This window comes from Sphingomonas ginsenosidivorax, from assembly GCF_007995065.1.
GTDB lineage: Bacteria > Pseudomonadota > Alphaproteobacteria > Sphingomonadales > Sphingomonadaceae > Sphingomonas > Sphingomonas ginsenosidivorax.
Genome location: NZ_VOQR01000001.1, coordinates 465,647 through 580,989, shown reverse-complemented (window position 1 = coordinate 580,989; position 115,343 = coordinate 465,647). Strand labels below are relative to the sequence as shown.

Annotated in this window: 97 protein-coding genes, 1 pseudogene and 1 riboswitch (1 of these 99 cut by a window edge); of the genes and pseudogenes, 40 read left to right on the top strand and 58 right to left on the bottom strand. The window is 62.6% G+C overall.

The window, feature by feature from the left end; translation table 11 throughout:
• Positions 1 to 88: 88 nt before the first annotated feature.
• The gene (locus FSB78_RS02530) at positions 89 to 274 is read right to left on the bottom strand and encodes a hypothetical protein (protein WP_147079674.1); all 186 of its coding nucleotides are present in this window, start codon (positions 272 to 274) and stop codon (positions 89 to 91) included.
• 161 nt (positions 275 to 435) lie between these two features.
• Between FSB78_RS02530 and FSB78_RS02525 the strand changes: the two genes are divergently transcribed.
• The 5 genes from FSB78_RS02525 (at position 436) to FSB78_RS19045 (ending at position 2,505) form a co-directional block, all read left to right on the top strand.
• Complete coding sequence (locus FSB78_RS02525; protein WP_158637957.1) at positions 436 to 1,032, top strand: FKBP-type peptidyl-prolyl cis-trans isomerase; 597 nt, start codon at positions 436 to 438, stop codon at positions 1,030 to 1,032.
• A 96-nt stretch (positions 1,033 to 1,128) separates the two neighbouring features.
• Positions 1,129 to 1,326 carry a hypothetical protein gene (locus FSB78_RS02520; protein ID WP_147079670.1) on the top strand — a complete coding sequence of 66 codons (198 nt, stop codon included), beginning with the start codon at positions 1,129 to 1,131 and terminating at the stop codon, positions 1,324 to 1,326.
• A complete protein-coding gene (locus tag FSB78_RS02515; protein ID WP_139227054.1) occupies positions 1,323 to 1,553 on the top strand; it encodes a hypothetical protein in 231 nt (76 codons plus the stop codon). Before FSB78_RS02520 ends, FSB78_RS02515 begins: the two co-directional genes overlap by 4 nt.
• Before the next feature lie 98 nt (positions 1,554 to 1,651).
• Positions 1,652 to 2,080 carry a hypothetical protein gene (locus FSB78_RS02510; protein ID WP_147079669.1) on the top strand — a complete coding sequence of 143 codons (429 nt, stop codon included), beginning with the start codon at positions 1,652 to 1,654 and terminating at the stop codon, positions 2,078 to 2,080.
• 116 nt (positions 2,081 to 2,196) lie between these two features.
• Complete coding sequence (locus tag FSB78_RS19045) at positions 2,197 to 2,505, top strand: hypothetical protein (RefSeq protein WP_158637956.1); 309 nt, start codon at positions 2,197 to 2,199, stop codon at positions 2,503 to 2,505.
• A 385-nt stretch (positions 2,506 to 2,890) separates the two neighbouring features.
• Here FSB78_RS19045 and FSB78_RS02505 read toward each other — a convergent pair whose 3' ends face one another.
• Positions 2,891 to 4,567 (bottom strand): hypothetical protein, encoded by a 1,677-nt coding sequence (locus tag FSB78_RS02505; protein WP_147079666.1) that lies wholly within the window; start codon positions 4,565 to 4,567, stop codon positions 2,891 to 2,893.
• Positions 4,568 to 5,100: 533 nt separating this feature from the next.
• On the opposite strand from FSB78_RS02505, the gene FSB78_RS02500 reads away from it, so the two are divergent.
• The 7 genes from FSB78_RS02500 to FSB78_RS02470 all read left to right on the top strand — a co-directional run bounded on the left by FSB78_RS02500 (position 5,101) and on the right by FSB78_RS02470 (position 15,510).
• Positions 5,101 to 6,381, top strand: a complete 1,281-nt coding sequence (locus FSB78_RS02500; RefSeq protein ID WP_158637955.1) for a DUF4427 domain-containing protein — start codon at positions 5,101 to 5,103, stop codon at positions 6,379 to 6,381.
• A 483-nt stretch (positions 6,382 to 6,864) separates the two neighbouring features.
• Complete coding sequence (locus FSB78_RS02495) at positions 6,865 to 8,154, top strand: DUF262 domain-containing protein (protein WP_147079662.1); 1,290 nt, start codon at positions 6,865 to 6,867, stop codon at positions 8,152 to 8,154.
• Positions 8,155 to 9,012 carry a protein kinase domain-containing protein gene (locus FSB78_RS02490; RefSeq protein WP_147079660.1) on the top strand — a complete coding sequence of 286 codons (858 nt, stop codon included), beginning with the start codon at positions 8,155 to 8,157 and terminating at the stop codon, positions 9,010 to 9,012.
• Between the two features lie 225 nt (positions 9,013 to 9,237).
• Positions 9,238 to 10,377: a cysteine desulfurase family protein gene (locus FSB78_RS02485; RefSeq protein WP_147079658.1), complete on the top strand. Its 1,140-nt coding sequence runs from the start codon at positions 9,238 to 9,240 to the stop codon at positions 10,375 to 10,377.
• Between the two features lie 26 nt (positions 10,378 to 10,403).
• On the top strand, positions 10,404 to 11,342 hold the full coding sequence (locus FSB78_RS02480) for a DUF4007 family protein (protein WP_242007943.1): 939 nt from the start codon (positions 10,404 to 10,406) through the stop codon (positions 11,340 to 11,342).
• Complete coding sequence (locus FSB78_RS02475; protein ID WP_147079656.1) at positions 11,339 to 14,671, top strand: ATP-binding protein; 3,333 nt, start codon at positions 11,339 to 11,341, stop codon at positions 14,669 to 14,671. Before FSB78_RS02480 ends, FSB78_RS02475 begins: the two co-directional genes overlap by 4 nt.
• Positions 14,668 to 15,510, top strand: coding sequence for a phosphoadenosine phosphosulfate reductase family protein (locus FSB78_RS02470; RefSeq protein WP_199743101.1), 843 nt, complete (start codon positions 14,668 to 14,670; stop codon positions 15,508 to 15,510). The genes FSB78_RS02475 and FSB78_RS02470 overlap by 4 nt, the downstream gene beginning before the upstream one ends.
• Positions 15,511 to 15,711: 201 nt before the next feature.
• Here FSB78_RS02470 and FSB78_RS02465 read toward each other — a convergent pair whose 3' ends face one another.
• From FSB78_RS02465 to FSB78_RS02455, 3 genes are all read right to left on the bottom strand, one after another.
• The gene (locus FSB78_RS02465) at positions 15,712 to 21,126 is read right to left on the bottom strand and encodes an FtsK/SpoIIIE domain-containing protein (RefSeq protein WP_147079654.1); all 5,415 of its coding nucleotides are present in this window, start codon (positions 21,124 to 21,126) and stop codon (positions 15,712 to 15,714) included.
• Positions 21,123 to 22,538, bottom strand: coding sequence for a methylation-associated defense system protein MAD7 family protein (locus FSB78_RS02460; protein WP_242007941.1), 1,416 nt, complete (start codon positions 22,536 to 22,538; stop codon positions 21,123 to 21,125). The genes FSB78_RS02465 and FSB78_RS02460 overlap by 4 nt, the downstream gene beginning before the upstream one ends.
• A gap of 128 nt (positions 22,539 to 22,666) precedes the next feature.
• Entirely contained in the window at positions 22,667 to 24,547 is a 1,881-nt protein-coding gene (locus tag FSB78_RS02455; RefSeq protein ID WP_242007939.1) for a Rieske (2Fe-2S) protein, read from the bottom strand.
• Between the two features lie 100 nt (positions 24,548 to 24,647).
• Between FSB78_RS02455 and FSB78_RS02450 the strand changes: the two genes are divergently transcribed.
• Positions 24,648 to 24,917: a hypothetical protein gene (locus tag FSB78_RS02450; RefSeq protein WP_242007937.1), complete on the top strand. Its 270-nt coding sequence runs from the start codon at positions 24,648 to 24,650 to the stop codon at positions 24,915 to 24,917.
• A 57-nt stretch (positions 24,918 to 24,974) separates the two neighbouring features.
• Here FSB78_RS02450 and FSB78_RS02445 read toward each other — a convergent pair whose 3' ends face one another.
• Positions 24,975 to 25,880, bottom strand: a complete 906-nt coding sequence (locus FSB78_RS02445; RefSeq protein WP_147079649.1) for a M48 family metalloprotease — start codon at positions 25,878 to 25,880, stop codon at positions 24,975 to 24,977.
• A 2,106-nt stretch (positions 25,881 to 27,986) separates the two neighbouring features.
• Between FSB78_RS02445 and FSB78_RS02440 the strand changes: the two genes are divergently transcribed.
• On the top strand, positions 27,987 to 28,175 hold the full coding sequence (locus FSB78_RS02440) for a hypothetical protein (RefSeq protein ID WP_132742235.1): 189 nt from the start codon (positions 27,987 to 27,989) through the stop codon (positions 28,173 to 28,175).
• Between the two features lie 243 nt (positions 28,176 to 28,418).
• Here the strand turns inward: FSB78_RS02440 and FSB78_RS02435 are convergent, their stop codons facing one another.
• The 5 genes from FSB78_RS02435 to FSB78_RS02415 form a co-directional block, all read right to left on the bottom strand.
• The gene (locus tag FSB78_RS02435) at positions 28,419 to 29,105 is read right to left on the bottom strand and encodes a ZIP family metal transporter (protein ID WP_132742236.1); all 687 of its coding nucleotides are present in this window, start codon (positions 29,103 to 29,105) and stop codon (positions 28,419 to 28,421) included.
• 3 nt (positions 29,106 to 29,108) lie between these two features.
• The gene (locus tag FSB78_RS02430; RefSeq protein ID WP_147079647.1) at positions 29,109 to 32,342 is read right to left on the bottom strand and encodes an efflux RND transporter permease subunit; all 3,234 of its coding nucleotides are present in this window, start codon (positions 32,340 to 32,342) and stop codon (positions 29,109 to 29,111) included.
• A 3-nt stretch (positions 32,343 to 32,345) separates the two neighbouring features.
• Entirely contained in the window at positions 32,346 to 33,515 is a 1,170-nt protein-coding gene (locus FSB78_RS02425) for an efflux RND transporter periplasmic adaptor subunit (protein WP_132742238.1), read from the bottom strand.
• A complete protein-coding gene (locus FSB78_RS02420; RefSeq protein ID WP_132742239.1) occupies positions 33,515 to 34,777 on the bottom strand; it encodes a TolC family protein in 1,263 nt (420 codons plus the stop codon). Before FSB78_RS02420 ends, FSB78_RS02425 begins: the two co-directional genes overlap by 1 nt.
• Before the next feature lie 420 nt (positions 34,778 to 35,197).
• Positions 35,198 to 35,860, bottom strand: coding sequence for a cation efflux transmembrane domain-containing protein (locus FSB78_RS02415; protein ID WP_147083962.1), 663 nt, complete (start codon positions 35,858 to 35,860; stop codon positions 35,198 to 35,200).
• Positions 35,861 to 35,896: 36 nt separating this feature from the next.
• Between FSB78_RS02415 and FSB78_RS02410 the strand changes: the two genes are divergently transcribed.
• Entirely contained in the window at positions 35,897 to 36,334 is a 438-nt protein-coding gene (locus tag FSB78_RS02410) for a MerR family transcriptional regulator (protein ID WP_132742242.1), read from the top strand.
• 83 nt (positions 36,335 to 36,417) lie between these two features.
• Here FSB78_RS02410 and FSB78_RS02405 read toward each other — a convergent pair whose 3' ends face one another.
• From FSB78_RS02405 to FSB78_RS02385, 5 genes are all read right to left on the bottom strand, one after another.
• Entirely contained in the window at positions 36,418 to 36,789 is a 372-nt protein-coding gene (locus tag FSB78_RS02405; RefSeq protein ID WP_132742243.1) for a hypothetical protein, read from the bottom strand.
• Between the two features lie 709 nt (positions 36,790 to 37,498).
• A complete protein-coding gene (locus FSB78_RS02400; RefSeq protein ID WP_055817270.1) occupies positions 37,499 to 37,981 on the bottom strand; it encodes a c-type cytochrome in 483 nt (160 codons plus the stop codon).
• Between the two features lie 12 nt (positions 37,982 to 37,993).
• Complete coding sequence (locus tag FSB78_RS02395) at positions 37,994 to 39,229, bottom strand: molybdopterin-dependent oxidoreductase (RefSeq protein ID WP_056637869.1); 1,236 nt, start codon at positions 39,227 to 39,229, stop codon at positions 37,994 to 37,996.
• Between the two features lie 89 nt (positions 39,230 to 39,318).
• Entirely contained in the window at positions 39,319 to 40,470 is a 1,152-nt protein-coding gene (locus FSB78_RS02390; protein WP_056626653.1) for a TDT family transporter, read from the bottom strand.
• Positions 40,467 to 41,339, bottom strand: coding sequence for a LysR family transcriptional regulator (locus FSB78_RS02385; RefSeq protein WP_056626652.1), 873 nt, complete (start codon positions 41,337 to 41,339; stop codon positions 40,467 to 40,469). The genes FSB78_RS02390 and FSB78_RS02385 overlap by 4 nt, the downstream gene beginning before the upstream one ends.
• A gap of 146 nt (positions 41,340 to 41,485) precedes the next feature.
• Here FSB78_RS02385 and FSB78_RS02380 point away from each other — a divergent pair, with 146 nt between their 5' ends.
• Together FSB78_RS02380 and FSB78_RS02375 are read left to right on the top strand one after the other, a co-directional pair.
• Entirely contained in the window at positions 41,486 to 42,553 is a 1,068-nt protein-coding gene (locus tag FSB78_RS02380; protein WP_147079645.1) for a sulfite oxidase, read from the top strand.
• Entirely contained in the window at positions 42,550 to 43,062 is a 513-nt protein-coding gene (locus FSB78_RS02375) for an MgtC/SapB family protein (RefSeq protein WP_056626649.1), read from the top strand. Before FSB78_RS02380 ends, FSB78_RS02375 begins: the two co-directional genes overlap by 4 nt.
• A gap of 51 nt (positions 43,063 to 43,113) precedes the next feature.
• On the opposite strand, the gene FSB78_RS02370 is transcribed toward FSB78_RS02375, so the two are convergent.
• Genes FSB78_RS02370 through FSB78_RS02355 form a run of 4 tightly spaced genes read right to left on the bottom strand, consistent with a single transcriptional unit; the run spans position 43,114 to position 46,198 of the window.
• Positions 43,114 to 43,884, bottom strand: coding sequence for an anti-sigma factor family protein (locus FSB78_RS02370; protein ID WP_055817290.1), 771 nt, complete (start codon positions 43,882 to 43,884; stop codon positions 43,114 to 43,116).
• Positions 43,881 to 44,390, bottom strand: a complete 510-nt coding sequence (locus FSB78_RS02365; RefSeq protein ID WP_055817293.1) for an RNA polymerase sigma factor — start codon at positions 44,388 to 44,390, stop codon at positions 43,881 to 43,883. The genes FSB78_RS02370 and FSB78_RS02365 overlap by 4 nt, the downstream gene beginning before the upstream one ends.
• Before the next feature lies 1 nt (position 44,391).
• Positions 44,392 to 45,831: a YncE family protein gene (locus tag FSB78_RS02360; protein WP_055817296.1), complete on the bottom strand. Its 1,440-nt coding sequence runs from the start codon at positions 45,829 to 45,831 to the stop codon at positions 44,392 to 44,394.
• A gap of 1 nt (position 45,832) precedes the next feature.
• Complete coding sequence (locus tag FSB78_RS02355) at positions 45,833 to 46,198, bottom strand: DUF305 domain-containing protein (RefSeq protein ID WP_235528336.1); 366 nt, start codon at positions 46,196 to 46,198, stop codon at positions 45,833 to 45,835.
• Positions 46,199 to 46,361: 163 nt separating this feature from the next.
• A riboswitch (Fluoride riboswitch) is annotated at positions 46,362 to 46,438 on the top strand.
• 23 nt (positions 46,439 to 46,461) lie between these two features.
• On the opposite strand from FSB78_RS02355, the gene FSB78_RS02350 reads away from it, so the two are divergent.
• From FSB78_RS02350 to FSB78_RS02340, 4 genes are all read left to right on the top strand, one after another.
• Positions 46,462 to 47,817: a voltage-gated chloride channel family protein gene (locus FSB78_RS02350; RefSeq protein ID WP_055817299.1), complete on the top strand. Its 1,356-nt coding sequence runs from the start codon at positions 46,462 to 46,464 to the stop codon at positions 47,815 to 47,817.
• A gap of 124 nt (positions 47,818 to 47,941) precedes the next feature.
• Positions 47,942 to 48,214 carry a DUF190 domain-containing protein gene (locus FSB78_RS02345; protein ID WP_235513449.1) on the top strand — a complete coding sequence of 91 codons (273 nt, stop codon included), beginning with the start codon at positions 47,942 to 47,944 and terminating at the stop codon, positions 48,212 to 48,214.
• A gap of 119 nt (positions 48,215 to 48,333) precedes the next feature.
• Complete coding sequence (locus FSB78_RS19405) at positions 48,334 to 48,579, top strand: hypothetical protein (protein ID WP_242008447.1); 246 nt, start codon at positions 48,334 to 48,336, stop codon at positions 48,577 to 48,579.
• Positions 48,467 to 48,940, top strand: coding sequence for a sulfite exporter TauE/SafE family protein (locus FSB78_RS02340; protein ID WP_235528378.1), 474 nt, complete (start codon positions 48,467 to 48,469; stop codon positions 48,938 to 48,940). The genes FSB78_RS19405 and FSB78_RS02340 overlap by 113 nt, the downstream gene beginning before the upstream one ends.
• A gap of 384 nt (positions 48,941 to 49,324) precedes the next feature.
• Here the strand turns inward: FSB78_RS02340 and FSB78_RS02335 are convergent, their stop codons facing one another.
• Both FSB78_RS02335 and FSB78_RS02330 read right to left on the bottom strand, forming a co-directional pair.
• The gene (locus FSB78_RS02335; RefSeq protein ID WP_055817303.1) at positions 49,325 to 49,711 is read right to left on the bottom strand and encodes a type II toxin-antitoxin system VapC family toxin; all 387 of its coding nucleotides are present in this window, start codon (positions 49,709 to 49,711) and stop codon (positions 49,325 to 49,327) included.
• Positions 49,708 to 49,953 carry an AbrB/MazE/SpoVT family DNA-binding domain-containing protein gene (locus tag FSB78_RS02330; RefSeq protein WP_055818096.1) on the bottom strand — a complete coding sequence of 82 codons (246 nt, stop codon included), beginning with the start codon at positions 49,951 to 49,953 and terminating at the stop codon, positions 49,708 to 49,710. The genes FSB78_RS02335 and FSB78_RS02330 overlap by 4 nt, the downstream gene beginning before the upstream one ends.
• Before the next feature lie 269 nt (positions 49,954 to 50,222).
• Between FSB78_RS02330 and FSB78_RS02325 the strand changes: the two genes are divergently transcribed.
• Complete coding sequence (locus tag FSB78_RS02325; RefSeq protein WP_147079643.1) at positions 50,223 to 50,873, top strand: recombinase family protein; 651 nt, start codon at positions 50,223 to 50,225, stop codon at positions 50,871 to 50,873.
• Between the two features lie 259 nt (positions 50,874 to 51,132).
• On the opposite strand, the gene FSB78_RS02320 is transcribed toward FSB78_RS02325, so the two are convergent.
• Positions 51,133 to 52,275, bottom strand: coding sequence for a TniQ family protein (locus FSB78_RS02320; protein WP_147079641.1), 1,143 nt, complete (start codon positions 52,273 to 52,275; stop codon positions 51,133 to 51,135).
• Positions 52,276 to 52,400: 125 nt separating this feature from the next.
• Positions 52,401 to 53,273: pseudogene (locus tag FSB78_RS02315) on the bottom strand (YifB family Mg chelatase-like AAA ATPase); the annotation flags it as partial.
• 187 nt (positions 53,274 to 53,460) lie between these two features.
• On the opposite strand from FSB78_RS02315, the gene FSB78_RS02310 reads away from it, so the two are divergent.
• The 6 genes from FSB78_RS02310 to yihA all read left to right on the top strand — a co-directional run bounded on the left by FSB78_RS02310 (position 53,461) and on the right by yihA (position 57,013).
• Entirely contained in the window at positions 53,461 to 53,739 is a 279-nt protein-coding gene (locus FSB78_RS02310) for a hypothetical protein (protein ID WP_147079638.1), read from the top strand.
• An 86-nt stretch (positions 53,740 to 53,825) separates the two neighbouring features.
• A complete protein-coding gene (rpmH, locus tag FSB78_RS02305; RefSeq protein WP_031393806.1) occupies positions 53,826 to 53,960 on the top strand; it encodes a 50S ribosomal protein L34 in 135 nt (44 codons plus the stop codon).
• A gap of 2 nt (positions 53,961 to 53,962) precedes the next feature.
• Entirely contained in the window at positions 53,963 to 54,283 is a 321-nt protein-coding gene (rnpA, locus tag FSB78_RS02300; protein ID WP_147083961.1) for a ribonuclease P protein component, read from the top strand.
• A gap of 130 nt (positions 54,284 to 54,413) precedes the next feature.
• A complete protein-coding gene (gene yidD / locus FSB78_RS02295) occupies positions 54,414 to 54,626 on the top strand; it encodes a membrane protein insertion efficiency factor YidD (RefSeq protein ID WP_147079636.1) in 213 nt (70 codons plus the stop codon).
• A gap of 27 nt (positions 54,627 to 54,653) precedes the next feature.
• Positions 54,654 to 56,357, top strand: coding sequence for a membrane protein insertase YidC (yidC, locus tag FSB78_RS02290; RefSeq protein ID WP_147079634.1), 1,704 nt, complete (start codon positions 54,654 to 54,656; stop codon positions 56,355 to 56,357).
• On the top strand, positions 56,354 to 57,013 hold the full coding sequence (yihA, locus tag FSB78_RS02285; RefSeq protein ID WP_147079632.1) for a ribosome biogenesis GTP-binding protein YihA/YsxC: 660 nt from the start codon (positions 56,354 to 56,356) through the stop codon (positions 57,011 to 57,013). Before yidC ends, yihA begins: the two co-directional genes overlap by 4 nt.
• A gap of 96 nt (positions 57,014 to 57,109) precedes the next feature.
• Here the strand turns inward: yihA and FSB78_RS02280 are convergent, their stop codons facing one another.
• From FSB78_RS02280 to rpiA, 18 genes are all read right to left on the bottom strand, one after another.
• Positions 57,110 to 58,186 carry an acyl-CoA dehydrogenase family protein gene (locus tag FSB78_RS02280; protein WP_147079630.1) on the bottom strand — a complete coding sequence of 359 codons (1,077 nt, stop codon included), beginning with the start codon at positions 58,184 to 58,186 and terminating at the stop codon, positions 57,110 to 57,112.
• A 3-nt stretch (positions 58,187 to 58,189) separates the two neighbouring features.
• Positions 58,190 to 59,398 (bottom strand): acyl-CoA dehydrogenase family protein, encoded by a 1,209-nt coding sequence (locus FSB78_RS02275; RefSeq protein ID WP_147079628.1) that lies wholly within the window; start codon positions 59,396 to 59,398, stop codon positions 58,190 to 58,192.
• Positions 59,399 to 59,594: 196 nt separating this feature from the next.
• On the bottom strand, positions 59,595 to 61,133 hold the full coding sequence (locus tag FSB78_RS02270; protein ID WP_147079626.1) for an alginate export family protein: 1,539 nt from the start codon (positions 61,131 to 61,133) through the stop codon (positions 59,595 to 59,597).
• Positions 61,134 to 61,182: 49 nt separating this feature from the next.
• Positions 61,183 to 62,523 carry a dicarboxylate/amino acid:cation symporter gene (locus FSB78_RS02265; protein WP_147079624.1) on the bottom strand — a complete coding sequence of 447 codons (1,341 nt, stop codon included), beginning with the start codon at positions 62,521 to 62,523 and terminating at the stop codon, positions 61,183 to 61,185.
• Between the two features lie 87 nt (positions 62,524 to 62,610).
• Positions 62,611 to 63,276, bottom strand: coding sequence for a spermidine synthase family protein (locus FSB78_RS02260; protein WP_147083960.1), 666 nt, complete (start codon positions 63,274 to 63,276; stop codon positions 62,611 to 62,613).
• The gene (locus tag FSB78_RS02255) at positions 63,276 to 64,571 is read right to left on the bottom strand and encodes an Hsp70 family protein (RefSeq protein ID WP_147079622.1); all 1,296 of its coding nucleotides are present in this window, start codon (positions 64,569 to 64,571) and stop codon (positions 63,276 to 63,278) included. Before FSB78_RS02255 ends, FSB78_RS02260 begins: the two co-directional genes overlap by 1 nt.
• Positions 64,572 to 64,641: 70 nt before the next feature.
• On the bottom strand, positions 64,642 to 67,905 hold the full coding sequence (locus FSB78_RS02250; RefSeq protein WP_147079620.1) for a PAS domain-containing protein: 3,264 nt from the start codon (positions 67,903 to 67,905) through the stop codon (positions 64,642 to 64,644).
• A 22-nt stretch (positions 67,906 to 67,927) separates the two neighbouring features.
• Positions 67,928 to 68,374 (bottom strand): YaiI/YqxD family protein, encoded by a 447-nt coding sequence (locus FSB78_RS02245; protein ID WP_147083959.1) that lies wholly within the window; start codon positions 68,372 to 68,374, stop codon positions 67,928 to 67,930.
• 127 nt (positions 68,375 to 68,501) lie between these two features.
• Entirely contained in the window at positions 68,502 to 70,268 is a 1,767-nt protein-coding gene (locus FSB78_RS02240; protein WP_147079618.1) for a DEAD/DEAH box helicase, read from the bottom strand.
• Between the two features lie 54 nt (positions 70,269 to 70,322).
• Positions 70,323 to 71,447 (bottom strand): BaiN/RdsA family NAD(P)/FAD-dependent oxidoreductase, encoded by a 1,125-nt coding sequence (locus tag FSB78_RS02235; RefSeq protein WP_242008395.1) that lies wholly within the window; start codon positions 71,445 to 71,447, stop codon positions 70,323 to 70,325.
• A gap of 268 nt (positions 71,448 to 71,715) precedes the next feature.
• Positions 71,716 to 71,898, bottom strand: a complete 183-nt coding sequence (locus FSB78_RS02230) for a hypothetical protein (RefSeq protein ID WP_147079614.1) — start codon at positions 71,896 to 71,898, stop codon at positions 71,716 to 71,718.
• Positions 71,898 to 72,353 (bottom strand): GreA/GreB family elongation factor, encoded by a 456-nt coding sequence (locus tag FSB78_RS02225; protein ID WP_147079613.1) that lies wholly within the window; start codon positions 72,351 to 72,353, stop codon positions 71,898 to 71,900. The genes FSB78_RS02230 and FSB78_RS02225 overlap by 1 nt, the downstream gene beginning before the upstream one ends.
• A gap of 1 nt (position 72,354) precedes the next feature.
• Entirely contained in the window at positions 72,355 to 73,098 is a 744-nt protein-coding gene (locus tag FSB78_RS02220) for an HAD-IIB family hydrolase (protein WP_147079611.1), read from the bottom strand.
• The gene (locus FSB78_RS02215) at positions 73,095 to 73,904 is read right to left on the bottom strand and encodes an HAD family hydrolase (RefSeq protein WP_147079609.1); all 810 of its coding nucleotides are present in this window, start codon (positions 73,902 to 73,904) and stop codon (positions 73,095 to 73,097) included. Before FSB78_RS02215 ends, FSB78_RS02220 begins: the two co-directional genes overlap by 4 nt.
• Positions 73,901 to 74,926: a phosphogluconate dehydrogenase (NAD(+)-dependent, decarboxylating) gene (gene gnd, locus FSB78_RS02210; RefSeq protein WP_338419950.1), complete on the bottom strand. Its 1,026-nt coding sequence runs from the start codon at positions 74,924 to 74,926 to the stop codon at positions 73,901 to 73,903. The genes FSB78_RS02215 and gnd overlap by 4 nt, the downstream gene beginning before the upstream one ends.
• 115 nt (positions 74,927 to 75,041) lie before the next feature.
• Positions 75,042 to 76,166 (bottom strand): transaldolase, encoded by a 1,125-nt coding sequence (gene tal / locus FSB78_RS02205; protein WP_147079605.1) that lies wholly within the window; start codon positions 76,164 to 76,166, stop codon positions 75,042 to 75,044.
• Positions 76,166 to 78,256: a transketolase gene (gene tkt, locus FSB78_RS02200; RefSeq protein WP_147079603.1), complete on the bottom strand. Its 2,091-nt coding sequence runs from the start codon at positions 78,254 to 78,256 to the stop codon at positions 76,166 to 76,168. Before tkt ends, tal begins: the two co-directional genes overlap by 1 nt.
• 68 nt (positions 78,257 to 78,324) lie before the next feature.
• A complete protein-coding gene (rpiA, locus tag FSB78_RS02195; protein ID WP_147079600.1) occupies positions 78,325 to 78,996 on the bottom strand; it encodes a ribose-5-phosphate isomerase RpiA in 672 nt (223 codons plus the stop codon).
• Between the two features lie 126 nt (positions 78,997 to 79,122).
• Here rpiA and FSB78_RS02190 point away from each other — a divergent pair, with 126 nt between their 5' ends.
• From FSB78_RS02190 to FSB78_RS02180, 3 genes are read left to right on the top strand one after another with little or no spacing between them, the layout of a single operon-like run.
• Positions 79,123 to 80,364, top strand: coding sequence for an efflux RND transporter periplasmic adaptor subunit (locus FSB78_RS02190; RefSeq protein ID WP_199743231.1), 1,242 nt, complete (start codon positions 79,123 to 79,125; stop codon positions 80,362 to 80,364).
• Positions 80,365 to 80,370: 6 nt separating this feature from the next.
• A complete protein-coding gene (locus FSB78_RS02185; protein ID WP_147079598.1) occupies positions 80,371 to 83,616 on the top strand; it encodes an efflux RND transporter permease subunit in 3,246 nt (1,081 codons plus the stop codon).
• Positions 83,613 to 85,193, top strand: a complete 1,581-nt coding sequence (locus tag FSB78_RS02180; protein ID WP_147079596.1) for an efflux transporter outer membrane subunit — start codon at positions 83,613 to 83,615, stop codon at positions 85,191 to 85,193. The genes FSB78_RS02185 and FSB78_RS02180 overlap by 4 nt, the downstream gene beginning before the upstream one ends.
• A 3-nt stretch (positions 85,194 to 85,196) precedes the next feature.
• Here FSB78_RS02180 and FSB78_RS02175 read toward each other — a convergent pair whose 3' ends face one another.
• The 6 genes from FSB78_RS02175 to FSB78_RS02150 form a co-directional block, all read right to left on the bottom strand.
• Complete coding sequence (locus FSB78_RS02175; RefSeq protein WP_158637954.1) at positions 85,197 to 86,027, bottom strand: phosphotransferase family protein; 831 nt, start codon at positions 86,025 to 86,027, stop codon at positions 85,197 to 85,199.
• Between the two features lie 384 nt (positions 86,028 to 86,411).
• Positions 86,412 to 87,281: a glucose-1-phosphate thymidylyltransferase RfbA gene (gene rfbA, locus FSB78_RS02170; protein WP_147079591.1), complete on the bottom strand. Its 870-nt coding sequence runs from the start codon at positions 87,279 to 87,281 to the stop codon at positions 86,412 to 86,414.
• Positions 87,282 to 87,302: 21 nt separating this feature from the next.
• Positions 87,303 to 88,187, bottom strand: coding sequence for a dTDP-4-dehydrorhamnose reductase (gene rfbD, locus FSB78_RS02165; RefSeq protein WP_147079589.1), 885 nt, complete (start codon positions 88,185 to 88,187; stop codon positions 87,303 to 87,305).
• Positions 88,184 to 89,260 carry a dTDP-glucose 4,6-dehydratase gene (gene rfbB, locus FSB78_RS02160; protein WP_147079587.1) on the bottom strand — a complete coding sequence of 359 codons (1,077 nt, stop codon included), beginning with the start codon at positions 89,258 to 89,260 and terminating at the stop codon, positions 88,184 to 88,186. The genes rfbD and rfbB overlap by 4 nt, the downstream gene beginning before the upstream one ends.
• Positions 89,261 to 89,263: 3 nt before the next feature.
• Entirely contained in the window at positions 89,264 to 89,827 is a 564-nt protein-coding gene (gene rfbC / locus FSB78_RS02155) for a dTDP-4-dehydrorhamnose 3,5-epimerase (protein WP_147079585.1), read from the bottom strand.
• A 37-nt stretch (positions 89,828 to 89,864) separates the two neighbouring features.
• Complete coding sequence (locus FSB78_RS02150) at positions 89,865 to 91,013, bottom strand: polysaccharide biosynthesis/export family protein (RefSeq protein ID WP_147079583.1); 1,149 nt, start codon at positions 91,011 to 91,013, stop codon at positions 89,865 to 89,867.
• Positions 91,014 to 91,221: 208 nt separating this feature from the next.
• Between FSB78_RS02150 and FSB78_RS02145 the strand changes: the two genes are divergently transcribed.
• From FSB78_RS02145 to FSB78_RS02135, 3 genes are read left to right on the top strand one after another with little or no spacing between them, the layout of a single operon-like run.
• Positions 91,222 to 92,388, top strand: coding sequence for a KpsE/RkpR family capsule polysaccharide export protein (locus FSB78_RS02145; RefSeq protein WP_199743100.1), 1,167 nt, complete (start codon positions 91,222 to 91,224; stop codon positions 92,386 to 92,388).
• Positions 92,388 to 93,185 (top strand): ABC transporter permease, encoded by a 798-nt coding sequence (locus FSB78_RS02140; protein WP_147079581.1) that lies wholly within the window; start codon positions 92,388 to 92,390, stop codon positions 93,183 to 93,185. Before FSB78_RS02145 ends, FSB78_RS02140 begins: the two co-directional genes overlap by 1 nt.
• Positions 93,182 to 93,823 carry an ABC transporter ATP-binding protein gene (locus FSB78_RS02135; protein WP_147079579.1) on the top strand — a complete coding sequence of 214 codons (642 nt, stop codon included), beginning with the start codon at positions 93,182 to 93,184 and terminating at the stop codon, positions 93,821 to 93,823. Before FSB78_RS02140 ends, FSB78_RS02135 begins: the two co-directional genes overlap by 4 nt.
• A gap of 263 nt (positions 93,824 to 94,086) precedes the next feature.
• Here FSB78_RS02135 and FSB78_RS19035 read toward each other — a convergent pair whose 3' ends face one another.
• The 4 genes from FSB78_RS19035 to FSB78_RS02120 all read right to left on the bottom strand — a co-directional run bounded on the left by FSB78_RS19035 (position 94,087) and on the right by FSB78_RS02120 (position 98,652).
• On the bottom strand, positions 94,087 to 94,233 hold the full coding sequence (locus FSB78_RS19035) for a hypothetical protein (RefSeq protein ID WP_158637953.1): 147 nt from the start codon (positions 94,231 to 94,233) through the stop codon (positions 94,087 to 94,089).
• 70 nt (positions 94,234 to 94,303) lie between these two features.
• Complete coding sequence (locus tag FSB78_RS02130) at positions 94,304 to 97,045, bottom strand: glycoside hydrolase family 99-like domain-containing protein (RefSeq protein ID WP_158637952.1); 2,742 nt, start codon at positions 97,043 to 97,045, stop codon at positions 94,304 to 94,306.
• Positions 97,046 to 97,118: 73 nt separating this feature from the next.
• Positions 97,119 to 97,532: a hypothetical protein gene (locus FSB78_RS02125; protein ID WP_147079575.1), complete on the bottom strand. Its 414-nt coding sequence runs from the start codon at positions 97,530 to 97,532 to the stop codon at positions 97,119 to 97,121.
• 7 nt (positions 97,533 to 97,539) lie between these two features.
• Positions 97,540 to 98,652, bottom strand: a complete 1,113-nt coding sequence (locus FSB78_RS02120; protein ID WP_158637951.1) for a glycosyltransferase — start codon at positions 98,650 to 98,652, stop codon at positions 97,540 to 97,542.
• Positions 98,653 to 99,329: 677 nt separating this feature from the next.
• Between FSB78_RS02120 and FSB78_RS02115 the strand changes: the two genes are divergently transcribed.
• From FSB78_RS02115 to FSB78_RS19220, 4 genes are all read left to right on the top strand, one after another.
• On the top strand, positions 99,330 to 100,127 hold the full coding sequence (locus FSB78_RS02115) for an acyltransferase (RefSeq protein WP_147079571.1): 798 nt from the start codon (positions 99,330 to 99,332) through the stop codon (positions 100,125 to 100,127).
• A gap of 175 nt (positions 100,128 to 100,302) precedes the next feature.
• Positions 100,303 to 101,454, top strand: a complete 1,152-nt coding sequence (locus FSB78_RS02110; protein ID WP_147079569.1) for a hypothetical protein — start codon at positions 100,303 to 100,305, stop codon at positions 101,452 to 101,454.
• 65 nt (positions 101,455 to 101,519) lie between these two features.
• Positions 101,520 to 102,851 (top strand): hypothetical protein, encoded by a 1,332-nt coding sequence (locus tag FSB78_RS02105; RefSeq protein WP_147079567.1) that lies wholly within the window; start codon positions 101,520 to 101,522, stop codon positions 102,849 to 102,851.
• A 120-nt stretch (positions 102,852 to 102,971) separates the two neighbouring features.
• Positions 102,972 to 103,145: a hypothetical protein gene (locus tag FSB78_RS19220; RefSeq protein ID WP_199743099.1), complete on the top strand. Its 174-nt coding sequence runs from the start codon at positions 102,972 to 102,974 to the stop codon at positions 103,143 to 103,145.
• 285 nt (positions 103,146 to 103,430) lie between these two features.
• Here the strand turns inward: FSB78_RS19220 and FSB78_RS02100 are convergent, their stop codons facing one another.
• From FSB78_RS02100 to FSB78_RS02080, 5 genes are all read right to left on the bottom strand, one after another.
• Positions 103,431 to 107,909, bottom strand: coding sequence for a glycosyltransferase (locus FSB78_RS02100; protein WP_158637950.1), 4,479 nt, complete (start codon positions 107,907 to 107,909; stop codon positions 103,431 to 103,433).
• 265 nt (positions 107,910 to 108,174) lie between these two features.
• Complete coding sequence (locus FSB78_RS02095; protein WP_147079564.1) at positions 108,175 to 109,617, bottom strand: hypothetical protein; 1,443 nt, start codon at positions 109,615 to 109,617, stop codon at positions 108,175 to 108,177.
• 356 nt (positions 109,618 to 109,973) lie between these two features.
• Positions 109,974 to 110,924: a phytanoyl-CoA dioxygenase family protein gene (locus FSB78_RS02090; RefSeq protein ID WP_147079561.1), complete on the bottom strand. Its 951-nt coding sequence runs from the start codon at positions 110,922 to 110,924 to the stop codon at positions 109,974 to 109,976.
• Positions 110,925 to 110,969: 45 nt separating this feature from the next.
• The gene (locus tag FSB78_RS02085; RefSeq protein ID WP_147079559.1) at positions 110,970 to 111,752 is read right to left on the bottom strand and encodes a DUF5672 family protein; all 783 of its coding nucleotides are present in this window, start codon (positions 111,750 to 111,752) and stop codon (positions 110,970 to 110,972) included.
• Between the two features lie 2 nt (positions 111,753 to 111,754).
• On the bottom strand, positions 111,755 to 113,401 hold the full coding sequence (locus tag FSB78_RS02080) for a glycosyltransferase family 2 protein (RefSeq protein WP_147079557.1): 1,647 nt from the start codon (positions 113,399 to 113,401) through the stop codon (positions 111,755 to 111,757).
• A gap of 189 nt (positions 113,402 to 113,590) precedes the next feature.
• Between FSB78_RS02080 and FSB78_RS02075 the strand changes: the two genes are divergently transcribed.
• Complete coding sequence (locus FSB78_RS02075) at positions 113,591 to 114,736, top strand: capsular polysaccharide export protein, LipB/KpsS family (RefSeq protein WP_147079555.1); 1,146 nt, start codon at positions 113,591 to 113,593, stop codon at positions 114,734 to 114,736.
• On the opposite strand, the gene FSB78_RS19400 is transcribed toward FSB78_RS02075, so the two are convergent.
• Positions 114,717 to 114,998, bottom strand: a complete 282-nt coding sequence (locus FSB78_RS19400) for a hypothetical protein (RefSeq protein WP_242008446.1) — start codon at positions 114,996 to 114,998, stop codon at positions 114,717 to 114,719. The genes FSB78_RS02075 and FSB78_RS19400 overlap by 20 nt on opposite strands.
• Positions 114,999 to 115,025: 27 nt before the next feature.
• Between FSB78_RS19400 and FSB78_RS02070 the strand changes: the two genes are divergently transcribed.
• Positions 115,026 to 115,343, top strand: partial view of a capsular polysaccharide export protein, LipB/KpsS family gene (locus tag FSB78_RS02070; RefSeq protein ID WP_242008394.1) — the start only. It continues 642 nt past the right edge of the window; the window shows 318 of its 960 coding nt (coding positions 1–318); the start codon lies at positions 115,026 to 115,028; the stop codon falls past the right edge of the window.

The window sequence follows — 115,343 nt, the reverse complement described above, 5'->3', positions numbered from 1 at the left end:
TTAGAAACGTCTTGGCGATCGTCAGAAGGGCGGTGGGACGTTTCGAATACACATTCATAGAAAATGTTCAGAACGTCCCGCCCCAATTTCAATACAATCCGCCCTCTCCTCTCTCCTCGGCTCCTTCCTTCTGAGCTTCCTCGAGTTCGTCTGAGCGCTGAACGTCGTGCGCCGGTTTGTCTTCTAAACTATCTTCTGGACCGTTGTCGCTATCTGGCAGTTCGTTGACGTCGGTTTCAAAACCGGGTTCTTCGTCTTGCGGGGTAATCGCCATTGTTGCTCTCCTTGATTACATCAAACGATCCAACAAACTGCTGAGTTGCAAACCGGCGGACGATACCTGGTACCTGCCGGTGATCACTTGCCAATATGCGCCCGATGATATCGGGATGGAACTGGTGGCGCGTCGTCCGTGGCCTGGATATAGCCCCGGAAATGAGCTTCTTCCCACGTGCCTTGCGCCGTCTCGTTATGGCCGTTGTCCTGCCGCTGCTGGCAGCACCGTTACCTGTCAACGGGGCGGCGCTTCAAAAAGGGAAGCCGCGCGGTTCACTACCTGCGCCGGTGAAGGCAAGCGGTGCTATCATCGCACTACCCTTGACCCCCATAGTGCCCAAGGGGCAGCGTTTGTGTTCGGCACGCGCGCCTACCGGGTTGGGATATACGATGCTGCGGCCCGGATCTGGCGCGAAGCCCACCCAAGGCGATGTCTCGCTAGTGAACTACATCGGCTACCTGGCAACGACTGGGGCAGTGTTTGATCAAGGGGTGCGGTCCCCATTGCCGGTCAACGGCGTGATCGCGGGCTTCTCTCAAGGATTGCAGATGCTAGCCAAGAATGGCGTTGCACGGTTCTGTATTCCTGCGGCGATGGCCTATGGGTCGCAAGCGTCAGGCCCGATCCCCGCCAACTCCGATCTTGTGTTTCAGGTCGAGCTCCTGGACTTTAAAACGACAGCGCAGGTCGAGAGCATGACTAGGCCGCAAGCGGCAGAAGCGCCTGCACAGAAGGATGCCGTCCCACAGCCATAGTCGGGTCGGCTGCCGCGAGAATTCCGATCCCAAGCCCCTTGACCGAGATGGCTGATAACCCTGCCACTCCTCCGTTGATCCTGCTATCGATTATGGATGCTCAAATCACGGATCAAGCGGCGTGCTGCCGTAGGTGACCGCGCTGTCGATCGTCTCGCTGAGATCGAAGCCGCGGTTGCTGCACTTAAGGACGAGGACCTCCTCGATCTGGCAGATATATTCTCGGGCGAGACGGTAACGACGTTGAAGGAAATGGCGTCTGCCGAAATGGCGAAACGGAACATCAGCTTGTGACCGCACGTAACCAGACGGAGTCGGCGATCTATCGGGTAAAGCTTACGCCCTTGCCTATGGTTATCGACGCAGACGACCAGCCGGTGCCAAATTCACATGTGGTCGAAATCAATTTCCCTGGCGATGCCATCGAAACGGCACTCGGCAAGGTAAACACTATTGTTGGTCCGGGGTTAGCCAAGATCATAGTCAACGATACGACCTTCCGGGGCGTGGCCCTATGCTAATTGTCGAGGACCGCTATGAAGCGGCTTGATAACAAGGGAGCGTAGCGATGAATTTGGGGAGCCTCCCACAGTGGGCTTAGGCCTTTGCAAACTTAGGTGTGTTTGTAATAGCGCTTACGCTGCTGCGCGGCGCACACGTTCGTGCTCGGAAAGCGGAGTTCAGTCTGGCAACGGCCGACGGCCAGCGGCGCCGTTCCATTACAAACCATTTCCTAGAAATTCTGGATTATGCTGGTGACGCGACAGCCGAAGCGCTGATCGCGTTTAGCATCGAGCAAGCCGATCATATTTATTACAAACACTATGCGCTTTTCCAAGCGGCATTATGCGCGTCAGGGGGTCGTATCGAACGACTACAGTCGTTATCGGATCTACCGATGGATATTTACTGTCTCTGCGATAGATTTGGCACGATCATTGTCTCGCCTCGACTAGGCGCCGCGCTTGACGAAACTGCCATCGAAGCCATGAACGACCTTCAACGTCATTTAAACGCTATACGAGAAGACGTCGTACTCACCGGTTGAACGCCAAAATATCTCAAGGAGAGGGATCTGCAGTGGTATCGTGGAAAGCGCGATATGCTCATCGCTCTCCCGCACTGTCCACAGGGCGGAGGCACTCATAAAAAACCCTCGCCGGCATGTTCGCGGAAGCGCTCATGATCGCGCACATACTCTGCCACCATGTCGATCGAGGCATGCCGGCTACCCGCGATCAATTGGCGATTGAGGTGCCTGAGGCTGTTCGGCGCGATCTCGGCCTGTCCGGCGATAGATCTTGGATCATTATCACTGAGTGGAACCGGTTCGCGTGGCCGGGCTACGACATTCGGCCCATCGCTGGTCGGGAGCCGGCGGTGAGCTATGGCTATTTGCCTGCCAGTTTCTTTCGGCGCGTCCGCGATGCGATTGTAGCCGCGGGTATTGGCCGCCCTGTAGATCGCGACTAACGGGGCGGGCAGTCGCCAACTAAAATGTACGTCACTGTTTGAATTCGTGCTATCGGCGACACTTCCGCCGATAGCTGCGAATATCGATCAGGACCTGTAAACTGACGTTCAGATACCCCGACTGCGCTACCTAACTACAGCTTGCAGGCGCGGTAAGCCAAACAGGCCTCTGGCAGGTCATACACTTCGTAACCGCTCATCCAAAAATCTTGAACGACGAGTGGTCAATCAATTCGAATGAAATCTCGCAACGCAAATTGATCATCGCGACCGAGAATACAGGCTTTTGAGAATATGCGGGGCTGCCCCGAAGGACAGCCCCTAACAGGTGCGTTGCAAGAGCTTGCACCATGCTCTGCCGACCAAGATGGGCGCGATGCGCTCTTCAGTCAAGGGCTCGTTCGCCGCGTCTTAAAAACGCGCCAAACTGGGCCTCATAATCGCGCAACAGCCGCTTCCCCCGCGTCCTAGCAATCAAGTAGACGCCGATCGTCCAGTACAGGACCGTAACCGACGCTAAAGCAGGTGAAAGCCCGAGGAGGGCGATGCTGGGCAGGATCCAGGGCCGTGCTAAGACTGGTAGGTTGAGGGCGGGATGCTGAGCGAAAAAGCGCTGTCGCGTGACTTGGTCTAGCTGCAGATCGGTTCCCATCACCGACGAGTAGATGGCAGACATTAAGGTAGGATCGGCAAAGTAGGTCGTGTGTGATTTGAGCGGCGCTGGAGCTGATGCTGGCAGCACCTCGACATTCACGATCGCATTGCGCCGTTCCGACATGCGCTTCCGCAAAGCCTGCATTGAGGAACTGATCGGGTCAAAGCGTGACCACGCATTGTAAATCTTCGTCGTTCCCGCTGCGCCGTTTAACCAGAATGGCGGCAACGAAATGGAAAGTCGTTTTTCTTCTGCGATGCGGTTGTAGCGATGAGAGAAAGTTTGATCTGCCTGAAAGAAGAAGAAAATCAAATCGATTGGCGAGCCGACGGTGAAAACGGAGCTTATTTTCTGGAGCGTCGTCTTCAGGCCCTGCCGTGCCAGCGCTTTCTGCCTTACTCCTTCACGCAGCAGGGCTTCGGTTGCAATGCAGGAACCGAGGCTGTGCGCAACGATGGTAATGCTGTCGCATTGAGGATGTCCGGCCACTTTCCGGATCAGCTTTTGCGAATACTGAATGACCCTCTCACGGCTTGCGAACTGAGCATTGCGCTCCGACTCCAGCGTCCACGATATCACGTCATAGAGATAGGTCCGCGTGACTCGGTAACCTGCCGCTAGAGCAAGGACGGTTAATCCGGCTGCCGAGGTTAAGTGAGCTGCGAATGAACTCGCCTCGATTGTCGGAATAAAGTGGTGCAACAGCCGTGCCGCTGGTGCCGTGAAGAGGGCAGTGAGGATCACGGCGGCAAGCACCAGACCCAAAAGGGTAGCCAATTTCAACAGGTGCCGCCACGCGAGTCCACGAGCGCTTCTTCTCCAAGCTTCAAGAGCCGGTAGAAGTCGCCCTGCTTCCTTTGCATCGCTCTTCCGCGCTACGAACCGAGAGAAATCGGTGTAGCTTCCCTTCGGATAGCGGCTGCGATTCTCCCAGTTCTCGAAGTCTCGGTAGTAACGCTCAAGCTTTGTCAGATACCCGGGCTTTGAGAAGCTTTCAGCAAGCTTGAATAAGGCCAACAGCCTGAGCGCTGGGAACGACCGCCAGGGTGAAAGCAGGAAACGGATGGGCGACCAGAGCCGGCCAGCCAGCCAAGTCAACGTCGTAGCGACGGTGAAGCTGGAGCGAGCCTCTGGAACCCAGTAGGCTTCGTAGACCCGCACGACACGGGCTACGCGAGTCACATCGTCTCGCACGATCACGCGTTTGAACTCGACAAAGTTCGTCACGTCGTCGTCTTCAGGGAACAGCTCGGCCTCGTACTTGAAGCTGCGGGGCCTGCCAGCTTCACTCATGTCCTGCCGTTGGCCATAGAGGTCGAAATGATCGAGGAAGTTGCCTAGAGAAACGTGCCTTTGAGGATCGCCTACTCCGTGAAAGTAGATAAGGGCAGAGTGGGTCTTTGGCATTTGCCTCCTTTCGGATGGCTCGTCACGTCAGGTGCAGACTGAAGCTGCTTAAAGGTCATTCGACAATTACGGCAAGCCTAACCACGCACAATTCGTACTTTCGCCGACACTCGCGTCGGACACCTTTCCGCGGTCTGGATGATCCAGTTCCGGAAATTCGGCCCTGTTTTTAGCATGCTCCAAGGCAGTCGTTCATTCAGATCGGCCGTTAGCCGGCTGCAGAAGACCAAGCGTCACCCTACGGCCATGACATCTAAGGATCAAAAGTCGTCATGGTAGTTGGTTCGTTCTCTAAGGCTTAGGCGAAACGCGGCCGGCTCGCCGCGAAGACTGGGTAATGGCTATTGCCGCAGGCTGACACCGGTGGGCAGCGCCCGCGCCGACACGCTGAGACGCACAGCCCCGGTATCCTCGAGCCCGACATGGCAGGCTTGGAAGCTGTTGCATCCGGCAATACACCGTACCCCGGAACCTATACATGGTACCAGCCTGACGCGGGGGAGCCGCATTGACACGGCAAGCGGGAGATGAGGATGGCGGCAGGTCCCGCAAAGTTCAATAACAGGCGCTACGATCTGTCGGATCGCCTGATCCACTTCTTTCGAGACGTCGACCTCACCTCGGACTCGAGTCCGGACGTCCCGGAGGACTGGGGCTACGCCAGCATCGTGGAGGACTGGGAGGTGTCAGCCCACTTCCTGCTGCGTCATGCCATTCGTCAGGGACGGCTATGGGCGACATGGTCCGTCAGGAACGGCCGTCCGACAATTTACGGATCAAGGCCCGCCGTCTGCTTCACGGACATGCCGATACCGGCCTTCGTGGAGGCCGGCCGAGACAGGGCGGCCAAGAGAGAGGCGATCGCTCCGTGCGCCCTCGTCCTGCCCAAGCGCCGGATGTGGGAAGCAGGCGCCCGCCCGGCGATCTACGGCCTGGATGCCAGCGCTGGAGCGCACATGCGTTCGAACGGCTGGAACATGTCGTTCTCCAAGGAGGACCTCCCCTCGAGAGAACAGTACCGTTATGTCACCTTCGACCCTGGCCGCGTGGACTGGATGCACGAGCGCGAGTGGCGATGGCCGCTCAGCGGAACGCCTTGGTCCGATCCAGACAGCCTTCCACCCACCCATTCCGATGCCATCCCTGGCCTCGCTCTCGATGATCCGCACCTGAGCGGAATTGGCGTGATCGTCGGGACGGAAGCGGAGGCACAAAGCGTGATCCACGACATCCTGACGAAGGTCGATCGCGGAGACATCCTGCAGACGCATTACCAGTTCATCATGGCGCACGAGGCGTTGTCGGATTGGACCTCGCTCCGGAGCTACGACGCGATGGAGGACGCCATCCTCGCCAACCTGATCGATCTCAGCGACTACCATCGCATCGCCGAAGCCGATGCGGCCCGGATCGTGGCGGACATCGACCGGGTCGCGGCCCAGGTGGAGGCCGGTGCGACCGACTTCCATGCCGGTTTTCCGGCTGAACCGGGAGGCTGCTGGCTCTGGATCACGGGCAATCAATCGCCCTTGACGCGGGCCCTGGTTAAGGCCGGACGCGCCCGGGTCAACCTGGAGGGACGCTACCTAGTCACGCTCCCTCAGATCGACCCGACCCGGCACTTGCAGCAGCGCCAGGAGATGGTGGCGCTGGTCGCCGCTGAGATCGATAGGTCGCACGGCGGCCATCGCTCCACCTACTACTCAGTTACCGGAAGCTGGAAGCCCGACGGAATTTGCGCCTTCCACGGCGACATTCCGGATGACCCCTTTTTTAACAACTACGGATCCTACTCGTTCACAGCCGGCTTCTAACCGCCCGTGCCCGCCAAGTACCCCATGATCATCTACGTCCATGAGCCAGCCTATGCGGCGTCAGCTAGTCCACTACTTGACGCATCGCGTGAATACTCACGCTCGCTACATCCGTGGCCGTAACCACGATTTGTCTCATGCTGACTATGACACGTCGCGTTGGATCGTCGCAGGGTGGGTTGGGTTTCCCGCTCACTCATCATAAGGTCGATATCGGTAAGTTACGGAAGGAAGGTACGGTGGCGGAACGGAGGAGCGAGACAGCGGCGTTTGAAGTCGCCTATCTGCGTGCTTATCTGCGCATCGGTGACCCAGGCCTATACGCCGGCGGCTCTTTCCGGAAACGCCGTCGCCTCTCGACAGACCGTCTGGTCGTCAGCTGTCTGAAACGAGACGGGTACATTTGCACGTTAGGGCTTGGCCGAGCGTACTTCGAGCTGACACCAGCAGGTAAGACACTCGTCGCCAACTTGGACTGATCACATGTCAAATTGGAATTCCAGCCCACACCCTCTTTCCGACATCCGCGACTGGAGTGACTCCGGCCGCTTGGAACTTCGTCCGGAGTTTCAGAGAAAGGAGGTATGGGCGCTACCAGCAAAGATTATGCTGATTGATTCGATCACGCGCGGCGTGCCGCTGCCTAAGGTATTTCTGGCAAATGAGATCCGCGAAGACCGGACCTATCGAAAGATAATCGATGGCCAACAGCGGATAACCGCGATACTTGAGTTCATGCGCGATGGTTTTGCGCTCGACGCACCTTACGAGGGCGAACACGCCGGAAAACGATTCTCTGACTTTGTCACCCCACATCGTGAACAGTTCCTGGCGTATAAGATTGACTTTGCCGAAGCGTCAAACGCGAGCGAGCGTGAGATTCGCGACGTGTATATGCGGGTGAATAAATATACCGTCCCGCTCAACAAGCAGGAGCTTAGACGCGCAGACTTTCCCGGCGACTTCCTCAACGTTGCAGAGGAATTGTCCGTCGATGATGACCTCGACAACATCGGCGTCTTTACCGCGACTGATCGTCGACGCTACGCGGACGCGGAGTATGTTTCTGAGCTGCTCGCTGGCATTATCGATGGCTCGCAGGACAAAAAAGCAACACTGGATTCTTATTATCAGCGCTACGCGACGTGGGAAGAGCCCGATCGCTCTGATATACGAAATCGCTTCCAAGCCTCGGTCAGCGATCTGAGGAACATCTTCTCGTCTTGGCCTTCAGGCATGCGGGCGACAAGGTTTCGCCAGAAGGCGGATTTCTACAGCATCCTCTTAGCGGTTGACAGCCTGCGGCAAATCGATGGCAGCCTTGACGACAGAGACCTTGGGCCTTTGCGTGAAGATCTCCGGCTATTGACCGATTATATCGCGCCAACTTCAGACGTGCCAATCCTTAGCGAATACGCAATCAAGTGCGTGTCGCAGGCAAATTCCGTTTCCAGCAGGCGTTGGAGATCGCTTTTTCTGCGGACCTTCTTGAGCGGTACTTACCTTGGCAAAGTTCCAGTTGACCAAGCAGAAATCGAGTTGTTTTACCGCACCGCCGGTGAGCTTGCAAACCAAGGACTTCTCCCGCAAGCTCGCAATTTATGCGTCTTATGCGGTCACGAGATCGCCGCGGCGGATAGCCCGCTGTTGGCCTGGAAGTCGACCGATGAGGTTTTCCAGCTCTCGAATACAGCGTGGTGCCACCGAGATTGCCAATCAGAGGATTGGATTCTGCTGCCCCGCCCGGCCGTCGAGGCGGATAAGGTACCATAAGTGGCACTTTTGTACTTCGATGAATCCGAGCTCCGACGCGGTAACTTCTTTGAGGTTCCTGACGTCGTGCACGCTCGGGGCGGAGCATCGTATGAACTTGGATCCTGGATTGCGCGCGGGGGAAACGGTGCCGTCTACGAGTGCCGCAACCGTGTCACCGGCACCGAATTAGCTGTGAAGTTCCTCATGCATCGTGGATGGGCTGTCGCAAGGCGCTTTTTTCGTGAAACCGAGCTCATGGACGAGTTGACCCATGCACACGTTGTCGCTCTCGTCGGCAAGGGCAATGTTCAGGCAAATAATGCCCGACAAAGATTGCCGTTTATCGTCATGGAGCGAGCCGATAACAACCTAGCAAATGTAATCGAAGCGCGGCAAGCGCCCGTAGGTCCCGAAACCTATATTGGGCAGTTTAGAGGTCTTGTTGCTGGACTTGCGGCTATGCACAAACACGCAATACACCGCGATATTAAGCCGGAAAATATCCTTGTCTTCGGAGACCGGTGGTCATTGGCCGATTATGGCCTTTGCAGGTTCATGGACAGTCGCCATCAGGACATAAGTGGCGATCGGTTCGTTATGGGCCCGCGCTATTGGCTTTCTCCAGAGGCGCAGAACAAACGCATTGGCAACGACGATGACGTTGTTCGTGCGTCTGACGTTTATCAGTTAGCAGCGGTCTTTTGGTACGTTGTAACCGGGAGGCATCCGTCGGGAACTCTTACGCGAGACGATTGGCGGGGCCCCGACTGGTTGTTCGAGCCCATATTCGCTGCACTTCAACACAACATAGTCAAGCGGCCCCAGGATGGCTCCGCCTTCGAGGCCGCTATCGACCAAGCAGTGAAACAGGCCTGAGCCGCTCCTAAAAGAGGGCAGTCTCGAGCGCGGGTGCGCAAGAGGGGTTCGTGACGGTTAGAACCATCATCTCGCTGTTCCGAGAAATCACGTCAAAGCGCTCAAAGTGGTAGCCGGCGCTTCCGATGCACATGTTCATCATAGCATTTGAGAACGAGGGCTCGTCGCACCAAGCCGCTCCGCCCTCGACAACCCCCCGCCCACGTCGCAGTAGATGATGTGCCCATGCCAATCTATCTCGACGGACTGTCCACCACACCGCTCGCCCCCGAAGCTCGCGAAGCCATGCTTGACGCTTGGTCTCGGCCAGGAAACCCGGGCTCACCGCACGCGGACGGCGAGCGGGCCGCGTTAATCGTTGAGGAGGGACGCGCGCGCATCGCCGAACTCATCGGTGCGTCGCCCGCGGAAGTGTTCTTCACGTCCGGCGCTACCGAGGCGAACAATCTGGCGATCACCGGCGTCGCGCTCGCAGCGCTCGCCGGCGCCAGCACGCGGCGGCGCGTCATCGTATCGGCGGTCGAGCACAAGGCGGTGCTCGCCCCGGCGTTGCGACTGCGCGAGCTCGGCTTTGTCGTAGACGTCGCGCCGGTCGACGCGAACGGGGTCGTTGATCTCAACACTTTGCGCGCCCTCATTGGTGACGACACGCTCCTCGTGTCGGTCATGGCGGTCAACAACGAGACGGGGGTGCTGCAGCCGGTCGCGGCCGTCGCAGCCCTCGCCCATGAGAGCGGCGCCCTCTTCCACTGCGACGCCGCACAGGCCGTCGGCAAGGTGCAGCTCGACGTCTTCGACCTAGATGTCGACTATCTCAGCGCGTCCTCGCACAAGATGTACGGACCCGGTGGCATCGGAGCGCTCTACGTGTCGGCGACGGCCCCCCGCCCCGCTCCGCTCGTCCTGGGTGGCGGACAGGAGCGGGGCCTGCGCGCGGGAACCGAGCCGACCGCGCTGGTGGCGGGCTTCGGTGCGGCGGCGGATCTGGCAAACACACGACTCGACCGCGACGGCGAGCACGCCGACAGACTTCTCAAGATGTTCCTTGTCGAACTATCCCGATGCGATGTTGGGCTTTCGGTGAATGGAGGCGGGGTGGAAAGGCTTCCGGGAGCAGCAAGCCTGACGATCTCCGGTTCGGATGCACAGTCCATCGCCCAAGCATTGTCGTCGCTAGTGATGCTGTCGACTGGCTCGGCCTGCACGTCCGGTCGGATCGATACTTCGCATGTACTTGCCGCGATGGGCCTCGATGCCAAATGGAGCCGATCGACGCTACGGGTGCACTTCAATAGGTACTCGATCGAGGCCGAGGCGGTCGATGCCGCCCGACTGTTGGCGAAACGCGTTAAACTCGACGCGTAGCCACTGGACAACTTGTCCAGCGGGTCATGTTCCGCTACAATTCTGACATGAGAAACGTCCTTCAAGATCCCGCCACGAAGGTTCAGTTCGCCGGGCACGAGACCTTCCCGCTGCGTCTGCTATGGCCCAAGAAGGCGTTCGAGGCCGTCCGGGGCGGTGCACCTTTGAGAACATTCCAAGAACACGAGGCTATCGCACGATTCGGGGTGGGCCGCAACATGGCGGTCTCGATGCGCCACTGGAATATCGCCAGCGGCCTAATCGAGGAGCGCGAAGGCCTACTCTGGCCAACTGCGCTGGCGACCGAGATCTTGGACGACGAAGGGCTCGACCCGTTCGTCGAGCATCCCGCCACCATCTGGCTGACCCATTGGCACATCGCATCCACCCCCGAGATGACGACCACGCCCTTCTATGCGTTCAACGCCCTTCCCGGCGTCGACTTCGACAGCGAGGGCTTGGCCAGCGAGCTTCTTCGGCTGGTGCAGGAACGGGGATGGCGTGCGACCCGCGTCACGGTCAAGCGCGACGTCGAGGTGTTCCTGCGCAGCTACGTCCGCCGCACGGGTGCGCTTACCGAAGACGCGGCCGAGCCGCTGCTCGCCGAACTCGGGCTTGTTCGCGAAGCACGCATCGGCGGATGGTTCGAGTTCATGCGCGGTCCGAAGCCGACGCTTCCGGACGGCGTGTTCGCCCTCGCGCTTGATCAGTTCTGGCAGAGGACGGGCGGGGATTCGATGACGCTCACCGCCGAACAGGTCACGTACGAGCCCGGCTCGCCCGGCCGAGTCTTCAAGCTGGACGAGGACAGCGTGGTGACGCGACTGATGGCGCTCGACGCGATCACCGACGGATCCTGGTCGTGGACGGACACCGCGGGCCTGCGACAGGTCCATCGGCGTCACCAACCGGACTGGCTCGGCCTGCTGACCCGCTCCTACGGCCGCATGGCGGAGGCCGCATGAAGACCCTGTCGGAAATCGTCACCATCGAGCGGCGCTTCGCCCGGTCCGCGCGCATCGACCGCGATCTCGCGGGCACGCCGCCGCTCGTCGGCTACGTCCTGCAGGCGAGCGTGACCAAATCGCTGACCGCCATGGCATGCAGTCAGATCGAAAGCGGGCAAGGCGCCTTCACCTGGACGGGCCCATACGGCGGCGGCAAGTCCTGCGCAGCGCTGCTTCTCGCGAACCTGGTCGCCGGAAAGGGTGACAATCGGGACATCGCGCGCGAGATCGCGGGCGACGAGGTAGCGGGTCTCTTCGACGAAGCCTTCCCACAACGCCTGGGGCGTTGGGACGTGCTCGCCGTCACGGGGAGCCGCATCGGACTTCGCGAGGCGATCGCCACCGCGGCGCAGGCTTCGCTCGACTGGAGCGACACCCGCACCAGCGAAGCGATGGTGTCGGACCAGGCGCTCATCGACGCGGTCATGGCGCCGAAGGGCCGAGGTAGGAGAGCCGGCGGAACGCTGATCATCTTGGACGAGCTCGGCAAGATGCTCGAGTTCGCGGCGCTCCACGGTGGCGACGTCCACCTGCTGCAGGATCTGGCCGAGGCAGCGGCCCGGAGCGACGGGCGGCTGGTGGTGCTCGGCATCCTCCATCAGTCCTTCGAGCAGTACGCCGCCCGCGCCGACCGCGACGCCCGGCGCGAATGGGCGAAGGTGCAGGGAAGGTTCCAGGATCTTCCGTTCCTCGCCGGCCCCGACGAGACGGTCACGCTGCTTGGCCGAGCAATCGAGTGCGCGAAGCGGCCGGCCGCCGCGGGCGCGGCCGCCAAGGCGGTCGCGGCTGAGGTCGCGGGACGCCGCCCCGTCGATGCCAAGGCCCTCGCCTCCGCGCTGGCCGCGACGTGGCCGCTGAACCCGATAACGGCGTTGCTGCTCGGCCCCGTCTCGCGCCAGCGCTTCGCCCAGAACGAACGCAGCGTCTTCGGATTTCTGAGTTCGTCCGAGCCCGCCGGCTTCCAGGAGCATTTGTCGGGCACGCCTGCCGCCGGCGGGCGCACCTACGATCCCGATCGTCTCTGGGACTATCTCGCCACCAACTTCGGAATGGCGCTCGCGGGTGGCCAGGACGGAGGGCGTTTCAGCCTCGCGTTCGAGGCGATCGAGCGCGCCGGGGCCAAGGGCGGACCGCTTCACGTGTCGCTCACCAAGGCCGCGGCGATCATCGAGTTCTTCCGGAACGGATCGGGCGTCGCGGTGTCGAATGAGTTCCTCGCGCTCGCGGTTCCCTCATCGGATCGGGATGAGGTCGACGCGGCCATCGCGAACCTGCTGTCCTGGGCAATCCTGATGCCGCAGCCCCGCCTCGGGGGCTACGCGCTGTTCGCTGGCAGCGACTTCGATCTCGACGAAGCGATCGGCCTGGTCACCGCGCAACCCTCGCCGTCCGAACTCAACGCCATTCCGGCGCGGGTCGGACTGTCGGCCGTCGCCGCCAAGCGGCACTATCTGCGCACCGGCACCCTGCGCACGTTCGACATCGTGCTGGATATCGCGACGCGTGCCGAGAAGCCGCAAGATGCGGCGAACAGGCTCTCACAGGTCGAACGACGCGGCAGTGGAATGCTCGTGCTGGTCGTGAACGACGGCGCCTTCGATCGGCCCGAGATCGACGTGCGCTGCAAGCTCATGGCCGATGCCTTCCGGAAGACCGGGACGGTCGCTGCCGTCGGCGCGGCGCCCTCGCGACACGACCTCCTGGCACCGGCGTCCGAACTCATCGCGCTGGAACGGGTCATGCGCGACAATCTCCGGCTTGAGGGTGACCGGATCGCGCGACGCGAGACGGGGGCACGTCACGCCGCCACGACAGAGAACCTGCTTCGGCGCCTCGACGCCGCGCTGAACGAGGCCACCTGGCGGCTGTCTACCGAGGGCGACGACGCCGTGCGGGAGCCGCTGGCCGTGCTCGCGAGCACGCTCGCCGACAAGGCGTTCCGCAAGGCGCCCGTGCTGCACAGCGAACTGCTCCAGCGGAATAAGCCGTCGTCGAGCGCGATGGCCGCCGTGCGGAACCTGATGCACGCCATGGTCGACCGGCCCGGGACGGCGGACCTCGGTTACACCGGCTATCCCGCGGAGATGGGCCTCTACATGACGGTGCTCAGGCCGTTCGGGCTGCACCGCGAAGTGGACGGCGCCACTGATTTCCAAGCCCCTCTGCCTGACGGTGCCGGTGCCACGCTCGCCGCCGCATGGTCGGTCATCGAGGACGCGCCGGACACGACGCTCGATCAGGTCTACACCACATGGTCCGTCGCGCCGTTCGGCATGAAGGCCGGGGTGATGCCGTTGCTCGCGATGGCGAACCTGATGTCCAGGCGCGACCGCGTAGCGGTCTACGTCGACGGCGTGTTCCAGACCGACTTCGACGACGTGCTCGCCGACAAGCTGCTGCAGCGTCCCGAGGCGATCCGGCTGCGCCGGATCGACCGCTCGGTCCAGGAGGCTGCCTATCTGAGCGGCCTGGCCAACGCGTTCGAACTAGCGCCCGACGCTCCGGCACTGTCCGTCGCCCAGACCCTGTACCGGCGGTTCGAGGATCTGACGGCCTACGCGCAGCGCACCAAGTCGATCCCGGCCGAATGCGTCGCGGTCCGCGACGCCGTCCTGCGGGCGAACGACCCCGAAGACGTCCTGTTCGAAAGGATCCCCGAGGCCCTCGGTGGCCGCCTCTCCGCCGAAGCGGTGCTCGAGGCGCTCGCCAGTTCGGAGGGCGTGTATGGCGATCTGCTAAACGGCCTGCGGGTGGCGCTGGCGCGTGGCCTCGGTGTCGACGCAGAGACGTTCGGCGGTGTCGCGGAGCGTGCGGAGAACCTACGCGAGCTGACCAACGACTTCGCCTTCGAGGCCTTCGCGATGCGAACCGGCGCCTTCGGAAGCGGCGAGGGCGACATCGAGGGTCTAGCCAGCCTCCTTCTGCACCGGCCGCCGCACTCGTGGTCGGACCGCGATGCCGACCAGGCGCTGCTCGAACTCGGGAAACTGTGCAGGCGTTTTCGCGAGACCGAAGCGCTCGCGATCGTTCGGGACCGCACGCCCACCGCCGAGGCCATGGCTCTGATCGTCGGCCTCGATGCAACCGTCCCCCCGGTCGTCCGGAGCTTCATTCTGACAGAAGCCGAGAAGGCGCAGGCGACGTCGCTCGCGGACGAACTCATTGCCACGCTTAACAGGGGTGACAGGCTCGCGAGCGTACAGCTCGCAGCGCTGGCCCGCGCAGTCGCCGGCATCGCGATCGAGGACGGAACAATGCAGAACCAGGTACGGGCGCAGGCGGCATGAAAATCAGGGAAAGGCACATTCTTGGGGTCTCGGGTGGTCGCGACAGCGCGGCGCTCGCGGTACACATGCGGCAGACGAGGCCGGACCTGCGCCTCGAGTACTTCTTCACCGACACGGGCAAGGAACTGCCGGAGGTTTACTCGTTTCTCGACCGGCTTGAGGGCTTCCTCGGGCAGCCGATTGCCCGGCTGAATCCCGACCGCGACTTCGACTTCTGGATGGCGGAATACGGAAACTTTCTCCCTTCGCCCCGCACCCGATGGTGCACGCGGCAGCTGAAGCTACGTCCTCTTGAGCACTGGCTTCGAGCCGACCTCGAAGCTGGCGTCACCGTGCACTCCTACGTCGCAATCCGCGCGGACGAACCGTCGCGCGAAGGCTACACGTCGACTCAATCGAACATGCTGGTGCACCTGCCGCTCCGGGACGCTGGCATCGACCGCAAGGGCGTTATCGACATTCTACGCAACGCAGACGTTGGCGAGCCCGAATACTACGACTGGCGCTCGCGCTCCGGGTGTACCTTCTGCTTTTTCCAGCAGAAGATCGAATGGGTGCGCTTGGCCGAACGCCATCCCGATCGCTTTGACGAGGCGGTCGCCTACGAAAAGACCGCCATCGATGGCGGTTCGCCCTTTACGTGGAGCCAGGGCGAGAGCCTCATCGCTCTAACGAAGCCAGACCGTGTCGCGCAGATCAAGGCCGACTACGAAAAGCGGCTGGATCGGCTTCGCAAGCGACGCCCCGCCAATCCGCTGTCTGGTCGCTCGCCGGAAACCATCGACGACGTTTACGGCATCGAGGAAGCGAGCGCCGGCTGCGTCATCTGCCACAAGTAGGCTGCCACCGCCCGCTTATGGATGAAGCCGGTCCAACTAACCGGTCGCCTGCCGAACCGCGGGCATCGTCTACGACCGCTCTACCGAAAGGCACGTGGGCACTGCAACGTTAGGTCGGAAAGCCGCCGGCACTGCGGGTCGGAACCGCCTGCAACGTCTGCCTGACGGGCGCACCCTGCCCGCTAGTCTCGCAAATTGCCGTCAGCCTTCGGAGGCGCAAATCCCGTTGACCACGAGATCTATGTCGTCGTCACCGAGATACGGAGCCTGAGCGTAGATCAGTGCGGGTTCACCGCTAAGCCGGGCTGCCAGATGGCCGAGACCGAGCAGTTGCTCGGCTCCCTTGGAACCCAACGCGATCTCCGAGGTGCCGACACTCGCGACCTTCAGGATCAATCGATTTCCGAGATTATCCCGTAGCTGCATCGGCATTACGTTGGCGTCCGGGCGCTGTGCCGCGAAGATGAGATGCATGCCCGCAGCGCGAGCCTTCACCCCGAGACGCGACACGTTCGCAGTCACCGCCGCCTTGTACTCCTCGGTTAGCATCCACTCCGCGAACTCGTCGTGGACGAGAAAAACGTAAGGAAGCCGCTCGGTCGGGCCGACCTTGGTGTTGAAGGCGCGGATGTCGCGGGCGCCATTGGTCCGGAACAGCTCGTATCGACGCTCCATCTCGGCGACCAGCAGCTTCATAACCTCGACTGCCCGGGTCTGATCCACGATGACGCCGCCCTGAAGGTGGGGCAACCGCTCGACCGCCGCGTAATCGACGCCCATCTTCGGATCGATCAAATAGATGTGGGCAAGATCGCTGGTGTTCGTAGCGGCGATGTCCAGCAGCAGCGCCTGGATCAGCACCGACTTCCCCGATCCCGTCGCGCCCGCCACGAGCGTGTGGGGCTCATGCCCTTGCCCGCCCGCGAAGGGACCGCCAAGATTGAGATAGAGGATCTCGCCGTCGAGCTCCTTGAGCCCGAGCACGAACGACATGTTCACGCCAACCGCATTCCGGTTCAGCGCCCTGCGACCCCAGACATCCCACAGCGACACCACCTGTCGCTGGGGTCGAGCCACGCCGACGACGATCTCACCCGGAAGGGGGGAGATCGAGATCACCCGCATTCCGTGGGTCGTTAGCAGCGCCGACTGCCTCCCTTCGATGTCCTGCACGCTCAGCCGGTCGCTGCCCATGAAGCGTATGAGCGCCGCGTTGGGCGTCAGCCGCGTCCCCAGGACCTTAGCCTGCAGGCTGTATCCCATCAACGCCGAGCGCAGCTTCTGCGCCGTCGCTTCAAGCCAGGCCTGCTCGTCCGCGGAATCCTGATGAGCCTCCTGCGCACGCGCCTCGATTAACGGTCCGATGGCGAGCGTCGAGGCCGCCTCGGTCGACGTCGTCGAAGTTGGCGACGGGCTGACCGGCATCTCGACGGTTTCGCCGTGTTCGACGGGAATACCGTCACCATCCGTGGCCGGTGCCACCAGGCTGACGTACGGAACAACTTCACCGTCAGGCAGCGGGATGCTGGCCTCGCTTCCGACGGTGACCGCGGATGACGGTTCGGCTGTCGTCACGCCGCCAACGACCGGCGCCGATGCCCTTTCTTCGTCCTCATCCTCGTCATAGTCGTGCACGACGGGCTTAACGGAGACTTCGTGCTCCGGTTCGAGTGTGATCGCCTTCGTCCAATCCACCCGGGGCGCAGGATTGCGATAGGTTGGGCGTTCCCAGCTGTCGATCTCCCCCAAGCTGGACCGGACTGGCTTCAACGGCTTGCCCGCCTCATAGGCCTTGATCAGCTGGCGAAGACCTTCGCGGGTAAATGTCTCCTGAAGACCATCGCTCACACCCGGAACCGGATCCTGCTCACCCAGGCTGCTGCCGTCGGACGCGGGCCCTGAGATGAAGATGTGGGAGTAGCCACGCAGATCGATCGGAACGGCGCCGCGACGAATTCCGTCACGGACCTGTTCCAGCAACGAGGCGTGTCCGAGAGCCGCGGTCCCGTCCAGGAGAAGGTCCGCGATCCTCGACAGCCATAGATCGCGGTCAAGCCGCCCGGGGTCGCCGAACAGCGCATCGTCGATGCGCGCCACCGTTTGCCGCAGTTGCTGCTGCGACTTGCGGCTGGCCTCCGCCGATCCGGACTGATCGACATACTTCGCCTCGGTGACGATTGCGCGCAGGCGGGGTGTTCCATCCTGACCCTCGACCAGGCACAGCGCGAGGATGTCGGCGATGCCCTCCTCGCGCTGGCCGAGCCACTCGGCGTAGTCGTCGAGAAGGAACCAGGCGACCGCGGCCTGAGGGCGCAGCTCCTCCGCGACGAGCGCGCGGCTCAGCACCAGCCCGATCAGCTCGCCGGCCGACACGCCGCGCTTGGCGGCCCGCAGCACGATGTCGCCGGAGATCGAATTCGCGTCGTCGATCATCCGGCGCGCGAGCGCTGCGATGCGCTCGTCATCGAGACCCAGCGAGAGTTCGGTCAGCCGTCTGCGAACGAGCACGTTTAGGATGCGGAGTTCGGACGTGGAGGACACGACAATGTTGCGCCCATGCGTCCTTTGCCGCCGGTACCGTATGACGCTGATGCCCTGCGCGGCGAGCTGCCGCTTGTCGAGGAGGTCGTCGTAGGTCGCGACCCATTCGGCCATCTCGTGGACCTCGTCGAACATCCCCTTGAGGCCCGAGTCCTGAAAGGAGATCTGCCGCGCCGGGAGATAGTGTTCGCCCGCGCCGTGCGATTGCCGGCGGATCACGTTCGCGACGGCATCGACATAGGCCCAGCCGGCGTCCGGCTGCCTCGGGCACGTGAGGTAGACCGTCGCCTTCAGCTCGTCCTCAGCCGTCACCCGGCGATAGGACCAGCGCGCCGGTACATGCTCGAGCAGACCGGGATTCGAACCTGCCGCCGGGACCGGGAACCACTGCTCACGCGCCTGCCGCGACACGACGTCGTGAAGGAATGCGACGTCGATCTCGCGGGTGGCGTTCCCCGGACGCACGGTACCACTGTCGAGCATCACGCCGATGCGGAGCTTGGACATGAAGTTGCGCGAGGTCTCGCTGACGACCACCGCATCCGGATCGCCTTCCGAACGGTCAAGCAACTCGCCATAGACGCGGGAAAGCCGGGTCCGGTCGCGATGCCGCACCAGGACGTTGCAGTGCACCTCCTCCTGGTCCTGCACCGAACTCAGACCGTTCACCGTCGCGAGCGGCAGGCCGGCCGCGTCGCAGTTGAACAGCATGATGGAGAGATTCGACCTCTCGTGCGGTTGCAGATCGAGATACCGTTCGAGCAGTGCCCGTATCTGCTTGGCCGCCTCGGCTGGGTCGACGTCGGTCGTCGCCTCGGACGGATCGCGCACCGGGCGTTCGAGCAGGCTGTAGTCGTTCACCGTCCCGGTCTCGGAAAGGAGAACGGCCTCGCTGCCGTCGTATCCCACCGCGATCTCGGGGTAGAGCGGATGCGCGAGCTCGTCGCGAAGATCGGAGAAGAACAGGCGGGAGTCGCCGAAATTCACTTCGACGTCGGAAAGCAGATATTCGGCGAGGCCGGCGACCGACCGCATCTTGACCGCGGATGCCGCGAGCCGAAGTGGATGCCACGGCGCCACAATCGCCGAGGGTGCGCTGCCGGCCACGGGTACCACGCCGAGGCTCAGCACCGGCTCCCACAGGTCCCGGCGGTTGAGATCTCCGGGTGCGTGCGCGGAAAGCGTGTTCAGCAACGTCCCGTAGGTCGCTGCCTGCTCGATGAGGCCGGCCGATGCGTAGCCCGACACCTGAAGCGCGCCGATGGCACCGACGTACGCGGTCTCGAACGCCGTCCAAGCCGAACCGATCACCGAAACGCCGGACGGATCGATGCGACCGCTCTGCGCCGCGGCCTTCAGCGCCTTGGAAAACGCCTTGCCGACGTCCTCGCCGCTCGCCGTGCGCGGCACCAGGGAACCGGCGTCCTGGCCGAAGGCGGGCTGCAGCGTTCCGACGTCGGCGAGCGAAACCGACTGCAGAGCACCCTTTCGGCTGACCGGCAACCGGGCGACGCTGCTCCTGGTCATTGGTCGCTTCAGCAGGCGCGCGAGGTCCTTCGGCAGTTCGAACCCGATGGCGTTCTGCTGCGCTATCCAGATCAGCTGGACCGTCGCACGCTCGGACCCCGAGGTCAGCACCACGTCGAACTTGATCTGGAGCGCGGCCCGCGAGCTCGACTCGTTCCGGCGATACTTCTTCCGCTTCTTGGCCCTGTCGAGCAGCTCCTCATACTCGAAAAGGTAGGGCACGTCCCACTCGACGGCCGTGCCCATGAGCGCCGGCAGGCCACGATAACGGAGCCCGAACGCGAGGCCGACGTCGGCGTTGATGTCCAGGACCTGGGAACGACTGCGGCGAGCGGCACGGATGGTCAGCGTGCGCTTGCTAGCGAAGTTGATCTGTCCGAACAGGCGTTCCAACGCACGCAGAATTCCTTCCAGGAAGTCGTTGCACTCGATCGGCCGGCCGAAGATGAAGCGCTCCCACTTCACACGGAGCGCCTTGTCCTGGCTCAGATCATCCCGGTGGGTTTCGAAGAATTCCCGATCGTCGTCCCGCGTCTCCTTTAGCGACCTCGACTTCAAAGCCTCGAGGTAGTCGACGTCCTTCGGACTGAGCCGATCAGGCAAGGTGAACTCGAAGAAGGACAGCGTCTCCTGCGGCAGCGTGGTCTTCTTCAGCTTGATGCCGGAGAAGAGCTGGAGGACGCTCTGTCCCTCCCACTCGAACTGCGCGAGCGCGTCGGCGGCTGCGTTCCAGCCCGGCGTCGCGGCGATGAAGGCCTCGATCGCCGGGTGGACCTCGGCCGGGATGTCATCCCTGACGCCCTCGAACTGGCTGCGCAGATCGTCGCTTTCGATGATCTGGCGGTTGGGGCGCTGCTTGGCGAGCAGCGGCCGCCGGTCCGACACCAGCTTTTCGAACAGCCGGCTCCAGCTCCGCGACTTCTCGAGATCCTTGTCCCGGACGCCGAGGAAGTAGCCGCTGTCGCGCGGGAGGTGGAGCGCTGGCAGAGCCCAGCCCAACGCGTCCGAGACCGTCGTCGACTCCTCCGCGATGCGCTCGCGCGTGAGCGCAACGTAGTTGGAGATCTGATGAAGGGTCCAGTCGTCGGCGGCGTTTAGGCCCTTGAGCGCGGCCCGCCACGCCGAGAGCTGGTTGTCGGGAAGCCCCAATCCGGCCGCCGCCGCTCCGACCCAGGGTTCGGAATCCTCGGTCAACTGCTTTGCGCCGATCAGCGTCACGTCGCCGAGCGAGGCGCCCTGATCGTCGTCGGTGTTGGCCAGGAGAAGCGCGGGCCGGTCACATTCGGCATGCCGGATCGCGACGGTCCTTTCATCCGTGACGACGTGGTCGGGCAGATCGAACCCGCCGATCAGCGTTCGCGGCAACTGGATCTTGAGCAACGTGTCGGTCTGGGGATCGACGAGCAGCGCGCTCGTGATCGCCGCCACCTGTTCGCCCGTCAGTCGGTCCAGGAGGTAGCGCGCCACACCTTCGCCATCACCGATGGCCGAAAGTCGCTGGCGGATGGATGCGGCGCCGGCGGCGCCGATGAGATCAGATGGTGTCACGCGGCTTGGGCTCGCTGAAAGGGATTTTCGACATAGGCGCAGGAGTCCGACAGCCGCTTCAACAGGCCCAGGCTCGCCAGCCGTTCCTCGAGCCGACGGGCGTTATCCGAGAAGTCCTCCTGATCGGCGTCACCGCTCGCAACGAAATCGCGGGCCTGCGCATCGCCTATCACGATGCCGTAGCGATCGTGGAGCAGTGCAAGGAAATCCCGGAACTCGAGACGCTTTGAGACCGAGCACACCACGAGCGTCTTCAGCAGACGATCGGTCGGGGCGTAGCGGACCCGGCGGCTTGACCGACGCGAGGAAAGCCCGATTGCGCGCGACCACGTCATGTGGATCTTGCCGATGTGCTGCTTGTGCCGACTGAGCGCGCGCGCCGCGAGCTGTTCGATGAGCGCGGCCGGGTCGGGGGCGATGTCGTCGTCATCCGCGTCCGGCCATCCGAAGGCCTTTCGAAGAATGTCGCCGGCGTTCAGGACGGGATCGTCGGATGCTGTCGCTGCCTGCCACTCCTCGGTCTCGGCGATCTGCCGGATGAAGCGGTCGACCGCCTGCTGCGGCAGTCCGTTGTTCCTTTGATACGAATCCGCCGAGAGGTCGCGCACCACCGACTTCCTCGGCGAGACGATCTCGCAGACCAGTCGCACCGGATCCTGATCGAGCACATCACGGGCACGTTCGAGCTGATAAAGCATCATGTTCAGCCCCGTCATCGTCACCAGATGCGGTATGGCGTCATATGCGGGGATCGGCAGGCTGAGGATCGCCAGCCAGTCCTCGGCGAGACGGTCGAACAGCGGGTGGGACGCGCATGGCAGAAACGCCCCCGCGCGCTCCGACTTCGCCAGCTGCGCGTCCCCCTGGATGGCGCGCGCCATGCGGTCGTAGGGCGCAGCGTTCTCGAGGAACCGGCTGACGAGCAGGCCGCGTAGAGCATCCGCATCGCGGCTCCGGCACAGCATCAGATAGAGTAGCTCGCCGGTGCGGGCGAAGAAGCGGCGGTCGTTCGACACCCCGCCGCGCGGATTGACGTTCGCATCCTCGTAGAGGGCGTTCGGACCGAACGGAAAGACGAACTTCGAACTCCAGCGCTTGTTGCTGGTCCCTTCGATGGCCGACCCCTGGAGGAAACCTATCACGGCCGCGAAGTCCTGGAAGCTCTCGAAGCGATCGCGGAGATACGTGAAATCCGGCTTGTCGAGGCCACCCGCCGTCTCCGTGATCTTTTCGAGCCAGCTCGTCCAGGACGCGTCATCCGCACGATCCTCCGCCAGCACGGTCATGATGTGCGGGTTGTTGAACACGAGATTGCGCAGACGGAGCTGGAGCTGCGGACGGTAGGACAGGCTGTTGAACGCATCCTCGCGAAGAGCGCGCCCCTCCCGGTGCTCCGCGAGCAGCACGGTCATGAACTCCAGGAAGGTCAACCACGGGGTCTGCTCGTCGTACAGACGGTGCCCCCAGATCGCCTCGTCGATCCAGAAGTCAGGCCCGCTCCGATCGTCAAAGCTCGTCGGGCGCGGCAGTATCTCGATCGTCATATCCGCACCACCACGCGACGAGCGACCGCTCGACCGTCACCGGCCAGGTCGATGAACCGGAGCATCAGCTCTCCCTCGTTGATCTCGTCATCACCATCGAGCCTGCGACGGTTCTCCGTCTCCCGGAGCAGCCGCGCCTTGAAGGCGAGGAGGTCCTCGTGACACTCGAGCGAGAAGCTGCTCGGCAGCGCGCCTTCCGAGACGCGGCCGAGGAACTCGAACCGGGTGGGCGAAAGCGACAGGGTCACGGGAGGGATCTCGGATCCGCGCACGAGTTTGACCGACACGCAGAAGCCGCCCGCGCCGTCCGTTATGATCGACACCTCCTCGCCGCCCTGCCGAGGGACCGAGATCAGCTCGTCGAGAAGCGGGCTGCGCTTGGATTGCGAGTAGCTGCCCGACGTCGCGAGAACCAGCTCGTCCTGGTTCTGCGCCAGCATGCCCGTGAAGATGCGGTTCAACCCGCGCACGACCATCGACACGGCCTGTCGCGGCACCGCCTGCCTGTCCGCGACCTTCGCCGCCACGTCGAGGTAGAGACCGGCATACCGGAAGACGGTCAGATCCCACAGATCGTACGTCGCGGCCAGTTCGTCGGGCATGGTGAAGAACAGACGCTGCCGCTGCGCGCGAAGGGCGCCGAGGAACGCGCGGCGGTCGGTGCCCTCCGCACCCTCCAGATAGACGCGCTGTGCGCCGACATACGAAGGGGTCGCACCGTAGATCGGATCAGCAAGCACCAGCCGAGCATAGTCGTCCGCATAGGCGGGGTCGTCGGCACCGTAGACGAGCAGATTGTCGACGCGGTTGCTGGTCTCGGCCCCGATGCCGAACATGTTCAGCTTTCGGAAGAGCTCGGTCTTCTCCGCCTTGCTTGGCCGAAGGTTCTCGCCGAAGATGTTGCGGTAGATGCTCGCGCGGTCCGCTTTTCCGCTCTGGACGATCGCCGGAACCTCGGCGCAGCTCATCAGGCCGTCACGGGCGTCGGGGTGCCCCAGGATGCTGTTGGCGACCAGTGCGAGCAGCTGCCGGACGGGGAAGTGGTTGCCGTTCCGCTCGCTCAGCTCGATGAGAGCGGTGATGCGCCGCCTGAAGGGGTCGTCGGGCCCCTTCCCCGTCAGACGCCGGCGGTTCTCGAAGATCGGACAGATGCCATCGCCCGCATTGGCGGCGCAGCTTCCACAACCTTCCCAGCCATCGTGGGAGGTGACCTCCTCGATGATCTGCATCGCCATCTCCGCGGCCGGCGATCGGCTGAGATCGTCCAGTCCGACCGAGATCCCGGCATCGGGGTTCCTGCCAGTCACCAGCAGTTCCTCAACGACGGCGGTGACGCGCTCGACCTCGGGGCTCGGCGGCGCGGACTTGAGCTTCTCCAGGAGCTGTCCATGATTGGCGGCTAGAAGGTAGGTCGTCGCGGCCGCGGGATCGGCGACGTCGCGGGCGAAGGCGACGATGATCTCGGCGCTCTCGTCCTCACGAAGTTCGCTCAGGTCCTTGACGATCACGAGCGTCCGGCTGCCGACCTTGAGGGTCTGCACCTTGTCTCCCGCATTCCATACACCAGCGTCGCCGCCAAGGGCGGTCCAGACTTCCCGGCAATGGTACGTCTTACCGTCGCCCGCGGTGCCGGTGATGATGTGCGAGATGGCATTCTCGCCTTCGAAGTTCGCGACGAGCCGACCAACCAATGGCGCCGGCAGCGTTATCGGGGCGATCTTGTGACGCTTCAACGCACGCTGAATAGATTCGTCGTACATGTTGTCGTTCGTGGGAATGGGGCCGTAGTTGCGTAGAAAACGTACCCATGCCGACGTTGAAGAATGTGCCGACAAACCGTTCCCCCTTGTGCCCTTCACAGGCTTGTAATCGAACATGCCTGCTAGGCAACGGAAACCGATCGCAGGGTGAAGATCGTTCATTTCGCCGTGAAAGGTTAAATATACGGCGCAAGGCTCCTATCCACAGCCAGATCACTTGGCGAACAGTCCGAGCCAACCGGCGGCGAACACCCCTGCCGTCCCCACGAGCAATGTGGTAGAAGTGCACATGCTCAAGATGAGAATGAAGCGGTTCACCGATCGCGGTGATCGCGCGGTACAGCGCCTTACCGAAATACGAGCATCGATCACGAACCTTTCTAATGACGATCTGCTCGACCTTGCTGACATCTTCAAAGCCAAGCCCCGCCCGCCAATTGGGGATATGGCGTTCGATGAAATGGCGCGGCGTGATATCAGTCTTTGAAGGCCGCACGGGTACGCGGTCGCAAGATCATATGTCCACGCTAAGCCACATCGGTTATTAATTTGGCGGTTCGAGACCAGGTTCGTCTAAAAGGAAACCACCCGCCTGTAGCTCTCGCAAGCGAATACGCTCTGACTCAGCCCGCTCCTCGTCGCTTTGGTCGAAGCTTGTGTGCAGGTAGACCAAGACAGGGGGTTTTAGCCACGGAGCGATGGCCGGCCTATTGCCCTGCATCTCGCGGTGCCAGCGGCGCGCACGATCCACCGGCTCAATGTCGAATTCCATTTCCTCGGGATGAAGGACCATCCGCTCGCGAGTAGTAGTTGCCGAGAATACCCTCTTGAATACGCTATAGTACCAAATTGGATTCACGCCCTTTCCCGCAAACTCATGCCGTAGGAAGGACGTAATACCGTTATTTACGAGACCGACGCGAAGAAGCGGCGCGGGGTAGCGAGGGTCAGGAATATAAACGGTGTCGATTAGCCGCCCAGCCGCCTCACCGACATGCTCCATCGGAACATCGAACGAGGTGCCGTCCGGGAAGAACCGCTTGAAAACTTGTGAGACTCGAGGGCCGAATGTGACCAGAGCCATCATAACTTTAGCGCCGTAAAAGTCGGCCCAATATTCCAACGCGCGATAATCAGCGGTTTCCTGCTGACCAGCATAGAGGTGCCTATGAACAAGATGGGCAATTTCGTGACCGAGTATAATCAGATGGAAAAACATGCGCGCAGCGTCAGTGATCTCCTCGCGTGCCATCTCAGCTGGTATGGCAATCCAAACCTTGTCATCCTTGCGTCGGATACAAGCGCTATGCGTATTGCCAACGGAGATCTCCACCTTGGGACCGAGCCCCGGCAAAAAGAAATACTCAAAATCTGCGGCCGCCATTTGGGCGAGCGCCTTACCGTCGAGCTGATCGGGAATGGGGTTATCGGTGGGTTCGTTTGTCACCATGACACTAAGATCAGATCAAGCGCCTGTTCAATCAAGGATATGTCGATCACTAGATGGCCTATCCAATACTCGTTGAGGCACGATCCTCATCGACTCGCCTTCGGGAGCGCTCCAAACTTTTCCCACTTCATCGGACAGTCACCCTGCCATAAGACTGTTCCTTCTCACTGCAGCTATTGGCGAACTGGCTATTCCGCTATCAAATAGATGCGGCGCTTCGGCCGCTGCCCCGCCTGCCGAACCAAAGTCCGTTTATGCCGCTCGCAGACTGAAACCGAACAGCGGAAAGCAGACCTCTCGCTTCCTAAAAGAAATGGACTCCTGGATTTCGACAGATAGGGCAAAGCCCTACCTAGCTGTCTTCGCGACAAGACGAACGGTATGTTTAGGGTACAGGCTAACGGTGGAGCATGCCGACGTGGCTGCGGCGTTTGGCATCCGCCCTCCCTATGATCGAAAGCAATCCGAAACGGAACTGACCTACAAGGCTGCCGCCGCAAAGTGAGAACAACCAATGTCCGCTACCTTAAGCAAAATCAAGACAGCCCGTAGTCTCAGATCAGCGAAGGTTCGCCCTGCCCGGCGGTGCCGTAGCGCGCGACGGCTAATATTTGGGCGTCGGCCTAAGCCGTCTAAGGATCTTCCAAAGCTTAGTCGGTGGGAGATATTTGCCGTCTGGTTCTTTAGCATAGCCGGGCTCGGTGTGCTCTTCGCCGCTGTGCCAATCATGGGCATACTACCCATCATATCGAGCCATTTCCCGGCCAACGGCGTTCCTGTCCCTCTAGGTCGAGGTGATATGATCAGGATCATATTTTATAGCTGCTTAACCGCCTTATTTTCGGTAGTCTGTGGTGGCGGATTGAAGCTTGCTACCGTTGCGGCGCCAGCGCGCTTTTCTCTTTTACTGCTTTTTATTCTACTAATACTACTAGGCTACCTAGGCGATGCGGTAGCGACTGCGCGAACTATGTTCTCGTCCTTGATGGTGAAAGATCCCGGTGGTTCTACTATTAGACCCTTGACCTTCCTAGAGGGATCATGGGCTGTGCCTTATTTCGCTCTCTTCCTAGTTCTGACTGGTTGGTCTCTCAAGGCACCTTGGGATAGATGCGCACAAAGGAGCTACGAGCTTATCGCAAGATTTGTCTCGTTCCTGAACCGGAAAAGTAAGTTCGATAAAGTCGGGCTGACTGCGATCATAGCCACGATAATTTCGATTGCAACGGGCAGGAAGGCGGCTGAGCGAGGAACTGTTTATGACCAACCTCCCTCTCTCTCCCGACTGTCTGACGAACATCGACGGACAATTAAAGCCGAGCCTTTTTGAGAGGGATTTTGCGCCCTCGATCCCTGCCCTGAGAGGTCGTTGCGGTCGACGCTAGTCGGTATGGTTTGGGTATACCCCCAGTGGACCTCTTTAATCGGGTTCGTTTTACGTCAAAAGTTTACGCATAAAAATCTGGTCAAGCTGCTCGGTTGGTCCGGCTTAAGCCTTGACCAAGAAGGACCATACGGCACCCGTTCAAACGGCACCGCAGTAGGCATTGTACGTGGCATCAGGGGTTTCTGAACTTGATCGAACCAGAGCTAAATTCGTGCGTCTGGATTCTCAAAAAGGATGGTGGATCGAGAAACTGAGATAGAAGGGGAAAACCGGTCTAGCGCCATCCGCCGCCACCTACGACATTGTGCATCACTGATTGTGCTTCTAGATGCATCCAATGAAACGCCGGGCTCGCCCACTCTCCAAGATATTGCATTCTATGGCGTTTCTCGTCCTGGCGGTGATCTTGCTGGTCCGGCTTGGCCCGCTCTGCGAGACGATGGCGATGGCCGCGCCTCCGGCTGCATCCGCGATGGTGGACTGCGCCAGCAAATCAGCAGGCACTCCTATCAAAAAGGTGCCTGCGTCGGCTTGCGCCATACCGTGCGTTGCGGTTGCCGGCGAAACCGTCGAGCATATCGAGCTGGTTCCGTCCTCCCGTCTATCGCCTTGGCCGGCTCCACAGACCGGCCTTTTGGGCATGGCATACGCTCCGGCCACGCCCCCTCCGCAAACCGTGTGACGTCAAACACCATCACACGTAAATTTCGGAGAATATCATGACCAAGTTCAAGCTCATCAGCGCTGCCTTCGCCCTCACCCTGTCGACTGGCGCATTCGCCGCTGTCGCCAATTGCTGCGCCGACATGGCGTGCTGCAAGGACGGTGCGGACTGCTGCAAGGATAGCGCAAAAGCCAAGGCTGCGGACTGCTGCGATAATGCCAAGGGCGGCATGAAGCACGGTTAAAAGCTGGATAGGGGCGGGCAACCGTCCCTATTTTCTAGTCTACGTCTACTCGGCGCGGCACGCCGTCCCGCCACGGTCGCTGCGACGAGCGAAGAGTTACCCTCAGGGTTGAGGCTCTTCCCCGAACCGCATCCATCGTTCGTCCCATCTCGCGCGCGATTACCGCCAGAGTCTGTTTGGCCCCGATACGCTGACGAAGCTCGGCGTCATCATCATCGGTCCAAGACGTTCCACGTCGAGCGGTCAGCCCAAAAACTCCTCGATCAGGAGCAATCCCAAAAACCCGATGAAAAACATCGCGCTGATAAGCGGGGTGTCTGGCTTCTCATGCGCTTCGACCAACAGCTCTTCCGTCACGAGGTAGAGCAGCGCCATCAGACCGAAACTGAGAAACCCGGCGATGACGACGGGCGGAAACGTTGCAACGGGAGTCGCTATCGCCGCACCGATCGGCAGCAACAACGCGATCCCCATCGTAATTCCGATGATCCGCGCCTTGGACTTGATCGTCTCGCCCAACTCGGTCGTCACGGTCAGTCCGAGAAACAGCACCTCCAACGTCAACGCGATCGTCAGCAACACGCCGGCCTTCCCGCCAGCGACGAACGCCAACCCGAGAACTAGCCCGTCGATCAGGATATCCACTGCGACCGCGCCCAACATAGCAATCGGTCCACTGGCGCGACCCTCAAGGGCTTTGAGTGACAGCATCACGACTATACCAAGCGCGCCGCCTGTGAATGTCGCGATCGGTGAACCTTCGTGCATCACTTGGGGCAGGATCTCGGCTGCCGCTGCGGCGAACACGACGCCTGCCGCCAAGTGCTGCATAGCGCTTACGAAGGCATCGCTTGGCCGTCTCGATACCGCGAATAGCGAGCCGATCAGTACGGCGACGACGGGAATGAGCGTGAAAGCAACGGCCTGCATAGCTTAAGCCCTCACGCTGTCATGAGCCGAAGGCGGCAGTTCGATGTGTTTCCCTGATGGAGCTGGCAACTCGCGCCGTCCGAAACGAGCGTAGAGCGTCGGCAGCACGAACAAGGTGAGCAACGTTGCGGATATCAGGCCACCAATGACGACGGTCGCCAACGGCTTTTGCACCTCGGCTCCAGCACCATGACCAAGTGCCATCGGAACGAAGCCAAGCGACGCAACGAGCGCCGTCATCGCAACCGGCCGGAGCCGCGCCAGAGCGCCTTGATGCGCCGCTACCGCACGATCAATGCCTTGCCGCATCAGATCATGGATGGACGACACCATGACCAGCCCGTTGAGAACCGCGACACCTGATAACGCGATGAAGCCGACTGCCGCTGAAATGGAAAACGGCATGCCTCTTAGCACCAGCGCAAGGATGCCTCCGACCAACGCCAGCGGAACGCCGGTAAACACGATCAACGCATCCCTGACGGAGCCTAGCGCGCCGTAGAGCAGGAACATGATGACCACGAAACAGATCGGCACCACAACGCTGAGCCGATCGCGGGCGGATGCAAGGTTCTCGAACTGACCGCCCCATTCGAGATACGTGCCGGGCGGCAATTTCACCTGAGCGTCGATGGCTGACCGGGCATCACCCACGACACCGGCCACGTCTCGATCGCGCACGTTGGCCTGCACCACGACACGCCGCTTGCCGTTCTCGCGACTGATCTGGTTGGGACCATCGACCACCGCGATATCCGCCACGGTCGATAGCGGTACGAAGCCGCCACTGCCGGTCGGCACCGGGACCTGAGCAACCGCCGTCAGATCGGATCTTGAGCTTTCCGCCATCCGGATCACGACGGGGAAGCGACGATCGCCTTCAAAGATCACACCAGCCTGTCGGCCGCCAATGGCTGTGGCAACCGTGTCCTGCACGTCACCCGCCGTTACCCCGACACGGGACATGGCGGTGCGGTTCGGCCGAATATCGAGCATCGGCAAACCTTCGGTTTGTTCAACCCGCACGTCTGCTGCACCCCGCGTCTTTCGAAGGATGCCGGCGATCCGATCTGCGGTCGCGTTCATCTCGCCAAAGTCATCGCCAAAGACCTTGATCGCGATGTCGCCGCGCACGCCCGCGATCAGCTCGTTGAACCGCATCTGGATCGGCTGCGTGATCTCATAGGCGTTGCCCGGCAGGGTGGAGAGACGCTTTTCCAGCCGCTCCACCAGCTCTCCCTTGGACAGGCCGGGGTCGGGCCACTCCTTCTTCGGCTTCAGGATGACGAAGGTGTCGGTCGCGTTAGGCGGCATTGGGTCCGATGCGATTTCGGACGTGCCGGTGCGGGAGAAGGCGAAACGGACCTCAGGGGCCTTGGCGAGTGCCTTTTCCACCTGGAATTGCATGGCCTGGCTCTGATCGACCGATGTGCCGGGGATGCGGACCGCCTGAACGAGAATGTTGCCCTCATCGAGCTGCGGCAAGAACTCCTGCCCCAATGTCGTGAAAGCAGCCCCGGCGAGTGCCAGCGCACCGATCGCGACGCCGATAGTGAGGGTGGGTCGGCGCATTGCCGCATCGAGTCCCGGCTCATAGCGCTGCCGTAGGAACGTGACGACGCGGCTTTCCTTTTCCTCAACCCGTTTGCTGAGCCAGATCGCAATCGCTGCCGGTATGAAGGTCAGCGACAGGATGAAGGCGAACACCAGAGCGATGATGACTGTCAGCGCCATCGGCTCGAACATCTTGCCTTCGACACCCGTGAAGGTGAGCAACGGCGCATAGACAAGGATGATGATAGCCTGCCCGTACACCGATGGCCGGATCATCTCGCGCGCCGATGCGGCGACAATCCCGAGACGTTGCTCGATCGTCAGCACGTCATCGCGACCATGCTGCGCCTCGCCCAAACGCCGTAATGCGTTCTCCACGATAATGACCGCGCCATCCACGATCAGACCAAAGTCGAGCGCGCCAAGGCTCATCAGATTGGCCGAAACACCCGCCTTCAACATGCCGATGCTGGTCAACAGCATCGTGATCGGAATGACGCAGGCCGCGATCAACGCCGCACGGAAATTGCCAAGCAGGGCAAACAGAACGACGATCACCAGCACCGCACCCTCGGCAAGGTTGCGGGCAACCGTGGCGATCGTGGAGTTCACCAGCTCGGTCCGGTTCATAACCGGCTTCACGACAACATCGACCGGTAACGAGCGGCCGATCTGCGTCAGCCGTTCGGCAACGCCCGTCGACACCGTGCGGCTATTCTCCCCGATCCGCATGACTGCGGTCCCAACGACGACCTCATGACCGTTTTCCGACGCCGATCCCATGCGTAGCGCCTGCCCGGTGCGAACGGTCGCGATCTGGTTGAGCAGTATTGGAACGCTCTCGCGGGTGGCAACGACGGTACGGGCCAGCTCGTCGGCGTTGCGGACACGCCCATCCGATCGAACCGCCAACCCTTCGCCGTTGCGGTTGACCACGCCAGCGCCCGCGCTGGTATTGCTGCGCTGTAGGGCGGTGGTGAGATCCTGAAGCGTTAGCCGCATTGCCGCCATGCGCTGTATGTCCGGAATAACGAGATATTCCTTGGTGTAGCCACCAAGGGAGTCGACGCCAGCAAGCCCGGCCGTGCTTTTGAGCTGCGGCGTGACGATCCAATCCTGCACGGTGCGCAGATATGTCGCCTTGTCGGCGTCGCTGACGAGGTGATCCCCCTCGGGGGTGATATAGCTGGCATCGCGTTGCAGGCCAGGTTCCCCGTTGCGATGATGGACCTGATCCAGCTCGCGGTATTCGACGGTCCACATGAAGATATCGCCAAGGCCCGTGGCGATCGGCCCCATCTCGGGGTTCACACCTTCGGGAAGGTCTTCCTCTGCGGTTCGCAGGCGTTCCGCGACCTGCGCCCGCGCAAAGTAGATATCGGTCTTTTCACCGAAAACCGCTGTGATCTGGGCAAAGCCATTGCGGCTTAGCGAGCGGGTATATTCAAGACCGGGAATGCCCGCGAGCGCGGTTTCGACCGTGAACGCAACCTGCTTCTCGATCTGATCGGGGGAGAGGGCAGGAGCAACGACGTTGATCTGCACCTGGTTGTTGGTGATGTCGGGTACGGCGTCGATCGGAAGCTGACGCAGCGCGCCAATCCCGAGCAATGCAGCCGCGATAGTGAGAAGCAGGACGAGCCAGCGCTTCTCGACGGAGAGGGTGACGATGCGACCGATCATGGCTCAGTCCTCATCCCCGCCCGCACCCTTGCCGAGTTCGGCTTTGAGCGTGAAGCTGTTGGTGGAAGCGATGCGCTCCGAGCCGGTAAGGCCTGCCGTTACGGTGACTTGCCCGCCATTAGTGCGGCCAAGCGTCACCGGAATTGCCCGGAAACCTGTCGCGGTGCGGACGAACACAAACGACTTGTCCTCGATCATCTGCACTGCGGCCGATGGTACAGCAACGGTACGGTCCCCGGTCGCTGGAACGAGGATCGATACGTTGACCGTCTCACCAACGCGCCATGTGCTGCCGGCGTTGTCGAGGGTGGCGATCACCGGCACCAATCGCGTCGTCTCGTCCAGAATGGGGGACACGAACGTAACACGCCCCTCCTGACGCCGCCCCGGTGCCGTTACTTCGACACGCACGCCGGGTTTCACCCGACCGGCATCGGTGGGGACGAGTGATGTGGTGACAGTGACCTTCGACAGATTGGCGACGCGGAACAGCTCTGCATCGGCCGCGACGGCTTGCCCGAGGGTGGCCGATCGCGCGATCACTTGGCCGGCGATCGGCGAACGAACCGCGATGCGGTTGAGCGCACCGCCTCCGCTGCCCGTCGCTGACAACTGCTGCTGCGCGAGGCGAAGGGCAATACTGGCCTCCGTCGCTGCCGTCCGCGCTGCAACCAGATCCTGCTCCGGCGAAACGCGTTCGGCAAACAGGCGCTGTTCGCGGCGAAGGTTCGATTGGGCGAGTGCGGAACGCGCGCGCGCAGCCTCTACCTCCGCTTTCAGTGATGCCGCTTCCCGGCTTTCGATGATAGCCAGCGGGTCTCCCCGGCTGACTGACTGCCCGAGATTGCGGGTGAGGGAAACGAGCCGACCGCCTACGGAGGTGGACACGACCTGCACGCCTTGAGGATCACCCTCGATCGTTGCCGATAGCTCGATCGCTCCGGCCACGCCGCCTACTGTAGGTCGCGTAACCTCTATCCCGGCATCCGCGATCTGCTGCGCGGACAGGGTGACGATATCCTTTGGACCCTCCTTGGCTTCGCCGGCCTCGGCACCTTCGGTCTTCTCGGCTCCGGCCTTCTCACCGGCCTCGCTGTTGCTACCCCCGCCGCACCCGGCAAGGAGGATAGCCAGGGTCACAGGCGCGAGCGCCCGTATGATGATCTTCGTCATTAATTGGTTTCCTCGGGCGAGGGCGCTGCGGCAACGAGCCGTTCGAGGCGTGCCTTGGCGTCGTGATAGGTGGCGAGCGCATCGATCGCGGCGGTTCGTGTTTCGGACAGGGTACGTTCGGCATCGAGCAAATCGAGCTGCCCAAACTTGCCCTCCCGGTAGCCTATCCGGGCAATACGAGCGGCTTCGCTTGCCGATGCCAATGCCGGCCCGCTGGCGTTACGAGCGGTCGTCGCGGCATTCGCGACGTTTGCCTGTGCGCTTGCGATATCCTGCGCGGTATCCAGCTCGGCGACGCGACGTAGCGCCTGCGCCTGATCGGTCTGCGCCCGCGCCTGCGCCACTGCCGCCTTGCCGTTGTTGAACAGCGGAAACGGGATCGACACCCCGAACACCGCTGCCACGTCGTTCGTAGCCTCAAGCCGGCGTGCGCTGGCGCTGAGTGTCACGTCGGGAATGCGTTGCGACCTGGCAAGCCGCACCTGTGCCTCTGCCGTTGTCACGTCTGCGCGGGTCGCTGCCAATGCCAACGTCCCTGCGGTCTCGATCGGCCGTGCCGGACCAAAGCCCTCGACGCGATTGAACCACGCCAAGTCCAACGGTCCCGTGAGGGGTTGGCTGATCCGTCGGGCAAGATTACTTTGCGCGACCTCGGCAAGCCGCTCTGCGCGCTCCACAGCCGTCTCCGCGTTGATCCGCAATACATCGGCGCGCTGCTGTTCGAGCGGTGATGCTCGCCCCGCTTGAACGCGGACGCCGGCTGCGCGCGATGCTTCGCGGGCGATACCGGCCTGCTCGCGCGCGGTCACCAGTCGGCGTTCCGCTGCGGTCGCCTCGATGTAGAGCTGCGTGATGGCAAGCCGTAGATCGGCCGCGGCCAACGCCGTGCCTATCCTCGCTCGATTACCAATCGCATCTGCGACAGCGATCCGTGCCGATCGTTTTCCACCCAGTTCGATCGGTAGTGCCAGACCTGCCGTTGTCTCGGCGCTGCGAAGGCCCCGATATTGACCGCTGCCAGCAATGTTCTCGGTCTCGGCGACGATCGACGGGTTAGGGCGGTAGCCGGCAACCGTGCGGCCTGCCTCTGCTGCCCGGACGCCTGCTGTGGCAGCCTCAAGGCTGGGGGCGGTCGCTCCGGCAAGTAAAAGCGCCTGATCAAGGGTGAGCGGGGGACTGGTCGATGTGGGATCGGCTGACTGCGCTTGCGCGATCGACGCGCACGACGCCACGGCCAATAAGGCCGCAATAAAACGGTGCATGGGTAATGGACTCCTGACGAACCTTGGGCGTCCGCACGGGCTTTCCCGACGGAATTAGGCGTTGGTCAGGCTTGGGGAGGACGTAGGGCTGGGTCCGACGCTGCCGGGGCCTTGGGCGCATTGCGCCACACCGATGCAGTCATACGAACGCTGCTGGCTGGTCCGGTTGAATCGGACGCGATCGGCACGCCGACATGATGGCCGTGGCAACCGCCATGATGGTGAGGATATGCCTTGTCGGCGTCTGCCGGCACTTGGTCGGCATCGCCGTCGCAATGATCGAGGGAGCTGACCGCTGTGGTATCAACGCACGTCACGCCTTCGGTCGCATGCGCGACTGATCCAAGCCCGAGCATAAGCACGAGCATGAAACTGAGGAACATGGCGGAAAGGCGGTGCATCGGCCCGCGCCTTAGCAGCTTACCGACTGCCATGTAACGACTGCTGGTAAGTAGCGGGGGCGGGTGAGGGCTCGCTACGCATTTCGGCGCGCGCCTGCCGCATGATCTGAAAACCGCCCGATATTCCCAACACCGCCATCAAGGCGGCGACGGCAAGATCAGGCCACGCACTGTTGAGGCCGAACACGCCGCCTGCGGCCAGTACGACGGCGATGTTGCCGATCGCGTCATTGCGCGAGCAAATCCATACCGACCTCATGTTCGCATCACCGCTTCGGAAGCGGTACAGCATGACCGCGACCACAAGGTTCGCGATCAGCGCGGCGATGCCGACTACGCCCATAATTTCGGCATGGGGCGTTGCGTCGTGGAGCGCACCCCATCCCGCTGCGAACAGGACATAGACGCCTAGCAAAGCAAGCGTCGCCCCCTTCAACATCGCAGCGCGTGCGCGCCAGGCTATCGCCATCCCGGCAACGCCAAGACTGATTGCGTAGTTCGCAGTATCCCCGAAAAAGTCGAGCGCGTCGGCTTGCAGGGCCTTCGATCCACCCGTGATGCCGGCCGCAATTTCGATAACGAACATGCCGCCATTGATGGCGAGCGCGATCAATAGCGCGCGCCGCCACTTGGGGTCGTTGAGAGTACCCGCCTTGTCGGACGCGCAGCTTGTGCAGGCCATGTTCGCCACCTCGATAGAATCGATCTGACAGCCTATATGCACCCTCTAGTCGCTAGAGGGTCAAGCGTTGTGTCTGAGAAACTTACGATCGGAAAACTGGCCGGTGCGACGGGCACGAAGGTCGAGACGATCCGCTACTATGAGCAGATTGGCTTACTGCCCGCACCTGCGCGATCGGCGAGTAACTATCGGACCTATGAGGGCGCGCATCTGCGCCGCCTGTCCTTCATTCGGCGTGCGCGGGATCTTGGCTTTTCAATCGATCAGGTACGCGAGCTTATGGGGCTGGCCGATCGGCGCGATCAGTCCTGCATCGCCGTCGATGTCGTTGCCAACCAACACCGCGACGCGATCAGGCGCAAAATCGTAGACCTCACCGCGCTTGCTGGTGAACTCGACGCGCTGATAGATTCCTGTAGCCGCAACACCGTCGCCGACTGCCGGATCATCGAGGCACTTGCTCCTTCTGCATAGTATCTCGCTGCTAACCCGATTTCCTGCAAAGGATCGTAGATCGTAGATCGGAGATACAGTGGGGATAATGCCAAGCCTTCTGTTCACTTAGTCCTAGTAAAATCCCCTCCGCCGTCCGGTGCGACAAGATGCCCGGATGCTTTGTCAATGACGTAAGCCGCGAGCCCTCCAGCGACTTGTAGCTGACCGTCTTTGTAGATCGCTGGCTGCTTATTGTTAGGATAGATGAATGGCTTTCCACCGCCTTGCGTGAGAACCCGAGTATTATTCAAAAGGAAGCTATCGCCGTTACGTTCGATCGTCATGGTATCCTTGACGACATTAACTTGAGCGCCGGAGAAGCCATTCTCGTGGCTTGTTTTGCCTCGTTCCCATTTGCCGACATATTCGCTGCCTGACTGTCCGCAGGCGGTCATTACCAACAGCACAGGTGAGATCATCCAACGCCGCTTCATTTTTCGTCTCCTCGGGAAGGATTCAACGCCGCAAGATAACGTCGTCTCCTGATATCGGCTATCGGCAATCGACATTACACCGTTGAGCGGCGCTGGCAGGCAATACAATCCCTGCCAAAAAGCCTCTCGGCAATCTGGGCTATCGAGACAATCTCATCAGTCACGAATGGCGGACTATTGAGGTTTGCGGCTAACACGGCGTTCTCGAAAAGGAAGGGCCAGTGAGAAAGCGGGCGTCGTTCAGTCGGCCCCGCCCTCATCTACGGCGCATTTCTCGAAATCTGTTCCCGAAATCATTTTCACGAAATGGTCTCGCGGAGATGGAGTTTCGGGAAAGCCAAGGTGGCTGCGATAGGTCCGCCGGGACACCCACGCTCGACAGCCCCCCTGCCCGCTCCGCGACAGACCGAGACATTGATCGATTTAGGGTCGGTGTTTTTCAGGTATACCCTCTGCGTTCCTACTCTGGCCGGTCCGATTTCCGCCAAAAAGGGACATTAAGAATTTAGCTCGGATTGGCCCTTTGGTCCGCCTGGAGTCCTAACCAAGGAGGACCAAACGGCACCCTACCAAACGGCACCGATGAAGCTTCATTGAGGGTTGAAGCTCTTCCTTCTGTCCGCTCGCAAGGCAGTGTCGGCGCGTTGCAGTTCACTGCTGGCGACCGTCCCACAAACGATGGTATTTCGGGATTATGGAAGGAGATCGGTTAGCCTGTTCCACCTGAGGCATCGGGAGCCGCCTTGGGGTCGGGATCCTGTGCCTTGCCTGTCGCGGGTGCCGCCTTGTGGCTCGGCATAGCGATGAGATAGGCGACGATCGCGTTGACGTCCTTCTCGGCCACCGGAGCCTTGTACACTTCGCGCATCTTGGTGACGGTCGCCTTCCACTGATCCGCCGATAGCGCAGGCTGGGTCAGCGCCATGCTGGCCGAGTGGCACGAAGTGCAGTTGGCGTTGATGACGTCGGCGTGCGGACCATCGGGGTAGGTAACGTCATCGACCGGCAGGTCGACGCTGGTCGAGGCGAGCGAAAAGCCGCGGGCTGAGACGCTGGTGGGCGGTGCCGGCTCGGATGTCTCGGAGATCGGGGCAGGCGCCTTGCGGCTGCTCGGCGCCCCGATCGAGACGAGGATAATACCGGTCAGGCCGATCAGGCCAGCGGCCATGATGCCGGTAGACGGGGTCTTCATGCTACTCGCTCCTCAGGCCGCGATGATGGTGGTGGTTTCGATGTTGCCGCGCATGAACCCGCCCGGGTTCCAGATCGGCTTCATCGGCTGGGCGACCCCATTGGTGTTCCAGCAGCGCACCATGATCGGGTTGGGACCGCGTCTCAGCGGCACGCGACCATCCCACCGACGGAAGCTGTACCTGCCCTCGTCCACTCCGAGCGTCGTCTTGTACCAAGTGCGCCCACCATCCGACGAGACATCGACCTTGGCGACGCCGCAATCGCCGCCCATCGCGATGCCGCCGACCGGGATCGACGCCTCATAGGCGATCGCCTGGCCATCGGGCAGGCTGGTCATCCAGCTGCGCGGGATCATGCGATTGATCGGCACGGTCGGGAAGTCCTTGGCACCGGGCGCGACATTCGCGCCGGGTGTCGCCGGTATCTTGTAGGCCTTGGCCATCCAATACTGGTCGTCAAGGCCGGGCAGTACCTCGATCGCGTTCAGCATCTTGACCCAGTAGGTCGAATACCAGCCCGGGACGATCAGCCGGCAGGGAAAGCCGTTGAGGAGCGGCAGCTGCTCGCCGTTCATGCCGAAGGCGATCATCACTTCGCCGTCGCGGGCATGGTCGATGTCGAGCGCCTTCTCGAAGTCAGGGGCGTCCGCCACAACCGGCTGATCGAGCGCGCCAAAGCGCACCTGTACCGCGCCTGCCTTGACCCCCGCGAGGTCCAGCACGTCGCGCAGGCGCACGCCGAGCCATTTGGCATTGCCCATCGCGCCGTTGCCCCATTGCGCGCCGGCGACCCGGGGCTGGAACAGCCCACGGCTGTTGCCCGAACACTGGTTGACCGCCGCCATCTCGACCCGCGGCAGGCGCAGCAGTTGGGCGAGGCTAATCGACAGCGGTCGGTTGACGTGGCCGAAGACGTTGAGGCGGAAGCTCTCGACGTCGATCGAGGTTGGAATGTCGGCCCAGTGCCAGCGAACGAAGAACTGGTCGTTGGGCGTGAACACCGACTTGTCGAACACGTCCATCGGCGTCTCCAACAGCGGAGGATGGATGCGTTGGAGGATCATGCTGCCCTTGCCAGGAAAGGCGCTGGTCATCGGCCGCTCGGCATTGCCGCCAGGCAGCTTCAGGTCGACGAGCTGCTGCGCCAGCGCAGGTGCTGCGGCAAGGCCGGCGGTGCCGAGCGCCGTACGCCTGAGAAAGCGGCGACGGCTGGTTTCACTCGCCAGCGCGGCGTCAAAATTGTCCATGACAAGGCTCTCCTGTGGCCAGCCACGCTGGCGGTTCGAAGCGGCGTTCTGCAAGTGATCGGACCGATTGATCCGATCATCAGGGTGGATCAGTTCGGGGTAGCGATGCAGGGCGAGACGAACAGGTTGCCGCGCCATGCTCCGGCGAGTGTCTTGGCACCGACCAGCAGCCACATCGCCGCGAGCGCGACCGTCAGCACTGTGCCGACAATACCGAAGAAGCCTAGGTTCAGCGTCGTACCGAGGCGGAAGGTGGCGACGGTGTAGACGCCGAGCGGGAAGGTATAGCCCCACCAGCCAAGGTTGAATGGGACGCCGGCGCGCCAGTAGCGGATGGTGATGAGCGTCGCGAGCGCCAGCCACCACAGGCCGAAACCCCACAGACAGAGCCCGGCGACGACGCCGATCCCTTGCGCGACGGTACCGACACCGACCAGCCCATGCGCCGCGAGGATCGCCGGCGCATCCGCCCCAAGCACCAGCATACCCAGCGCCCCGGTGCCGATCGGCCCCAGCGCAAGCCAAGAGGATGCCGCCATGCTCTCGTGCGGGAGCTTGTGGAGCGCCATGCGCAGGATCAGGATAGCGAGGATGCCAAACGCGACCGGCACCGAATAGGCCCACAGCACGTAGGAAGTGGCGAGCGTCACGATCTGCGCGTGAGGATCGGTCAGATGCGGCGCGAGCAGCCCGCCGCTGGCACCCGCCACTTCCGCTGCGACGACCGGCAGCAGCCATACCGCAGTCATGCCGTCCAGGCTGTGCTCGTGGCGGGTAAACATCAGGTAGGGGATCAACACGCCGCAGGCGAGCGACATGGCGACGTCGATCCACCACAGGACGTGTGCGACCGGCACGATGCCGTTACCGAACCGCGCGATCCCGAAGGCGAGGCATCCGTTGATGATCGTCGCCAAGCCCATCGGAATGGTCCCGATGAACATTGACACGGTGTTGTGGCCGAAGATGCGCCGTGCCTCATGCCCGAACATCGCCCAGCGCGCGCCATAGAGACCGGCGAACAGGATGAAGAGCGCGATGTTGAAGAACCACAACACCTCGCCAATCGGTTTGAGCGCGGGGCCGATATTGGGCACCTGCGGCAGCGCGAGAGCGAGGATGCCGGTGCCCATCGTCGCGGCGAACCAGTTGGGTGTGAACTGGCGGATCATCTCGCGCGGGTGATCGAGCCTGCTTAGCGGCTTGAGGCCGGTCAGGGCCGAAGGTGCGTCGGCAGTCATGCGACCTGCTCCTTGATGAGGTCCGTCAGCGCGTCGGCCGCGCGGGTGCGATAGCGTTCCTTGTGGCGCAGCGCGTGGAAGGCGCGATCGGGTAACCCAAGCGGCAACTCGACCAGATCGCCGGCCTTGAGCGCGCGTGCGACGACCAATCGCGACAACACAGCGACGCCGGCACCGGCCTCGACCGCGGTACGCACCGCCTCGTTGGACGGCAGCGTCATCGCTACTGTCAGCTGGGCCGGATCAAACCCGCGCGTTCGCAGCACGTCCTCGAAGGTCGAGCGCGTGCCCGAACCCTGCTCGCGGACGATCCAGCGTGCAGCGCGAAGCCAGTCCTCGTCGACGCGCCCGGCGTCCTCATGGCCGACCAGCACCATCGGGTCACGCCCGACATTCCAGAGGGCGAGCGCCGGTTCGTCCACCTCGCCCTCGACGAAACCGAGCTCCGCCGCGCCGCTCAGGATCTGCGCTGCTGCACCTTCGGTGTTGTCGATCGCCAGTTCGACCGCGATCTGCGGGTGGCGTTCGTAGAAGGAGGCGAGCTTTGCCGGCAACCAGTAGCTCGCGATCGTCTGGCTTGCGACGATCCGCAACGAACCACGGGCAAGCCCGGCATAGTCCGCCAGCATCGTCTCGGCATGCGCTGCCCGCCCCAGCACTGCGCGCGCTTCCTCCAGAAAGCCGCGGCCTGCTTCGGTCAGCTGGATGCCACGCCCGACACGGTGAAACAGAGGAACCCCGTAGCGCGCTTCGAGGGCCGCGACCGCGCCGGAGGCAGCGGACTGCGTGACGTTCAGCACCTCCGCTGCCTTGGTGACGTGTTCGCGCTCGGCGACACCGACGAATATTCTGAGTTGCTCCAGGGTCATGCAGCTTATATCGCGCAATCTTATCGATACGACCAACCGTTTGATCCGTTTATTTCAATCTGGATATCGGAACGATCGGTAATCCTTCGTCTGCGATAGTCTTGAAGATTTGAAGCGATCCGCGCGCTTGCGGCGTTGGTTCGTCCATGACTGATATGATCGAGCGCAAATCCGAGCCCTACAACGCCGAGCCGACGCCCGGCGCGCTGATCGAGCGGTTCCTGACGCCGCAGGCGCTGTTCTACGTGCGCAGCCATGGTGCGGTGCCTGATCTGCCTGCCGATCACCGGATCGAGGTCAGCGGGATGAACATGGAAAGACGCTCCTTCTCGGTGGAGGAGTTGAAGAGCGCGTTGGCCACGCGGACGGTGACGGCAGTTCTCCAGTGCGCCGGCAACCGGCGCACGGATCTTCAGCAGTTCGCAAAAACGTCCGGCGACCCGTGGGACGTGGGCGCGATCGGCAATGCGGAGTGGACCGGCGTACGACTGTCCGACGTACTGGATGCCGTCGGTGCGCCGGATGCGTCCGACCTGTTCGTGGCGTTCACCGGAGCGGACGAGGTGGACGTCGAAGGCGAGGAAGCATTGTTCGGGGTCTCGATCGCCATGGACAAGGCGCGGCAACCCGACGTCCTCATTGCCTGGGCGATGAACGGCGAGCCGCTGACGCCCGAACACGGCGCACCGATCCGCATGGTGGTGCCGGGCTATGCCGGGGTGCGGAGCGCCAAATGGCTGACACGGATCGAGGTGCGCGAGACGCCATCCGACGCACCGATCCAGGCGCACGACTACAAGCTCTTTCCTGCCGATGTGACGAGCGACACCGTCGACTGGAGCCAGGGTCTGACCATCAATGCCATGCCGCTCAACGCCGCGATCTGCGTGCCCGGCTCTGGCGAAAGCTTGCCGGCCGGGGAGGTGCGGATCGAGGGCTATGCCATCGCCTATGATCGCCGCGTCTCTCGGGTCGAAGTGTCGGTAAACGGTGGTCGCGACTGGCAACAGGCGACGTTCACCGATGATCCGGAGGCGCACTGGGGTTGGCGGCGCTGGACCCTCGACGCCACGCTCGACAAGGGGCGCCAGCACCTTGTCGTGCGCGCCTTCGACGACACTGGACAGGGTCAGCCCGAGCGGCCGGATACGATGTGGAACTTCGCTGGCTATCTGTGCACCGCCTGGCATCATGTGCACGTGCTGGTCGAATGATCGAAGCGTCAGCGGCACCGGATCTCGGCTTTTGGATCGATGCAATCGGGCGGCTGGTGGTGGCGACCGCGGCTGGGATGGTGCTCGGCTGGGAACGCTCGCGCGAGAACCGGCAGATCATGGGCTTGCGGACGCTGGGCCTCGTCGGTCTGGCGAGCTGCATCGCCGTGCAGGCGATCGTACACAGTGGCTTGCCGAATGTGAACGCCGATGCCGCAGGACGGGCGATGCAGGGCATTCTGTCCGGCGTCGGCTTCATCGGTGCCGGCGCTGTGCTGCGGGTCGGCCAGGGTCAGGAAGTGCATGGATTGGCGACTGCCGCATGCATCTGGGTAACAGCCACGATCGGCGCGGCAGCAGGGTTGGCGGTGTGGCCGCTCATCATCGGCGGGTTGAGCCTTGCGATGCTCGTACTGTTCGTCGGCGCTCCACTCGAACGTCGCATTCGCGAACGGGCCAGGCTGACTCCGGCAGAGGCCGACCGGAACGATGCCGCGCGCAAGCCGTGATCCCGCTGGTCCGCCCAGTGCCTGTCGGCGCTGAGAACTGGCCAGGTGCTATCAGGACACAAGCGCCGCATCGGCCTGGCGCTGGACCTCGTTGGCGATCGGATGCAGCTCGGCAGCGGGGCGCTCCCCCACCACACTATAGCCGATCCCGTCGACCGCCCATGTGACCCGGCCCATGGTCCCGCTGGACGTGCTGGTCATGCTTGCGCTCTTGTCGATTTGCATGGGCCTCGTCAGCACCGCAAGCTTCGACGCTTGCGGTCCATCATAGAGGAGCAGCGCTGCAGGGCCGTGGGGCGTCGCGACCAATCGCCCCCCGCCATAGCGGTAACCCGCTGTGCTGAGGTCCGGGATGGTCACGCGCTCACCCAATCGGCTGGAGGTCCATCGGATCAGCATGGCGCGCTGGTCGGGGCCGATTTCCGCCGGTCGAATCCGGTCGGCGGCATAGACACGGAAATTGTCGCTCGCCTCATTGGCCAGCGCCGCGATGCCCGCGTGGGGTTCGCCGCTCCACCGCGCGCTCGACCAACCACCGCCAAATCCGACCGCCAGCAGAAGCGACGCGGCGATGGCGAGTTGCCAAGGCGGTTGGCGTTGCCGTCCCCTGATGGCTGCGACGCGCATCGTCGCCGGGATCGGTTCCTCCGCGATGGGAGCGAACAGGGACGCAAGAGCTCGCGCCTGCTCCGCCTGCTCCCGCAAACGGGCATGCACGTCCGGCTGGCCTTCAAGGTAAGCGTCGACCAGACGCTGCCGCTCGGGCGACAGCCTTCCATCGATCCACGCGGCCAGATCGTCCTCTCCGATCGGGCTGGTCATCGAATACTCCTTAATCGTGGCCGTTCACCCTCGCGGAGGAGCGTCGCCAGACGGTCGCGCGCCCGCGATATGCGCGACATCACCGTTCCCAGCGGCACGCCGACGACGGCAGCGACTTCCCCATATGACAGACCTTCGACGGAAATGAGGAGCAGCACCGTCCGCTGCTCCTCGGGCAACGCATCAAGTGCGCGCAACAGGTCTCGGTGGTGCAGGCCTACGTCCTGATCGGCCGGGCGGCCGAGCGCAGCGTCGTCGACGAGGTGGAGCGGAACCGCCGTACCTCGCCGACTGTGCTGCCGCTGATGGTCGACCAACAGATTGTGCAGGATCGCGTAGACCCATGGGCGAACCTCTGCACCCCGTCGCTGGCGCCAGCGCCCGACCGCGCGCTCAAGGCAATCCTGCACCACGTCATCCGCCATCGCCGGATCGCGCAACCACGACCGGGCATAGCGGCGCAGACCGGGGATCAGTGGCTCGATCGCGGCGGCAAGCGGGTCCATCTCAGTCGCGCTGCACCTGCACGATGCGGCCCGGAGCGCCGTTCACCACCTCGGCGACCGCCAGAAAACGCCGGGGTGCCGCGGTGCTGCCTTGAACGATCTGCCGGATCGGACCCGACGCGTTGACGATCGCCGCACCTGCCGGATTGCTCATGAAGTTCGCAAGCGGCTCTACCGCACCGCTGCCGTCCGCGTTGGCGGTGAGCACGAGCATGTAAGGCTTCTTGGGCTGCAAACCGGTAACGGCACTCTGCACGACCTGAATGATGCCCTGGTCGAAGAGGGTAATGCTGCTTGCAGCACCATTGCCGCGAACCGGCCCCATGTTCAGATGCACCGCCTTGCCTGCCGTACCGAGCGGTTGAAGATTGTCGGTGCCGAGGCCTGTCGGAATAGCGTTCGGCACATAGGCGATCGCCTGCGGTGCCTGTCCGACCGGCACGGTGGCAACGACCTTGTTGCCGGCGGTGTCGATCGCGGCAAGTTCATCAGCATTCTCCAGCCCGACATAGATGCGCCGGCCGTCGCCCGATGGCCAGACACCGTGCGGCATCTTGCCGACCGGGATGGTGGCGACAAGCGCGAAGTCGGACGTGCGGAACACCTTCACCGCGTTTTCCCCGCCTACCGTGACATAGGCGAACTGTCCCCTGACCGTGCGGGCGAAGTTGACGTGATTGGTGATCGGTCCGGTATCCAGCACCTTGAGGATCGCGAAAGGCGGCTTGGCATCGAATGCGACCGTCTTGCCGATGTCCTTCAGCGTGAACCACACCTGCTTGCCGTCCGGCGTCGCGGCGATGTTGGGACAGAACGGACTCGGCTGCGCCACCTGTCCGACCTGCGCGTGGGTCGAGACATCGAACACGGCCAGCACCGGATTGAACGAGGAACAGACATAGCCGTATCGGCCATCGGGAGAGAAGATCGTCATGCCCGGACCACCGGGCGTCTTGATGCGACCGGTCTCCTTGTACGTCTTGGGGTCGAGCACGGCGATGTAATCCTCGCCGCGTACCGTAACCCACACCTCCTTGCCGTCCGGCGTGAAGAACGCCTCATGCGGGCTGCGCCCGACATAGGTCGTGTGCTTGACGGTGTTGGTGGCGGTGTCGATCCACGACACGGCGTTGGATCCGATCGACACGACCGCCAGTGTTTTCCCGTCCGGCGAGAAGCCGAGGCCGTGAACCAGCACCTGCCCCTTGTAGAGCGGGGAAAAATTCATCGGCTGCGGATCGCCGAGCTTGATGACGCCGAGCAACCTGTTGTCGGCCGGGTCCGTCACCGACACCGTGTTGGAGAATTGTTCGGATGCATAGACGCGGTCGCGGTGGCTGACAGGCACGTCCTTGGCGTTCCACGGCGCCTGCTGGGCCATGGCAATGCCCGGTGCGGCGCTCATCAGCAAGGCGGCCGAGCGCAGGAAGGTCCGGATCATGTCAGTGCTCCATATGGCTGTGGTAGTCGCCGCCCTGCGTCGGGGCTGGCGTCGAAGGGGGTAGCGGCTGACCAATCGCCAACTTCATGGCGGCGATCTCCTGCTGCTGATCGATGATGATCTCCTGCGCAATGCGCTTGAGCTGCTCGTTATGACCGTAGCGCAGCTCTGCCACCGCCATATCAATGGCGCCCTGGTGATGCGGAAGCATCATTGCGACGAAGTCGCGGTCGACGTCGCCGGACGGCTTGACCATCATGCCCGCCATCATCCGGTCCATCGCGGCAGATACCATGCTGGCGTAGCCATCGGCGGGGGCGGCCGCGACTGCGCCGGTGAGCATGGCCGAAGCAGTCAGACCCAGCATCCAATTTCGTCTACGCATAAGCCTCCGGCGCATCAGTCTCGAAAGCGTAGACGACGCCCGTCGAGATTTATTCCATGGTTGAGCCAATTATTGATCCTCAGCAAAACAATGGTCTCATCGTGACCCTGCCGATGGTTGACCAGGTCGCCGTCGGACAGCATATGCTCGGCACGGCGATGGATTTCCGCCGGGCCATTCGGCCGAACCGCCCTCGCAAGGGTCGATGATTCCTACCAGGCGCCGCAAGGCAGCAAGGAGGAATCGTGCGCGCGACATTTCGCAATCTCTACGACCAGTTCAACATGGCAGCGTTCATTCGCGATCGCCGCACCCATGCCATGTCGGTGCTGCGATGGGCCTTGATCCTGGTCCCGATGGCCGCAATGGTGGGAACGCTCTGCGCGGCTTTCTTGTGGAGCCTCGATGCCGTGACCCGGCTTCGCTTTGCCTTTCCCTGGCTGCTCTACCTGCTGCCGATCGGCGGGTTCGTGGTCGGACTGCTTTACCATCTGACCGGCCGCTCGGTGGAGGGCGGCAACAACCTTATTGTCGAGCAGATCCACGAACCGGGCGGGGGGGTGCCACTGCGGATGGCACCGCTGATCTTCTTCGGCACGGTGGTGACCCATCTGTTTGGCGGTTCGGCCGGGCGCGAAGGCACCGCCGTCCAGTTGGGCGGCAGTCTCGCCAGCGGTTTCGGTCGCGCGCTCAAGCTCGATGCTGACGGCACCCGCATCCTGCTGATGGGGGGCATTGCGGCCGGGTTCGGCGCGGTGTTCGGCACGCCCATCGCAGGGGCGGTGTTCGCACTGGAGGTGTTGGCGATCGGGCGTGTCGAATATCGCGCGCTGGTGCCGTGCCTGGTCGCGGCACTGGTCGGCGACTGGACGTGCCTTGCCTGGGGCATCCATCACGGCGTCTACCGGATCGATGCGCTGGTGCCGGTCGATGCGCTGCTCGTCACCAAGGCGGGCGTCGCCGGGGTTGCGTTCGGGCTGGTCGGTCTCGCCTTCGCCGAAGCCAATCACACGCTCGGCGGGTGGCTCAAGCGCATCGTCTCCTATGGCCCGTTACGCCCCGCCATTGGCGGCATCGCGGTCATCGCGCTCGTCTACCTGTTCGGAACGCGCGACTATCTCGGACTCGGCACGTTGGCAGCGACGCCCGACAGCCTCACCATCGCCAGCTTCTTCGGACCGGACACGCATCCGTGGAGCTGGGCGATCAAGCTGCTGTTCACCGTCGTCACGCTCAGCGCCGGCTTCAAGGGTGGCGAGGTGACACCGCTGTTCTTCATCGGCGCGGCGCTCGGCAACGCACTCGCCCCCATGTTCGGCGTGCCCACCAGCGTATTCGCCGCGCTCGGCTTCGTCGCGCTGTTCGCGGGCGCGGCCAACACCCCGCTCGCCTGCACCTTCATGGGCATCGAACTGTTCGGCGCTGCCTATGCGGTGCCGATCGCGGTGGCCTGCTTCGTCGCCTACCTCTGCTCCGGTCATAACGGCATCTACCTGTCGCAGCGCGTCGCGGTGCCGAAGGTGCCGGCGACCGGCCTCACCCCGAACGCGACGCTTCGCGAGGCGCGGGCACACCGCGCCTCGCGAAGCCCACGCTCCTGATCCCCCCACCAATCGAGGGTTTGTCCATGCCCAATCGTTTCACCGTCCAGCATCGCGAAATCGGCATGCTGCGTATCTACATGAAACCGTCCGACCGAATTGGTGAGCGCAGCCTGCGTACGCTGTGGGCTGCCAAGCCGCTCTATCGCGAGCTAATCCAGACGGCATCATCAATGCCGTCGCGCAACACACGCACTATGGGTTCAGCAACCACGGCCAGATCCGCGAGAACGGATCGGAGGCGGCCGATCCCCATCTGACGATCTGCGTCGAACTCGTCGGCGAACGCGACCAGCTCGACCGGTTCTGCCGGCGACATGGCGACCTGCTCGGCGACAAGGTGATCGTCTACAAGCAGCTGGAACACTGGTCGGTCATGCCGCGGTTCGACCGATGACACCAATGATCGAATATGGGCTGCTGATCGTCGGTGCATTTGCGGCTGCTGCAATCTCGGGTTCGGCCGGGTTTGGCGGGGCACTGCTGTTGCTGCCGCTGCTGATTTAAGTCGTCGGCGTGACCGAAGCGGTGACGCTGCTGACGATCGTCCAGATCATCGGCAACGGTGCGCCGGCCGGGATGGGCTGGGCTGGCGCCAATCCGTTGGCGGCCCGTGTTGCTGTTCCTCTCCGCTGCCATACCGTTCTCGATGCTGGGCGCATTGTCGTTCGCGTCGCTACCGACGGCGCTCGTTGCGAGGATCGTGGGCGTGGCGATCCTGCTGTTCGTCATCCTGAAGGCCACGGGCATGATCGCGTTTAAACCCTCGCGCCGCGTGCTGGTGATCGGGGGCGGTGTGACCGGCCTGTTGTCCGGGCTAGTCGGGAGCGCCGGGCCGCTCGGCGCAGCGGTGTTCCTGAGCCTCGGTTTGCCACCGCTTGCCTATGTCGCGAGTGACGCGGTCGCCTCGATCGTGATGCACAGTGCCAAGACAATTGTTTACGGCGCGACGATCGACCTTGGACCAACCTTCTGGCCGCTGGCGATCGCGATGGGGCTGGCGATGATCGTTGGCACCTGGGCGGGGTGCTTGCTCATCAAGCGTCTGCCCGTTGAGCGCTTCCGCCAGCTCGTCATGGTCCTGCTCGCGCTGATCGCGACCGAGATGATCGTCATGGGTTAGTGGGAGGATTGTCGCGAATATCCTGAGTTTCGCTACACCAGCTCAAGCGTGGTCGGCTGACGGCGTAGCTGTCGCGAATGTCAGTCGCGGAATTACGCGACTTTCAACGCACATCTGCGACACGCTAACCTGTGCGTTAACGGTGTCGCTACGCAGGAGCCGGTGCCCGGCTCGTTCAGCTGAGCCGCAGCCAACCGCGCGGCCGGACGGCGGCTTTCAGGGAGCAGAAAAGTTGTCCTGAATGACTTACTATGGGTCGGAAGTCGCCCGGCAGCTTTCGCCGAAACGCCGCCCAACAGCGGACAGGCGGTTTTCCACCAGGATGCAGACCTTCCGCTTCCAGAGGATCGACAGGTGGTTGCCCCCTGCCCTTCCCGCCAAGTTCTAGCGGATCGTCACGACCTTGACCTCGACTGCATCCGCGATCTTCTTCCAGTTCTGGTCGCTGGTCCAAGCGGGCAATCCATCCCGTCGGGCTAGAGCCAGACAAAAGCGATCTCCAAGGCTAAGGCCCGCCTCGGCCGTCGCGGCGCGCAGCCGCCCGGCGATTTTCGCCAAGGCCTTGTCGGCCGGCACTACCGTCAGTGGCAGCGGATCAAGCATGGCATCAACTTCTCGCTCGGGCATTCCGGTATGAATGAAGTGGGTCACCACCTCAGCGTAGTTCACGCTGCTCACTCGCGCACCGGCGATACCGGCTGCAACCTTGGTAGATCCCTTTTCACCCTTGATCATTGCGATGAGAGCCGAGGCGTCGAGAACCACGCTCATTCGCCGCTATCTTCGCGACGCCGATTGAGGAATGCGTCAACAGAGGCGTCGGGATTACCGCCGGTATATTGCTCGGCCAGCGCCTGCGCCCTTGCCACCGCTTGGCTGGCGGTTCGCAGAACAACGCCATCTTCGGTTTCGTCGAGATATACCGCACCGCCACCCGTCAGGCCCAACCGCTTGCGAACGTCAGCGGGCAGGCTCATGCGCCCGTTTGGCGTTATGTTGATCTGTAGCGTCATGACGGCCTCTGTACCTCTGATCAGCATCGTCATCATCTTCTAGGGATATCCCGGCTTAGCAGCAACCGTCCCCACGGTATGCCAGCGAGCCTCGTTTGTACCACACCGTTTGGATTATGGCTCATCGACGTGAAGCTGCCCCACGTGCATAATCTCCGGTGCTTTTAACGTATGCCTTTAGCAGACCGCTCAATAGCTGGTACTTTAAACCCGCCCTGACGGCGTAAAAAAGACTAGACTAATAAGCACCACATATAGCAGACTACGGGATGTTCATCCGAGCCTATCTTCGTGCTTCTACCTCCGAACAGGATGCGTCGCGCGCCAAGAGCGCCCTCGACGTGTTTGCGGCCGAGCACGGGCTTCGGATTGCGGCCCGCTATGTCGAAAACGAAAGTGGAGCCAAGCTCCACCGGCCAGAGCTATTCCGCCTGCTGTCGGATTGCGAGCCGGGAGACGTGCTCCTGGTCGAGCAGGTTGATCGGCTTTCCCGCCTCACCTCGCCAGACTGGATCAAGCTGCGCAATCTAATCGACGCCAAGCAGGTCCGGGTTGTTGCACTCGACCTGCCGACGTCGTGGATCCTGACGGCACCGACGGATGAGTTCACCGGCCGAATGTTCGCAGCGGTCAACGCCATGATGTTGGACGTACTCGCCGCGGTTGCCCGTAAGGATTATGAGGATCGCCGTCGTCGACAAGCCGAAGGCACTGCAAAAGCCAAGGCAGCGGGCCTTTATAAGGGGCGTCCCGAGAACAAGACACGCAACGCTGCCATCTCGAGCCTTCTTCGCGATGGCCGAAGCTGGCGCGATATAATGGATGCAACTGGGTGCAGTCGAACGCTGCTCGCCAAGATTGCTCGTGATCGCCGTCGACAGGCAGAGGCTGACGCAGCAATGTCAGACGTGCACCCCTAATGTGTCCAGGCAGACTCTAGACCCTCATAATGAGGTGTCCGATTTCTCTGCTACCGACCCTGTTTGAACGGGTTTTGTGTACCAAAGCCCACGTCCACTCAGGGTATACCCTGTCCGGCGTTTCAGACGTCAGCACTTGCGGTCCACACGCTTCTTAAAGCGAAGGCTTTAAGCCCATTGTCATGAGACACATTCTTTTAAAATGCTTTAAGAATACCAAACGGAGGCTTCAAATGACCCCTAAATGGGCAAATTTAATCTATCCTTTATACATTCTAATATCGTTAGCTGAGAAACTTGAAACCCCTTTCGATTGCAAATAGATTTCGATCATCCATGCGCGCTCCATTTGCGAGTCGCGATGCCAGTATAAAATGTTCCCTAGTAGCGAAGCGTAAGAGGAATCTCGTTTCGCCCTGTCATAGCCACCATCTGCTAAAGTATTTTTCCATACTCGTGTTGCCAAGGCATCTTTTAGGTAGTGGGCTGCTTTTTTGACTTCCGCGGATCTAATTGGCCATTCTACCCCTAAAACCTCTTGGTATGATGTATTAATTAGGTGAGCTATTCCAACAGAAGCCACCTTCAACACCTCTCTCTGATCTATCCACTGTAATAGCTCAAACGATCCTCCCGTTAAACGCAGTATTCTGTCTCCATATTCGTGCCAAAGCTCAGCAATTAACTTTCGTTTTTCTTTATGGACATAACCCGGCGCGATTAGCTCTTCGACTAACGTTCTGAGCGTCCTGAACCATCGTGTAGGTGTAATGAATTGATCGGGTATTATCCCCTCGCGAAAAGCGTTGCCCGAAATACGATCTAACTCAACCATTTCGAGCGTCGGCTTGCCTGTAAAGGTTTGATTCCACAATACATACTGACCAGGTAAAAATACGCATTCCTGAAGGAAGCACTGATGCGTGGCACATGATAGTGAAACTGGAACCAGCCAGTCCAAACGCAGGGCGATAGTGCAATCCTCGCCTACGCATCGAGGACAGGCCCGAACTCGATCTCCAAAACCCCAAGGCCGCCACTTAAGGGAATTTCGTGTCAGTCTTGGCCGATCGTTCCAGCTTTTCAATAAAACTGTCTGACTTAGAACGTAATCCTCAAAACCTCCTGCATTATCGCCAAATGCATATGGAACAACGCCATCAAACGTCATCGAACGAACTTTATTAAACTCTACGCGACTTAATCTGCAGATATTCTGCAAAAGATTTAGATCGCTCGTAAAATTAATTTCGGACCAACTCCCGCTGTATCCGAAGTATTCTTGAACCAGCTGCTCGAAACTAACATCGTGCAAGTTCCCGATGCGAGTAAGCCACGATGAAAGCGCCTCACCCGACGCTGGCTCAACCCGTATGGGCCATGGCCTAGACGAATGGGGCAAAGAAGTGACTGATCTGCCCGGGCAACCTTCTCAGCGAGTTCAAGGGACGTGATATGAGCACCCGGGCATAATGTCTTTCTCTCGCTGCTAGTGCAAGGAAGCCCCGCCCTGTGCAGCAGCACTCAAGCTAGTGCAACGAGACCCAAGACGTTCACACCGCCGCCGGTCAACGCCGCCATCGAGGCGGAATGGTGCGGCGCACGGAACGGGCGGGTTCGCGTCAGGCGACCACCGGTGAGAGTGCCCGCGACCGACTGGACCATCGACACCTCCAGCGCCTCCGCGGGGTCGAGCGGTGGCAATATGCCGGGCAGGCATGACGCCATCAGCGACTTGCCCGAACCCGGCGGGCCGCACATCAACAGGTTGTGCCCGCCCGCTGCTGCGATCTCCAGCGCGCGCTTGGCGGTCTCCTGCCCCTTGACCTGGCGCAGGTCGGGGCCGTGAACCAGTTCGTCCGCTTCCCCCGGCGTCGGGGGTCTCAGCAGTCCATGGCCCTTGAAATGGTTGATGAGCCCGAGCAGGTCGGGCGCGGCGATCACTTCGATCGACCCCGCCCAGGCCGCTTCCGCGCCCTGCGATGCGGGGCACACCAGCCCCTTGCCGACCTCCGACGCGTGAAGCGCCGCGAGCAGCACACCCGGCGATGCGGTGATCCGCGCGTCGAGGCCGAGTTCGCCGACGACGACATAATCGGCGAGCGTCTCGACATCGACCACGCCCATCGCGCCGAGTAGCGCGAGCGCGATGGGAAGGTCGAAATGCGACCCTTCTTTGGGCAGGTCGGCCGGCGACAGGTTCACCGCGATGCGTTTCGGCGGCAGCGCGAGCCCCATGCCGGCGATCGCGCCGCGTACGCGCTCGCGACTTTCACCGACCGCCTTGTCGCCGAGCCCGACGACGTTGAACGCGGGCAACCCCGGGATCAGCTGCACCTGCACTTCGACGGCGCGCGCTTCCAGCCCCAGATACGCCACCGTCGACACGATCGCCGCCACGCATTTCCCCCGCCCCGTCGCGCATCGCTTCCGCGAAGCGCGGGCGCGTCACATTCATACCCCAATTTGCGTGCTTGCCTACGGCGAGTGACTTGCCGCGATAATACACTGGACCTACATGCCCGTCGTGAAGCCCGCCCGTCATCCTGCCCGACCCCCCGCCCGGCATCCGGCCCGGCACCCAGCGATGCGCATCGCCCAGCTCTCGCTCGGCGGGGTGTTGATCGTCGGCGCGGGCATCATGGGACCGTTGCCGGGCCCGGGCGGGGTCTTCCTGTTCGCGGGCGGAATGATCCTGATCCTGCGCAATTCGCAGCGCGCCAAGTTGAAATGGGCGCGGCTTAAACGGCGCTGGCCGCGGACCGGGCACCTGGTCGACCGGGTCATGCGACGGCCCAGTGCCCTTCGGCGCCACGCGCGTGCAAAGGCCGCGCCGACGGTCGATCGCAGGGCAGCGGTCGATTGACTTGCGCGCCTGTTTTGCCTAAGCGCCGCCTCATCAAGGCCGTCCGCGTGGCGGCCCTTTTCTGTTTGACGAATTAGGAATGACCGATGAAGCGCACCTTTCAGCCGAGCAACCTGGTCCGCGCCCGTCGTCACGGCTTCCGTGCACGGATGGCGACGGTCGGCGGTCGGGCAGTGATCCACGCCCGCCGCGCACGCGGTCGCAAGAAGCTGTCGGCCTAACCATACTCAGCAAACGCCGCGATTTCCTCGCGGCGAATGCAGGCAAGCGCGCGCCGATGCCGGGATTCGTCCTGCTGATGCGCCCGCGCGATGACGGTGATGCGACGATGCGAATCGGCTTCACCGTCACCAAGAAGATCGGCAACGCCGTCGTCCGGAACCGCATGAAACGGCGGTTGCGGGCGTTGGTGCGTGAGCTGTTGCCGGAACGCGGCGTCGCGGGTGCCGATCATGTGCTGATCGGGCGCAACGGCGGCATCGAACGCGACTATGCGCTGTTGCTGAGCGAGTTCGGCAAGGCGCTGGGCAAGGTGGCGCGGTGACCTTGTCGCCCTTCTCTTCGTCATGCCGGACTTGGTCCGGCATCCACGCCGCGGCGCACTCATCGGCGGATACTTGTCCGTGGAGCGCGCGGATACGTGGCCCCCGGACCAAGTCCGGGGTGACGGAGAGATGATTGCCCGCCTGCTCATCCTCGTCGCACGCGGCTGGCAATTGGGCCCGTCGATCGTCCTGCCCTCTTCGTGCCGCTACACGCCATCGTGTTCCGCCTATGCAATCACCGCCCTCAACCGCTATGGCGCGGTCAAAGGGGGCTGGCTGGCGGCGAAGCGCATCGCGCGTTGTCATCCTTGGGGCGGGTACGGACCCGATCCGGTTCCCTGAGTCGAAAACTCTGAAAGACGCAGCCCTGTGAAAGACGACAAGCAGAATTTCGTGCTGTTCGCGGTGATCGCGGCGCTCATCCTGTTCGGGTGGCCGCTGATCCAGGGCAAGTTCTTCCCGACCGCCAACCCGCCGGCGACGAAGATCGTCGACGGCAAGTCGAAGGCGATCGCCAACCCGAGCGCAGACCCCGCCGCGGACGGCGCGGCGGCGATCCGCAATCGCCAGGTCGTACTGGCCGAGACCCCGCGCATCCGCATCGAGACGCCGCGCCTGTCGGGCTCGATCAACCTGAAGGGCGCGCGGATCGACGATCTCGTGCTCAAGCAGTATGACGAGTCGGTCGCGAAGAACGCGCCGCCGATCCGCCTGTTGTCGCCGGCCGGCAGCCCCGACGCCTATTTCGCGAGCTTCGGCTGGCGCGCCGACGGCCTGACCCCGCCGGGCGCCGACGTGGTCTGGAAAGCGAGCAGCAATGCGCTGACCCCGACCACGCCAGTGACGCTCGACGCCGCCAACGCGACCGGGCAGCGCTTCCGCATCGTGCTCGCGGTCGACAACGACTTCATGTTCACCGTCCGCCAGACCGTGCTCAACGCCGGGACCGCGCCGGTGCCGGTCGCAACCTATGGCCTGGTCAACCGCGTCGGAATTTCCAAGGACCCGTCGTCGATGACGATCCATGTCGGCCCGATGTCGGTCGACAATGGCGGCGCGCATTACCGCCCCGACTACAAGGACGTCGACGAGGCCCCGCAGCGGTTCACGACGAAGAATGGCTGGCTGGGTTTCACCGACAAATACTGGCTGACCGCGCTGGTCCCCGACCGGAACGAGACGTTCGACGGCCAGTTCCGTGCGGGCGCCAACAAGGCCTACCAGGCCGATTACGCGCTCCAGCCCAAGATCATCGCGCCGGGTGCGGCCGTCACGCAGACGTCGCGCTTCTTCGCAGGCGCGAAGGAAGTCCGCCTGCTTGACCGCTACACCGACAGGGAAGGCGTCAGCCAGCTCGACTATGCGATCGACTGGGGGTGGTTCCGCGTCGTCGAGAAGCCGATCTTCTATTATCTCGACTGGTTGTTCCGGCTGGTCGGCAATTTCGGCGTGGCGATCATCCTGCTGACGGTCACGATCCGCGGGATCATGTTCCCGATCGCGCAGCGCCAGTTCGCGTCGATGGCGGCGATGCGCGCGGTGCAGCCCAAGGCGAAGGCGCTGCAGGCGCGGTACAAGGACGATAAGGTCCGGCTGCAACAGGAAACGATGGCGCTGTACAAGGCCGAGGGCGTCAACCCGCTCGCAGGCTGCCTGCCGACGCTGCTGCAGATTCCGATCTTCTATGCGCTGTACAAGGTGCTGATGCTGACGATCGAAATGCGTCACCAGCCCTTCTATGGCTGGATCCACGACCTGTCCGCGCCCGACCCGCTGACCCCGCTCAACGTGTTCGGGGTGCTCGCCTTCACGCCGCCGCACGCGATCGCGATCGGCGTGGTGCCGATCCTGTACGGCATCTCGATGTACTATCAGTTCAAGCTGAACCCGACGCCGATGGACGACACGCAGAAGCAGGTCTTCGCGTTCCTGCCCTGGGTACTGATGTTCGTGATGTCGTCGTTCGCGGTCGGCCTGCTGATCTACTGGATCACATCGAACATCCTGACGATCCTCCAGCAGAAGCTGCTTTATTCGCGGCATCCCGCGTTGCAGACGCCGGTGGAGAAGTGAGCAACCTCCCCCCGGTAGAGCCGCCGTTCGATACGGAGACGCTGGAAGCGGCGCGGAAGCTGTTCGCAGGGCCGATCCAGTTCCTGAAGTCGGCGCCGACGCTGGAGTTCCTGCCGACCGCGAGCGTGCCCGAGGTGGCGTTCGCGGGACGCTCGAACGTCGGCAAGTCGTCGCTGCTCAACGCGCTGACCGGGCGCAACAGCCTGGCACGCACGTCGAACACGCCGGGGCGCACGCAGGAGCTCAACTTCTTCGACGTCGGCGCGCCTCTGGCGTTCCGGCTGGTCGACATGCCGGGCTATGGCTTTGCAAAGGCGCCCAAGGATATCGTCAAGAAGTGGCGGTTTCTGGTAAACGACTTCTTGCGCGGGCGGCAGGAGTTGAAACGCGCGCTGGTGCTGATCGACGCGCGGCACGGGATCAAGGACGTCGACCGCGAGATCCTCGAGATGCTCGACAAGGCGGCGGTCAGCTACCGGATGGTGCTGACCAAGGCGGACAAGATCAAGGCGAGCGAACTCGAAGAGGTGACCGAGCGCACCGCGATCGAGGCGCGCAAGCGCGCTGCGGCGCATCCGGACATCCTGGTGACGTCGTCGGAATACGGGATGGGGATCCCGGAGCTGCGCGCGGCGGTGGTCGAGGCGATCGGCTGACAACCGTCACCCTGAACGTGTTTCAGGGTCCACCGCCCCAGAGGCGCGATCGTTCGTGGCACGGTGGATACTGAAACGAGTTCAGCATGACGGGGGTCACCCCAGCGCGATGTAGCGCTGCAGGTGGTAATCCTCGTCGCCGAGCTGGTGGTCGATCATCACCAGCCGCTTGGCGTAATGCGACACCGCATATTCCCAGGTCATGCCGATGCCGCCGTGCATCTGGACCGATTCCTCGGCGACCAGCGCGCCGGTCCGCCCGATCGTGTATTTCGCCGCCGACAGTGCACGCTCGCGCGCCCTGGCATCGTCGCCGTCGAACGCCGCGGCGGCGTTGATGACCGCGGAGCGCGCCTGCTCGATCTCGAGCAGCACGGTCGCCATCCGGTGCTGCAGCGCCTGGAACTTGCCGATCGGCACACCGAACTGTTTCCGGTCGCGCAGATAGCCGAGCGTCGCCTCCTTCACATATTCCATCGCGCCCACTGCCTCGGCCGACAGTGCGAGCAGCCCCGCGCCGATCGCGGCCTCGTGGATGCGCTGGCCATCGCCGTCGCCGCCGAGACGCGCATCGGCGCCGAGCACGACGTCGGCAAAGGTCACCTCCCCTGCCGCGCCGCCATCGACGAGAGTGTAGCTGCGGACCGAGACGCCGGGGGTATCCGCGGGGACTGCGAACACCTGCGCGCCGTCGTCCACGCTGACGACGATCAGCGACGCGGCGCCCGCCTGTCGGACGACGGCCTTGGTACCGTTCAGGACCCAGCCTTCCGCCGTCTTCGTCACGGTGACCGGCGTGGCGGCATCGTCATGTGCGAAGGTCGCGAAAGTCTCACCCGAAACGATCCCGGCGAGCGCCTCGTCATGCCCGCCCGCGGCGGCAAGCGCACGGCCAGCCATCAGCGTACCAAGGAAGGGCTCGACCACTAGGGCGCGGCCAAGTGCCTCGAAGACCACCATGACGTCGAACCCGGTGCCGCCGAAACCGCCGGCGGCTTCGTCGAACAGCGCAGCGGCGATGCCGAGCTCGCTCAGCTGTTGCCATACCGCGGGATCGTAGCCGGTTTCGCCATAGGCGGCGGCGTTGCGCGTCTCGATGGGGTAGCCGTCGCGCAGCGCCCGCGTGAGCGTGTCGGCCAGCATGCGGCGGTCGTCATTATGCTCGAAGTTCATGGTTCAGAGACCCAGGATGGCTTTGGAGATGATGTTCTTCTGGATCTCGTTCGACCCGCCGAAGATCGACAGTTTGCGATTGTTGAAATAGCTCGGCGCCGCGGTGCCGGCATCGTCGGGACCGATCGGTTCGCCGTTCCAGCCAGCCTCCAGCGCCTCGGGCACATAAGGCGCGGCATAAGCGCCGAAGGCGCGGCGGTTGAGCGACGTGATCTCCTGGCGGATCTCCGTCCCCTTGATCTTGAGCATCGAGCTTTCGGCGCCCGGCACGCCGCCGCCGGCGACCGCGGCGAGCACGCGCAGGTTGGTGGTTTGCATGTTGGCGAGGTCGATCTCGACCCGCGCCATGCGCGCCGCGAACAGCGGGTCATCGGCGAGCGCACGGCCGTTCTTCTTCTGCTCGCTCGCGACCGCCTTGAGCGCCTCGAACGCGGCGACAGAGAAGCCGACCCCCGCGATGTTGGTCCGCTCGTAGGTCAGCAGATATTTGGCGTAGGTCCAGCCCTGATTCTCTTCACCGACCAGATTGGCGACGGGCACCTCGACGTCGGTGAAGAACACCTCGTTCACCTCAGCCTCGCCGTCGAGCAGCGTGATCGGGCGGACTTCGACGCCCGGGCTCTTCATGTCGACGAGCAGGAAACTGATCCCCTCCTGCTTCTTTGCCGAAGATTCGGTACGGACGAGGCAGAAGATCATGTCGGCGAACTGGCCGAGTGTGGTCCAGGTCTTCTGGCCGTTGACGACATAGACGTCGCCCCCCTCCCGCGCCTGGCGGACGGCGGTGGTCTTGAGGCCCGCGAGGTCGGACCCGGCACCGGGTTCGGAATAGCCCTGGCACCACCAGTCGGAGCCGTCGAGGATGCGCGGCAGCCAGTGCCGCTTCTGCGCCTCGGAGCCGTACTTGATCAGCACCGGGCCGAGCATGTTGACGCCGAACGGCACGACACGCGGAGCGTGCGCGAGAGCGGATTCATTGTCGAAGATGAAGCGCTGGATGACGCTCCAGCCGGGGCCGCCCCATTGTTCGGGCCAATGGTTGGCGAGCCAGCCGCGTTCGTTCAGGATCGCGTGCCATTCCTCCATGTCCGCCTTGCGCGGGCGGCGCCCCTCGCGAACCTGAGCAGCGAGGCGCGGCGGCAGTTTCTCGCGGAAGAAGTCGCGGACCTCCTCGCGAAAGGCTTCCTCTTCGGGCGTGAACGACAGATCCATGGACGGCGACTCCTGATGAAGGCGCCGCTTTGCCACAGATGGAGCAGGAATTGAAAGGCCGGTATGGTGGATTGCCATCGTCCCTGGCGTCATCCTGACGAAGGTCAGGATCCAGAGCCAAGGAGCGCGACGGCGTTACCCTGGTTCCTGACTCTCGTCAGGGAGGCGTGGAACGGAAGGACGCCCCCGCATCAGATCAGAAGCGGTAGCTGAGCCACCCCGCTAGGAAGTCGGAGTTCTTGTAGCCTGCGTTCGTCAACGCAGGGCCCGCGATCAGATGTTCGTATCGCCCCGTGAACGACAGCCGCGAGGTGAACGGGTACACCGCCTGGAATCGCAACGTATCGGCGATCCGCCGACCTGCGACATTCTGCGTACCTGCAAAGGCGGTTCCGTTGGCGCGGTACACCGCATCGCTCTGCGTATCGCGCCACGACCGCTGATACTCCGCCGTCAGCCGCAGCTTGTCGAACACGCTGAACGTCACGTTCGGCGCGAGCGCGATCAGGTTGGTCGGCGTGGCGAACAGCTGGTAGCTGTAATAGATGTTGTTGCCGAACGGCGCGAGCGCGGTGCGCAGCGTGCCCGTTCCATAGGCGCCGCCACCGCTCGCATAGTCCGCGTGAAAGCCGACCCGCGGGGCGTTCTTGCCCTTGCCGACCTTGTACGTCTGCGCCAGCAGCACCAGCCACGCCTTGATCGAACGGTTGTCGTAACGTCCGCCCTGATAGTTGATCGTCCAGTCGAGATTGACCGGCCCTGCATCGCCCCAGAAATGGAGGCCGTAGAAGTTGCGCACTTCGCGGGCGGTGTCGGTGCCCCACACTGCCGCGCGGTTGCGGAGGCGCCAGAGGAAGGGGTCAGCGAACAGCTTCGATCCGCCGAACAGCGATTCGGGAACGACGATCCCGGTCGAGATACCCGAGAAGCGCCGCGCATTCTCGGCATCGTCGTCTTGGGTCCCGCCAGTGCCGTATGCGGTCGGCTTGAAGTCGAACACGTCGGCGCGGACGCCGGCGGTGCGCGCCCAGGCGCGGACGCCGTTGAATCCGAAATACAGCGTGTTGTTGTCGCGCGGCACGACCATCAGGTTCGGCCCGTCGGCGAAGGTCTGGCGGCCATAGCGAACGCCCAGATCGACATCCGCGACCGTCCCGGTGACGTCGACGAACGCCTGCTGCACCGCGAGCTTGTTGCGCAGGTTCGGCAGCGCGGTTCCCAGGTTGACGCCCTCCAGCGTGCCGTGCGCGAGTTCGCCGTACAGGCGGACATGTTCCCCGACGTGAAGGTCGGCACCGCCGAACAGACGCAGGATATCCTGTCGCTGCGCCTCCGATTCGCGCAGGTTGGGGTTGGTGGTCTGGTTGACGCGCAACCGCGCCTCTCCCGACAGCGTCAGGTACACGTCGCCGTCACCCGCGATCGGAATGAACTTGAGCTGGTCGACGAGATCCTTGCGCTTCTTGGGGTCGCGCAGCTTCGACCAGTCCTCCGCCCAGCGCGACTGGTTGTAGCCGCCCGTCGTCACGCCGTCACCGACCCCCGCATCGGGGTAGCTTTCCGCGATCGGCGATGCATCGGCGGTGCTCGACGCTTCCTTGGCCCCGATCGAGTTCCGAGACGAGGCGGACGGCGCAGCCTGCGCCCCGGCAGTCGTCGATGTCGCCAGGATCGAGAGTATGGCCGCGGAGAATCCCGCCGCATGCCGCACGCGGCCGATCGTCGTCGAGGTCATAATGGTAATCCGGTACAGATAAGCAGGAACAGGCGCGCCGTTTCCGGCGTCAATAAGTGGTCGCGGACGCAGTCGTTGCCGCCGGCGCCAGCTCGGGCAGCTCACCGTTCAGGGCAGCGTTCAGCTTGTCGCGGTCGAGCGCATTCTCCCATTTCGCCACGACGATCGTGGCGACGGCATTGCCGATGAAGTTGGTCAGGCTGCGGCACTCGCTCATGAAGCGATCGACGCCGAGGATCAGCGCCATGCCCGCGATCGGGATCGTCGGCACGATCGACAGCGTCGCCGCCAGCGTGATGAAGCCTGCGCCGGTGACGCCCGCCGCGCCCTTGGACGAGATCATCGCGACGAGCAGCAGCAGCACTTCCTGCCCGAGCGTCAGGTCGGTGTTGGTCGCCTGCGCGATGAACAGCGCCGCCAGCGTCATGTAGATGTTGGTGCCGTCGAGGTTGAACGAATAGCCGGTCGGGACGACCAGGCCGACGACCGACTTCTCGCAACCAGCGGCTTCCATCTTCTGGATCAGGTTGGGAAGTGCCGCCTCGGACGACGAGGTGCCGAGGACCAGCAGAAGCTCCGCCTTCAGATAGCGGATCAGCTTGAGGATCGAGAAGCCGGTGAGCTTGCCGACGGTGCCGAGCACGACGAGGACGAACAGCGCCGACGTGAAGTAGAAGGTCGCGACCAGTGCGCCGAGGTTGGCGAGGCTGCCGATGCCGTATTTGCCGATCGTGAACGCGATCGCGCCGAACGCGCCGAGCGGGGCTGCGCGCATCAGGATGCCGACGAGGCGGAACACGACGATGCTGAGGCGTTCGAGGAAGTCGAGCACGGGCTTCGCGGGCGCGCCGACCAGGCTGATCGCGATGCCGAACAGGATCGCGACGAGGAGGATCTGGAGGATGTTGCCATCGGTGAACGCGCCGACCAGCGTGTTCGGGATGATCGACATCAGGAAACCGGTGATCGTCGTCTCATGCGCCTTGTGCGAATATTCCGAGATCGAGGCGGCATCGAGCGAGGCGACGTCGACGTTCATGCCGGCACCCGGCTGGATGACGTTGGCGACGATCAACCCGACGATCAGCGCGAGCGTCGAGAAGAACAGGAAATAGGCGAACGCCTTGCCGGCGACGCGGCCGACCGAGCCGAGTTCCTTCATGCCCGCGATGCCGGTGACGAGCGTCAGGAAGATCACCGGCGCGATGATCATCTTCACGAGCTTGATGAACGCGTCGCCGAGCGGTTTCAGCGCCGCGCCATAGGTCGGGTAGAAATGCCCGAGCGCCGCGCCGAGCACGATCGCCACGAGTACCTGGAGATAAAGCTGGCCCGTCCATTTCTTGCGTCGGGGGGTCTCTGCGACCGCATAGGTCTCCGAAGGGTTCACTGCATCATCTCCTGAGATCGCGACTGTCCGACGGGGCCGCTCGGAGGGCCACTAACCTGTGTGACTATCCTGCGGCAAGGCCGGTCGTCATTCGGGTACGGTCGCGAACCAGATCACGTGGCGCGCGCCACCGCCTCGATTGGCCCGGGCTGCGACCTCGTCGACGGCGAAACCTGCTTCCGAAAGCCTTCGAACGAACGGTTTGCTGGGGGCAGACGACCAGACGGCGAGGATGCCACCCGGCCGGAGGGCCTGCTTCGCGATCGCGAGCCCCCGCGCGCCGTAGAGCCGGTCGTTGCCGGTACGCGTCAGGCCGTCGGGACCGTTGTCGACATCGAGCAGGATCGCGTCCCAGTCGCCCTGGGCGATCGACTCCGCGACATCGGCTTCGACGATGTGGGTGCGCGGATCGGCAAGGCTGTTGCCGTGGATTGCCGCCATCGGCCCGTGCGCCCAGGCGATTACCGCCGGGACGAGTTCGGCGACCACGACGTCGGCATCGGCCGGCAGCCGGGCCAGCGCCGCGCGGAGCGTGAAGCCCATGCCCAGGCCGCCGATCAGGATCCGCAGGCCCCGCCGTGCGCCGAGCCGGTCGCAGGCGAGCTCGGCCAGTGCCTCTTCCGAGCCGCTGAGCCGGCTGTTCATCAGCTCGTTGGCGCCGAGCATGATCGAGAACTCTGCCCCGCGTTGCAGCAGGCGCAACTCGCCGCCATCGGGGACCTGGGCGGTATCGAGGAGGATGCGTGGGACCATCAGGCCGACCACGCGGCGATATCGTCCTGCTCGCCGATCAGCGCGAGGCCGTGCGCGATCGAGGTGAGTTCGCCGCCGCTCATGATCGCCGCCTCGCCGAACCGGTCGGTGAAGATCCGGCGGACGCGGGGGATCAGCGACGACCCGCCGGTGAGGAACACACGGTCGATACCCCCCTGCCCGACGTTCGCGGCGGACAAGGCGCGGTCGACGGTCGCCTCGATCCGGGCGATGTCGTCGGTGATCCAGTCCTCGAACTGCGCGCGGGTGACATCCGCCTCGATCTCGAGCCCGGCGCCGGCGAAATGGAAATGCGCGGACTCGTCGGTCGACAGCGCCCGCTTGAGCCGGCCGACCGCGTCGTAGAGCGGATAGCCGAGCTCGTTCTCGATCACCGCGATCATCCGCGCGATCGCGGCGGGGTCGGTGGCGGTGCGGCGCAGGCGGTCGAGTTCCTCGAGCGTGCGCCGGTTGCGCATCAGTGCGAGCCGCGACCAGTCCGCGAAATCGGCGAAATAGCCGCGCGGTATCTCGAGTTCCTTGTCGAACGAACGGTAGCTGCCGCCCTTGCCGAGCATCGGCAGGACGAGACGGTCGACGAGACGGTAGTCGAACCGGTCGCCCGCGATCCCGATGCCGGCATGGCCGAGCGGCGTGCAGCGTTGCGCCGCCCCCGGTTCGGCGACGCGCACGACCGAGAAGTCGCTGGTGCCGCCGCCGAAATCGGCGACCAGGATCGTCGCGGGCTCGGTCAGCCGGGTCGCATAACTATAGGCCGCGCCGAGCGGTTCGTAGACATAATGGATGTCGACGCCGAAGCCCTTGAACATCGCGTCGTAGCGGGTGCGGGCAAGCGCTTCGTCGGGACGGCTGCCGGCATATTCGACGGGCCGGCCGACGACGATGCGCGCGGGGCGCGTGTCGAGCCGGCCGCCGGCATGTGCGACGAGGCGGTCGAGGAACAGCCGCCCGAGATCCTCGAACCGGAACCGCTTGTCGAAGACCGAGGCCTGTTCGAACGCCGCGCTGGCCGCGACCGACTTGAACGATTGCAGGAAGCGGCTGTCCTGGGGGAATTCGAGATACTCGGCGATCGCCCAAGGGCCTGCATCGGACGCCAGACCGCCCGGTACGTCGTCATGCCAGAAGCACAGCGCGGAGCGGAACACCGGACTGTCCTCGGTAGGCGCGGCGAAGGGCACGAGTTCGGGCAAGCCATTCGCTTGACCCAAGGCAACGACGGTGTTCGTCGTGCCGAAATCCACGCCCAGCGCGGGACCGGCGGCGGTCTGCATGACGTCGGTCTCCTGATGAAGCGCGCCTATGCCTGCGATGCACGGCGAAGATCAACCCGCGTTCGGCGGCTTACCCGCCGCCGATCAACGCGCTGATCCGCGCGGCGAGCAGGTCGATCGGGAACGGCTTGGTGATCATCTCCATGTCATCGCCCAGGAACTCGCCACGTACCGCCGCCTGCTCGGCATAGCCGGTCACGAACAGAACCTTCAGCCGCGGTCGATATTGCCGCGCGATCTCCGCGACCTCCCGACCGCTCATGCCCGGCAGCCCGACGTCGCTGACGAGCAAGTCGATGCGCGTGTCGCTCGCCAGGATCGGCAACGCCGCCGGCCCGTCCCACGCCTCGATCACGCGGTATCCCAGTCCGTCGAGGACATCGACGATCAGCATCCGGACCGCGCTGTCGTCCTCGACCACGAGCACCGATTCGCCGCGTGCGCGCGGCAGGGGTTCGTAGCGGTCGACCGCCGTCGCGGCGTCCGCGCTGCCGCGGAAGCGGGGAAGATACAGCGTGATCGTCGTACCCTTGCCTTCCTCCGAGCGGATCCGGACATGCCCACCCGACTGGTGCGCGAAGCCGTAGATCATCGAGAGACCGAGCCCCGTGCCCTGCCCGATCGGCTTGGTCGTGAAGAACGGGTCGAACGCCTTTGCGATCACCGCCTCGCTCATGCCGGTGCCGGTGTCGGACACTGCGACCACGAGATAGTCGCCGGGCTCAAGCTCCTCGTCGACGCCGTCCGTATAGGCGGCGTCGAGATGCGCGTTGGACGTCTCGATCGTCAGCCGTCCGCCGTCGGGCATGGCGTCCCGCGCATTGATGGCGAGGTTGAGCAGCGCGCTCTCGAGCTGGTTGGCGTCGGTCTTCGCTCGCCACAGGTCCCGTCCGCCCAGCACCTCCATCTCGATCGTCTCGCCGAGCGTCCGGCGGAGCAGGTCCTCCATGCCGTCGACCAGCTGGCCGAGGTCGACCGCCACGACGTCGAGCGACTGCCGCCGCGAGAAAGCGAGCAGGCGCTGCGTCAGGCCGGCGGCACGCTGCGCCGAAACCGAGGCCGCGGACAGATAGCGATCGACCTTTTCCGGGCGAGCCTCGGGCAGGTTGCGCCGGATCATGTCGAGCCCCCCGATGATCCCGGTGAGCATGTTGTTGAAGTCGTGCGCGATACCGCCGGTGAGCTGGCCGACCGCTTCCATCTTCTGGGCCTGGCGCAGCGCATCCTCGGCGCGCGCAAGCCTGACTTCGCGCTCCTTCTCCTCGGTGATATCGCGGCCGACAGCGTTGATCAGCCCGTCGCCGGGCCGCGCTGCCCAGCTGATCCAGCGATAGCTGCCGTCGCGGTGGCGATAGCGATTGTCGATCCGCCCGATCGTTTCGCCCCTCGCCAGCCCGGCCGCTGCCTTTGCCGTGGTGTGGCGGTCGTCCGGATGGAGCAGGTCGAACAGCGGCCGCTGCAGGATCGAGGCCAGGTCCCATCCCAGCATCGCGGTCCAGGCGGGGTTTGCGGCGACGATCGTCCCGTCGAACGTGGCACGCAGCATGATGTCGCCCGAGAGATCCCAGAGCCGGTTGCGATCGGCGGTCGCGGTCTCGACGGTTTCCGCCAACCGCTCGTTGACCGCACGCAACTGGCGTTCGACCGCCTTGCGCGCCGACTGGTCGAGCATCGCGCCGATCATCCGGATCGCGGCGCCCGATGCGTCACGGATCACGTAGCCGCGGTCGAGAATGTCGGCGTAGCTGCCATCGGCACGCGCAAAGCGGTATTCGTCGGTCCAGTCGGACCCGTCCCCGTCGATCAGCGCATGGATGCTGGCATCGACCCGCGCGCGATCGTCGGGGTGGATCTGACCGATCCACCAGGCGCCGGTCGGCTCGACGTCACTTGCGACATGACCATAGGAGCGTTCAAGCGCCTCGTTCCACAACACCTGGTCGCGGCGCAGGTCCCAGTCCCAGATCGCGTCGTTGGTCGCCCGGCCGGCCAGCCGCAACCGTTCGCCGGTCTCGACGAGCGCCGCCTGCGCCTGCCGGTCGCGCGTGAGGTCGAACACCGTCCCGATCATGCGGATCGGCAAGCGCCCGTCGAAAAAGACGATGCCGTGGGCGAGCAGATGGCGTTCGATACCCTCACCCCCGGCGATGACGCGGTATTCGATGTCGAACCCGCGCGGCCCGTCCGGGTCGAGGGCCATGTCGACTGCGGCCTGGGTCGCCGCGCGATCATCGGGATGGACGCGGGAGAGGAAGCTGCCCTCATAGTCCACCGGGACACCCGGCGGCAGCCCGAACAATTCGCGACAGCGGTCGTCCCAGGTCAGCGTGCCGGTCTGCGGCCGATAGTCGAACCGTCCGAGCCGCGCCGCCCGGGTCGCGAGTTCCAGCTCCTCGCGGCTCTGCTGCAGCGCGATCTCGGCGCGACGACGCTCGGTGATGTCGGTGAACAGGACTGCGACATGGTGCAGCTCGGGTGCACCGACGCGGTAGGCGTGGACGTCGTACCAGCGGCGATCGAGCCCCCCGGCATAATCCTCGAACCGGACATGCTCGCCGGTCCGCGCCACCGCGCCGAACCGGTCGAACCAATATTGCTCGTGTGCGGGTATCAGCTCGCGGACCCAGCGCCCGGTCGCGCCGACAAGCCCGGTATAATCGACGAACCCGTCGTTGACCTCGATGAAGCGATAATCCTCCGCCGTGCCGTCCGCGGCGAACCGCATCTCTACGACGCAGAACCCGGCATCGATAGAGTTGAACAACGACCGGTAGCGGCCCTCGCTCTCCTTCGATGCCGCTTCGGCCCGGACCCGCTCGACCGCGTCCGCCGTCCGCAGCGCGACGTCCTCGACCAGCGCGATCTCGGCATGGTCCCAGAACCGCGGCTCGGGGTCGTGGACGTAGAAGATCGCGACAAGCGCACCGTGGCGCGACAGCGGGAACACGACCATCGTCCGAGTCTGGATCTCGGCCCATTCGGCCGCCCGGTCGCTCGTTCGCGGGTCGTTGCAGCAATCCTCGACGACCACCGTCCGTCCCTGAAGCAACTCGGCGAAAAGCGGCGCGGCAAAGGCGCCAAGCGCATGCGTCTCGCCATTTGCGGTGGCGGACGGATCCGGCGTCCAGTCGCCGGTGACGTGGATTACCGCGCCGTCCTCGGCGATCTCGCCATAGCCGCACCGCGCGACACCGAGATACCGCCCCAGCGCCTCGGCCGCGGCCCGCATGATGTCCTCGGCACGATCCAGGTGTCGCAGCGTATCGACCAGTCGCAACTGGAACGCCTGGCGGGCAAGAAGCTGGTCGCGGTCGAGGAGATGGGAGCGTGGCATGACGGTAGACGGTCCCAAATATTCAGCCGCGTTTCAACCGCACGAGTGCGGCATCAAGAGCAGACAAGAACCGTGAACGATCGAGTTTCGAAAAAGGTGCCGGTCCGCCGATCACGTCGCCGCCGGCGCGCAGGTCGGCCATGATCGCGCGCACCGCGACCGCGCTGCCGATCGAATTGGTGGTGAACGGCTTGCCGGCGTTGGACAGCACGGTCGCACCGGCCTTCACGCAGCGATCCGCGAGCAGGATGTCGGCGGTAATGACGACGGTGCGGGCGTCCGCCTGCTCGGCGATCCAGTCGTCGGCGGCATCGAAGCCATCGCTGACGACCACACGGGTGATCAACGGGTGGACGGGGATACGGAAATGGCTGTTGCTGACGATGGTGACGGGCACCTCGTGCCGCCACGCGACCTTGTAGATCTCGTCCTTTACCGGGCAGGCGTCGGCGTCGACGAGGATGCGGATGTTAGCGTCGGTCACCGCAGATCACTCCTCTTCCGTTCGCCCTGAGCGAAGTCGAAGGGCATTGCCCCATGACATAGTGCTTCGACTTCGCTCAGCACGAACGGATAGGGGGGGCATGGTCGCCCTATTACGGACGCGGGCCGCGGTTCGGCGGGCGATGCCGCGTCGGTGCGGGGCCGCCGCGCGGCGACGGCGAGCGGTGCAGCGTCTGGCGCGGCGCCCCCGCGTTGCTGCGGTTGCCACCGCCGGCATGCCGTGCGGTGCTCTCAGGCGCGCCCTGCATCGCTTCGATCGCGACGCCGCTCTCTTCTTCACCCGCCTGAGCGGTGCGCTGGATGGCGGAGACGAAGCGCGAGGCAACGCTGCGCGGAATCTCGAACGCGGTCTCGTTCGGCCCGATGCGGATCGCGCCGATCTCGGACTTGGTAATGTGCCCGCGACGGCAGATCAGCGGCAGGATCCAGCGCGGATCGGCGTTCTGGCGACGGCCGATGTCCATGCGGAACCAGACGGTGTCCTCGAACCCGGCGCGCGGGCCGGTGCTGCGATCGTCGCCGACCGACTGCTTGCTCTGGTCGATCAGGTCCTCGGCCTGCGGCATCGTCGCACGGTGCATGTGCACCAGCGCCGCGGCGATGTCCTCGGGGGTCTTCTCGGCCATCAGGCGAGTCGCCAGCTCGCGATCCTCATCCTCGATCTCGACCGGCTGCATCAGCATCGTGATCAGCCGCTCACGGTCGTTCTTGCGGATGTCATCCGCGGTCGGGGCGTTGATCCACTCGGCGTTGATCTTGGCGCCCCGCAGCATCATGTCGACGCGGCGACGACGCGGGAACGGCACGATGAGCACCGCGGTGCCCTTCTTGCCGGCGCGGCCGGTACGGCCCGAGCGATGCTGCAGCGTCTCGGCATCGCGCGGCAGTTCGACATGCACGACGAGGCTCAGCGTCGGAAGATCGATGCCGCGCGCGGCGACGTCGGTCGCGACGCAGACGCGGGCGCGACGATCACGCAGCGCTTGCAGCGCGGCGTTGCGCTCGTTCTGGCTGTGCTCGCCCGACAGCGCGACCGCGGCAAAACCGCGCTCGACCAGGCTGGCGTGGAGGTGGCGGACATTGTCGCGCGTTGCGCAGAACAGCATCGCCGTCTCCGCCTCGTGGAAGCGCAGCAGGTTGATGACGGCGTGCTCGATCTCGGACGGCGAGACGGTGACGGCCTGGTAGCTGATGTCGCCATGGCCGCGATCCTCGCCGACGGTCGAGATGCGGACCGCATCCTTCTGGTAGCGCTTCGCGAGCGCGACGATCGGCTTCGGCATCGTCGCCGAGAACATGAACGTGCGGCGACCCTCGGGCGAGGCGTCGAGGATCTGCTCCAGATCCTCGCGGAAGCCCATGTCGAGCATCTCGTCGGCCTCGTCGAGCACCGCGACCTTCAGGGCCGAGAGGTCGAGCGCGCCGCGCTCCAGATGGTCGCGCAGACGGCCGGGCGTGCCGACGACGATGTGCGCGCCGTGCGCGAGGCTGCGACGCTCCTTCGAGGCGTCCATGCCGCCGACGCAGGTCGAGATGCGCGCACCGGCCTTGGCGTAGAGCCACATCAGTTCGCGGCTGACCTGCAGCGCGAGCTCACGCGTCGGTGCGATGCAGAGCACGAGCGGCTTGTGCGGTGCCGGCAGGCGCTGGACGCCGTCCTCGCCGGCTTCGCCGAGCAGTTCGGGGGCCATGGCAAGACCGAAGGCGACGGTCTTGCCCGAGCCGGTCTGTGCCGACACGATCAGGTCACGCCCGCGGGCATTGTCCTCGATCACATGAGCCTGGACGGGGGTGAGCGCGGTATAGCCACGCGCGGCGAGCGCTTCGGAAAGAAGCGACGGAATATTCGAGAAAGGCATGTACGTCCTAGATGGTGGCCGGGCTGCTTTAGGCAAGCCTCTGGCGGATTGTCCCTACAGGACCTGACCCGCGGCCCACCCGCTCGCCCATGCCCATTGGAAATTGTAGCCGCCGAGCCAACCCGTGACATCGACTGCTTCGCCGATCGCATACAGGTTTTTTGTCCGTTTGGCTTCCATTGTTTGCGATGAAAGGTCAGCAGTGCTGATTCCGCCCGCCGTGACCTCCGCCTTGGCATAGCCTTCCGAGCCGTTCGGCGTGAAGTTCCAGTGACTTAGGCGCCTCTCGGCCTCGGCGAGCTTTTTGTCGGTGAGCGCGGATAATTCTCCCGTCATGCCGAGCCGCTCGGCCAAAATCTCCGCCAGACGGTCCGGCAATGCGCCCGCCAGCGTCTTGCGCAGCGTGGCGCGGGGAGTCGTTCGCTTGGCGTCCTGCAGCCAGCCGGCGTCGCGGTCGGGGAGGAAATCGATGCCGACGGGCTGGCCGTGGCGCCAATAGGACGAGACCTGCAGGATCGACGGGCCCGAAAGGCCGCGATGCGTGAACAACGCCGCCTCGCGGAACGCGGTCTTGCCGCAGGACGCGACGACGTCGGCGGCAACGCCGGAGAGCGAACGGAACAGCGTCTCGTCGCCGCCGAGCGTCAACGGGACGAGTGCCGGGCGCGGTTCCACCACCTTCAGCCCGAACTGGCGCGCGAGGTCGTAGGCGAAACCGGTCGCGCCCATTCTCGGGATCGACGGGCCGCCGGTGGCGATCACCAGCGCGGGTGCCGTGACGTCGCGCCCGTCGATCGACACGCGGAAGTCGTCGCCGTCATGCGCGACTCCGGTCACCGCGCGGCCGAGCGACCAGTCCACCCTGCCCTTCGCGCATTCGTCGAGCAGCATTGCGACGATCTGCTTCGCCGAGCCGTCGCAGAAGAGTTGGCCGAGCGTCTTTTCGTGCCAGGCGATGCCGTAGGACTCGACCAGCGCGATGAAATCGGCTGCAGTGTAGCGACCGAGCGCGGATTTCGCGAAATGCGGGTTGGCGGAAATGTAGCGGTCGGCGGCGGTGTTGACGTTGGTGAAGTTGCAGCGTCCGCCGCCCGATATGATGATCTTCTTGCCCGGTTCGTCGGCGTGGTCGACGAGCAGGACCCGCCGCGCGCGCTGGCCGGCGACGGCGGCGCACATGAGGCCGGCGGCGCCTGCGCCGAGGATGATCGCGTCGTAGTTGGGCACTCTGAACTCCGTCCCCCACAAACCTATGGAGAGGGTGCGCCCATACACGCATACCCCACCCCGGCGAAGGCCGAGGCCCAGTTGGGTGCCCCTCGCAACGCCGGACGGCACTTCGTTACATCGGCCTTTCCAACTGGGCCCCGGCCTTCGCCGGGGTGGAAGGTAGGGTTGAGAAGCAAACCGTTCTCCTGCTTTCGCGGGAGAAACGTCGTGTCAAAGGCTACCGCAGCTTGGCGATATTGAGTCCGTCGGCCTTGGCACGGTCCTTCACGGACTCCTCGCTCCGCGTCATCGCCTTCGCGATCGCCTTCAGCGCCATCCCCTTCTTGGCAAGCGTATGCAGCTTCTGGATCTCGTCCTGCGTCCAGGGCTGGCGATGGCGTTCGAACTTCTCGGCAGCCATTACGCGATCTCCAGGATTTCGATCGCGTCGTCGCGACCGTTGAACGCCACGCGCTCGCCCGCCATCGCGCCGATCAGCGCACGCGCCAGCGGTGACGAGAAGGCTAGCCGGTCGGCGCCCGGTTCGGCTTCGTCGCCGCCGACGATCGCGATGGTCCGCTCGGCGCCGTTCATCCGCACGCGCACGGACGAGCCGATCCCCGCCTCGCCCGCCTCGGGCGCCGCGGCGAGTTCCGCGGTGGTCTGCCGCGTGTGCCAGTAGCGCAGGTCGCGCTTGAGCACGACCAAGGCCTGATCGTCGGTCTCGGCCTCGATCGCAGCCTCGATCGCGTCGACCTGCTCGCCGATCAACGCGAGGCCGCGCGGCGTCACCAGATTGGGACCGGGCGCGATCGGCATCTCGAACTTGGGTTCGAGATGCTCCTCATCGCTGTCCCGGCGAAACGCGACGCTCATGCTATTTGAGGCATGCAACGATGCCCGCGATCGCGGCCAGCGTGCCCTCGGGGTTCTTCACCTTGACGACGTCGAGACCGAGCTGCTCAGCCGGATAGTCGTTGCCGCCCGGGAAGATCGCGTCGCCGATGAACATCATCGATTCGAGCGCGATCCCGCTGACCTCGTTGAGCTTGCGCAGGCCATAGGCCTTGTCGACACCCTCGCGCGTGATGTCGATCGAGGTCGCGCCGCCCATGTTGATCGACAGCCCCGGCAGGCGCTTCTGCAGATCGGCCTGGATCACCTTGCGCTTTGCAAAATCGGGATCCCAGCTATGCTTCGCGTCGATCGGTGCTTCCTGGCCGAGCGCCGAGAAGGTGATCTGGCTGCCGCGATCCTCGATCCGCTCGCCCCAGGTCTGTTCGGGAACGAAGCCCGTGGCCTTCAGCGATTCGTCGAACGCAGTCAGGATCTTCGCCTTCTCGTCGTCCGCGAACAGCTCGGCATAAACCACGCGCCATTCGCCATCGTAGCGATAGAGCTTGGTGCCCGTCGTCGGCATCAGCCACAGCTTGGTGCGGTCGGCACGCTCGGGAAGGCGGCTCGCAACCTGCTTTTCGAACTGCGGCCAGTCGCCGCCCGAGATCACCGCGACATGCGCTACGTCGAGCAGATCGGCGAGCGCCTCGCCCATCGGCTCCAGCAGCGCCTGCTTGCTCTCGGCCAGCGTTCCATCGAGGTCGAAGGCAACCAGTTCTTTCATGCGGGAACTCCGGTGAGGATGAATGTATCGATGGCATTGGCGACGCCGTCGGCATCGTTGGCGGATGTTACCTCGTGCACGACCGCCCGAACATCCGCCGAAGCGTTGCCCATTGCGATCGCGAGGCCGGCGCGCTTCAGCATGGCGATGTCGTTGGCCTGATCGCCGATCGCCGCGGTCTGTGCAAGCGGCACCCCGAACGCTTCCGCCAGTTCGCAGATGCCGGTACCCTTGTTGCCCTCGACCGGCGTGATGTCGAGATAATAGGTCTGACTCTGGACGATCGTCGCCTTCGGACCGAATTCCGCGGCCACCTTCGCATGCAGGTCGCGCAACAGCGCCTCGTCGTCGCTGACGAAGGTGATCTTGTCGGCCTTGCCGAGCAGATGCTCGAAGCTGTCGATGACGACCGGGTTCTGCGCGGACGCCTTGCGCTCGCTGCCGACATGGCCGCCCTGGTCGGTGCTCGCGTACCAGACGTCGCCCGAAAACACCCAGGTATCGACCTTCGCGTCGCCGATGATCGCCATCGCGCCGCGCGCGACCTCCGGCTTGATCATGTGATGCTCGATCAGCGTGCCGTCCCGCTTGAAGACGATGCCGCCGTTGAACGCGCCCATCGGTTCGTCGATCCCGAGCAGGTCGGCGATCGGCATCATGCCCGAGCGTGGCCGGGCGCTGATGATCGTGAAGCCCACGCCCGCCGCCTTGAGGCGTGCCACCGCGTCGACGGTAGCGGACGTGACCTTCTTGTCCTTGTCGACCAGCGTGCCGTCGACATCGGAGACGAGCAGGCGGATGCTCACTGCGGGATCTCCACATGCCCGCCAAAGCCGAAGCGCATCGCAGACAGCAGCTTGTCGCCGAACGTGTGATCGACGCGGCTGCGATAGCGCGCGTAGAGCGCGGCGGTCAGCACGTTGGCCGGCACCTTCTCCTCCATCGCAGCGTCGATCGTCCATTGGCCCTCGCCCGAATCCGCGACGCTGCCGGTGAACTGTTCGAGCTTCTCGTCCTTGGCGAGGCCGATCGCGGTCAGGTCGAGCAGCCAGGACGAGATCACGCTACCGCGGCGCCAGACTTCGGCGATGTCGGTCATGTTGAGATCGAAGCGCTCGTCCTCGGGCAGATTCTCGGACGCCTTGCCCTTGAGAATGTCGAAGCCCTCGGCATAGGCCTGCATCAGGCCGTATTCGATGCCGTTATGGACCATCTTGACGAAGTGCCCGGCGCCCGGCGGGCCGGCATGGATATAGCCCTTCTCGGCGCGCGGGTCGACTTGCTCGGCAATGCGGCCGGACGTGCGGACGATGTCGCCCATCCCCGGAGCGAGCGTCTCGAAGATCGGATCGAGCAGGTCAACGGTCTCCTTGTCGCCGCCGATCATCATGCAATAGCCGCGCTCGAGCCCCCAGACACCGCCGGACGTGCCGACGTCGACATAGTGGATGCCTTTTTCGGCGAGCGTTTTCGCGCGGCGGACATCGTCCTTGTAGAAGCTGTTGCCGCCATCGATGATGATGTCGCCGTCCGACGCCTTGTCCGCGATCGTCGCGATCGTGTCCTCGGTCGGGCCGCCGGCAGGGAGCATCACCCACCAGATGGCCGGCGTGTCGAGCTTGCCGCGCATGTCATCGAGCGACGACGCAGCGATCGCGCCGTCGGCCGCGAGCTTCTGCACGGCCTCTTCGCTGCGATCGAACGCCACGACCTCATGGCCGTTCTTCATGAGGCGACGAGCGATGTTGCCGCCCATCCGGCCGAGGCCGATCAGTCCGATCTTCATGCGATATACCTTGATACTGGAGTAAAACGCCCCGCCCCACAAACGCCGTCATGCTGAACTTGTTTCAGCATCCAGCCGGCGGCAGGCGCTACCGTTCGATCACCTAGGGTAGCGCCTGCGGGATGGTGGATCCTGAACCAGGTTCAGGAGACGGGGGTCAGGCCGTTGCCGGCTGCTTCTTCGCGATCGCGCCGAGCAGGTCGTCGAACGCCTTCACGAACGAGGCGACGCCCTCTTCGACTAGCTTGCCGGTCACGCCGTTGAGGTCCAGCCCCAGCCGCTCGGCCTCGGCCAGCGTGTGCTTCGCCCCGTCGATGTCCGCAGTGATTGTCTCGGCCGCAGTGCCATGGTCGCGGAACGCGTCCATCGTCTTGGGCGGCATCGTGTTCACCGTGTCCTTGCCGATCAGCGTGTCGATGTAGAGTGTGTCGGGATAGGCCGGGTCCTTGACCCCAGTCGATGCCCAGAGCAGCCGCTGCGGCTGCGCGCCCTTGGCGGCCAGCGCCTGCCAGCGATCGGTCTTGAGGAAGTCGAGATACCATTGATACGCCATCTTGGCGTTGGCGATCGCGACCTTGCCGCGCACGGCCTTGAGCGCGTCGGCTTCCGCATCGCCCTTTTCGATCCGTGCGTCGATTTCCTTGTCGATTGTCGCGTCGATGCGGCTGACGAAGAAGCTCGCGACGCTGGCGATCCGGTCGATCGGCTGGCCCTGCTTCACGCGCTCCTCGAGCCCCATCGCATAGGCCTCGGCGACGCGCTGATACGCCTCGAGCGAGAAGAGCAGCGTCACGTTGACGTTGATCCCGGCAGCGATCGTCGCCGCGATCGCCGGTGCGCCCGCGAGCGTGCCGGGGATCTTGATCATCAGGTTCGGCCGGTCGACCATCCCCCAAAGCTTCTGCGCCTCGGCGATCGTCGCGTCGGTGTCGTCCGAGATGTAGGGCGACACTTCGAGGCTGACATAGCCGTCCTTTGCGTCGAGCTTGTCATAAACCGGCTTCAGCGTGTCCGCCGCCGCCTTGATGTCCTGGATCGCCAGATGCTCGTAGCGATCGATCGTCGCCGCGCCGGCATGCTCCTTGTCATAAGCGGCGAGCGTCGAGTCATAGGCGTCGCCATGCCCCATCGCCTTTTCGAAGATCGACGGGTTGGAGGTGACGCCGGTCAGGCCGTCCTCGTCGACCAGCTTCTGCAGGCCGCCGGCCTCGAGAAACTTGCGGTCGACGAAATCGAGCCATACCGCCTGGCCGAAGCCTTCGAGCTGGTTGAGCGCACCCATCACTTGGTCTCCATCACTTCGCGGGCCACCTTGACGACATTGTCGACGGTGAACCCGAACTTGTCGGCGAGTTTGGCGAGCGGTGCGGAAGCACCGAAGGTCGACATGGTGATCGTCGCGCCGTCCAGCCCGACATATTTCGCCCAGCCGATCTCGCCCGCCATCTCGACCGCGACGCGGGCCTTGACGCTACGCGGCAAGACGCTGTCCTTGTACGCCTGATCCTGCAGCTCGTAGCGGTGCCAGCTCGGCAGCGATACGACGCGGCTCTTGACGCCGTCGGCGATCAGCTTCTCGTGCGCATCGACGACCAGCGACAGCTCGGACCCGGTCGCGATCAGGATCACGTCGGGGGTGCCGTCACAGTCGGCGAGGACGTAGCCACCCTTCGCCACCCCGTCGGCGCTCGCATATTTCGTCCGGTCGAGCGTCGGAAGCGCCTGGCGCGACAGGATCAGCGCGGCGGGCGTGCTCGCATCCTGCATCACCGCCTTGTACGCGGCCGCGACTTCGTTCGCGTCGCCCGGGCGGATCGTGTCGAGCCCGGGGATCGCGCGTAGCGTCGCCAGATGCTCGATCGGCTGGTGAGTCGGGCCGTCTTCGCCGACACCGATCGAGTCATGCGTGAACACCCAGATCGCGCCGATCTCCATGATCGCCGACAGCCGGATCGGTGCGCGCATATAGTCGGAGAAGACCAGGAAGGTCGAACCGTAGGAGCGCAGGTGCGACAGCGTCATGCCGTTCACGACGCCGCCCATGCCGTGCTCGCGCACGCCGAAGTGGAAGTTCTGGCCACCGTAGTTGCCGGGCTCGAACGACGGCTTGCCCTTGATGTCGGTCTTGGTCGACGGCGCCAGATCGGCGGACCCGCCGATCAGCCACGGTACCTTAGCCGCGATCGCGTTGAGCACCTTGCCGCCCGATTCACGGCTCGCGATACCCTTCGCGTCCGCCTCGAATACCGGGATGTCGGCATCCCAGCCTTCGGGCAGCTCGTCCTTGAGCATCAGGTCGAGCTCGGCGGACAGGTCGGGATATTCGGTGCGATAGGTGTCGGTCAGCTTGACCCATTCGTCGCGCAGCTTGGCGCCGCGGTCCGCGATCGCGTCGTGGAAATGCGCGGCGACGCCCTCGGGGACGTAGAACGATTTGTCCTCGGGCCAGCCATAGGCCTGCTTGGTCAAACGGACATTCTCTTCGCCAAGCGGTTCGCCATGCGCCTTCTCGGTACCCGCCTTCGGGCTGCCATAGCCGATCACCGAATGGACGACGATGAAGGTCGGCTTGTCGCTCGTCGCCTTGAAGGTCTCGATCGCTGCGGCGAGCGCCTTGGTGTCGTTGGCGTCGTCGATATGGATGACGTTCCAGCCATAGGCCTCGAAGCGCAGGCCGACATCCTCGTCGAACGCGAGGTCGGTGCCGCCCTCGATCGAGATGTGGTTGCTGTCGTAGAGCCAGCAGAGGTTGCTGAGCTTCAGGTGCCCGGCGAGGCTCGCGGCCTCGGACGCGACGCCCTCCATCATGTCGCCGTCGCCGCACAGCGTGTAGACGTCATGGTCGAACAGCGTGAAGCCATCCTTGTTGTAGCGCGCCGCCAGCCAGCGCTCGGCAATCGCCATGCCGACCGAGTTGCTGCAGCCGGCACCCAGCGGACCGGTGGTGGTCTCGACGCCGGTGGTGTGGCGATATTCGGGGTGGCCCGGGGTCTTGGACGACAGCTGCCGGAACTGCCGGATATCCTCAAGGCTGACCGCCTCCTTGCCGCTCTTCTCGCCGTCGGCACCGATTTCCTCGATGCCGGCCAGATGGATCAGCGAATAGAGCAGCATCGACGCGTGACCGACCGACAGCACGAAACGGTCGCGGTTGGGCCAGTCGGCGTGCGCGGGATCGTAGCGCAGGAACTGCGACCAGATCGTGTAGCCGACCGGCGCGAGCGCCATCGGCGTGCCCGGATGGCCCGAATTGGCCTTTTGCACGGCGTCCATCGACAGCGTGCGGATCGTATCGATGGTCAGTCGCTCGAGCGATCCGTCCTCGTGCAGCTTCGGGTCCGCCGTTGGGGCGGCGGTCTGTGTATCGGTCATGCAGAAAGCCTCGCTCTAGACTGTACCGAACGCCGCGCGTCCGATCTGGTTGCCAAGATAGAGCCCCTTTAGGCCGATGCGCCCGAGCGTTCCAGCCGCGTAACGATGCCATCGTCCGCAATATAGGCAGCATCCACCTCGTTCAGGAACAGCCCGTGGCCGAGCACGCCGGGGATACCGGCGAGCGTGGCCGCCAGCGTGCCGACGTCGTCCGGCATCGTGAACCGGCAGTCCGCGACGAGGTTGCCCTGGTCGGTGCGATAGTCGGCGCGCACGACGGGCGCACCGCCCATTTCCGCGAGGACGCGCAGGACATAGGCGGCGGCGAAGGGCAGGATCTCGACCGGCAGCTTCGCCGCACCGATCCTCGCGACCCGCTTCGATCCGTCGGCGATCACGATCATCCGGTCCGAGCTCGCCGCGACGATCTTCTCGCGGAGCATCGCCCCCCCTGCCCCCTTGATCGCGAACAGCCGCGAGTCGATCTCGTCGGCGCCGTCGATCGTCAGGTCGACCCGGGACACGCCGGCAAAGTCGACGATCAGTATGCCGGCCGCGCGCGCCAGCCGTTCGCTCGCCGCGGAGGTCGCGACCGCGCGGATCGCGAGCCCCTGCGCGACACGATCGCCAAGGCCCGCAATCGCGAACGCCGCAGTCGATCCCGTCCCGAGCCCGACCAGCATCCCGTCGCGCACCTCCGCGATCGCTGCCAGCGCCGCCGCCTTTTTGTCGTCGTTCATCACCTGCCCTCGTCAACGCAGCCACCGAGGGCGCATTTTCGCACCCGCTATGCAACCGACACACTTCTGGTACATTTGCGTGGTTAGGGCAGCCTAGTACACCGATCGCGAGCGGAACCAGATTTGATAGCACGACATTTTCCGGGGCGGCTCGCCTCGACCGGATCCGCTTTGGGCCTGATCGCCTTCGCGCTTGCGGGCTGCTCGGGTGGCGGTGACAAGGCGCAGGGCAAGGGCAAGGGCGCGAACGCTCCCGGCCAGGGCACGCCGACCGTCGGCTATGTCGTCGTCCAGCCGACCAGCGTCGCGATGACCACGGAACTCAGCGGGCGCACGACCGCGTTCGAAAGCTCGGATGTCCGCCCCCAGGTCAACGGCATTATCCGCCGCCGCTTCTTCACCGAAGGCACCCTCGTGAAGCGCGGCCAGCCGCTCTACGAGATCGACCCGCGCCTGTACCGCGCCGCCGCCAACGAGGCACAGGCGAACCTGCGCAGTGCGCAGGCGAATGCGCAGGCGCAGGGCATCCTCGCCGCCCGCTACAAGCCGCTCGCCGAGATGGAGGCGATCAGCAAGCAGGACTATACCAACGCCATCGCGACCTCGCGCCAGGCCACCGCCTCGGTCGCGCAGACGCGCGCCGCGCTGGAAACCGCGCGGATCAACCTGAAGTTCACGACCGTCCCCGCCCCGATCACCGGGCGGATCGGCCGCTCGCTGTTCACCGTCGGCGCGCTGGTGTCGGCCAGCCAGACCGATCCGCTCGCGCAGATCCAGCGGCTCGACCCGATGTTCGTCGATATCCAGCAATCCTCCGCCGACATGCTGACGCTGCGGCGGTCGCTGGGGCGGAACGGCATCGTCGCAACTCGCGCCGAAGTCCGCCTCTCGCTCGAGGACGGCAGCGATTACGGCGCCACCGGCTCGGTCGAGTTCGCCGAGGCGCTGGTCAACGTCGAGACCGGTACTGTGACGCTGCGCGCGCGCTTCCCCAATCCGCAGGGGCTGCTGCTGCCCGGCATGTTCGTCCGCGCACGGTTCGCGCAGGCGACGAACACCCGCGCCTTCCTGGTCCCGCAGGCCGCCGTCGCACGCGATGCCAAGGGCAACGCAACCGTCTACGTGATCAGTGCGCAGAACAAGGCGGTGCAGAAGACGATCAAGGCCGACCGCACGCAGGGCGCCTTCTGGGTCGTGACCGACGGGATCAACGCGGGCGACAAGATCGTCACGCAGGGCCTGTCGAAGCTCGCGCCGAACCAGAACGTCAAGCCCGTGCCCGCCAACAGCGCGCAGATCATCAAGCCGCCATCGAAGGAGCAGCAGGAGAAATCCGGCGGGTCCGGCGGCCAAGGCAAGGCCGGCTAACAGCCCATGCTCTCCAGAATCTTCATCGATCGCCCGATCTTCGCCTGGGTGATCGCGATCATCATCATGCTGGGCGGCGTGGGCGCGATCATGGGCCTGCCGATCGCGCAGTATCCCGACGTCGCCCCGCCACAGGTGACGGTGCGCGCCACGTTCCCGGGCGCCAACGCACAGACCATCCAGAACAGCGTCACGCAGGTCGTCGAACAGTCGCTGACCGGCATCGACGGGCTGCTCTACTTCAGTTCGTCGTCGAGCTCGCGCGGATCGGTGACGATCACCGTCACCTTCTCCAAGGGCACCGATCCCGACATCGCGCAGGTCCAGGTCCAGAACCAGGTCCAGCAGTCGCTGTCGCGCCTTCCCAGTCAGGTCCAGCAACAGGGCCTGGTCGTCCGCAAGTCCAACCCGGACAACCTCCTGATCGTCGGCGTCTATGACGAAACCGACAAGATGACCAACCAGGACGTCTCGGACTATCTCGTCTCGAACCTTCAGGACCCGCTCGGCCGCATTCCCGGCATCGGCGACAGCAACGTGTTCGGCGCGCAGTACGCGATGCGGATCTGGCTGAACCCCAACAAGCTCGCCGCGGTCCAGCTGATCCCCAGCGACGTCACCACCGCGATCCAGGCGCAGAACACCGAAGTCGCCGCCGGCGAACTCGGCGGCCAGCCCCAGCCCGATACGCAGATGCTCAACGCGACGGTGACCGCACAGTCCCGCCTGCAGACCCCGGAGCAGTTCGCCAACATCATCCTCAAGACGCAGAGCGACGGCGCGACCGTCAAGCTCAAGGACGTCGCACGGATCGAGCTCGGTGCCGAGAACTACAACGCGCGCAGCCGCGTCAACCGCCATCCGGGCGCTGGTATCGCGGTGCTGCTCGCCCCCGGCGCCGACGCGCTCAAGACCGCCGAGCTGGTCAAGGCGTATATCAGCGAGCAGGCCAAGAGCTTCCCGCCGGGCCTGAAATTCGCCTACGCCAACGACACCACTGACTTCATCAAGCTGTCGATCGAGGAGGTCGTCAAGACGCTGATCGAGGCGATCATCCTGGTCGTCATCGTCATGTTCGTCTTCCTGCAGAGCTGGCGCGCGACGCTGATCCCGGCGATCGCGGTGCCGGTGGTGCTGCTCGGCACGCTCGGCGTTTTCTATCTCGCGGGCTTCTCTATCAACACGCTGACGCTGTTCGGACTTGTGCTCGCGATCGGCCTGCTGGTCGACGACGCGATCGTGGTCGTCGAGAACGTCGAGCGCCTGATGGAGGAGGACCCCGAGCTCTCCCCGCGCGATGCGACCGTCAAGTCGATGGACGAGATCACCGTCGCACTGATCGCGATCGCGCTCGTTTTGTCGGCGGTGTTCCTGCCGATGGCGTTCTTCGGCGGGTCGACCGGCGTCATCTATCGTCAGTTCTCGGTGACGATGGTCGCGGCGATGATGCTGTCCGTGCTGGTCGCGCTCGTACTGAGCCCCGCACTGACCGCGACGCTGCTGAAGCAGAAGAAGACCGACGAGAATGGCGACCCCGAGCAGAGCTGGGGCCAGCGCAAATTCCCGAAGACGTCGCGGTTCTTCAGCCGCGCCGGCGACAAATTCAACACGACGTTCGACCGCGGTATCGAGAAATACACCGGCGCGGTGAAGGCCGTGGTCGCGCGCAAATGGCTGTTTCTGCTGATCTATGCCGGCGTCGTCGCACTGCTCGCGGTGCTGTTCCTACGCCTGCCGACGGGCTTCCTGCCGACCGAGGACCAGGGTGCCGGCATCGTCCAGTTCCAGCTGCCCGCGGGCGCCACCCAGGGCCGTACCTTCGCGCTGCAGAAGCAGATCGAGAATTATTACTTTCAGAACGAGGGCAAGAACGTCCGCACGATGTTCACCGTGTCCGGCGGCGGCGGCGGTGGCGCGAGTGGTCAGAACACCGGCCAGGGCTTCGTCTCGTTCGCGCCCTGGGATGACCGCAAGGGCAAGGAAAACAACGCCGATTCCATCACCGGGCGTGCATCGGCAGCGTTCCAGGGGTTCCGCGACGCACAGGTCTACTCCCTGGTCCCCCCCGCCGTCCGCGGCCTGGGACAGTCCAACGGCTTCACGATGCAGTTGCAGAACGCCGGCGGGCTGAGCCAGACCGAGTTCAACGCCGCGCGCGATAAGCTGCTCGCGGCCGCGCGTGCGGACCCGACGCTGACGGCGATCCGCCTGACCGAACTGCCCGACGTCGCGACGCTGAAAGTCGATATCGACCAGCAGAAGCTCGCCGCGCTGGGGCTCACGCAGGCCAACGTCAACTCGACGCTGTCGACCGCCTGGGGCGGCAGCTACGTCAACGACTTCATCGATCGCGGCCGCGTCAAGCGCGTCTATGTCCAGGGCGACGCGCCCTATCGCGCATCGCCTACCGACCTCAGCCAGTGGTTCGTGCGCGGCAGCAACGGCCAGATGGCGCCGTTCTCGTCGTTCGCGCGGACCAGCTGGAGCCAGGCGCCGACCACGTTGTCGCGCTTCAACGGCATCGCCTCGTATGAAATCCAGGGCTCCGCCGCCGCCGGCAAGAGCTCGGGCGACGCGATGGAGCGGATCGCACAGCTTGCGGGCGAGATCCCCGGCACGTCGGTCGCCTGGTCGGGGCTGTCCTACCAAGAGCGCCTATCCTCGGGCCAGGCGCCGTTGCTCTACGGGCTGTCGCTGCTCGTCGTGTTCCTGTGCCTTGCGGCGCTCTATGAAAGCTGGACGATCCCGATCGCGGTGATGCTCGTCATTCCGCTCGGTCTCGTCGGCGCGATCCTCGCCGTCACGCTGCGCGGGCTGATCAACGACGTGTATCTGCAGATCGGCCTGCTCACGACGATGGGCCTGGCGGCCAAGAACGCGATCCTGATGATCGAATTCGCCGAGCAGGAAGAACAGAAGGGCGCCAGCGTCATGGACGCTGCGCTCTCCGCGGCGAAGATCCGTCTCCGCCCGATCCTGATGACGTCGTTTGCCTTCATCCTGGGCGTGCTGCCGTTGGCGATCTCGACCGGGGCTGGCGCCAACAGCCGGATCGCGATCGGTACCGCAGTGATCGGCGGCATGCTGACCGCGACGTTGCTCGCGATCTTCTACATCCCGCTGTTCTTCGTGCTCGTCCGCCGCGGCGCGCGCGACGGCCTCGCCAAGCTGCGCGGCAAGCCGACCGGCCACCAGGGCGGCAAACCCAAGAATGACGAGCCCTTGGGGCCCCCGAAGCCGGAGCCCGCATGATGCGTTTCGTCCCCCTCCTGATCGCCGCCACCGCGCTTGCCGGCTGCTCGCTCGCGCCGAAATATGCACGCACCGAACTGCCGGTGCCGCCGTCCTGGCCGGTCGGCGACGCCTATCTGCGCCAGTCCGAGGCGGCACTGCCCGCGATCACCTACCGCGACGTCTTCCGCGATCCGCGATTGCAGGCGGTCATCGTCCAGGCACTCGCCAACAACCGCGACCTGCGCGTCGCCGCCGCGAACATCGCCGCGGCGCGCGCGCAATACCGCATCCAGCGCGCCGATCTGCTCCCACAGGTCGATGCCAGCGGCCGCTACAGCTATTCGGGTGGGGGCAACGGCGCACGCAGCACCGCGACGAGCGGTGGCGGGACCGGCGGCACGGGCACGGGGACCGGCGGTACGGAAACCGGCACCGGGACCGGCGGTACCGGAACGGGTACGGGCACAGGCGCCGGAGGAACGGTCGTCAGTTCGTCGAACTCGAACAGCGCCTTCTCGGTCGATCTGGGCAGCACTGCGTTCGAGCTCGACCTGTTCGGCCGTATCCGCTCGCTCACCGGTGCCGCGCTCAACCGCTATTTCGAGACAGAGGCCGCAGCACGCGCGACCCGGCTGACGCTCGTCGGCGACATCGCCAACGCCTGGCTGACCTATGCCGCCGACCAGAGCCTGCTCAAGATCGCGCAGGATACGGCCGCCAGCGCGGAACGCAGCGTCACGCTCACCACCGCACGGCTCCGCGGCGGCATCGCGCCGCGCACCGACCTGCGTCAGGCGCAGCAGATCCTCTTCACCGCGCAGTCCGACCTTGCCGAACAGCGCACTGCGCTCTCGCAGGACGTCAATGCGCTGCAGCTGCTGGTCGGCGCGCCGGTCGATCCGACGCTGCTTCCCGCATCGATCGACCAGGCGTTCCCGACCGTCGCCACCCTCCCCGCCGGCCTCGACAGCGGCATCCTGTTGCGCCGACCCGACGTGGTGGAAGCCGAATATGCGCTGCGCGCCGCCAATGCCGAGATCGGCGCAGCGCGCGCGGAACTGTTCCCGCGCGTGTCGCTGACCGGGCTGCTCGGCTTCGCCAGCAGCGCGCTGTCGTCGCTGTTCACCGGCGGCGCGTTCAATTACTCGGTCGCGCCATCGGTCAGCTACCCGATCTTCCGCGCCGGCGCGGGTGTCGCCGGCGTCGCCTATTCGAAGGCACAACGCGACGCCGCGCTCGCCACCTACGAGAAATCGATCCAGACCGCGTTCCAGGAAACATCGGACGCGCTCGCGCGCGCCGGCACGCTCGACGACCAACTCCGCGCCAACCGCAACTTCGCCGACGCCGCGGCGGACACCTACCGCCTGACCGAGGCACGCTACCGCGGCGGCATCGACACCTTCCTCAACAGCCTCGACGCGCAGCGCTCGCTATATACGGCGCAGCGCAACCTGGTCGCGACGTTGCTAGTGGGCGGCCAGAACCGCGTGACGCTGTACCGCGTGCTGGGCGGCGATTCGACGCTGGAGGCGACTGCGGATGGGCCGAGGCCGGTGACGGCAACCGGGGCGCCGCGCACGGAGGCGAACTGACGGCTAGCGGTAGCGCGCCGTCATGCGTGCGATCGCTCGCGTGAGGCCGGGGACGAACATCGTGTCCTGACCCTGCATCCAGGCAACTGCGACCGGCAACCGCCACCGCATGATGTCGCGCCGACGTCGTCTCGATAGCAGGCAATACCAGAACAAATACCATTCCGCGGACATATGCCGCAGGATCCGTGCCGGCGGATAGCGACGCATGAAGCGGCCATAGCCGCCGTAGCGGATGAGCAATTCGCTGCGTGCGACATCCGCCTCCGCCACCCCGACATAGGCTTTGGCCCAGTCGATGGCGGCGAGACCGTCGGGGGTCGCGATGATATTCCCGAAATGCAGATCGCCGTGGCAGAGACGATCGCCATCGGCCCCGTCGCGGAGCACCCGCGCGGCCGCTGCGATCGGCCCCTCCCCCGCAACCGACACAGCGACCTGATGCGTCAGCACTGCCTTCATCGTTGGCAGTCCCGCCCCCGCCGGCTGGCCGTGCAATCGGGTCTGCCACCGTGCCAAGGCGACAAGCGCCAAGGTCATGCCAACGGGGCGTTTACCGACCTTGCGCAACAGAACCAACCCTTCGAGGTACCGCATGATCAGACCGTGGCGCCCCCCAACGCGGACGTGTTCGAAGGGTTCGGCAACCAGCAAACCCAATTCAGCCGCCATCGACGTTGCCAGATACTCACGTTCGACCGTGTGCGACTCGATATGCGAGAAAAAGAGCTTCAGGATCTTCTCATCATCGAGACGAAATACTTCTCCGCTTTGCCCGCGGCCGATGTGCTGGTCCTCGGGGGGGCGATCGATCAGCCGGATCGGGTTAGTCATACGCGGATCCTGCTTTCCAATACTCATTTGGAATAGCCTACGAAATCGAACCGAACACTATGTGATTACCACCGCCGGTGGCCAAGTGTGCGACTTGGAGCAGCGGTTAACGCGACCGAAGCGCCGTATACCGATCGAGACCAGAGACTTGGCCTCCGGACAGGCCTTGAGTGTACCGGAGACCCTGCGACCAACGCCCCCCCCTGGCCATAGACTGTGCCGACGTTTGCCGCCGAACTTTCATTCTTTGGCAGGACGAGCCATTCAGCGCTCCGGAACGCGACCGCGCCAACCTCGACCGCTACTCGCCAGACAAGCGGTCGAGGATCTTGCCTTTGCTAGATGCGATGCAGATCGACACAAGAACGCTCGATAGCTGCAGCATCAGCTTTCGGCCAACACGCCCCGCAGATACCGGCCATAATCCGACTTGCCGAGCTTCACGATCGCCTTCTCCAGCTGCGGACCGTCGATGAACCCCTGGCGGAAGGCGATTTCTTCAGGGCTGGCGATCTTGAAGCCTTGGCGCTTTTCCAGGACGCGAACGAACTCGGCCGCGTCGAGCAGGCTGTCCGGGGTGCCGGTGTCGAGCCAGGCATAGCCCCGGCCCATGATCTCCACGTTCAGTTCGCCCCGCTCCAGGTAGACGCGGTTGACGTCGGTGATCTCCAGCTCGCCGCGCGCAGACGGTTTCATGTTGGCGGCGATGTCTACCACTTGGGCGTCGTAGAAGTAGAGGCCGGTGACCGCCCAGTTGGACTTGGGCTGCTCCGGCTTCTCCTCGATCGTGATCGCCTTCATGTCCTCGTTGAAGCTGACCACGCCATAGCGTTCGGGATCGTTGACGTGATAGGCAAACACGCTCGCCCCGCCGCTGCGCGACGATGCACTGCCGAGGATTTCGGGGAGACCATGCCCATGATAGATATTGTCTCCGAGGATCAGTGCAGAAGGCTGACCATCAACGAAATCGGCACCGATGATATAGGCCTGCGCCAGACCGTCGGGGCTTGGCTGCTCGGCATATTCTATCGTCATGCCCCAAGCGGATCCGTCGCCCAGCAATGATCGGAAGGCCGGCAGATCCCGCGGAGTCGAGATGATCAGCACTTCGCGAATTCCCGCCAGCATCAGCGTGCTGAGCGGATAATAGATCATCGGCTTGTCATAGACCGGCATGAGCTGCTTCGACGTCGAAAGCGTCATGGGGTAGAGACGCGTGCCACTGCCGCCAGCGAGAATGATACCCTTCATCGGTCGTTCCTTTAGGTAAGATCAGGCAGCGCGAAGACGTGCAACCGTAGTGGCGAGCGATCCCTGCCACGCGGGGAGAGCAATGCCGTGGACTGCAGCAATCCGATCGCAATCAAGCCGCGAATTGGCGGGGCGCATCGCGGGCGTCGGATAATCCGCGGTGCCGATCGGTCGCACCGATGCCGACGGCCCATTCCTTGCGCCGGATTCAGCAAAAATGGCTTCGGCGAAATCCGCCCAGCTGGCATCGCCCTGCGCGGTCATATGAAATGTCCCGCGCATGGCCGGATCGCTGTGGGACACGAGATTGGCCACGACAGCCAGGATACCGTCGGCGATATCGAGTGCGCTGGTAGGGTTGCCGACCTGATCCGCGACGACCGACACTTCGTCCCGGTCACCCGCCAGACGCAACATCGTTTTGACGAAGTTCGCACCGAACGGGCTGTAGACCCATGCAACGCGAAGCACCGCGCTGTTCTCGCCATAGGTCGAGAGCACTGCCTGCTCGCCCGCCAGCTTTGAGGCGCCATACACACCGGTTGGTCCGGTCTGGTCGGTTTCCCGATATGGGCGGTCCAGCTTGCCGTCGAACACATAGTCCGTCGAAACATGGATGAGCGGCACACCCAGCGCCTTTGCCGCCTGCGCAACTGCGCCTGCGCCCGCGCCATTGACCGCGTACGCAAGAGCGCTTTCCGTCTCGGCGCGATCAACAGCGGTGTAGGCAGCCGCGGAGACTATCGCATCAGGAGCTGCCGCGGCGAGCGCACGAGCGACCGATTCCGGATCGGCCAGATCCAGCTGCGGACGACCGACCGTTATGACGTCGTGCCCCGCAATCGCGCCGCGCTCGACCAGGCTGGTGACGACCTGGCCAGCCTGGCCCGTGACGGCGATCCTCATGCCTTTACGGCCTCCGCAGTGGGAGCGGCATCCGCCAGTCCGAGCCGCTGTCCGTCATACTCGTCGCGAAGCGGCTGCCACCACCACGAATTGTCCAGATACCAGCGCACCGTCTTTTCGATGCCGCTGTCGAAATTCTCCTGCGCACGCCAGCCCAGCTCCGTTTCCAGCCTGGTCGCGTCGATCGCGTAGCGTGCATCATGCCCGGGACGATCGGTGACATATTCGATCAAATCGACGCGCGGCGCCTCGATCGGCACCAGTTCGTCGAGCACTGCGCATATCCGCAGTACGACGTCGATGTTCTTGCGTTCGTTGCGGCCACCGACATTGTACGTCTCGCCAGGAACGCCGCGCTCGATAATAATGTCGAGCGCACGGGCATGATCGTCGACGTAGAGCCAGTCGCGAATATTCTCACCCGTGCCATAGACCGGCAACTTGCGTCCCTCGAGGGCATTGAGGATCGCGAGCGGGATCAGTTTCTCGGGGAAATGATAGGGGCCGTAATTGTTCGAACAGTTCGATACCACGACCGGCAGACCATAGGTCCGCTGCCAGGCTTTCGCCAGATGGTCCGACGCCGCTTTGGAGGCCGAATAGGGCGAACTGGGATCGTAGGGCGTCGTTTCTTCGAACAAACCCTCGTCGCCGAGCGAGCCGTAGACTTCGTCGGTGGAGACATGGAGAAAGCGGAAGGCAGCCTTGGCGTCGCCATCGAGCGTGTTCCAGTAGGCGCGTGCCGCCTCCAGCAGGGTAAAGCTGCCAACGACGTTGGTCTGGATGAAATCCGCCGCGCCGGTGATCGAGCGATCGACGTGGCTTTCGGCAGCCAGATGCATGATGCGATCGGGCGCAAAGCCGACAATCGCCTCGTCCATCGCGGCGCGATCGCAGATATTGGCCTTCAGAAAACGATGATTGGCATTGTCCTCAACCGCCTTCAACGATGCCTCGCACCCGGCATAGGTCAGCGCATCGATGGTCAGGACCTCGTAGCCCTTTTCCAGCACCAGATAGCGGACCAAGGCCGAGCCGATGAAGCCGGCGCCGCCGGTGACGATCACACGCATGGGTTATTTGCTCCAGGAGAAATAGGCAGGAAGTTCGGACAGACGCGGCTGCTTGCGGTCCTTCGCCGAAAGAGTGTCGGGGTCGGCGACGGCCGGCCAAGCAATGCCGATCGCGGGATCGTCCCAAGCCAGCCCCTTGTCGCATTCGCTACTGTAATATCCCGTTACCTTGTAAGATATGACAGTGTCGGGCTCGAGCGAGCAAAAACCGTGGGCGAAGCCGGGAGGAACCCACAATTGCTTGCCGTTGTCCGGGGTCAGGGTTTCGCCGACCCATTTGCCATAGGTCGGCGAGCCCTGACGAATATCCACGGCCACGTCGAACAGCGCGCCCGCGGTGCAGCGCACCAACTTGCCCTGGGCATGGGGATCACTCTGGAAATGCAGGCCACGGATCGTGCCGGACCTGGCGCTACGCGACTCGTTATCCTGCACGAACGCATGATGACCGACCTTTTGCGCGAACAGGTCAGCGCGAAACGTCTCGGCGAAATAGCCGCGTTCATCGCCGATGTGTCGCGGCGTCAGGAGGACGACGTCGGAAATGTCGAATGTCTGGACTTCCATGGTACCTCGCAGAAAATATCGCAACGTCCGCCGGCAATTACCGGTTGCTGTTCTGAACCGTCTGAACCGCGCTAGTGACCGTCAGAATTGGCGAGAATAGCTGGCTGATCAGCTGGACCAGCTTGCTGGGCTGATTGGCCGCCGCGTTGCCGAAGTACAGTACATCCTTGTCCTGGATGGGAAACCGCTGCGACAGGAAATACGCCCCTGTCTTCATCATGTCCAAGTGATAGACGACCGGAGCTTCAACGCCGTCGGACCCACGAACGTAGCGGAAGATGAAGATCGCGGCCGGATCGCCGGTTGCCGGATTGGCGCCCCCCGCCGCGGCGATGGCCTCCGCCAGCGACACCGTCGACCGATTGAACACCGCCTGTTCGACGCGCCCGGACGCGCCCAGAACCGAGTAGGTCCGCGGGTTGCTGAGTAGCGTCAGCCGATCGCCAGGATAGGCACGCACGTCCAGCGCGGGATCGTCGGCCAGATCGTTCACACGCAGATCGACGCTCTTGCCCTTGCGCGTTACCCGCAAGGTAAGATCGCGCGCAATGCCGCGATAACCGCCCGCAAGCGCCACCACGTCCGAGAGACTTTCGCGATTGGTCTGCAGGACCAGCCGGCCCGGCCGTGCCACTTCACCGCTTACGATGACCGAATTCGTGATCGCCTGGCTCATCGTGACCAGAACCTGCGGCATCTGCGACAGCTTCCGCAACGAACGGAGGATCTTCGCCTCCACGCCACGCAGGGTGAGACCGGCGACATGCTGCTGCCCCGCGTAAGGGATGGTGATGTCACCTTGGTCGTCGACCCGGGTTGGCGGCAGCTTCTGGACCTGCACGCCGGGCGCCGCCGCGGCCTGAGCCCCCGCTGAACCGCCGCTGGCAGCGGAAAAGAGTGCGACTCCCGCTTCATAGATACTGATGTCGAGAACGTCGCCAGGACCGACCAGATCCGTCGGCGGGGGCGCGAGTTCGGTCAGCACCGCGGCAGGGGCGAGATTCGCGCCGGCGCCCGGCAGGTCGGCGACCGTGTTGACGTGCACGACCTGGATCGGCGCCGTCCCATCCTCGGGTTCGATCGCGGATTTCTCGACCTGCTTGCCGGTCGGGCCGCTCGACGGAAGGGTCGCGCAGCCTGCCAATGCCACGAGAACTGGCAGAAAAATTGACTTTTTAGCGTTCATCATTCCTGATCTCGAAACATTAAGCGGCACTGATGATGGTCGCTTAGCATCGGCGTTCGGAAATGAGCAATCCTTCCTTCATACACGCGCCGCTTTCCCCCGATCGACTGGTGCGACCGGGTGACCTGAGGCCACACGACCTTGCGCAACGACGCGCGTTGGCCTAGCGGCTAACGCTCATGTACACGCTGCAGGCCAAGCAAAATTTATGAACGCCACTCTCTCGGGCTCTGTCGACGATGAAGCGCCAATTCGGCGATCCGCCTTGTGGGAGCGCATAAAGAAGCGACGCCTGTTCATTCTGATTGTCATGCTGCCGACGTTCCTGGCGGTCGTCTATTATGGCCTAATCGCATCGGACGTGTACATTTCCGAATCGCGCTTCGTTATCAAGAGCGCGGATCAGAAGCGGTCGCAGATGTCGACGCTCGCTAATCTGGTGCAAACGACCGGCATATCAGGCGGACAGGAACAGACGAACGAAGTCCTGACTTTCGTACGGTCGCGCGATGCTCTGCGGTCGCTGGAGAAGAATCCGGGCGTAAGCAGCAGGTTTTCGGTACCGGAGGCAGACGTGTTTTCGCGCTTCCCGCGCCCCTTTTCATCCTCGAGCTTCGAAAGCCTGTTCAAATATTATAGTGACATGGTCGATGCACGCTTTGATTCCGACGATGGCACTGCGATTATCAAAGTGCATGCGTTCAAGCCCTTCGACAGCTACATCATCAACAAGCGCCTACTTGATCTGAGCGAGGGGCTGGTCAACCGGCTCAATGCCCGCGCACAGGCCAAAGCCATCGCCGAGGCCCAGAAGCAGGTCGAGCTTGCTACAAACAGGGCGAGGGCAGCGCGTGTGGCGTTGGGGCAGTATCGCAACGCGCAGTCGGTGATCGATCCCGCTAAGCAGGCCGTAGGCGTATTGGAGATCTCGAATTCGCTGATCGCACAACGCGCCGCGCTCCTGGCGCAGATAGAGCTGATGCAAAGCGTCGCCCCGCGTAACCCGTCGATCCCAGCCCTGCGCAGCCGGGCCCGCGCCCTGACGGTCCAGATCGCCTCGCAGGACAGCCGTGTGGTTGGCAGCGGCAGCGGCATAGCCTCGAAAATGGGCGGATATGAAAGCCTGCTCGTCGAGCAGGAGTTTGCGTCGCAAAGCACAACGGCCGCGAACGCCGCGCTCGTTCAGGCGCGTGCCGACGCACAGCGCCAGCAATACTATCTCGAGCGGGTCGTGGACCCCAATATTCCGGATCAGCCACTCCTTCCCAAGCGACTGATCAACATCATCACGGTTGCCGGTGCGGCGCTATGCCTCTATTTCATCGCTTGGATGTTCATGGTCGGCGTCCTCGAGCATGCTCCGGACAATGATTGATGCGCTCAGCTAGCTTCGACAAGCTCCGGGAAGGCTGGTCGGTACAGATACGTGTCATCCACGCTCTGTTGATCCGTGAGTTGATTACCCGTTTCGGGCGCGAGAATATCGGTTTTTTGTGGATCATGGCTGAGCCGCTCTTGTTCGGCGGCTTGGTCGGTATGCTATGGTATTTCTCCCACGGCCCTACGGAGCACGGGATCAACGTCATCGCGTTCGTGGCAACGGGCTATATTCCGATAACCCTGTTTCGACACAGCGTTTCGCGTTGCATCTCCGTGTTCACGGTCAACCAAAGCTTGCTTTATCACCGCCAGATCAAGATCGTTGATTTCATCCTCGCCAGGTTCGTCATCGAAGTGCTGGGCGGGATGATGGCGTATCTGTTTATGGCCGTAGTGTTGATCGCGTTCGGCGCGTTTCCAATTCCGTCCGATATCGGACTGTGGATTGCGGGCTGGTTTGTATACGCGCTCTTCTGCTTCTCGCTTTGCCTCATCATCGCGCCGCTATCGGAAATGTCCGAAGCCATGGAAAAGTTCGTTCCGGTTACGACGTATATCATGATCCCGTTCTCCGGCCTGCTCTATCTGGTATCTTGGATGAAGCCGGGCGTTCGCGATTATCTGCTCCTGTCCCCGTTCGTAAACGGAATGGAAATGATGCGGAAAGGGATATGGGGCGACCAGATCACCGCCTATTACAATATCTGGAACCCAATCGGGTGTTCCGCGGTCGCTGCACTGATCGGCCTCGTGCTGTGCCGCCGCATCCGCCGCCGGATTAGCGTCGAATGATCACTTGTCGCAATGTTACCAAGTCTTACGCCCACGGACGCAAGCAGGTTCTCAAGGACGTCAATCTCGTCGTCGACCGTGGCGATCGGGTTGCCGTTCTCGGAAGGAACGGGGCGGGCAAGAGTACCCTGATCAAACTGATCGGCGGGGTCGAGTTCCCGACCTCTGGAAAAGTGATCCGCGATATGTCGGTATCCTGGCCATTGGGTTTTGCGGGCGGTTTCCAAGGCAGCTTGACGGGCTATGACAACACGCGGTTCATCGCGCGCATCTATCAGCGTGAATACGACTATGTCAGACGGTTCGTAGAGGATTTCACCGAGCTGGGCGGTCAGTTGCGGATGCCGTTGAAAACCTATTCCTCCGGTATGCGGGCGCGCCTAGCGTTTGCGCTGTCGATCGCGATCGAGTTCGACTGCTATCTGATCGACGAGATCATCTTGGTTGGCGATCAGAACTTTCAGCGCAAATGCCATACAGAACTGTTCGACAAACGTGCCGATCGCACGATGATCGTTGCGTCCCATAGCACCGATTTCATCAAGCAGTTCTGCAACAAGGCGGTCGTGATCCAAAACGGCGTTGCTGTCATGTACGATGATCTCGACCTGGCGGTTGAAACCTACTCCAATATGTGAGCGGGGCGCGACGCGATGGTGCGTCGCGCCGTGCGCCCGAACGCTTACCGCATGAAGCTAGCCGCTGTAGCTGTTTTCCTTAACGATGACGCCATGGACGTCAGAAGCGCTTGGCTCGCTTCGTATCGGCGAGGGCAGCCATGCTCACCTCGCCCATAACCAGATATTTTCCGGACCGCTGCCTTAATCGTGAAAGTTGCGGCCGGGATCGCTACCCACTTCAGATCATACTCCAGACGCGACGCAGTACGTCGGGACGCACGTTATCCGTGCATATCCAGCATCTGTAAAAATATGACGGGACGATCACGCGTGGTCATGCCCAGAGAACGCTCCAGAACGTAGCGCTTCATGCGCTTGACATCGATCTCTTTGAGATCGGACCGGTCATCGATCGACAGGTCGTCCACGCACGGGCGGCGTCCTCCTGCCCGATCTGCTTGGAGGACGGCGCGTAGCACTGTCTACATCCGGTCAGGCTTATCGGCCATGACCGGTCCGGGCCGACGCGAGCCCGTCCTGAAGCGCCTGCAACCAAGAATGGCCGTAAGCAACATCGGGCTCCAAATGCGCCCCTTCTGCCCATTCGTTCCAAGCGTTGACGAAGATCATCTTTTCCTCGCCGACGAGCATTTCGTAGGCGAATTCGGCCTTCTTACGCACATATTCCGAAAAGGCTGCCGGCGTCTGCCCGATGAAGGTGGTACCCTGCAGCGGCTGGCGCGCCGTATTGTCCCAGCTCGGAAACACCGCCGGCATTCGCTTGTATGGCGCCGTGCTGGTTTTGCACGCCAGAAGGACGGACTCCTCGTAATCGTAGACATGGCCCTTCCAGCCAGCCTTCAGTATCGACAGCTCCTCCGTATACGGAGCGGCAATGCCCTGCGGCGGAAACTCAACGCAGGCGTCGAAGCCGATGTCCTGCGGGCTGACCTTGCGATTGATAGCCTCCATGCTTTCGACGTATAGCAGATAGGGATTTTTGAAGCCCGCCTTGACGAAGGCTTCGCGGATCATGTCCGTAAACCGGTGCGGCTCAGGTATCAGGAGCGGCCGATAGACCAGAAACATGGGCCGTCCATTGACGGTGATAGCGCGCGGATCCTTCGCAGCCTTGACCGCGTCTTCACAGACCGACGCAAGTGTCCGGTCGTCATAACGCTGCTCGAGCAGGATCGCCTTCTCTCCGCCGTCCCAGTGTCGGGTCCAGTTCTCGTTGGCCCAGCACAGCGCGAACCGAAAGTTCAGATTCGGGTCGTTCATCAGGTTCTGCATCGGTCGGTCGAGTACCCGGCGCGCACCGAAATTATAATAGTACATGATGAACCCGCTCAGGCCATACCGCTGGGCAAGGCTGTATTGCTGGCTCATGACCTCGCTGTAGCGCAGGTCGTAATATCCGTGATCGGATGGGAGGTGCGGCTGATAGTGGCCTTCGAAGGACGGCAGGGCCTTGGCCACGTTCGTCCATTCGGTGAAGCCTTTGCCCCACCACAAATTGTTTTCCTCGGTCGGATGGAACTGCGGCAGATAGAAGGCAAAGGTAGAAATCTGTCCATCCTGCTCCAACTGATCGCCCCATTTCTCGAGAAGCTTCTGCTGGTTGATGACGACCTGCCTAATCCGCCCCTTCTTGCTATGCTTACCTGTCGAGACGGACAGGGCATGCACGCACACGGCTTCCGGAACGTAGCGGATCCGCTTGCCACTGAACCGCAGCCGCAGCGAGAGGTCCGCATCCTCGCAATAGGCGGGCCGGAACCGTTCGTCGTAAAGGCTGCCTTCGATCGCGTCTCGCCGAAGAAGCAGACAGGCGGCCGAGATATGCGCGACATCCCGCGCATAATTGTAGCAGGGAGCGTCCGGACTATTCGTCAGGCCCACCATCACCGTGCTCGCGTCCGGCATCAGTGCGCAGCCGGCTTCCTGGAGATGGCCTGAAGGATAGACGATCTTCGGTCCCGCCGCCGCGATATCGCGATCGGCACGCAGTTCTGCCAGCAACGCTTCCAGGCCGCCCTGCTGCAACAGCGCGTCGTTGTTCAAAAGCAGCACGTACGGCGCGTCCGAATATGCGAACGCTTTGTTGCAGGATGCGAGATAGTGAAGATTCTGTTCGTTGCGGATAATTGTAACGCCAAGCACCGACCTGAGAACAGTTCCGTCCTCGGTAGAGCCATCATCGACCAATATCGGGCGGATGGGCAGATCGCCCATCGCGAGATGCAGCGCCGCCAGGCACTGCCACGTGATCAGCGTCTCGTTGTAATAAGGAATGATAACGTCGATCAGAGGCTTGTCGTGGACCGGGAACTCGATCGAATGAGACGTGTCCGGCAGGTCTACGCCGACAGGGACGATGCGGACCTGCTCGCGCTGTGCGGTTGCCGACTCAACCAACTTGCGGCGAAGCCGCTCGGTATCGCTTTGCCATTTCTCGGCATCGGGTGTGAACGTCCAGTCCTGCGTCGGTCGTGCGTACAGGCCGCCTCGGCCGAACTTGGCGTGACGGATGACTTTGCGCGCCTCGAACTGGCCGATGCGAAGGTAATGCTGCAACGGGGGCAAATCCGTCCGCATGACATCATCATACCGCGCCTCGTACGCCAACGAATCGAAGCCGACGCTGGGCGAAATTCGCTCGTGATCGCCAACACGGATGAAATGGAGCAGCGCGTCCCGACCATTGAGCGGGACATTCGCACGCGCTGCGCGATAGTAAACCGGGTCGAACAAGGCCAGCGGCGAAACGTCGTGCTCCGCCCCGACATTCAAGAAGTGGACCAGAAGCGACCCGTAAATCTCAGCCCCCGGCACGGTCGCCTGGTAATCCTCGAAGGAAAAGAAGGGTGACGGCGCGACGGTGTTGCCGGTTATGACGTTCAGCAGTTCCTCTATCGAGGGGGCGGGCTGAAACAAGTCACGCCGCGCACTGCGGATGTAGCGCATATCGATCAGCGGGTGGGGATTGATCCACGCCATGATCCCGAAGCCAAGGAAATGATCCAGGGGCCGCGTGCCCCCGATGTCACACTGGCCTCGATAATAGTCGGCATCAAAAATCGGCAGTACGACCATTTGTTCGAACTTGGTCAGCGAATGGAAGATGTCAAGAAATTCGTCCGGGTATAGAACCTTGCCGCCGGAGATGCTCGCAAGAAATTCGCGGTTCACTACGCCCATACTGAGCAGGCAGCTCGCCCCGTGCAATGCTTCGATCATCATAGTATCTCTCTGCCCAACGGCAAGTTTACTGGCAATTTCGGGTTTATCTAGAGCAAAGCCCTTGCGAAGATCACCGGGACGCCTGTTCTGATATTTGCTCGACCGACAGTCGCCGGATGATCAACGCCAGCGGCCGGATGTCGGTCGCGGATGGAAGGCGACGCCCTGCAGAGCGGATCGACAAGAACAGCCCGCCCTCCCCCACGATCATCTCGTGCTGGACAGACTCGATCTGTTCAGGGGATAGATCGCGAAACGCACCAATCCCACGGTGATTGGCCCGTATTACGACATCGTTCGGATCGACGTCGCTCATCGGCGGGTTCCAGAACTCCACATCGATCCGCACCAGGCCGCGAAGGTCGGGAAAATCAATGCCGAGATAGGGAACGCACCAACCATCAGGATAGATGGTCCCTGCGGTGACGCTGTGCGGTGGCAGCGCGAACTGTTCGGACGGTATGCTATTGTCATGCTCGGTCATCAGTAAATCACGCCCCTACTCCTTCGAGCGCCTGAAGAATGCGAAGGCCTACCGCCCGGTAGCCGCTGTGCGCGAACAGATCGCGCGCGCCACGCGCTGCCAGCTGCCTGAACTCCGCCGGGGAATCGGTTATTCTCTGCAGCTTGACGGCCGCGTCCGACGGGTCGGCTTCGGCCCACCGATTTCCCTTTCCGAACGGGTATTCATCGTCCTTAACCGGAACCAGATTGTAATCGATCAGCAGAGAATTGCCGGAGTTCATGAAGTCCAGGTTGCCAGACCAGCCGGTACCGACCGCCAGACCGCCAAGCGACATTGCCTCCGCAAGCCCACGGCCATACCCCTCGGAACGGTGAAGCGACAGGAACACATCCGCGCAGCGGATCAGACTTTGCACGCGGAAGGTGGTCAGCTGTTCGTCGATAATGACAACGTCGTTCGACTGCACGGCCACGCTTTGGACGAAGTCCGGTGTCGCCATGTCGCCCTTGACCTTCAGGATCAGCTGCAGGTCGTCGAACGGCCGCCTTTCGCGCAATTGACGAAACGCATCGATCGCGGCTGCAGGGTTCTTCCGGGCGATATAGGAGCTGGTGTCGAAGAAATGCAGAATGGCGAAGGCGGACTCACGGATGCCGAAATGCCGACGCGGCAGGAAGCTGCGCTTCTCAATTTCTGCCGCCTGTCCCACGAACGTGCTCGGCAACCCGGCATCGCTTAACGAGGCATTGACGAACTCCGAGATCGCCCAGCATGCATCGAACCGCCGAAGCTTCTCCGCCCAAACCTCGGGATAGATCGGCAACTCCCATGCGGGCATCACAATGTTGATGTGATCGGCGAAATTGAACCCGCGCGCTTCAAGCGCTGCGAGGCACGGCTCGACCTCATCGCCGTTCAGGTGATAGATGCAGATTTTTTGCGTAGGAATTGACGACTCGCGACCCCCTACGAGGTCCAAATGCGCCGGATCGGTGCGAGGTGCCCATTGATAGACATCAACAATCTCGCAATCGATCTGCACGCATTCTGCAGCACGAACGAAGGAGCGCATTTGCTCCCCCATCCCGATTGGAACGAAGGGGTGCCCTATCACCGAAATCTTCTTTTCCGCGCTCACGAAACCTCCGACAAATAGACATGACATGCATGCCTAAAAATTACCATAAAACCATCAGTAGCCGAAAATTCTGGAAATAGAGCGCTGACTAGGCAGTAGTGTACACTGCAATTGGGCAGCACATATGAACATTTGCACCGTGAAATCCGACGTAATATATTACTCTGCCGCAATACTGCTGAACCGCGATACGAACACTTTATGCCCAGCTTGACATAATGTCGTGCTGGACCGCAGCCTGTTATTTCCCGCTCGACCGGCGATCCCGCGCACCGGCTATTATAGGTTCTTTCGTGAGGTGCAAGTGCCCCTGCGTGCTGATCGGCACTGTGCGGGGTAGCGCACGCACACGCTATCAGCCACGCCGCTCTCGACGCTGGCCGACAGTGAGCCCCCCCCCCCCCCCCCCCCCCCCCCCTCTCTAGCGGGGGCGAAAATCGCACGCGCCACCCTGAGCGCCCCCACCACCACCCCAATAAGCGCTGGGGAGACACAGGCCTGGCGCGGCCGCGATCGATTGAGCCAAATCCAGACGACGCTGGCCATGACAGATTTATCATGCCAGACGATTTGGCTAAAACTTGCCGGACAAGCCGCCCATACAGCGCCCCAGAGGCAATCGCCTTCCATCGCGGCGCGACCGCGCAGGAAATCAGGTTCCGTTCAGTGGATATGATATGACACTTCACCCCCGACTCAAAGAAATTATCCGGTCTTCGCGGTTCTCTACAATAATCCCGGAAGACCTTGAAGATACAATAGGTAATTTAGTTGCGATTGACGTGGATGCTGCCGCGAATATTGGTATCAATGTTCGCCCGGGTAGCACGACACCGATAATATTTGTTACCGATGCGATGAAATATGTCGGAAACGTCGATGTCAATTCGATATTTGATGATACGATGCTGTATTTCGATAATCGCGAGAGCCGAGGCCAGCTTTTTGCCTCAATAAATATGCACGGCGAGCAGGCACACTGCGTATTTGAGGATGCGGGGAAGGATTATGTCGCCCTTCACATACTGAATATGAGAAGTCATAGACAAAACTTCTACCTAGGAAAGAAGAGCACCGCCGTAGGTCTTTCGATAGAAATGGAGGGCGAAGATACAGTGTGCGTTGTTGGAGAGGATGCATTGATATCTTCGGGCGTTTGGCTGCGCAACCATGACATGCACAGCGTAGTTGACCTGAAAACTGGTAGGATAGTCAACTCCGCGCAGGGTGATATCCTTATTGAACGTCATGTTTGGCTTGGACAGGACGTCCTCGCCGTCGGCGACCAACATATTGGATTTGGCACCATCATCGGCGCCAGATCCTTTCTTAAGAAACCGATCCCCCCGAAATGCATAGCTGCCGGCACTCCGGCTAGGGTATTAAAGGAAAATATGTCCTGGGGTCGGCTTAACGGGCTTGTCTCCGAAGCCGAGCGCGCAGTTCTCGAAGAACTCTCAGCGACAGCATCTTGATCAAAGAAAATCTTCGATGATCGAATGGGACCACTACATAAGGTATAGCAAGCGCCGCCATCGAGATTGATGATCCATTTCCCAAACAACGGAGTCTATGTTGCAAATGTCATCAGTCTGCCATATACGCCTTCACGGCCTTGGCATAATAATCACGCTTTGGTCGGCCTCGTCGATGGCAGTCACTGGTCCGGGTATCGCCCATGCTCTGCCGGACTCATCGTCGACCAAGCCTGATCAGCCTCAGTCCTTCTCGAGCGATGCGCCAGTTTCAGCGGCGACTGCATTGCCTCCGTCCGGCAAGGCACAGCAGGCAAACGGCTTCGATCCGGAGAGCCAACGGCGCGTCACTCAAAAAACGAAAGTAGCGCGGATTGCCCTTAACACCGCGATGGGGTCTCCCGCCAAAATTCCAGCTGGACGCGTCGAAGTTCGTGTACCGTCGCTGCCACCCGCCGAGGGCAGTGTGGTGCCGACGGTCAGCAGCACTACCGACGGGTATCACGGCACCGTACTCAGCCAGGAGATCCAGGCGGCCAACAGGTTCATCATGAACTCGGACAACCTCGACGCTTCAAGTGCGAGGGGCCTGTCCAATCTCTACACCGGTATGCGCGTGGACGGCGCCGATGCTCGCGGCAATCGTGTCGCCGATACCGCGGTCATCTCGGTCGAGGGCAAGACTGGAAACCGCTACACCGACGACTATTATTATGTCGCACAAGCCTCGAGCGCATTCGCTAAGGTCAACGATAGCGGCACGGCGCGCCATCCAAGCGGCAACCTGTTCGGTGGCAACGATATCACCGAGCTCCGGACTGGATCTACATATTGGAACTCGATTACCGGCCGCGAAATTGACGTCGAGGTTCAATCCGGCGCATCCGTTCTGGACAAGGTCGGTGTTCAGATCGTGCAGACAGCGAAGGACAGGGTCGCCGGCACGGGGAACGACATTGCGCTCGGCATCGCCAATCAGGCGGGAGCGACCACAGGCTGGTCTCAGGGCATCTCGTTCGGAATGCGCAATGGCATATGGCCGTTCAACATATCGTCTACGCTGATCGGCTCGCACGCTAGCGCGATGTCAAATGGTCCGTCCTACACGGCCCTGAACGGCATCGACTTCACCGCCATCCGATTTTCTGGCGCGGCGATGACCACCGCCGATGGCTCAAAGATCTGTCTGAACGGGCGCGACGCCTGCTGGTATCACTCAGGCACCAAGCTATATTACGATGTCGGCGGTAGCCATATGCTGTCGATCGAGGACGGTACCGGGAACGTGATCCTCAGGGGCAACCTGATACAGCAGGGAACGCCCTGAGGGCTTCGCGCGTCACCGAGGTGGATAGGCTCCGATCGGACGCCGTCGGACCGCAGGAGAAAAACGTGGATATACTGCTGGCGCTTGTTGTCACGTCGCTGCTGGCCTCCCCTGTCACTGCGCGCGACCTGATCCGATCGCCACCGGGAGCAGCCAAGGCTTCGCGTCTTCAATCGGCCTCAGAAGCCGATCAGGACGGCAGTGTCGAACCGGCAAGGGCTACGCCCGCTACCGATCTGTCGCGCACCGTGCAACCGCAACACAGGGACGCCCCGAAAGTGATCCAGTCAAGCAACGCGCGCTCCGGAGGTTTGGACAGGACGTTGGCGGTTACCAATGCCGACAATCTGTTTACCCGTCCGCAACGGATTACCGCACCCGCGGGACAGGACGTCCACGCCCTCAGCCTCTTCGGATCGGGCCACGTCAAACATTCGGCTTCCCCGCTCGATATAGAAAACGTGATCGCCGGCGTTCCGTCGGGCGTCGTACCCAACATCTTCTCCTCAACCCGGTGCCACGGACAGGAGGCGGCGGCGATTACCGCATTCAACGGGTGCTCGGGCCAATATGTCTTTGTCAGCGACGATGCATCGGTAACCGCTGCCAACCCCGGCGTCCTCTACGGCATCAACATCGCCATCGCGCCGCTGACCGAACGTGGGACCAAAAGCCCGAATGACGACGCAGACGCGCTGGTCATATCGAACGTGGGTACGGCCAAGGGGACCGAGAGCGTCTACTGGGGCCGCAATAAGGCCATTTCGCAAGACTGGGGCGCTGTGATGAGGATCGACGCCTCCGCCGAGTTGGTTCTTTACTCGTCAGGCAACTACGGCTGGGGCTGGGTGATGGCGCACGGCGCCAAGTCGACATTTTCAAAAGGCGTCTTCCTGCTCCCGACGCCAGATACCGGGGTGATGCCTATCCTCGTCCTCGGCAACGACTTCGCCACGCTTTCGGCGAACAAGGTCGCCATGCAAACCGACACGTCAGGCAACCTGATTTTCCCCCGGGCGACGCGCATCTGCAAGGATTCCTGGGCAGGCAAAGCCTGTGCTGGTTTCGAAGACGCACTGGTGATCGAAGCGAACGACGGCACGGGGATCGCGCTGACGGACGGCGGGGTGAAAAACGCACAGCAGATCCATCTCGATCCGGCGACCGGGGATCTCGCCTTCAGCCGCCTAAAAGGGGCACGGTATGTGCGGTTCGATGAGGGCGTTCGTCTGTTGCCTGGAACCGTTTCCGCCCTTCCGGCCTGCGACGCCGCAAAGGAAGGACTGCTGACAGCAGTAACCGACGCTAGCGCCGCGACCTTCAATGCGGCGCTTTCTGGTGGCGGAAAACACCATGTGCTTGGCTATTGCAATGGCACGAACTGGACGGTTCGGTGACGTCCGATTTCGGACGCCTCGGATCGGCAACGGTCCTGCGCTGTCGCGCAAACGCGCGCCGTCATTGACCGGCCGAGCGCATGCTTCCTATGAATGGATGAACACGAAAAGGAGATATTTATGCCAGAGGACGTCCGCGCCGCGCTCGAAAGGTTTCAAAACTTTCTTGGAAAGTTTTCCGGCGGGATCATTGATGAGGAGAGCGGTTTTACCGTGGCGGACGGGACGATGATCGTCGGCGAAATCGAGATGTCATCTGCACATTCGGAGCCTGACGAAAATCCTATCGACTGATCCGACAGGCAGCCGAACGGCACGTTAGAGCCGGCGGATAACCGCCAAGGTCGGATGCCTGCCGCCAAACTGGAGATAGCGGCGATGGACTGGACATCCATCGTTCGCTACCCGGCGCATAGGCGCCCGAGTTGCAATCATCTTTTTCAATCCCGTCGGCCGTATATGCGCGATCGGATGCCTGCCGTCGGCACTTGCGGCCGCGCCTGCCGGACGAACGTCAGATGCAAGGCCGGGGAGTACTCCAGCGCAGTTGATCTGTTTTCAGCCCGCGATGGCCGGGCCTCAACCTATCAACTCGTGGAACATCGTCCGGAGGGTATCCATCGAATAATGTGACCGGACATACTCCAGCGCCCGACGGGCGCGATGGGTTGCCTCCACTCGGTCGGTCAACGCCTGGACGACCGCTTGCGCGAATTCATCCGCCGCCGAAGCGACCAACATCAGGCTTTCCGGATCCTTCAATCCTTGTGCGCCGGTCGGGGTGGTGACCAGCGGAACGCCGGTGGCCATGGCTTCGATGACCTTGCCCTTGACGCCGCCGCCGTATCGCAGGGGGGCGATGACCAACGACGCTTCCGCGTACAGTTCCGCCAAACGATCATCGGACACGAAACCCGCGATCTCGATCCCCCCCCCGGCCAGTGCCAGTACAGCCTCGGTCGCCTTGGAACCCACGATCGTCAAATGCACACCGCCGAACGTCTTCTGGATGATCGGGAAGACATCCCGGACGAACCACAATATCCCATCCTGGTTAGGGGTATGATTAAATCCACCGACGAATAGTAGGCGCAAGCGATTGTTACGGACGATCATGGGGAGCGCACGTGCGCCTTCCTCGAACTTGTCCGTATCGAAGGCATAGACGGGTAGTGCAGTGTAGACGCGGTCGCCGCCCAACTCATCCTTTACGATATCCACCTCGAGCTGGTCGGGATAGAGCACTACGTCCGCTTGCGCACAGACCGTCAACTCCCGGTCCCGCATAGTGGCAATGCTCAAATCGTCCACCGGCTCGCCAACCGACTGCGCGTTCATCATGCGCTTGAAGTGGAGGTCATGGCCATAATAGATGATCGTCGCCGCGCTGTTCTTGCGAACAATGTCGAGATAATTCACTGCGATATGAGGGCGATTCGCAAAGACGGCATCGTAAAGACCAAGGCGTGATCGCATGAAGTCCGCAAATCCGCCCTGATGCTGTCCGCCGTATATCACCTCGACACCCATCTGCTGGAGCCGCGGCGTATATTGCGGGTCGCGCCACAGATTGTCGGGCCAGAAGGTGACGGCATAACCCAGGTTCAACAGCGCCTTTATGCACATGAACGTCGAACGGGACCCGGCGTCCTGGTCCCACTGCGGAATGTAATGGTCGATCACTAGGACATGTTTCTTGAAGTACGACCTATCGCGGGCGCGCATGACGTTCTGCGCATTGGGGTAATGGTCGCGTTCCAATACCGAGCGCCAACGCTCCAGGAAAGTCTCCTGATTTTTGACCTGATACGCCTTGATCCCGGAGTTAACGTCTCGCCCGTGGCTACGGCCCTCGTGATGCAACACTTCCGACGCTGGGTTCAATAGGGTTCGATAGCCCGCTTCCCGCAAACGGAACGCAATATCGGCATCCTCGCAATAGGCAGGCGCATAGATCTCGTCGAAACCGCACATCGCACGCCAGATCGCCGTAGGTAGAGCGATCGCCGCACCCGAGATGTAATCAACATCCTTCAAATAGTTGAATTCGGCGGCGTGAGCGTCGGCGCCACGACCGAAATTCCATGCCGATCCGTCGTTCCAGTAGATACCGCCGGCTTCCTGCAACGTGCCGTCCCAGCTGATCAGCTTTGACCCGGAAAGGCCAACATTCTCGTGCTGATCGAACGTGTCCAGCAACGCGTCGAGCCAAATGGGCATGACGAGCGTATCGTTGTTCAACAGAACGATATGGTGCCCACTTGCCTGCTTCGCCGCCTCGTTGCAGTTGCCCAGGAAGCCATAATTGCGTGGCTGACGCAGATACCTTACGACGCCGCCCAGATTGGCGATGATCTGGGGTGTCGCATCGTTCGATCCGTCATCGGCGACGATGATCTCGTAGGACCGTGACGTCCCATCCTCAAGCACAGAACTGATGCACAGCAACGTGTCGATGACGTTGTTGTAGACCGGAATGATGATCGACGCATCAGGTCGATTTGGCATCTGGGCAAAACGCGCCGACGACAACGCCCTGATGCGTTCGGAAATGATCCGGCACGGATCCGATTGCGCGAACGTCTCGGGCGTATCCCTGAACGCCTCCATCACCGAACACAGATACGTGTAGAGGTCGATCTCGCTGCCGTTGCCACCCTCAATGATGAAATCGCGCAACTTCTGCGGGAGCCAGAAATCGTTCAGCCTCTCTGGGGGCCAGCTCGGCATGACCACGGTCGGGCCGACCACGACCGAATCCTCGGGCAGCGCGAGAGGCGGACGCTCTAATATGAAATCGAGAAGACCAAGCTTGCGATCGTCGCCCGGCAGCAGGGACTCCCATGCCGGATTGATCGCAGGCACGGGGATCTCGCGCTTCTCGTTTAGTCCATACATCAGATAATGGGTCAGTGGCTCGATCCCGGCCTCCCCGACATCGGGATAGCGCTCAAGATAGGCCTGCGGGTTGAACAAGGGGTTCGGCGCGCGACCTTCGCGCCAGCCACGGTCCAGATAATGTTCGAGCGGGCTGACCGTCAGCGTGGCGGCGAGATCCGTATCCTGGCCGAGATACCAGTCGTTCAGGAAATAGGGATGCGGATTTCGGCCTTCGCGCCAGCCATAGTCCAGATAATGCAGCAGCGGGCAAATGCCTTCGCTGCCGACATCGGGATTTTTCGCGACATAGTTGGTCGAGGAAAACAGCGGATGGGGATCGAGCATCCATAGGCTTGAATCGCGCAGATAGCGACCCAGTCCGATGTCACTCGCCGCCGGGGATTGCGATGCCAGCCACTGCGAATTGAACACGATCGTCCGGAACGGCGCCGCATCCCGATCAAATTTCCTCGCCCACCGCTTCAGCAGCGATCGCTGCACCGTTCGCGTCTGGCGGGGGGCAAGATGCGCCTGCACGCCTTGCGACGCGGACCCGATCTGGCGTTGGACGTTGCCGTGGAGCTTGACGAAACGCTCCAGTTCGCGCCGAGTACCAGCAGCCTGCCGAGTGTTTGCAGCCGAAGCGGACGGGGCGGTTGCGCGAGGCGCCGCGACGGCGTTCGCACCGCCATGCGACAGCAGCGCTTCGTATTTCCTTTTCAGCGCCTGGAAATCTGACCGGAGCTGATCGTCGGGCGCAGCGGGTGTGCGGGCGGCGCGTTGCTCGTCGAGTTGTGTCCTGAGCCTTGCTGCGTCCTCGCGTTCGCGATCCAACAACGCGGCGCCGTCGTTCAGGCGATCCTGCAAGGCGTCGGCGCGGCTGCGTTCGACGTTCACCAGCGCAACGGTATCCGCCAGCTGCTCTTGGAGTGCAGCGACAGTCTCCTCGATGGTTGCCGACGCGCTGCGTTCGCTGTCGAGAAGTGATTCGGCGCTTTCGACTTTGGCGCTGGCGTCGGCCAGTTGCGCCTTCAAGTCCGTCATCTCGCCCGTGATCATCGCAAGTTGCGAGTCGAGCGCGTTCGCCGCTTCGAGCCTGCCGCGCTGGACCACCATCGTCTCGTTCAGGGCGAAAAGATGCTCGACGATGGTATCGGAATCGTCGCTGACCGATTCGCCCGCCATCCTCGACAGGAGCCGCGAAATCGTTGCCAGCGATGCGCCCCTTTGCGCCGCCTGGGGATTTTGCCGATCGAGCATGCGGCCGTCCTGGCGGCTTTTTTCGAGATCGGCCTGAGCCGCGTGGAGTTCCTCGTGAACCCCGGACAGGGACTTCAGCAGCTGCGCTTGCTTGATCCACAGATCGTCGTCCCGGGATACGAACAGGCTCGCCGCCCCCGTCTCTAACGGGAGTTCGGAATCGGAACAGAAGACGATGACATGGTCCGGGCGATCGAGCCGGATCTCGTCCGCGGTCACCTCGAGTGCGCCATCGCCTTTCAGGCTGCCCGTGTAGGTGAGCGCGCTCGGCAGATTCGCCTGTGCGTCCGAGCGGTCCACCCGGAACCCCACCGACACCGTCGCCATCCGCACGCCGGTCGCCCGGACATTGTCGAAATGGTCGCCCAGCATATGGCTGAGTTCGCCGGCATCCGATTTCCCCATGCTCGATGTCGAAAAGACGAGCATTCCGTCGGCTTTCAGAACACGCTTTACCTCGCCAATCAGATCCCGATTTTGCTGCAGATATCCCAGTGTCTTGTCGCAGACGACGACGTCGAAACGATCGTCATCGAACGGCATGTCATGGCAGTCCCCCGTCACGAAACTCAGGTTGTTCGCCGGATACCGCTTTCTGGCGTCAGCGGTCGCGGCTCGATCAGTACCAAGACAGGTTACAGACGCGGCCTGCCCCGCCAGCATCAGTGCTCCAGCACCTGCACCACTCGAAAGATCGAGAACATGCCTGCCACCGACATATTGCTGAAACAACGCATAGCAATGCGCGTACTCGTACCTCCCGCAAAGCGCCTTCAAACTCGGGTCGAACGTTTCCGGCTCTTGAACCATACTTACCCAACCCTGTTTTATCTTCGTGGCCCAAGCGCTGCCTGCATCGATATCGGACTTGCCAATCAAATTGATATGCGACGCGTTCCTCAAATTCGTATCAGTCATAGCGAATTTTTTGCAAGATAATATCCTTACGAAATAGCCGCTTTTGAGGCGCATTGAGACAACCGGTTACCAGATCGTCTGCCAGATCGTGGAACCGAGTTCAAAGGCGGCGACATAACCGCATGAGCCTGGGCCAGTTTCCGGCCTTGGGCGTGAGATCGAACCCCAGGGCGATGTCACGCGCGAACGATGACTTCGATAACGATCACTGGAGAAGTCCGGCCCGCTGCGTGAACCGCGTACGCAGCCTGCCGAACAAACCGGCCTACACAGAGCGCTCAACCGTGTCCGCGAATTCCGCAATTATGCGAGACGCCCGGTGCACATCCAGGATCTTGTAATCGTTGTGGCGCAAGTGCTGCTGCAACGCACCGAGTTCCTGATTCTCGCTGGCCTCACCGATCAGATCGGCGGGAAGGTAGACCGGCAGACTGGCAACGCGCGACTGCTGCTTGACCCAATTCGCCGGCTGATTTTCGAGGATGTCGCGGTTGCAATGAACAAGTCCACTTACGCCCGAGAACCACCCCAGCTTGTGCTGCACGGTTCCATGATGACAGAAATAGAACCCGGCATGCAGCCCGACCGCGATACTCTCGTGGATCTTTCGACCAACGAAGCGGACAATCTCCGCATCAGGTATGTCCTGCTTTACGGCAGCTACGATCTGATCGGCTACGAGAGCATCGTGGCGGGCTATCTCCACGTTCAACTCTTGATTGTACGGTGCGTCCGTGTCTTGATCGAAAGGCAAGGAATGCCCATCGATGATCACCATCCTGTCGGTCCGATCCCGCAAATAGTCCTTTATCAAAGTCGCCATTACTTCGACTTGTTCACTCAGTGTCCTGTTTCTTGTACGGACACTGACCCACAAACTGCTACCCGGACGCGAAGCCACCTTGTCTCGAACTTCCAGCGCGAATGCGCTAAGATTCTTTTCCGCAAAGCCGACAATCTTTTCTACAAGATTGCTATCGATGACCGTACCTGCCGAACAGAAGGTAATTTTCCCCGAGCGATTGATCTCCGGGATACGCGCTTTTGGAAACTTGTGAATAACCTTGAAGTGTGAACCAAGTATGTCATTTACCGGACCAAGCGGTTCATGTGCTACAGCGAGTGACGCTGTTCGGTCGAAACCCTGATCCGCAATTTCCTGAAGTGAACTCAATTCGTTCCACGCGTGATGGGCAAAATTCTGATCCCCCGCAACTAGGCATACGCCGTGATCTGGAGCGCATTCATGAACAACCTGATCGCCTCTATTAGCCATGGTGGCAAAATGACTTGAGCCCAGTCTCCAAAAACTGTCCGTCAAATGAATGATTATCTTCCGTTCAAACAGAATTATTGTCGACAACGGGAAGCCCGCGGCTAAATCACTGGCAACCAATCCAACAGGAGAATTATCTGTAAAAAAGAAGAATATCGTCTGCAAATCTTCGAATGTATAGGTCGCACTCAAAGGGTATCTATGACCGCTTTTCGGATCAACTAGAGCGAACGAACCTTGGCTCAAAATGCTATGAGCATACCCCCGCAGGTTGGAATTCACCCAGATATTATTGGTCGACACACCATCTAAAGTTTGCTTAAGGAACTCAAGACCCCCCAACTCCTGCTCAATCAGATCTGATGCGCCTGGCAGCATATCGACCACAAGGTAGCTTTCATACTCCGTATCAATACTGAAACTCTTAAGCATCTTATCTATCTCGTTCTGGCCAGGCAGTTACTGCAGAATCGCACTAAAAATCGCTTTTGATAGAAAACGCTTATTCAGCACTCTGGATTATCTGTAATTACTCGATTGCGTGTAGGTCATTTATATCAAAAACTTGACATGCACAAAACGTCATTGCCGTTGACCGACAATCGTAAAAGACGTGGCGTAAACCGATCGTTCCCTCAGACCTGGTTCTGGCGAGACGTATGCCCAGGTCGTCGGCGACGATATCCGCGGCTCATCCGACCCATGTCGATCTGAATGGTTATCACCGCGCGCCACGTCACTTTTGCCGAACCCGTACTGTGCACAGTTCCCGTTCTGGCTATGACGACTCAACGGAACGCCTGTTTAAGACAACGCCGCCAAGAAGGACGCCCCCCAGGCCTATTCGCGGCTTCCACTTTCGTTATTTCTTCCCCGAGATAGCGGTTCGGCCGTGGTTTTCCGTCGCTGATCGCGCTGATCGTCCGCATCGCTAGGTTTCCCAGTGTTTCGTCCGAGAAGGCCGGCGTATAATAGATGCAGTCATCGAAGTAATAATGCGTCACCTGCGACCAGCGGGTCAGGCGCGGATCGTTCTGACGGCTGCCGCCGTGCAGCAAGTTGGCAGACCAAATCAGCGCCTGCCCCTTGCGTGCCAGGAACACTTCTTCCTGCGCGCCGTGCGCATCGCGCAAAGCGCGCCATGCCGGGCCGTACGGGTCTTGTGCCGATGCCAGGTCGCTGCCGAAGCCGCGTCGTCCGATCAGCGCGTTGGTCATGATCGGCCAGCGATGCGACCCCGGATAGTAGAAGAGCGGCCCCGAATCGGGCCCCACATCCTCCATCGCTAGCCAGACCCCACACATGAACCGCTCGGGCAAGCTGGAAAAATGCACGGAATCCGAATGCGCTTCCTGTTGCGTGCCGACTGGAAAATTCAGGGTCTGAAAAGGAAACGCCGTACGCCCGTACAGCTTGCCCAGAAGATCGAGGATCGCCTCGTTCGCCGCGATCGCGCGGACGTCCTCGTTCGTCTTCCAGGCATCCTGGACCCGGCGTTCGCCGATCGTCTTGTCGCTGTCGGGGTCGGTTAGGTCCATACCGTAATGCGGCGCGAGATCGCGTTTGATCCGTGCGATCCGGGCGTCGATATCGGCGTCGGGAAAGTCCAGGACGGCGTAGCCCTTCTCATGCAGGCCGGTCGCGACCCGCCGTTCCTCGTCCGTGAAGCCCTGCGCCTCCGCAACGGCGGAAAACAACGGAGACTCAACCAGTGGCAGACCGGGAAGGAGGTTCGTCAATGCCTGTGGTCCTTATTCACTGTATTCACTGTAGTTTGATGCATATCATCGTTTGAGACGGGTCGATACGGCATAGCGGACGCGGTCCGCGATCAGGCGTATGGTACGGCCATCGCCGCCCTTTTCCCGCCTTATCTGCTTCAGGATCGTTGCGAAGTCATGCCTCACGGTACTGCGGTCGTCCAGGTCACGATAGACATCCCAGAACGCGTCTACCCCAATCGTGTGGATCATCTGCCAAACGCCGTGATAGCCGAAGCTGGTGCTCGGGTCGCCCGCGCGCTCGGCGGAAAAGCGATCGGCCAGCGCACGGGACGGAAAGCGCATGCCCCTGCTCTCCAGCCAGCCCCGATTGCGGCGCCCGATTGCGATGTCCTCGGGATGGAAAGTCTGGAAATCGGGATGCCTACAGTTTTCCATCATTGCGCGGCTCCGCAACGAGAAGCCGCCATTGCCGACGTCGTAACCGTCAGTGAACTGGGGCCAGCTGGCGCCGATATAGTCGTAGTCGAGAAAGTCCGGACGCCACGCCTTTGCGTTCAGGACATGCCCATCCCACTGTGCGATCATGCAATGCGAGGTTTCGATATGATCGATCATGCGCGACAGCAGGAACTCTGAATATGCTGCCGCGGACGTGATCGGCGCGATCGGCACCACGGTGATCTCCTCCCGCCCGGGCGTGATCGCTGCATCGGTGAACAACAGGCACACACCGAACTCGACCTGCGCCAGACTGTACTCCAACGCGCGGATCGTGGCGGCGACGTTGACCGAGGACGCCGCGCACAATGTGACCTGCGGCAGGGAAAGCCGGGATGCGGACATGGTTAAATCATCACCGTGAAGCGTTCGGCAGCGCGGCTGAGATGCGGATGATGCCAGGGATCGATGATCTCGTCCGTCTTCCAGATGCGCTGAAGCGCCGCCAACTCCCCCGCGAACCGCGCGGCGCCGGCAACATCGCGATCAAACCCGCGCGATACCGATTCATGATGAATCAGCGTCGCGCGTGGTTCGTACAGCGATTGCCAGCCGCGCTGGTTCAATCGCAGACACAGGTCGACATCGTTGAAGGCGACCGCGAAATTGTGCTCGTCCAGCCCGCCGACCGCCTCGAACCGCTCTCGTTGCACGAGGAGGCAAGCCCCCGTTACGGCAGTCGTGAATTGCGCCAAGGCATGGCGGCGAAAATACCCCTCTTCGTCGGGATGGACAAAGCGGTGCGCGTGGCCCGCCGCATTGCCTACCCCAATTACGACGCCAGCATGCTGAATGCGGCCGTCGGGATATAACAGCCGGGCGCCGACCGCTCCGACGTCTTTGCGCATTGCCTGCACCGCCATCATCGCTAGCCAGTCGGGCTCCAGGACCTCGACGTCGTTGTTGAGCAGGCAGATCAGTTGCCCGTGCGCGCCTGCAACCGCCCGGTTGTTCATCGCCGAATAATTGAACGGGCCGGGATGACGTACCACCCGATGACGCGCGGGATCTAGCGCGGCCAGATAGGACAGCGTCTGCGGATCGTCACTGTCATTGTCCACCACGATCACTTCGATATCGGGATACTTAGTAGCCGCTACCCCGTCGAGGCAGGTTCGCAATAGGTCGACGCGGTTGCGGATCGGTATAATGACGGTAACGGGGGGCAGGTCGCCGCGAAGAACGATAGGCGCAGCCGCGACTGACGGAGCGATACGCGCACGGCGATGGTGCAGGACCTCGCGGACATGAAAGGGCACTCCCTTACCCGCCGCCCGGATTACAAGCTGCTGGGCCCAGTCCTGCGTTCCGGACAGTTCCTGAATATCCTGGCGCCGGGCGCGAACGATGCAGGCGCCCGTCAGATAATCGAAATGACGGAACAGTTCGCTGTTCCAGTCCGGCTTGAAATGTGGCGCACTTCGCTGATTGCGCCGGTTCGACAAATCATCATCGGCGTAAACGATCCGGGTCGGTGCCTCAGCCAGTCCCTGATCGGCGATCGCTGCCCGATAGGCGCCGGCCGCGCCGGATGCGAGCCTATCGCCAGCAACGACGGGCATCAGCCATGGGCCCGAGGCCCAGTCGATCTCGTCAAGCGTGTTGATGAGACCGGAACGAACGCCGGGCGTATAGCCGGAGTCTATGACGTGGGCAGAGATACCTTGCGCGGTCAAGCTGCGAAGGGTGATTGCCAACTCGCGATCGTCGCCGACCGCAGCGACCAGCGCGAGAATCGGGGGTCGATCGACCTGGAGGAGCGTAGTCCTTCCTGCTCGATCCTGGCGTAAAGCCCACAACCTGTACGCTTTTGGCGACTGGCCCAAAAGAGGCGCGAATTGCCCACGGGCACGCACGCGCTTGCGCTTGATCCACCATTTTGCGGCAGTCAGATAGGCACACGGATCCAACCGAAATGCATCGACATGAACATAGGCTGCGAGCCAGGCTGTGACTATCCTGCCGCCATAATCCTGTATGAAGTTCGATCGCATGGGCTCGTGGCGATAGCGGATGCGGGCGCAATTACAACATGCCGTAAGCCCCCCCCCCGGCTCCCCATCTGACCTGATGATGCATTTACCGCAAGCCAGCGACTCATCCGACGGCATGGTCAGGGCCGCGATGCGACGCGTACGATCTAGGTTGAAGGCCAGGCATGGGCGCGCCATTAGCGGTGGACCATGGATAACCGCGCAACTGCCTCCGAAGTATCCGCAAGCCCGCAGGATTGCGACAGGCCGAATAACGCCGTTATCGCCGCTGCGGGTGGGATCGCACGCTGGAAGGCGCGCGAGATTAGCGTCATGCTATGGGATACGCCTCCGACGTCGCGATCCGTCTTTGCGAATTCACGGCGTGCACTTGATGCCGCAGAGCAGGTTCGCGGCGCTGTCGCGATCTGGCCGTCGCGCGTGCCCACCGATTTCGAGGCCCGTGCAGCGCGACGCGGCATCGCGGTCTGGCGCCTGGAGGACGGCTTCATCCGCTCGGTCGGCTTGGGCAGCGACTGCACCCCGCCTTCGTCGATCGTCCTCGATCAACGCGGCATCTATTACGATGCGTCTCGTCCAAGCGATCTCGAAGTCATGATCGAAGCCGGCGGGTTTCTGCCGGCGACGCTTGCTCGCGCCGAAGCGCTGATGGCGCGCATGATCAATAACGGTATCGGGAAGTACGAGATCGGACGGACTTCGGTCCCACTTCCCCGCGATACGCGCCGGCGAGTTCTGGTTGTGGGACAGGTCGAAGACGACCTTTCCGTCCTGACGTCGGGATGCGGAGTCGCCGGAAATCTCGACCTGTTACGCCGGGCGCGCGCGGCTGAGCCCGACGCCATGCTGGTGTATCGCCCCCATCCCGATGTCGACCAAGGCCATCGCAAGGGACGCATTTCCGACGCCGAGGCGCTTCACTATGCCGATAGTGTGGTTCGGGACGGTACGATGGCAGGGCTGATCGAGCAGGTCGATGCGGTGCATGTCCTTACATCGCTTGCCGGATTCGAAGCGCTGATGCGGGGCAAGGCGGTGGTAACGCACGGGCACCCTTTCTATGCTGGATGGGGCCTGACGGCGGACCTCGCCGGTCCGGTTCCGCGGCGGACACGCAAGATCACTCTGGCCGAACTGGGCGCCGCCACCTTGATCCTCTATCCTCGCTACATGGATCCCCTGACCGGCGAACGGTGTACGGCCGAGAAACTTATCGACCGCCTCGCTTCCGCGGACTATCGCCCGGTGGTAACGATGCCTATGCGTTTTCGGCGGCTCCAGGGACGGATCAATCGCCGGATTGCACGATTGAGTATCAGGTTGTGGCTAGCGTAAAGTTTTGAATATGGTCGAACGACAGGTCTTCGGATTCTTGCAAGGGCCGCATGGCGACTTCTTCCGGCGGCTTGCCGCGCGACTTCGCGCCGAGGGTCATACCGTGCATCGGATCAACCTGAATGGCGGCGACCGACACGATTGGCAGGATGCAGCGACCGACTATACCGGCACGCTGGTGGAGTGGCCGGAATTCTTCGGCCGGTTCGTCAATCAGCGCGCCATCACCGATATCGTCCTTTACGGCGATTGCCGGCCCCATCACCGGTCGGCGCACATCGTCGCATCAATGCGCGGTATCCGCGTGTGGGTCTACGAGGAGGGCTATATCCGCCCCGATTTCATGACGCTCGAACTCGAAGGCGTGAACGGGCATTCGATGCTGTCGACGGACCCCGACTGGTATCGTGCACAGGCGCAGGATCTGCCGCTCTCGACAAAGCAGCCGCCCGTGCCCAGCGACTTTTCGAAACGCGTTCACACGACGATCGTCTATTATCTGAAGTCGCATCTGAACGGCTGGCGCTTTCCCGGCTACCGCACGCACCGGACCGAGCCGGCCTACGCGGAGGCTTGGGCATATTTACGGGAGTATCTCGACCGCCCG

Coding starts and splice junctions, on each gene's coding strand:
- FSB78_RS02400 (WP_055817270.1), bottom strand. CDS start 37,981: ATGAAGACCCCGTCTACCGGCATCATGGCCGCTGGCCTGATCGGCCTG.
- FSB78_RS02335 (WP_055817303.1), bottom strand. CDS start 49,711: ATGAGCGTGGTTCTCGACGCCTCGGCTCTCATCGCAATGATCAAGGGT.
- FSB78_RS02115 (WP_147079571.1), top strand. CDS start 99,330: ATGACACTTCACCCCCGACTCAAAGAAATTATCCGGTCTTCGCGGTTC.
- FSB78_RS02080 (WP_147079557.1), bottom strand. CDS start 113,401: ATGCGATCGAACTTCATACAGGATTATGGCGGCAGGATAGTCACAGCC.
- FSB78_RS02175 (WP_158637954.1), bottom strand. CDS start 86,027: ATGACTAACCCGATCCGGCTGATCGATCGCCCCCCCGAGGACCAGCAC.
- FSB78_RS02390 (WP_056626653.1), bottom strand. CDS start 40,470: ATGACTGCCGACGCACCTTCGGCCCTGACCGGCCTCAAGCCGCTAAGC.
- FSB78_RS02100 (WP_158637950.1), bottom strand. CDS start 107,909: ATGACTGATACGAATTTGAGGAACGCGTCGCATATCAATTTGATTGGC.
- FSB78_RS02360 (WP_055817296.1), bottom strand. CDS start 45,831: ATGATCCGGACCTTCCTGCGCTCGGCCGCCTTGCTGATGAGCGCCGCA.
- FSB78_RS02415 (WP_147083962.1), bottom strand. CDS start 35,860: ATGGCCTGCACAAGCTGCGCGTCCGACAAGGCGGGTACTCTCAACGAC.
- FSB78_RS02525 (WP_158637957.1), top strand. CDS start 436: ATGAGCTTCTTCCCACGTGCCTTGCGCCGTCTCGTTATGGCCGTTGTC.
- FSB78_RS02340 (WP_235528378.1), top strand. CDS start 48,467: ATGCTGGGCGCATTGTCGTTCGCGTCGCTACCGACGGCGCTCGTTGCG.
- FSB78_RS02460 (WP_242007941.1), bottom strand. CDS start 22,538: ATGACCGTGCTGCTCGCGGAGCACCGGGAGGGGCGCGCTCTTCGCGAG.
- FSB78_RS02270 (WP_147079626.1), bottom strand. CDS start 61,133: ATGACCTCGACGACGATCGGCCGCGTGCGGCATGCGGCGGGATTCTCC.
- FSB78_RS02140 (WP_147079581.1), top strand. CDS start 92,388: ATGCGCTCAGCTAGCTTCGACAAGCTCCGGGAAGGCTGGTCGGTACAG.
- FSB78_RS19220 (WP_199743099.1), top strand. CDS start 102,972: ATGCCAGAGGACGTCCGCGCCGCGCTCGAAAGGTTTCAAAACTTTCTT.
- FSB78_RS02275 (WP_147079628.1), bottom strand. CDS start 59,398: ATGGATCTGTCGTTCACGCCCGAAGAGGAAGCCTTTCGCGAGGAGGTC.
- FSB78_RS02225 (WP_147079613.1), bottom strand. CDS start 72,353: ATGAGCGTCGCGTTTCGCCGGGACAGCGATGAGGAGCATCTCGAACCC.
- yidD (WP_147079636.1), top strand. CDS start 54,414: ATGATTGCCCGCCTGCTCATCCTCGTCGCACGCGGCTGGCAATTGGGC.
- FSB78_RS02180 (WP_147079596.1), top strand. CDS start 83,613: ATGATGCGTTTCGTCCCCCTCCTGATCGCCGCCACCGCGCTTGCCGGC.
- FSB78_RS02240 (WP_147079618.1), bottom strand. CDS start 70,268: ATGCCTTTCTCGAATATTCCGTCGCTTCTTTCCGAAGCGCTCGCCGCG.
- FSB78_RS02495 (WP_147079662.1), top strand. CDS start 6,865: ATGTCAAATTGGAATTCCAGCCCACACCCTCTTTCCGACATCCGCGAC.
- rpmH (WP_031393806.1), top strand. CDS start 53,826: ATGAAGCGCACCTTTCAGCCGAGCAACCTGGTCCGCGCCCGTCGTCAC.
- FSB78_RS02145 (WP_199743100.1), top strand. CDS start 91,222: ATGAACGCCACTCTCTCGGGCTCTGTCGACGATGAAGCGCCAATTCGG.
- FSB78_RS02485 (WP_147079658.1), top strand. CDS start 9,238: ATGCCAATCTATCTCGACGGACTGTCCACCACACCGCTCGCCCCCGAA.
- FSB78_RS02075 (WP_147079555.1), top strand. CDS start 113,591: ATGGATAACCGCGCAACTGCCTCCGAAGTATCCGCAAGCCCGCAGGAT.
- FSB78_RS02500 (WP_158637955.1), top strand. CDS start 5,101: ATGGCGGCAGGTCCCGCAAAGTTCAATAACAGGCGCTACGATCTGTCG.
- FSB78_RS02475 (WP_147079656.1), top strand. CDS start 11,339: ATGAAGACCCTGTCGGAAATCGTCACCATCGAGCGGCGCTTCGCCCGG.
- FSB78_RS02425 (WP_132742238.1), bottom strand. CDS start 33,515: ATGACGAAGATCATCATACGGGCGCTCGCGCCTGTGACCCTGGCTATC.
- FSB78_RS02420 (WP_132742239.1), bottom strand. CDS start 34,777: ATGCACCGTTTTATTGCGGCCTTATTGGCCGTGGCGTCGTGCGCGTCG.
- FSB78_RS02220 (WP_147079611.1), bottom strand. CDS start 73,098: ATGAAAGAACTGGTTGCCTTCGACCTCGATGGAACGCTGGCCGAGAGC.
- rfbA (WP_147079591.1), bottom strand. CDS start 87,281: ATGAAGGGTATCATTCTCGCTGGCGGCAGTGGCACGCGTCTCTACCCC.
- FSB78_RS02280 (WP_147079630.1), bottom strand. CDS start 58,186: ATGAACTTCGAGCATAATGACGACCGCCGCATGCTGGCCGACACGCTC.
- FSB78_RS02085 (WP_147079559.1), bottom strand. CDS start 111,752: ATGTCCGCATCCCGGCTTTCCCTGCCGCAGGTCACATTGTGCGCGGCG.
- FSB78_RS02150 (WP_147079583.1), bottom strand. CDS start 91,013: ATGAACGCTAAAAAGTCAATTTTTCTGCCAGTTCTCGTGGCATTGGCA.
- rfbD (WP_147079589.1), bottom strand. CDS start 88,187: ATGAGGATCGCCGTCACGGGCCAGGCTGGCCAGGTCGTCACCAGCCTG.
- tal (WP_147079605.1), bottom strand. CDS start 76,166: ATGGGTGCGCTCAACCAGCTCGAAGGCTTCGGCCAGGCGGTATGGCTC.
- FSB78_RS02530 (WP_147079674.1), bottom strand. CDS start 274: ATGGCGATTACCCCGCAAGACGAAGAACCCGGTTTTGAAACCGACGTC.
- FSB78_RS02455 (WP_242007939.1), bottom strand. CDS start 24,547: ATGTTCGATTACAAGCCTGTGAAGGGCACAAGGGGGAACGGTTTGTCG.
- FSB78_RS02440 (WP_132742235.1), top strand. CDS start 27,987: ATGACCAAGTTCAAGCTCATCAGCGCTGCCTTCGCCCTCACCCTGTCG.
- FSB78_RS02325 (WP_147079643.1), top strand. CDS start 50,223: ATGTTCATCCGAGCCTATCTTCGTGCTTCTACCTCCGAACAGGATGCG.
- FSB78_RS02185 (WP_147079598.1), top strand. CDS start 80,371: ATGCTCTCCAGAATCTTCATCGATCGCCCGATCTTCGCCTGGGTGATC.
- FSB78_RS02255 (WP_147079622.1), bottom strand. CDS start 64,571: ATGCAGACCGCCGCCGGTCCCGCGCTGGGCGTGGATTTCGGCACGACG.
- FSB78_RS02130 (WP_158637952.1), bottom strand. CDS start 97,045: ATGATCGAAGCATTGCACGGGGCGAGCTGCCTGCTCAGTATGGGCGTA.
- FSB78_RS02230 (WP_147079614.1), bottom strand. CDS start 71,898: ATGGCTGCCGAGAAGTTCGAACGCCATCGCCAGCCCTGGACGCAGGAC.
- tkt (WP_147079603.1), bottom strand. CDS start 78,256: ATGACCGATACACAGACCGCCGCCCCAACGGCGGACCCGAAGCTGCAC.
- FSB78_RS02470 (WP_199743101.1), top strand. CDS start 14,668: ATGAAAATCAGGGAAAGGCACATTCTTGGGGTCTCGGGTGGTCGCGAC.
- rfbC (WP_147079585.1), bottom strand. CDS start 89,827: ATGGAAGTCCAGACATTCGACATTTCCGACGTCGTCCTCCTGACGCCG.
- FSB78_RS02480 (WP_242007943.1), top strand. CDS start 10,404: ATGTTCCGCTACAATTCTGACATGAGAAACGTCCTTCAAGATCCCGCC.
- FSB78_RS02260 (WP_147083960.1), bottom strand. CDS start 63,276: ATGGTCCCACGCATCCTCCTCGATACCGCCCAGGTCCCCGATGGCGGC.
- FSB78_RS02250 (WP_147079620.1), bottom strand. CDS start 67,905: ATGCCACGCTCCCATCTCCTCGACCGCGACCAGCTTCTTGCCCGCCAG.
- FSB78_RS02370 (WP_055817290.1), bottom strand. CDS start 43,884: ATGACCAGCCCGATCGGAGAGGACGATCTGGCCGCGTGGATCGATGGA.
- FSB78_RS02125 (WP_147079575.1), bottom strand. CDS start 97,532: ATGACCGAGCATGACAATAGCATACCGTCCGAACAGTTCGCGCTGCCA.
- FSB78_RS02430 (WP_147079647.1), bottom strand. CDS start 32,342: ATGATCGGTCGCATCGTCACCCTCTCCGTCGAGAAGCGCTGGCTCGTC.
- rfbB (WP_147079587.1), bottom strand. CDS start 89,260: ATGCGTGTGATCGTCACCGGCGGCGCCGGCTTCATCGGCTCGGCCTTG.
- FSB78_RS02135 (WP_147079579.1), top strand. CDS start 93,182: ATGATCACTTGTCGCAATGTTACCAAGTCTTACGCCCACGGACGCAAG.
- FSB78_RS02435 (WP_132742236.1), bottom strand. CDS start 29,105: ATGCAGGCCGTTGCTTTCACGCTCATTCCCGTCGTCGCCGTACTGATC.
- FSB78_RS19045 (WP_158637956.1), top strand. CDS start 2,197: ATGTTCGCGGAAGCGCTCATGATCGCGCACATACTCTGCCACCATGTC.
- FSB78_RS02445 (WP_147079649.1), bottom strand. CDS start 25,880: ATGGTGACAAACGAACCCACCGATAACCCCATTCCCGATCAGCTCGAC.
- FSB78_RS19400 (WP_242008446.1), bottom strand. CDS start 114,998: ATGGGGCCGGCAATCGCCGTAAAGGACGATATCGGTGATGGCGCGCTG.
- FSB78_RS02520 (WP_147079670.1), top strand. CDS start 1,129: ATGCTCAAATCACGGATCAAGCGGCGTGCTGCCGTAGGTGACCGCGCT.
- FSB78_RS02385 (WP_056626652.1), bottom strand. CDS start 41,339: ATGACCCTGGAGCAACTCAGAATATTCGTCGGTGTCGCCGAGCGCGAA.
- FSB78_RS02330 (WP_055818096.1), bottom strand. CDS start 49,953: ATGACGCTACAGATCAACATAACGCCAAACGGGCGCATGAGCCTGCCC.
- FSB78_RS02395 (WP_056637869.1), bottom strand. CDS start 39,229: ATGGACAATTTTGACGCCGCGCTGGCGAGTGAAACCAGCCGTCGCCGC.
- FSB78_RS02310 (WP_147079638.1), top strand. CDS start 53,461: ATGCGCATCGCCCAGCTCTCGCTCGGCGGGGTGTTGATCGTCGGCGCG.
- rpiA (WP_147079600.1), bottom strand. CDS start 78,996: ATGAACGACGACAAAAAGGCGGCGGCGCTGGCAGCGATCGCGGAGGTG.
- FSB78_RS02505 (WP_147079666.1), bottom strand. CDS start 4,567: ATGCCAAAGACCCACTCTGCCCTTATCTACTTTCACGGAGTAGGCGAT.
- FSB78_RS02365 (WP_055817293.1), bottom strand. CDS start 44,390: ATGGACCCGCTTGCCGCCGCGATCGAGCCACTGATCCCCGGTCTGCGC.
- FSB78_RS02410 (WP_132742242.1), top strand. CDS start 35,897: ATGCACCCTCTAGTCGCTAGAGGGTCAAGCGTTGTGTCTGAGAAACTT.
- FSB78_RS02355 (WP_235528336.1), bottom strand. CDS start 46,198: ATGCTGGGTCTGACTGCTTCGGCCATGCTCACCGGCGCAGTCGCGGCC.
- FSB78_RS02095 (WP_147079564.1), bottom strand. CDS start 109,617: ATGCTTAAGAGTTTCAGTATTGATACGGAGTATGAAAGCTACCTTGTG.
- FSB78_RS02380 (WP_147079645.1), top strand. CDS start 41,486: ATGACTGATATGATCGAGCGCAAATCCGAGCCCTACAACGCCGAGCCG.
- FSB78_RS02375 (WP_056626649.1), top strand. CDS start 42,550: ATGATCGAAGCGTCAGCGGCACCGGATCTCGGCTTTTGGATCGATGCA.
- FSB78_RS02110 (WP_147079569.1), top strand. CDS start 100,303: ATGGCAGTCACTGGTCCGGGTATCGCCCATGCTCTGCCGGACTCATCG.
- FSB78_RS02235 (WP_242008395.1), bottom strand. CDS start 71,447: ATGTGCGCCGCCGTCGCCGGCCAGCGCGCGCGGCGGGTCCTGCTCGTC.
- FSB78_RS02405 (WP_132742243.1), bottom strand. CDS start 36,789: ATGAAGCGGCGTTGGATGATCTCACCTGTGCTGTTGGTAATGACCGCC.